The following is a 115,343-nucleotide window of genomic DNA, read 5'->3' as shown; positions in this document are numbered from 1 at the left end:
CAAAGGTAAGCTTGAATACGTTAATAAACCCTATTTGCAGTTTAATGGCTCAAAAGAGTACTTTTTAAAAGCCGGTGCTAACAGCCCCGAAGTGCTGCTTGGCTTTTCAGGGTTTGATGCCACTCCCACAAAGCGTAACTACCAAGCGCACATAAAGCATTGGCAAAATAGCGACCCTACATGGCAAACAACCAATACAGAGACTGATAATAGTAGTCATCAATCTTCTAAAGGCATTATTGGGCTAATTAATTATTTAGCGTCGCTTAACATTAACGCGTATTACTTTTTAACCATGAACGCCTACGGCGATGGCGACCAAGTTTGGCCATGGCTTAGCAAAACCCAAACCACACGCTACGATGTATCTAAATTAGCTCAGTGGGATATTGTATTTAGCCACATGCAGCAAAAAGGCATAATGACTCACTTTGTAATGAGCGAAACCGAAAACGAATCACTGTTTGAATGGAACGAAAGCCAGCTTAAAAACGACTTTGCTGTTAGTCGCAAAATTTACTATCGCGAGTTATTTGCCCGCTTTGGCTATCATTTAGCAACCACGTGGAATATAGGCGAAGAAAACGGCTGGCAAGATCCAAGCGGCGACGATAAACAACAAAAAGCTAATACCACAAAACAAAGAAAGCAATTTGCCGATTACTTTCAATCACTCACCTACTACCCTGAGCATATTGTGATACATAACGGCCCGTCGCTCGACTACCACATTTACGATAAACCAAACGACAACATTTTGGGCTACCCCGCCTACACAGGGGCAAGCTTACAAGGTGAACTTAAAACTAACACCACTTACGGCGATGTTTTAAAGTACCGCCAGCTTACTCAAAACAATCCTCACCCGTGGGTGATCACCATGGACGAGGCCTATATTTACGAGTATGCAAACAATGTAGATACGTGGCGTAAAAGTAACGTGTGGGCAACTTTTATGGCTGGCGGCGCAGGCATTGAGTTTTACTTAGGCGGTGGCGGCGACCTAACAGAGCAAGATTTAACACCATACAAAGATTACTATTTAGCGATGACCAACGCCGTTGCGTTTTTTCAAAAATACGTGCCATTTAAAAAACTTACACCAGCCCCAGAGCTTACAAAAACAGGCTGGGCGTTAAGTGATAACTCAACGTTTTACTTATTTTATTTTAGTAACGCAAGCCAAGCTCAGGTCACATTACCAAATGCGTGTTACACCCTCGACTGGTTTAACCCACGAACTAACAACTACATAAACGGCAAACGCTTTTGTGTAAATACCGCAACGAGTACACAACTGGCAACACCACCCAACACACCTAACAACGACTGGGTTTATTTAATTAACCTAAGCGTTAAATAATAAGGATTACAACCATGAACCATTTAACAGTTAAACATTGTGTAACCGGCGTATTACTTACAGCCGCAGCCACCATAGCATTGCCTGTAAACGCAGCAGATAAACCCACACAACTTACATCAGCTATTGTGAGTCAAAAAGACGCGCACATTACTCACTACGAAGGCGGTGATTTTCATACTTATTTTTATGGCGATACACCACTCACTAAAGGTGCTATTACAGGCGTTGCGGTTATTAAACCTAATAACGAAATACATCCTGCCCACCAGCATCCTGATGAAGAATACCTAATGATTCTTGAAGGCTCTGGCACCTGGACGCTTAATGGCAAAAGCCAGCCTGCTCATACTGGGGATATTTTATTTGCAGCGCCTAATGACGTACATGGCATTTATAACAACGGCGATGTGCCACTTAAGTTTGTAGTCGTGAGGTATCAGGCTAAGTAGGTTTAGTGGCTTTTTAGTGGAATAGACTAAGAAAATTATGCACTAAGAGGTTAAGAGACGCTTCGCTTTTAGAGGAAAAAATAGCCTGATATGGGGTTAAGTTATTGTACTTCTATCTATGATAATCTACTAACAGATAATTTAATTAATAATTCAATGAGTTAATTACTTCATACTTTAATTTGAATGTATATTGACCCAACTTACCAAGTAATAAAATATTACTTTTATTTCTTGGTAAGTTAACATAGATAATTAATGACACTCAAATGGATAGGATGCCAACAATGTATTTATCATGGCTAGCAGTACGGAACTTTCGACAATTTGAAAATTTTTCAATCGAGTTTAATAAAGGCTTAAATTTATTAGTCGGTGAAAATAATGCAGGTAAAAGCTCTGTCATTGATGCCATAAGAATTGCCCTTGATACTACCTCTGCTGAATGGGTTTCAATTACTGACACTGACTTTTTAAGTGGTAAGAATGAACTTCAAATAAAATTACAGTTCGTTGATTTATCTTTATGTGAATCTGGAATTTTTCTCGAACACTTAACAACAGAAGTAAACGCGGATCAAATTCACGAACCTCGTCTCTACATTACACTGACAGCAAAATTAACTAGAAACTTCTCAAAAAAAACCCAATATATTAAAACTGAAATTCATTCAGGAAAAAATGGTGACGGACCAATAATTGAACGAGACATACGTGACTATCTAGCGACCACTTACTTAAAACCTCTTCGTGATGCTGAAGCTGAATTAAAAGCAGGAAGATCATCAAGATTGTCACAAATATTAGGAAGTAACAGCAGTCTAGCTGGTGATAATGTTGCCACTAAACGTATTATAGAATTACTTACAGCAGCAAGTAATCAAATTCAAGCGGATTTATCAATTCAAACCGCACAAGAAAGTATTGCCACTCTACTAAACTCCTTAACATTTAAATCAAACGTATTTTCTCCAGCATTAAGTTTACTCGGTAGTAAAGTTTATAATGATATGAATGAAGCTGAAAAAACATTTGCATTAAAGTCTATTCTAGAGAAGCTTACCCTCGAACTTGATGGTACAGGCATTAAGCATGGTCTGGGTTATAGTAGTTTGTTGTTTATGGCTACAGAGCTAATGCTAATTAAGCAAGAAGAAGATCAATATCCCCTTTTATTAGTTGAAGAACCAGAAGCACATATTCACCCTCAATTACAGTTAAAGTTCATTAAATACCTACGTGAAGATAATAGTAATCTGCAATGCATATTATCTACTCATAGCACTGTTTTAGCATCAAAAGCCCCTCTTCAAAGTTTGATATTAATGCAAAACGGTAAAGCTTTCCCACTTACAGAAACCCATACTGCATTAGCACCGGATGATTATGTGTTTTTGGAAAAATTTTTGGATTCCACAAAAGCTAATATGTTCTTTGCAAAAGGTGTACTTCTAGTCGAAGGTGTTGCTGAAGTTGTTCTGTTACCTCAAATTGCCGAGCTACTCGACAGACCCTTGGAGGATTACGGTGTATCACTAGTAAGTGTTAATGGATTATCAAGGAAGAGATACGCTAAGATTTATCGCTCTAACTCTAACTCAATAGCATCAAGTCCTTTACCTATAAAAGTTGCCTGTGTAACGGATCTCGACTTGTGGCCAGATGAAGCTGAGAAACTAGTTGCTAACCCTCATGGTTTTAAAGTAAAAAAACAACCAAATTCTGAGACTGGTAAAGGTGGCAATCTTCGTTATTGGCTTAATGAACTTGATCAAGCTGGTATAGATTCGCAGATAGCAACGAAAAAAGCACATGATGGCGAGTTAGTTAAAACATTTATATCTAGCGATTGGACATTTGAATTCTGTTTAGCGAAGTATGGTTTAGCAGAAGAAATTTATCTTGCACTACACGATACCAATGAAGGGTTTGACGATTTAAGTACGAACAACCAGATTAGAGCTGTTCAATTGTACGGAATGATTGAAAGTAAAGGAAATGCTAAAAGTGAAATGAGTTATGTACTAGCGAGCATTATATCAAAGTACAGTGGTCAACCAGAATTATTAAGGAGCAAGCTACCTAGATATATTATTGATGCCATCGAATATGTGACTGAACCGCTCCCATTGTTACAAACAGCAACTAATACGGATATTAGCCAGAATGATTGAGATTTATGATGCTGACATTATTGAGATCGAACAACAGTTAGGTATCACTTTTGATGAAACAAGAAAAAGTATAATAAAAATATTTGATGACGTACAAGCTTGTCCTGGAAGTGGAAAAACGACTATGGTTGCTGCAAAGTTGCTAATCATAGCTAAAAAATGGCAAAGTAAACATCAAGGTATCTGTGTTCTGACACACACAAATGTTGCTAAACAAGAAATTATAGACCGTCTTAACAAAAATTCAGATGGTGTTAAATTGTTATCTTACCCACACTTCATTGGCACTATTCAGGAATTTATAAACAAATACATTGCTATACCAGCGCTCCGCTCAAATGAGCTATGTGTTCATCAAATTGATGACGAAATGTGTAACACTAAAGCTTGGTATCTTCTTAGTCGAAGAACAAGGACTTATTTAGAAAATAAATTCATAACGTCTTTACAAGAGTTGCAATATAAATTTAATGAGGGACAACTAAAACTGAAAGTTCCTGGGTTTAACTCTGAATCGACATCAAATAGCTATAAGGAAATAAAAAAAGCTAAAGATATACTCATAAATGATGGATATTATTATTATCACGAAATGTATGCTTTCGCTGAAAAGTTCATTCATGAAACCCCAAAAATACTAGACTCAATTCGCCACAGGTTCCCCATCGCATTCATTGATGAGATGCAAGATACACAAAAATTTCAAGACGAATTATTGAATAAAATATTCCTGCACGATAATGTGAAATATCAGAGGTTTGGTGACCCGGATCAAGCAATATATAGTGGTAATGGAGAAGAAAACCAAACTTATAATCCTGCTATATTAGACAAAGTTGAAAACAGTCATCGATTTGATAACTCAATTGCCTTATTGGCAAAAAATTTAAGTTATAACCGTATAGCTCTCACTTCGAATAAAACTGTTCCAGAGGTTTCTCCACATACCATCTTTTTAGTTGATGAAAACTCGAGATATAATGTTTTTAATGCATTTGCTAGTTTGTGTGAACAAGTTATTCCTGCTGACAGCGACAAACCCATAAAAACTGTTGGTGCTGTCGGAAAAAGAAAAGAAGATAGTTTAACAATTTGCCATTATCTCGACTCATTTAATAAAAACAATAATACCAATAAATTTAAACCCAAAAAACTAATTCATTATTTCTATGAAGCAAAACGTCTAAGAAAAGGCCATGAAGCATATCAAATGATTTTAAATGGCATTGCAAAATGTGGTCGCATAAGTGACTGTGAATTGATTTTTTCAGATAACTCAAAATCTTTTTACTCTATAGCCAGTACACGTAAATATTTGAAAGATTCAAATAATTTACTTACTTTCAATATTTTAGTTAAAGAATTTCTTGATAGCTCAATGGATGCAAATCAATGGAATAATACGATTTCAAAATTATTAATATTAAGCGGTATACAAACATCTATAGTTCCACAGGACTTTATTCTTTTTGATAGTTCTACTGTTCAGAATACGCCGCTAAATGAAACTTGCTCTAATAGGGTCATAATAGAAATCAACGGACGAAGAGTAGAAAATGAAGTATCTACTATTCACTCTGTCAAAGGCGAAACGCATGCTGCAACACTTGTACTAGAAACGAAAAACTATAATTTTGATATAGGTACTTTAATTGATTACATCCTCAACGAAAATACAATACAACCAAAAGCAGTGAGAAAAAAAGGATTTATGAAAATGCTCTATGTTGCCTTCTCAAGACCTGAGCACTTACTTTGTATTGCAATGGATAAATCTCGATTTCCGACAGAGCACCTGCACAAGTGTAATTATGCAGGATGGAGAATCTGTGATCTGACGACTTAACTTAAAAAACGAGTATTTAAATTACGATGATCCGGTAATGGCTAGTTTATACTGATTGCGATCGGGATCGGATAATCGTTTATTAAGGCATTCCAACAAGCCTCCTCAAAAGGTAACGAGAGTTCCCTTACTACGCTTTGCATAAAAAATTAAAGCCCGCTAAAAAAATAGTCTGTATAAAAGTACAGACTATTTACTCTAGGGTTAATTACTTTTAGTTAGGTTTATTATTCGACCAAGGTTACCGATACATCATCCACATAAAAGTCAGCGGTGAGTTCACTTGACTCAACATAAAGTAAAGCGGCGCTTTCCTGCGTTGTGATTGAATGTGTGTAAGTACCTGATAACTGAACCCAGTCACCCGCGTTAACGGTAGTAACGGGTGTAAGCTCAAGGTACTCGGTGCTAGTGTGCTCTATTTGTAGCGTTAGTTTTATATCTGGCGACACTGTTGTGCTGTCGTCAAATAACTTAACCCATGCAGATACGTTATAGGTTTTATCTGCTGTAAATAAGCCTTTTACATCCTTTTGTAACCCATTCCACGTTTCAGTTCGCCCTTGTACTAAAGCGCTATTATTACCGCTATGAGCTTGGGTTGTTTCAAGAGTTATGCTTGCACTACCACGAGCTTGCCATGAATCAAGTCCGGCTTCAAAGTCGCCATTAGTTAGCAGCTCTGATGAAGGTGCTGGTTCAGCTACTTCAATTAGCTCTTTTAATGCATTAGCAAATCCCTGTAAGGCAGGTTTTGCAGTAAAGTCATTAAAAAATAACAGAGGCCATTCTGTTGTTGGCTCTGGCCAGTTTTGTAACCAGCTATCCTCGTCAATTACGCCCCAAATAGTTATGCCACCGCGTTGATCTTCAGGTACAGTTTCTAGGTATGTTTTAACAATATCGTAGTAGTACTGCTTTTGTTCGTCCGCTCTTTCACTGGTTAGGTAAGTTAGAGGAATGCCGCCTTCGTTGTTCATACGAACATCTAGCTCGGTAATTTTTACTTTGATTTTAGGGCGAATATCGACCACTTTTTGAAGGTGTGCCTGAATGGTTGAAATATCAGGGCTGTTAAGTGAAATATGAGATTGAAACCCTATACCATCAATAGGCACACCATTGGTTTGAAAGTCGTTAACCATATTGATAACAGCATCTAATTTATCAGCATTCCAAATCAGGTTGTAATCGTTGTAGTATAAGTCGGCATCAGGATCTGCTGCTCTTGCTGCTTTATATGATAACGGTAAAAATTCAGCACCTATATTTTCAAACCACACAGATTCGTCGGCGCTGTCGTTTGTGGTTTTTTCACCGCGGTATTTACCGTTTTCCATAAACGCTTCGTTAACTACATCCCAACTCACTACGGTATCGTTATCGCCTTCTTCTTCAAAATGAGTGGCAACTTGAGTGATGTGATTTTCCATCATGGTTATCCACGCGGCTTTATCACCTTGAAAACTCTGCATCCAAGGCGCAATTTGCGAGTGCCACACAAAAACATGACCATGTACCGTGAGAGAGTTGTCTTTGGCGTAGTTAATTAGCTCATCAGAATCATCGTAAAAAAATTCACCTTGGGTTGGTTGTAAATAGGTAGGCTTCATAATGTTTTCAGCAGAGAGTTGATTAAAGTGTTGTTCAATAATCGTTTTAATCTCTGGTCTGTCTATTATGCTGTTACCAAATCCACCCGCAGGAACAGCTACACCAATATTAAAATTAGGTGCTAATGCTTTTAAACTTTGTGCTGTCACTTCGCTGTATTGAACATCAGGTATTTCTTCTGCTGGTACATCGTCTAAAATAAAGCCTGAAAATTCGTCTAGATAAATAGACTTGTTAATGTTCTCTTCTTTTGAAAAGTGAATTGCCAGCCTAACTAAAGAGTCAGCTTCGGCTGTTGCGGCTGTTAATGTTATTTTTTGCCACTCGCCTGTGAGTGTTTCTTTTACTAGGCTAAGTTGGCCATAATCTGGCGCAGGTGTTTGAATCCAAAAATCGGCACTGGTTCCCTCTTCACCTTTGGCCCAAACACTAAACTCGTAATTTTTACCTCCAGTGATAGGAAGGTCTTCATAAGCTATTTCAATTCCCCAAGGGTTGTCACCCAATGTATTAACAATAACCTCCGCTGCTTTGGTGCCTTTGTAAGTATTAACGCCTTCTTGCGATTCAATTATCTCTATAGTAGAAGTAGCGCTTGATTCTTGATCTGGTCTAAATACCCAATTTCCGACGGGCGTTGTTTGCCCTGTAGTCTCTTCTTCAAACCCACCATTTGTTATTTCAGCTGCTATTGGCGCTTCAGGCGCTGGAGTATCAGGGGCTACTACTTCCGGTATGGGTTCAGGCACCGGTGTATCTTTATTATCCCCCCCGCACGCCATTAATAGTGATACTAAGGTCACTAATCCGGTATTACGAAAAATCGATTTATTCATTTTTTATTCCTTAGACTAAAGCAATAAATGAGTCGTTTTTAAACTGGGTGCAGTAAAGCCATTTGAGTGAATAAAATATGATAAGAGTATTTCTACTGCATCATCAAAAGCTATTATTCAATATGACTACAACCAATTAGAAAAACAAACGGTCATTTATATTTATTATTTTAATATCTCTTCAAACGTTAATATTTACTTTGTACAAAGGTACAAATATAAATTTAAAATCATAAAGTTATAGTTAAGGTTTAAATTAAAATTTATTGTTTTATATCGTGTGTGTGAATATGCAATCATAAAATCAACCTAAAACCAACATTGTTATAGTCTATTTAACAATAAGGATCAAGGCTAAAATTTGACCCGTTTCATATTGAGTATGCTTTGAGTTTGATTTGAGTCTGATAAAAATAATTAAATAGAAGGTGTAAGTGATACTTGTGCTTGTATTACTTAGGTAAGATCAAGGTTTACCAGCTCATCGCTTAGAAAAATGACTTTTATTTGCCTCCATATAAAAATTTGCAAACAAAAAAAGCCGAGTATTTAAAAATACTCGGCTTTGACTACACAATGCGATTTACTTAACTACATCAGCGATGGTTTTAATAACTGGCTTAGGGTTTAAATTACGATCCCATAGTAATGGGTAGTTTGTTCTGTTTGGGATTGGGTAGTCGTTTTTCCACGACATACCATCGTGTAATCCCCAAAAGGTTACGCGGTCTATTTTGTCGCGTTTTGCGTAAAACAGTTCAAACAAGGCTTTATAACGGGCGTTTAGTTGCGCTTCTACGTCGCTCGGCAAGCCATTTTTGTATGGGTCGAGGTAGGTTTCAAACTCTTCTAACTGAAACTGTGGTTTCATCATATCGGTGCCGGTAATCTGCCCTTCTTTTGTTAAAGGCAGCACGTCTATATCAAGCTCGGTGATCATCACTTTTATACCCAGCGCGGCATATGCATCGATGGCTTGTTCAATGTATTGCATTTTAGGAAAGTTAAGCCCCCAGTGCGCTTGTATGCCAATGCCGTCGATTCGAATACCCTCTTTTTGCAGCATTTTGATCATGCGTATAATGCCGTCTCTTTTTTCTGGTCGCCATGCATTAAAATCGTTGTAGTAAAGCTCGGTACTAGGTGAATACTGCTGGGCGTATTTAAACGCGGCTTTTACCATAGTATCGCCATCGCCTACGCGGTTAACCCACACAGTTGGGCGATAAGAGCCATCATCAGCAATCACTTCGTTAACTACATCCCACGCATCTACTTTGTTTTTATAGCGCCCTGCTACAAGCTCTATGTGTTTACGCATTTGCTCTAATTGCTCTGCTGGGGTATTTGGCTCATTTTTGCTATTTGTAAAAAACCAGTCAGGCGTTTGGTTATGCCACACTAAGGTGTGGGCTACGGTAAACATGTTATTTTGCTTGGCAAAATCTATAAACGCATCTGCACCACTAAAATCGACCTTACCTTGCTGTGGGTAAATTACTTCTGCTTTCATGGCGTTTTCTAGGGTGACTGTATTAAATTGCTTAGCAATAATTGACTGCGCGGCTGCGTTTTTGCCTGTCACTATATCTTGATTTACAGCAACCCCCATTTTGAATGAGTCTGCAAAGGTGTTTTTAAGAGCTTGGTCTTGTGCAGCGTTTACGCTTAATGACCCTGCAAGTAAAAGCAGGCTGAGTGTGTGTTTTTTATGCATGTGTGTGCTCCGTTGAATCGTTATTATTTTCGATAAATATCATACAACGAAAAAAATAAATGATATAGTCAAAATGACCATTAATTATAAATTAAACAAACCTGAGTAAACGTCTATGCTAAAAACACACAAAAAAACGCTAAGCTTAGTTGTATTAATGCTCTGTTTTAATAAAGCAGCGCTGGCACAACAACCTGAAAATACACCTTTGTTAAACACTGTAAACAGCCAAAGCAATGAGCAGTCGCCATTAATAAAGGGCGTAACACCCACACTTGTTAGTGACAATTTATTATTTTTAGAAGGCCCAACGTGGTCAAGCCAAGACAATGCGTTTTATTTTTCAGAAATGAACTTTGCTAGCTCGCAAGCACTTGGCCCTGATTCGACCATTTATAAATTAGTGCTTCCCAATACCCTCACCACTTATTTAAAACACAGTGGTACAAACGGCTTGTATGCCAAAGGAGAGAGCCTCTATACGCTTAACCATAGTACGCAATCGCTTTCTAAAATTAATATAAAAAGTAAGACCAATACCGTAATAGTCAATAAATTTGATGGGCTAAGCTTTAGCTCGCCAAACGATATGACTATGCATAAAAATGGCGATATATTTTTTACCGATCCTAATTGGCAACTAGGCGAACGCACTCAGCAAATGTCTTATACCGGTGTGTATAAGTTAAGCAATACGGGCACACTTAGTTTAATTGACGCTACGCTTGAAAAGCCCAACGGTGTTGCACTATCCCCAGATCAGCATACCCTTTATATTGGCGACTTTAGCAACCGCGTAAGCAAATACACCATTGATGAAAACGGTGATATTTCACCACGCGAAGACTTTATTAAAGTAACCTCGCCCGATGGCATAAAAGTAGACTCCGCTGGCAATATTTACGTTAGCAGCCACAAAAAAGGCGTTATTAATATTTATACGCCAGAAGGTGCATTTATCGATAAAATTGAACTGGGCCCTAATGTAACCAACCTTGCCTTTGGTGGTAAAAATCGCAAAACGTTATTAATAACCACCGCTAAGGGCTTGTTTACGCTTGATGTAAAAGTAGCGGGTTTGGCTAATTAGCTAAATTAGTTAAGCAACGTATTAAAGAGAAAGTTAAGCTCACTCGTTAAGCACAAAAACCGGTGTAACTTAGTTACACCGGTTTTTTATTATTTAAGTTATTGCTACCTAAGCTTTTGCCGCTTAGGCTTTTGCTACTTAGGTAGTGTTATTTTAATTAAACGTGTTGTTATAAAACTTAAAATTGCCCGATACATGCAGCATAGCTAACATATATAACGAACCATTGTAGTAACGGTAGCTACCTGTTGGTTGCGATAAAGACCAAAACTCGTTAAAAAATTCATTTGCTTGCCCAGCGTTTGTTGAAGCAAGTAACGCTACTGCATTCGCGGCTTTTTGACCTTCGCCTGCACAGCCTTTGTTTTGCGCTCCACCGTATGAATACACTTGCTCGTAGCAGTTTTTACTGTTGTTTGTTTTTGCATAACTTAAAAAGCCCAGTGCTTTATTTACTGCGCTTTTATGCCACGCTTGAGCACCCATTAAATGCGCGTCTAAACCCACATTCATAATTACGCGCCATGCATCAAATTCATACCATTGACCTGGGTTTGCTTGGTCGTTAAAAATGTAGCCAATAACAGGGCTGCCATCTAAGCGCGATAAAAATGTAGGTAAGTTCCAATGCGGGCTACCACTTACTTTTGTAAAATGGTTTTTAAGTAAGGTTCTACTTTTTGTGGCTACTTGTCGCCAGTAAGTTTTGTCTGCTTGGTTAGTTACGTTATTTGCAAAGTAGTCATAAAACGCAGGTATATGGTATGAAGGATCTGTTAAGTTATCTAAATAAGGTGAAAAGCGGATTATTTGGTTTTCCATCAGCTTATTTTTAATTGTGTTTAACATGGTAATGGCATCGTTGTAGTAGTTAAACTCACCCGAATTCCCCCAACGAGCAGAGGCATTAAGTAGTGCAAACGCAAAGTACTCTTCACCATCGGGAGCGGGGCCCTCATCCACTTTATAAACAAAGCCGTTTTGATTAAGCTTTAGTTTCCACGCGTAAACGCCTTGTTTTTTAGCATCAGGGTGATTGTCTGGATTTTTTTGATACGCTTTTGCAAAGCGCCATAGGTTATCAAATTCTTCTTGTTTGTTAAGCATGACAGCGGCGGTCATTCCCCACGATTGCCCTTCTGTTCTTATATCGTCGCCTTCGTCTGGGTTAATTGCTTTTATGTAGTGTGCTTTATAAACACCGTTTTCGGTGTACGGGTAGTAAAGTTGTTGAGTGTTGTTATAGCCAAACATATTGTCAAAAGTACTATTCACCTTTTGCTGTATATTTGTTTTACCCATTTCTTGTGCGAGGTTACGGTATGTCCCTGAACTGTCGGCGCCTACACTCGATGGGTTATTATTAAATGCAGCAAGTGATTGATAGCTTATTAGCGTTAACAATAAAGTTGTTATTTTAAAAAATACTTTCATGTTTATCCTCTTTATTTGAATTATATCAGCGTGCAAATTTAATATAGTCTTTTTGACCATTTGATCAAGGAATTCTCAAAATTATTTGTTTGTTTTATAAACTAAGTGAAATGTGTGAAGGTGTTTAATAAGTGCTTAAAAAATATAAAAGGCCGCTTAAAAAAGCAGCCTAAATCGACATAAATAGTGTTAAAAGCGTATTTATTGGTTATTTATTAATTGCTACTTTTTTAACCCTTTACCCGTTGCAGCCCAATAAATTCCGCCATAAATATGCTCTGTTAAAAACTCACTTTTATACACAGCATTAGTATGCCCAAGGGCTGTATAAAATGAGCGGCCACCATCGTAATTGTGATACCACGAAATAGGATGAAACGCCCCCATACCCGAGCCTGTTTTGTTATTACCCCAATCGGCAGTTGGGTTGTAACTTTGCTCATCAACTGTGAGTAAGTAGTTTAACTTAGTTAGCTCGGGCCCAAATTCGTACCACTCGTCGGTCCAAAGCATTTCCTGCGGCATATGGTTTAAGCCAATAAAGCGAGTATTAGGCACTTTACTTAGTACGCCAGTTTGAATAACAGGATGAATGTTAAAGGTGCGCCCCACCAACTTTTGATACCACGGCCAGTCGTATTCGGTATCTGATGCGCTATGAATGCCAACAAAGCCTTTACCTGCTTTTACAAATCGCTCAAGCGCGGCTTGCTCTTTTGGGTTTAAAATATCGCCCGTGGTTGATAAAAATACCACTACATCAACATTTTTTAAGTAATCGTCGTTAAAATAATGGCTTTCTTCGTGCCAAATTAAGTTAAAAAAGTGCTTATCGGCTAAGCCTTCTAGCGCTTTAACGCCTTCGGTTTGCGACTTATGGTGCCACCCTGCAGTTTTTGTAAATAGCAGCACATTAAATTGCTTTTTAGGGAGGGTATCAAACCCTGTAGCATTACTTTTTTGCACTGTTGCTGTACTCAGAGCCAATACAAAAAAGCTTAATAGCCAACCTTTATATGCGAATCTAGGTAAAGAAAAAGACATAGTATTCCTATTTAAAATGAACAAACATATTAGCCGTTAGCCGCCCTGTTTGTGGACACGGTGAAATATCGGTAGACGTATTAAGTAAACTGGTGTGCAGCAAATACCCAGGAAACACAATAAGCCTATTTGGCTTATATTCTACGTGCTTGTAGCACTCAAACTCATTGTGCTGTGTGGTGCAGTAACTAGGTTTTACCTTGCTGCGTTCAAGGATGTGTTGAGCATGCATTAAATACGTGTTTTTGCGCTTTGTGCTTATTGTTTCAAACCCTGTTTTTTTATGTCTAAAAAATCCAGTGCCGCCATGCTCGCCTTCGCCAAGGTAATGAATAATGGCAATTAAGTTAGGATCGTTGGTATCAAAGTGTGGCAAGGTTTGTATTGGTGATAGCTGCTTCTGCGTTTTAGTAATTAACGATAAGGTATTATCTTTTGGGTATGGGGTAAGTGTTTGCCCAATATTAAATACGTTATAAAACCCCTGTATAAGCGGCTTTAGGTAATCAACTACACATTGCTTTGGTAGCGGCATGCGTAAACCTGGGTATTGAGTGAGTTCGTCAGGTTTAAACTCTCCCTGATTTTGCGCATGATTTTCAGCACTTTCATCAGCACTTTGCGCTAAGTTTATAAGTTTTTGCGGCTCACTCAGGTAGTTGTCAATTATAATAATTGGCGTTTGCTCTTGCCCTATAAACTCATACTGCGGCTGTAAATTATTGCCAAGTGTTAGCATAATACTTACTTAGCCTTGCAATAATGATTAATGAAATCAATGTGACTCGGTAAGCTATCTGCTTTTTTAGCAACATGATTTTTTATTGATTCTAAAAATCGTTTAAGCTCATCATCGCTCATGCTATCAACAATTGGGTGATAATTTTGCGGCACTAGCCCTTGCCCTAACATCACTTGTAACCACGAGGCTTCACCAAATAACTCTTGCTCTACTTTATAAACATGCCCACTTTGCTTAAATAGCTCAATGCGTTTGGCAAGCGATTCTGGTATTTGCATGTTTTTACAGTAACGCCAAAAGTCGCTGTCGGTGCGCTGTGTCACATGGTAATGCAGCACAATAAAGTCGCGAATGTTTTCGGCCTCAAAGCGCATTTTGTTATTAAAGTCATCTTGATAGCACGACTCGATTGCTTTGGTTGGCATGTTTTGCATTAATCTTATAATGCTTTGCTGAATTAAATGAATACTGGTTGATTCTAGCGGCTCAATAAAACCACTTGCCAAGCCAATAGCAACACAGTTTTTGTTCCAATGTTTACGCCGTGTACCGGTGCGGTATTTAATAACGCGCGGCTCATTAATAGGTTTGCCTTCTACGTTATTGAGTAGCGCTGTTTTGGCCTCATCATCGCTCATGTATTTACTACAAAACACTAAGCCATTACCACGGCGGCTTTGCAGCGGTATTTGCCACTGCCAACCACATTTATGTGCCATTGCACGCGTATATGGCACTATTGGGCTTACTAATTCGGTTTGTACTGCTACTGCGCTGTCGCACGGGAGCCAATGGCTCCAATCTTCGTATCCGGTGTGTAGCGCTTGCTCTATTAATAAACCTTTAAAGCCGGTGCAATCTATAAATAAATCACCCTCAATAATTTGCCCGTCACCTAAAGTAAGCGATTTTATAAAGCCATTAGTGGGCTCTAAGTTAACTTTGCTTATCATGCCTTCTATACGTTTAGCGCCGTTTTGCTGTGCAAAATTTCGTAAAAATTTAGCGTACAAACCTGCATCTAACTGATAAGCATGGTTACGGTCTTGATTCGGCACTACGGCAAATTTACCCAAGCGACTTGCTACGTGCTCTGTGCAATAGTCGCCAATATCGGCTGCAACACCTTGTTGCATACCTTTTAGCCAAAAGTGCTGAAAACCTGCAGCCCAACAGCCTTGCCCAACATAACCAAATGAGTGAAAGTAGCTTTGCTGGTTTTGTTTCCAGCCCTCAAACGATATGCCTAATTTAAACGTGGCGTTAGTGGCTGCCATAAATTCTGATTCGCTGATTTTTAGCAAATCATGAAATATATGCAGCGTAGGAATAGTAGACTCCCCAACCCCTACGGTAGGAATTAAATCGGATTCAACTAAGCACACTTCAATATTTTTACCTAGCAGCTTTGCCATTGCAGCGCTGCACATCCAACCGGCGGTTCCGCCACCTGCTATTACGATTTTTTTAATTGCATTTTGATTCATAATTCAAACCTTACAAGTACGCTTAGCGTCTTAATTTATTTTGTAATTCGGCTCTTAATTTACGCGCTGCAAGCTCATCCATTGGCTTTGCTAAAATAGCCTGTGCAGGCTCTGGGATGTGAGTAAATTCGTTATCGGAAAATACGTAGTAATTAAACAAACGTTGCCATGCTGCGCGCTCATGCTTTGGTAAATTACGTATGTTTAAAATAGCAAGGTGCAACGCATTAGTAGGCTGACCATAAACCGCAGGCGTATTTTTAAACCAATAATTAAACAGTATATTTAAGCTGCCAAGCCCCTCTACTTGGTGCCACCACATGCTGGGCAATATAAGGGCATCGCCGGCTTCAAGATCAACGGTAATTGCCGCTTTTATTGCCTGCTCAAACTTAGGAAACTGCTCAAAGTTAGGTGCAGTTGTAGTGGTTAAGCTTATTGGCTGACCACCGGGTGCTTTATCAAGCGGACCTATATATAAATTGTCTATTTGATCGGGGGCAAATAAAGTAAAACGCCTTTTACCTGCAACGCAACATGCTAAATTTTGCGCTACGTCGTAATGTGCTGGTACGGTAACTTTTCCGCCTGCCCATACATTAAATAAACAGCCTTCGTTTAATGCGTTAACTTGGCAGTGATTAACCAAACCAGGTAAGCACTGTGCAATGCTAGTAGAGCCAATGTATAAAGTGTCAGCTTGTGGGTTATTTGCACTTTGCATTATTTGCTCAAGCGCATTAATAAATGCCGCTTGTTGATTAGTAAAGTTAAAACCGCTCATATCGGGGTTATACCCTACAACCCCGCTTTGACTGGCGGGTATTGTGCAAGTGTTAACTAAAAAACCTTCGTAAAACGGTGTTAAATAATCAATTACATCTGCATCAGATTTTTTAGCGGCAATAACGACGGGCCAATCGCTTACAAACCCTTTTAGTACAATAGGCACAGACGAGTTTAAAAGCTCCTTGGGCAAGGTGCTGGGAGTTAAGCCATTAAGCGTTTGAATTTTATTTTCTAAATTTTCCATAGTTAAGCACTTACACAGCGTGCTTTTGTAGCATAAGCTGCTCGTTTTTAAGCGCGACTAAATCACGTACATGTACTTGCGAGGCAATGACCATGTATATACACGCTAAATACCCTTGTGAGTGCAGCTGCGCAATTGCATCGCTACTTAGTTGGTTAAGCGTGTCTTCGTTTATGGTGTAAAAGCCGAGTAAGTTATGTTTAAGCCCGTTTACTAAATCAAGCTCTAGCGATACCGATTCAAGCAAACCATGTTTAATTAAGGTTTTAATAAAGGGCTGGTTTTGTTGTAAACCATGATGCAGGTTGTCGAGCACATTTATTACGTTTTCGAGGTAATCGCTGTTCCCGCCGTGTTCTAAAAATAAGTTAATACCCTGCTTTGTTGATACTTTTGGTGAGTCTAAATCAATGCTAAGCATGCGCTCTTGCGTTGCTACACCGTTTTGCATTGTATTTTGAGTCGCGATAGCAAAAGGCAGTCGCTGCATACTTAACGGAATGTAGTGTGCTTGCCATTGCTGGTTTACTAAAAATAAGTTTTCGTCTTTATTTATGCCGTACAAACACACCGGCGAAAATGTATTTGTTGTATCGTCCTTGGTAAAAAATATTGGGTAATGTGCTTGAGCGACTCTAAATTCGCTCACAAATGTATCGCTGTACCAAACCCCGTCACCTAAGTGTGCGCTGCGTGCAGGGTTTATTTTTAAATGCTGATGCTCAACATTATTTAATAATGCATGATTGGTCATGGATTGTGTGCTCCAATTGTTGTTGTGTGCCTTTACCTACTGCTACGAGTTAAATGTAACAAATAGGTTAAATTCACATTGACTATAACAGTTGGGTATTATTATTACTAGGTTAATTTAGGCAAATAAAAAGCCGCAAAATGCGGCTTTAAATAGGTGTTAATTTATTAAAAATTATAACGAACACCTAAACCGTAACGAGAGCCAGTTTGAGTGATATTATAAATCAGCTCTTGCTTGCGCCCGTACGATGTTACGTACTCGTCAGTAATGTTTATACCTTCAATAAATACGGTAAGTCCCTCTACTGCCGGTACTTCGTAACTTACGTTAAAGTCTATTTGGTAATACTCATCAGTGTAAATTGGTGCGGTTAAATCGCCATTTACACGACGCTCATTTAAAAACGAGTCGCGCCAGTTATACGCAATACGCGCTTGTAAGCCTTCTTTATCGTAAAAGAACACCACGTTTGCCGTGTCACTTAACCCTACTAGTGCTTCTGTATCCTCTAGTGAGTCGTTGTCGTATTCAAGGCCTGAGTCAACCATAGTGTAGTTAAAAATACCGCCAAAACCTGACTCACCAAATAAATGCTGAATATTAAATTCAAAGCCATCAATAGTGTATTCTTGGTCGCCATTTACAGGCACGTTTATTCTAAAGTTAATTGGATCATCTGAGTCTGGGTCACCAACAATTGTGCCGCCGTCTAACTCAACATCTTCATCAAAATTAGGCTGCACATTTGGATCATCAGCAAAGTTTTCAAAAATGTAATTTCTGATGTCTTCGTTAGATGCATTACCACCTAGTGCACTTGATGCAGCTCTAAATTTTTCACCATTTAATGGGTCATATAAGTTAAATATATTTGAGTCGATAGTGCCTGTAGTGATCCAATTTGTTACGTCTTTTTTAAAGTAACCAAACGAAATATAGCTTCCTTCGTCGTAATACCATTCACTTGATAAATCGTAGTTAATTGATTCAAGCGGTTTAAGACCTGGATTACCAGAGCCACCCGAATAACCACTTAAACTACCACCGGTATTAATAGTTGTACCGCCTTGCAGCTGACCGTAGCCCGCTCTTGAAATAGTTTTACTCGCTGCTGCACGGATCATTACATCTTCAACAACTTCAATATTAAAGTTAATATTTGGCAGGAACTGGCTGTAATCTGCCGATTGGCTTAGCGTTTCAATACCGGTAACACCGGTTACTGATGTGGCTGTATCTTCGTTCCACTCTACGCGGCTGTAACCTGGTGCGGTTGCTTTAGAAAATACGTCTGTTTTTTCGTAGCGTAAGCCAATTTGCAGGTCGAAGAACATGCCGCTCAATTCGCCTTTGTAGTTTACTTGTGCAAAAGCAGACTGCGTTTTTTCTTCAGTAAAGCGGTTTGTTGCTGCATCCCAATCGGTTGAAGCACAAAATTGTCCTTCGCCGTTTGGTCCTGCCGCTGCGCCGTCGGCTGCTTTACAATCACCATAAAGGTTATCTACGTTGGCAATAGGATCTGCGTACTCTGCTGCATTTACAATCGCATCAAAATCGGCAAAAAAGATTGTATTAAATAAATCGTATTCGCCTTGTGTTGCAGTGCCTTCAAAGTTACCCGCTTTAGCTTGAAACTTATCTAAAATAGTATCTTGGCGCCAATCGATATCAGCAAAGTCGCCCTCAACACCAACCCCACCCCAATCTGGGCGCTGCACTTGTGTATGACGATAATGGTTGTTTACTTTATTAACTGCAACACCAAAATCAATACTTAAACTGTCGTCAAAAAAGTACTTACCTGAAATTTGCGTTTGATCGATTTCTGAATCGTATTTGTCGTTTGCAAACCAGCTACCCGATAAACGCATGGTTTCTGGGGTAAAATTTTCAATGTTACCAATAGCAATACCGGGTAAGTCGCCGGTTAAATCAAGCCCGGTACGTGAACGTGTGTACGATGGTAACTGAATATTGTTACGTGTACCGTGGCGTGGATCAGTTGCTTTCATTGAGGCTTTTGAACTGTGGTGATCAAACTCTAGGTTAAGTTGATCAGACACTGTCCACTCTAAATTAAAGCCTAATGAATCTGTTTTTTCTTCGCGACCCCAAGAACCTACCGTAAGCGACGTATCGCGGAAATCGGCATCACTTTGGATGTCATAAATTTCTGAGTAAATGAGTGGGTACGCGTTAGGCTCGCCCGCCCAAACAGATTCACTTCTGTCGCCAGCGTAGTTAAACCAAACTGAGGCGTCAGTGTGCTGCTCTTCAACGGTTGTTTTAAAGCCCGTGTAATCAAGGGTTGCTGTAATATTTTCAACAGGTTGATATTGAAATACCAACTGACCATTTACACGTTCACGTTGACGTTCTTCAAACACATAACGTGGTTGTTGCGGGTTTGAGTAAATGCCTGATGTAGGTCTGTTTGCTCCGCCTTCTGCGCCTGCAGGTACACCGCCCCATCCTGTATTTGTGTAATCAGATGCTCTGTAGCCTTGATCTTGAATAAACTGCTGCATACCGCTTTCACGGTCTTGGTAGCTACCTGAAATCGAAATACCAAACTTGTCATCCCCAAATGTTTGCGAATATAAACCGCTTACCTCTGGTGTAATGCTACCCTCGTCGGTAGATTGATCATCTACAGCTTTAACGCCAAACGATGCTTTTATACCTGGGCTATTTAAGGGTCTGTTGGTTGTTAAGTTTATAGTTGCACCAATGCCACCTGAAGTAACACTTGCGTCTGATGTTTTATAAACTTGCACGCCCGATACGCTTTCAGATGCGACATTTGCAAAATCAAATGTACGGTCACCTGTTGTATTTGGAAGTTGGCGGCCATTAATTGTAATTAAGTTATTAGCAGGTCCAAATCCACGGACTGTTACGCGGCTACCTTCACCGCCCGCTCTATCTATTGATACGCCGGTAATACGTTGTAGTGATTCAGCAAGATTGGTATCAGGAAATTTCCCCATATCCTCAGCCGAAATTGCATCGACAATACCAGAAGAATCGCGTTTAACATCCATAGAGCGCTGCAATGAACCTCTAATGCCGGTTACTTGTATTATTTCTACATCTTCATCGGCAACGGTTTCTGCAGCGTAGCTTTGGTGAGGAAGCGTAACGGTACCCATTGCAGCGAGTATGGCTGTTGAAATTATCTTTTTCTTAAACATCATGATGCCTTTTTCTTATTTAATTATTATTGACGTACTGCAAGACTTTAAGAATTACTCGAAACATAATTGTAAACTATTTGTTTCATTTTACGGTCAATAAATAATTATTGTGTGTGTATGTTTTAAACGTTTTACAAAGACCACAACCAGTTTTAAACATGTGTTACTTAACTAAAAACCGTTAAATAACAGCACGTTTATGCTAATTCTTTGTGCTAATTTTTTGCTTTAAAATATTTTCATTTTGTCATATGTCCTCAGCTTCCTCTTATTTTGACCATTAACAATAAAAATTAATGGTCATATTGACTATATCTTTTTTACGCAAATAAAAGCTGTAGCGGTGCTTACGCAGATAATTTGCAATGTTTGTAACTATTTTTACTAAGCGTGTTCATATGGGCTTATTGTTTGAATTTTTCCGTTTGAGTCGTGTTCGAGCTTAGCCATTTTCATACTGCGTAAATGGGTTTGCCCGCCCGACAACGTGCTGTCGTGATAAAATAAAAACCAATCACCATTGTGTTTAACAATTGAGTGATGCGTGGTCCAACCTAGTACTGGGTTTAAAATAACGCCCTGATAGGTAAATGGTCCGTATGGGTTATCGCCTGTTGCGTATACAATTTTGTGTGTATCGCCCGTTGAGTACGAAAAGTAATAAACACCGTTGTGTTTATGTACCCAAGGACCTTCAAAAAACCGGCGGTTGTTATCGCACACTGTAATTGGTGAGCCGCTCTCATCTAATACAACAACCTCTTTTACGTCTTCGCTTAGGCTGATCATATCTTCAGATAATTTTGCTACGCGCGCAGGAATTGCAGGTTCACTATTTTTGGGATACGTGTTTTGTTCATTAAATTCGCTCGTTTGCCAATTTTGTAATTGGCCACCCCACAAGCCACCAAAATACAAATAATGGCTTGAGTCGTCATCTTCAAATACAGCAGGGTCAATACTAAACGTCCCTTGAATGTAATCATCTTCTGCTTTGAATGGACCTGTTGGGCTGTCACTTTTTGCAACGCCAATTCTAAAAATACCTTGCTGATCGCGCGCCGGAAAATAAAGGTAATACTGACCAAGTTTATGCGCTGCATCGGGTGCCCACATTTGCTTGCTTGCCCATTTTACGTCATCTACACAAAGTGCTACGCCATGGTCTATGGCTTTGCCTGAGCTTTCGTCAAGGGAAAACACATGGTAGTCGCGCATTGCAAAGTGGTCGCCGTTATCATTAATTTCATTTTTTGATTCAATGTCGTGCGATGGATAAATATACACTTTGCCGTTAAACACATGCGCAGACGGATCGGCGGTATACATGTGATCAACTAACACATTATGATTTTGTATTAACGAGTTGGCTCGTTGTAGGTCTTTTAACTGTTTAAGTTCAGCGTCACTTAATCCATTAGATGGGGGTGCTGCTTGTGCTGTATTTTGCATTTTCACTCCTAGTATTGCCTGCCCACTTTGCACTTTTAAAAGGTGCAAAGTGGGCTGCTAAATTAGTTTATGGTTTTGTTATCAGCCAGCTGCGTTTGAATGCGCTTTACCTCAGGCTCGGTAAGTTTGTAACGTGTTATAAAAATTAAACATGCCACGGTACAAATTACTGGAATGCCAGCAAAGGCGAGTAAAATGCCTGATAACGTGTGTTCTGATTGCTCTTGATTAGGCACGTATGCATAGCCAGATAATATCCACCCTGCAATAGCACCGCCAATTGCAAAGCCTAGTTTTATTGCTAATAAATGACCCGAAAACGTAACAGCGGTTAATCGGCGACCAATTTTTAATGCGCCGTAGTCAACCGTATCTGCCACCATCGAAAACATAATTGGGGTAATTATCATGTGGGCAAAGTTAGCAATAAAGTAGACGATAAAAATGGTGACTATGGCGTCGCGCTCAAGTACGTAAAACATGCTGTGAGAAATAATTACGACCACTAAAGCGACTATAAATAGTGTTTTCTTTTCAATAAATTTGGTTAAAAAGTTGGTAGACACAGCGCCTAGTACTGAGCCAATTGCTGAGAGTGTTAAAAAGTTAGAAGTAAGTGAGGCTTCTCCTACGTAGTACTTAATATAATGCGGTGCTACTGAGGCTCTAACGCCAATTAATATTAAAGTTGCTAGACTTATAACGGCTATTACAACCCATTGATCGTTTTTAAATAAGCTTAAAAACTCAAGAAAGGCATTCTTTTTACTTTGCGCGGGTTTAACTTGTTTGGTTTCTTTGGTCATTTTAAAACACAGTAAAAAACAAGCCGCTGCAAGTCCGCCTAAAAACACCATGGCTAGCGGGTAGCCTACTACATCGTCGCCGTCGCCAAAAAAAGCAACTAGCTTAGGCAGTGCCCATACAATTACAAGCAGTGCAGCCATTGCCATTGCAAACCGATATGACTGAAGCGATGCACGCTCTTTAGGGTCGTTTGTCATTACTGCGCCAAGTGCGCCGTACGGTATATTAATGGCGGTATAACACGTCATTAATAGCCCGTAAGTAAAGTAGGCATATATAAGCTTGCCCGTAGAATCAAAATCGGGGGTTATGAATGCTAAGCAAGCAAACACACCGTAAGGCACGGCTAAAAATAATATATATGGGCGGTAAGAGCCCCAACGGCTGCGCGTTCTATCGGCAATACTGCCCATTATTGGGTCGGTAATACCATCAAATAAACGAACCGCTAATAATAAGGTACCCGCAGCGGCTGCAGATAAACCGTAAACATCGGTATAAAATATCAACATAAAGTTAGCGACCATTTGAAATACAATATTACTGGCTGTATCACCAAGGCCGTACCCTATTTTTTCTTTAATTGTGAGTGTGTGTTTTGTGTTGTTCATGTGTGCTCAATTTTCAATGCAAATCGATATAGTCAAAAATACTATATGCATTTTTAGCGCGTGTAAACATTTATGTTACATTTTTAATTTGCTGGTAATGTATTTAATACACGACGCTAATTAGCCGTTAAATTTACTAACATACAAAGGTATTATTCGTTCAATAAAAAACCAATACCAAACCAAAGTCGAATATGTGCGTTAACTCGTAAAAACAGGTACAGTGTATAAAGTGATTAATTAAATAGATGTGATTGTTTTAAATAGGAATTATAAAAGCTTTTTATTTGCGCTTTACCCACCTTTTATATACCCTTAATAGTCTTTATAACAATATCTTCGTATAGCTTTGGCTGAGTACTTTATGCACTATAAAACATCAAACATTTCTAACAACATCGACGAAGAATCGATTCCTGATGACTGCATTAGCAATCTAACCGTAGATAATATTGTATTTGCTATTCATGAAGGTAAGTTAAAGGTGTTGCTGGTTAAATATAACCGCGGCCTTGCAACAAGCCAGTGGGGTTTAATTGGTCATTGGGTTCGAAAAAATGAAAACCTAGATTCAGCCGCACTTCGTGTCGTTAAAAGTACAACCGGTGTTGAAAACCTTTATTTAGATCAGTTAGGTGCTTTTGGTAACGTAGACCGCTACCCTGCTAGACGTATTATTACCATTGTTTATTATTCGCTCGTTCGCTTTGAAGAAACCAACCTTGTGAGTGGCGACAATGCTTTAGAGTGTGAATGGTTTGATGTAAATAATGTGCCGGCTTTAATGTTTGACCACGCCGATATTTTAAAAAGCGGCTTAGATTATTTACGCTACAAAGTAAGGCACGAGCCTATTGGTTTTAGCCTACTCCCAGAAAAATTCACCCTGCTTGAGCTACAAGGAATTTACGAGTCTATTTTAAATAAATCACTCGATAAACCTAACTTTAGACGTAAGTTTCAAAAAATGAACTTATTAATAAACTGCAAAGAAAAACAAACCAACGTAGCTCACAGAGCCGCAACGCTTTATCGTTTTGACATAAACGTGTACGAAAAATTAAGAGAGTTTGGTTTTACGTTTGAGTTTTAAATAAGCAAATCTTGAGCAAAGTAATTAATTTAATAATCCTGATAGATTCCCTTATAGAATTGAGCTTTGAATAACGACCTAATAGCTTTGTTATTCATTGCTTTTTTCAACGGGGGTAAAGCGCCATCCTTTGAAAACTAACTTGCTTGCAGATCCATTACCACCAGATGAAGAACCACCAAAACTGGCTTCATTTAACGCCGTGTCAAAGTGAATACCACCGGCGCCGCTTACAATAACAGTATCTCCTAAAATAGACCCTTTAAAACCAACTGCTGAAGTAACTTTAACTTGTGAAAGTGGTGCGTATATAACAGCATAAAGCTCTCGTGTACCACCTGAAAACTCTATTCCAGTATCATTTCCACTGTAAGAACTATAAATACTAAAAACGGGCCTGCCTTCATTTGTAATCCCATTGTCAGGTGCGTAAACTTGTGCCCCATTTCCTATCTTAAGCTTTCCTTTAATTATGATAGTTAAGCTGCTGTTATCAGGGATTGTTAGCGAACTTGCGCCATTCATTGTAAAATCGCCATCTACAAACATAACTGCATTATGATTACTTTTTACCTGCATTCGGCCTTTAATTGTTACTTCATCAAAATAAAATATTTGAGCTGCTGAATCAAGGAAAGTTGCAGCTTTAGCAGTGATGGTACCATCTGGAGTGCTTCCAAAGTCTACTAAAAAGTTAGCCGTGTTAGTTTCTAACTCGAGTAAGTCACCAGCTCTGCTATTGTTATTTATAAAAAGGTCAGGGCTTGTCGTATTAACTGACACGCTATCAATTGCTGTTGCAATATCAAGTGGATCACACGCAGTTAACCCTCTATTATTTTCACTTTCTGGTGTTATTTTTTCAACTGGCTCAATAGTTGGTATTGATATGTCTGGACTTGATACTTTATAAGGTGAAAAAGCATACTCTGGTGTGTCGCCCTTAAAAGAGCCATTACCTGCGTATCTAAGGTCTTTACTATCAATAGTACTGCCCCACTGTTTAAGCGTCACATTACCTTGAACACGCACTCCACCGTATACACTTCCCCCTGTTTGCTCATAATTCCCGGAGGTATAAACGCCGTGCCGTATTGTTGTTTGATTAAGAGCGACTAAATCATATGAACGAATTGTTCCTTGGACTGCATTACCTGTAATAGAAATTGGACCTGATGAACTAATATCACCACCAACTGGAGTTTGCTTTACTGATATAGATTGGTTTGCTGAAATACTACCTGAAACAGTACCACTACTTTGTGTGAAACTTAGATATGCCGATGCATCCCCTCCAACGACCACGCCACCAGAGAGTATTAAATTTCCATTACTATGAATATTGCCTGTAATATCAGCGCCTTGAATAATTGATAAATTACTAGAGGATAGAACATTACCTTCAATTGTACCGCTACCATTGAGCGTAATATCACCAGAGTCGTTAACTGTATTAACAAAAGATTCTTCTGATGTATTTTTGTTACCATCAGCTAGTGTGTCGTTATAATCCCCTAAAGACGAATCATAGCTATCAATTAAGCCACTTCCACTAATTGCAACACCAGAACACCCTGTAATTCCATTAGAAAAAACTGAGGCACTGCTGGTCGTTCCGCCCCCACCAGCTACATATTCGAATATAGCTTGCATTTGGTTCTCACCTTCAAAGCGAGTACCTTCGCTAGAAATTAAAATATCGCCATTACTGTCAATCTCAATGGTTGCATTGTATATACTAGATTCAAGCGAACTTGTACCAGAAACTTCACTATTATGGGCTATTAAATCGTTAATATTTATAGTCGGATCTGCAAGCATTGCTGTTTCTAGTTTTTCAATACTTGAAAATACCCCTTTCTCAGACATCAACCTTGCGTTCAATTTTTTCTGAAAATTACCACTCAAGCGCTCCTGGATCACACTATCTCTAAGAGTACTAAGTACAACAATTGAAGCCATAGATGTTAAAATAAGTACAGTAACAAGTGTAAAACCAGATGTATTTTTCATTTATTGAAATGCCTTATTCATTACCATTTGCGACAAAGATATATCAATCACTAAGCTGTTATTGAATTGGCTTGGTAAGTTTGTAGGTTCTACAAGGACACTCACTACGTTGTTATCAATTACGTAGCTAATTGCATTAACACCTTTTAATATTTTTACTTTTCCATTCCCTACATCACAAAATAATGAGTCATCTTCATGGCTATATTTTTCGATAAATGGCGCACTAATAGTTAAGCCAGTACAAGCAGATGACCCCATCTCTTGCTCAACACTTAGAATATTATTTGTGTAAGTAGGGACTGAGTTGGTTTGTTTTAGACTTCGTGTAAATACTTTACTGCTAAATCGGATTACATCTAATGCATTTTCTAAATCTTTTGCTGTGCTGGTACTGCTATTAATTGAAGAATAAGCCAGACTCACACCGCCTAATAGAAACATACCTGCAGCAAGTGCAACCATAAGCTCTATTAAAGTAAAGCCTTTATGTTTATTTATTAGATGTTTCATGGCGTGCAACCATCAGGTAGTGTTGGGAAGCTTCCTGTAATTACAACGCGATTTTCTAAGTTGTCAGTCAAACGCTTATCTTGCCAGGTTACTTCAACCGATAAATCATTTGAAAAGTTAGCAGGTAGAGTGAGTGTATATGCATCAATTTGTGGGGATAAATAATTTCTAAAGTCAGTATCGTTGTACAAACTTGGATCTGTTTGTTGTAGCTCGCATAAATGAGGCCAAATACGCTCTAAAACATTATTAGCCTCAATTATTGACACCGTATAATTAAAGCTGTTTGTAATATATTGCAATGATTTTAGTTGACCTGAAGCAAGCCCTAACAATGCAACCGTCGCGACAATTAAAGCAACCATAACTTCTAAAAGAGAAAACCCTTTGCTGTAATTTATTAGCATGTCTCTGGGGCCTCAACTAACCAACTTTGTCCACTTTGTAAAATACATAAAGTAAAGTCGCCAGTTGTACTGTGCTTATCGCTCACCAAGATTTGATACATTTGGCCTAATTCACCCGTACTTGAAATATTAATATTCTTTAAATCTACAGAAATGCTGCTATGTGTAGTTTCAAAAATATTTAACGTGGTTTGCGTCGAATTAATAGCAGTTTTTACTAGCCATTGTTTATTCAACGTTTTGATAGAAACACTTTGATCTCTTTTAATGGCTTCACTACGCGCAAATTTAAAAACACTGTGCAGTTGATTCGAATTTGTAACTAATCTATCCCGCTTTATAAAAGTAATAAACGAAGGAGTCGCAACTGCAGTTAAAATACCAATAATGGTCATCGTGATTAAAACTTCGAGTAAAGTAAAACCAAGGCTTTTTTTTACCAGCACTTAGATTTATCTGCTGACTTAGTACCACTTTGATTTACAGACAACTTGCCACACTCATCACTTTTCTGAGCACCTTTAGGTGTAACTTGTATTGTAAATTCAGACCCATTTGAAGCGCCTGTAGTTGCATCGGTTGTATAGCTAAAGGAGTAATAATCTGAGGTAGGAAAAGTAAATGTATTTGGGTAACCACCAACACGAGTGTATTGCCTTTCTAAAACAGCTGTTTGCTGTAGTAAAACCTGTTGGATATCAGCTCTTCGACTTTGTTGTATGTAACTCGTATAACTTGGAAGTGCAATTGCATATAAAATCCCGATAATAGCAATTACTATCATTAATTCAATAAGGGTAAAACCGTAAGGTATCCTTAATTGCTCCGTTTTCACTTATTTAATTTCCATTATTTATATCAAACATGTTTTATTTTTACGTAAAATAAAAAGTAATTTGGAGTTTTTTGAAGAATGTATAATAGCGACAAGTTACATCTTGTCAACAATATAACGTTAGAATATACAGAAGCATTTATTTAACTCCAGTTACGCACCAGATTAAATAAAAAAACGTTTAAGTGCACTAAAACAGTGCAAATAACGAGTATTTTAAATAATATTGTATTATAATTACCTTAATAGCTCACTGTTAATATACTAAGTTATTTTATATAATTAATAACTTATTTATTGTATATGTTTCTAAAATGTAACTAGGCTTTTATTCATCAGCCGTAACCTTCTATTTTTCTATTCGCTAGAAACAAACTTTTTCTTATGTTATTTTCACGTAGCTAGTAAATTAATTAATCAAAAAGGAGCTTTTTACTTGAAACTTACGCCGCCCTAGGCAACCACTCCCTTTTTCATCAGCACGTTGCGTGCACCCTTAATCGCCATCTGCGCGAGAATCATTGTTATTTAAATAAAATACTCCCCTATACTTTGGGAAACTAACTAATTAGGTTTATTACATGTTTGATCACGTAAAAAGAGATTGGCTCTCTAATGTTCGTGGTGATGTGCTTGCTGGTATTGTTGTGGCGCTTGCCCTAATACCGGAAGCTATTGCCTTTTCTATTATTGCGGGTGTTGATCCAAAAGTAGGTTTATATGCCTCATTTTGTATTGCGGTTATTATTGCCTTTGTAGGCGGACGCCCTGGCATGATATCGGCTGCTACCGGTGCAATGGCGCTGTTAATGGTGACGCTGGTTAAAGATCACGGTCTGGAATATCTACTGGTTGCTACCTTACTTACCGGTGTACTGCAAATATTTGCAGGCTTTTTAAAGCTTGGTGAGTTAATGCGGTTTGTATCGCGCTCTGTTGTTACAGGGTTTGTAAACGCATTAGCGATTTTAATATTTATGGCGCAATTACCTGAGCTTACCAATGTTACTTGGCATGTTTACGCCATGACCGCTGCGGGCTTAGGTATTATTTACTTATTTCCGTATATTCCAGCTATTGGCAAAATCCTTCCCTCTCCTTTAGTGTGTATTGTTGTTATTACACTGGTTTCACTGTTTTTAGGGCTTGATATAAGAACCGTTGGCGACATGGGCGAACTGCCAGACACCCTACCTATATTTTTATGGCCCGATGTACCGCTAACACTCGAAACGCTGCAAATTGTTTTACCGTATTCGATTGGTCTTGCGGTTGTGGGCTTACTTGAATCAATGATGACCGCCACTATTGTTGATGACTTAACCGATACAACGAGCGATCGTAATAAAGAGTGTAAAGGTCAAGGTATTGCAAATATTGGCGCAGGTTTATTTGGTGGTATGGCGGGTTGCGCCATGATTGGGCAATCAATCATTAACGTTAAATCGGGCGGTCGTGGACGACTTTCAACCTTTATTGCTGGTTTATTTTTAATCATCATGGTGGTGTTTTTAGATGAGTGGCTGCGTTTAATTCCTATGGCGGCATTAGTTGCAGTAATGATTATGGTATCTATTGGTACGTTTTCGTGGACATCCGTTAAAGATTTAAAAAAGAACCCGCTTTCGTCAAACGTAGTGATGATTTCAACCGTTATTGTGGTTGTTGCCACGCATAATCTTGCCATTGGTGTTTTAGTTGGCGTATTGCTAGCTACGTTGTTTTTTGCGAACAAAATTGGTCGCTTTATGGTTGTTACTACTAAGCACGATGAAACTAAAAACCTAGTAACTTATGAAGTTGTAGGCCAGGTATTTTTTGCCTCAGCTGAGCAGTTTATAGCGTCGTTCGATTTTAAAAATGCGGTTTCTAACGTAGTAATTGATTTAACCCATGCCCACTTTTGGGATATAACCGGTGTATCGTCACTCGATAAGGTGGTTATTAAGTTTAGACGCGAAGGCGCAACAGTTAATATTGTTGGTATGAATAGCGCAACCGAAACAGTTGTTGATAAGTTTGGCGTACATAACGACCCCAAAGAAGTCGATAAACTACTTGGCGGTCATTAAGGAGAATGTAATGGAAAAAATAATTACCTGTATCGATGGCTCTGTCATTACACACGCTGTAACCGAAGCTGCTATTTGGGCTTCAAAAAAGCTAGATAAATCAATTGGCTTTATACATATGCTTGAAAAAATACAACAAACTAATGTAGGTAACTACACCGGTACAATTGGTTTAGGTGCCCAATCGGCTTTGCTTGAAGAAATGACAAAACTCGATGAACACCGTAGTAAAGTTTCTTTAAAACTAGCAGATGAATTACTCGACTCGGTTGCTGTACAAGCAAAAATTGCTCATATTCAAAACTATGAATTAATTAAACGTCACGGTGATGTAATCGACGCTATTATTGATTTTAAAGATGATACTCGCTTAATCGTTATTGGTCGAAATGGTGTTGATCATCGTGTTGATTTAAATGCACTTGGTTCACACATCGAAACGCTCGTGCGTAGCGCCTCGCAACCAATATTGCTTATTTCTAAAAAGTTTAAGCAGCCTAAATCATTTATGATTGCGTACGATGGTCGCGAAACAGCCGACAAAGCACTGCAACAAGTCATTGATGGCGGTTTATTACATGGGCTTCATTGTCATTTAGTGAGTATTAATAATAATGAGAAGAACTTAGAAGAGAAGTTTCTTAACGCTCAATTTAAACTCAGTAGTATGGGTTTTGAAGTGTCTGCAAGCTTTTTAGAGGGCAATGTTTTTGACTCGTTAATGCAATACAAAGAACAAAATAATATTGATTTAATTGTTATGGGGGCTTTTGGGCATTCTAAGTTAAGGCAGTTTTTTGTGGGCAGTAATACCATTAAAATGCTCGAAAACAACGATGTGCCAGTTATTATATTAAAGTAAGTGGTTGTTTTAAGTAAGCGCCATTTTTAAGTAAGCAACTGTTTTAAATGACCTACTTTAAAAAGCCTAAAATCACTTAACTGATTTTAGGCTTTTTTGTTTTTGGCTTAGCTTCAAACTTTTCAAATAAAAACTGAATAAACGACGTAACCTTTTGAGCCACAAACTTTCTATGCGGATAAATAGCAAATAAGCCAAACTCAAAGGTTTTATAACCTTGCATAACCTGTACAAGCTTACCCGATGCAATATCGTCTCTCACCACTATCTCAGGAATTAAGCCAATACCGCCACCTGCTACAACCACCTCTTTTACAGCTTGCGGATTATTAACCGAAACACGCGAGTTTACGCTTGCCGTTAATGCCTCACCACTAGGTGAAATTAAAGGCCAATGGCGACCTATTTTAAAGTTGCTATCAATCACCGTAGCGTGTTGTTCAAGCTCGCCAACACTTATAGGTGCGCCAAAACGCTGAATGTATTCGGGTGATGCACATAAAATTAAAGGGTAACTGGTAATTTGCCTCGCAATTAAATTAGAGTCAGACACACTGCCAATTCTTATTGCTAAATCAACCCCCTCTTCTAGCAAATCAATTGTTTTGTCTGAAAGCACTAAATCAATACTTAAATCAGGGTATTGGCTCAGTAACTCAGGCATTAACGGCGCAAGGTTTGATTCACCAAACGACACCGGCGCACTCACCCGAAGTTTGCCGCTAGCAAGCGCTGTTTGACCCGATAAGTTATCGAGCATTTCGCTATAGCTTTCAATTACCGGCACTACGCTTGCGTAATAACTTTGCCCCGCTTCGGTAATCGAAATTCTACGCGTGGAGCGGTTAAATAATCTAACCCCTAAGTCTTGCTCTACAATGCCCACATATTTACTAACCAGCGCCTTTGAAAGCCCTAGTCTGTCGCCTGCGGCTGTAAAAGAGCCTGTTTCAACAACCGCGATGATTGTTTTAATGCCAATAATAGTATCCATGATTGTCAATATAGCATTGACATTTATTCCTTACTAGCTTGGTTTTTCAAAACTGATAATAGTGAAAGAATAGCGTTATTAAAAATCACTATTCAAAATTAAAAACAGGACAACCCATGAGCAACCTAACGCTATACCGTTTTACTTTATCTGGTCATTCTCATCGTGCAGAGCTATTTACATCGCTTTTAAAGCTTGATGTAAATATGGTTGATGTTGCACTGCAAGACGGCGCGCAAAAGCACGCTGACTTTCTAAAAATGAATATTTTTGGACAAGTACCGGTACTTAAAAACAACGACGACATTATTAACGATTCAAACGCTATTTTAGTGTACTTAGCACAAAAATTTGATGCTAACAGAACCTGGTACCCTGAAGATATTACTGTTCAAGCACACATTCAGCGCTGGTTGAGCGTTGCTGCAGGACTTGTGGCTTCAGGTCCGTGTTCGGCGCGTTTAGTTACGGTATTTGGCGCAGAGCTTGATCATCAAAACGCGATAAACATTGCCCACACATTATTTAAAACAATGGATGCATACTTACAAAATCGCGAGTACTTAGTAGGCACTCAGCCAACTATTGCCGACATTGCCAACTTTTCGTACATAGCACACGCACCAGAGGGCGGCGTATCACTTGAGCAATACCCAAACATTTTAAGATGGTTAAGCAACATTCGTAAACTTGATGGTTTTATAGCAATGCCTGAAACAAAAGCGGGTTTGCTCGCTTAGTGTTTTAAGTTTTTAATACTATTTTTTAAGAGGCTATTAAGCCTCTTTTTTTGTGTTCGTTTAAGTGCTACTTGAGATTCAGTGATAATATTTATAATTGGCAATAGGTTACGCTATTTGCTATTAATACATCTTCACAATATAGGGACATTTTCAGGTGGAAATTAAAGAAATGTCCTCTGATAAATAGTTAAGCTTTATTATGGGTAATATAATGGTTGGTAAAATTTACGAAGGTGACTTTAAGTATAAGTACATGGAATATGGCGATGGGGCAAAGTTTCTTATTAAAGATGCCACCATGAAGTTTACAAACCCAAACGAATTTAATGACCCATTTGATTGTTTACCATCATATACATTAGAAAATGTAGATACTTTAATATTAAAGGATAAAGAAACGCTTAAGAAAGCCGGTGATGCTTTAGGTTACTCTCCTTCTGGAAGAATAATGAACAAAGGAAAGATGATTGCAAATGTAAAACGATCAGTTTCTAAAGGGATTTGGCAAAGTTTGATTAGAAATGATATTGGCGTATGTTCGTTAACGTCTAAAGCATGTAATTTATTAATGTGGGCACATTATGGCAATAATCATAAAGGTATAGTTGCTGAGTTTAGAAATGAGATACCTGATAATCCCGATTATAGTGAAGAGTTTTTATGCTCTTTTCATGTTGAATATAATAAAGAAAAACCAATAAAAGAACTAAAAGACGCTGATTTTGTTCACGATTTATTAGTTAAAGGTCTTGATTGGGAGTATGAAGATGAGATCAGATGCTTAGATATGCATAGACGAGCTGGTATACACAAATACCGCAGAAATTTACTTAAATCAATAATACTTGGTGTTAAATTTGATGAAAAAAAGATTAATGAAATTGAGATTTTAATTGATAATGTTAACAAGCAGTATAATTTAGATATAAAACTATACAAAGCTCAAATAGTTAAAGATACATTCAAAATTTATATTCCCGAACATCCTATATATGGTGATCCTTCGTGGGTATAGATTATACAGGCAGCTTAGACAGAACAATACTGTTGACTACATTTTTTCACTATACAATTTATAGTCAAAAAAATTCCGTTAATGTACTCTATTATTAAGGGTAGTTGTAATGAATAAAAAAGTTGAAGCTTACGGCGTTTCAGCGGTTGATAGACCTAAGATAAAAGCAACTAAAATTTTAGATTTATCTGGTGAAGCAGGTAAGCAAATTGTAAAATCTGAAGCTAAATTAGCTTTAAAAACACATAAAAAAACATTTACTAAATTAGCTCATATGTAATGGAAATAAGAATCTAATGTATCAGTTAATAATGTGCTGAAAACTAAAATACCTAATGGGTATATTGCAGCAAGCAAATTACAGTTAAGCAATTCATATAAAAAACAAGTAGTAAAGAATTTCTAATGACTTGTAACTTTGACCACGGTATTTCTATCTATTAACCAAAATCTTCTCAAGCTTTAAAGCTCTAAATCAAGTTCATCAACGCCTTTAGCCGGTACGGCGCAGCAAATTAGCGCCTGCCCTGCCTCTACTGGGTAGCTTACGTTATTGCGATACACTACGGCGCCTGCGTTTATTTTTACGGCGCAACTGCCGCAGCTGCCGTTTCTACAGCCAAATTCAGGTTCTAAACCATGGGCTTCGGCTACATTAAGTATAGTGTTATCGCCTTTATTCCAGCGTTGTTCAAAGCCCGATTTACTGAATTTAATTACGGTGTTGTCGGCTTCCTCAGTGCTAATCTCTTTGCTTTTATTAGGCGCTTCGTTTGTGTTAAGCACTTTGCGCTTAATACTGGAGGGTCCAAATGCTTCCGCAAATATGTTTTTGTCCTGCACACCGAGTAATAACAGCTCGTTATATACATGCTGCATAAATGCTTGCGGTCCACATAAAAAGAACTCGTAATCATCAAGTGGTAAATAATACCTAAACACATCCGCATTTATGCGCCCTTTTAAATCAAAGCCCTCGTCTTTTAAATTAAAGCTCTCATCTTTTAAATTAAAGCCATTGTCTTGCTTTTCATCAAGCTCAGGCTGCGATAAAAGTGAGTAGTAATCAATTGCGCAGCCACTTGTATCTGCAAGCGTTTTTAGCTCGTTATAAAACGCACGCTGCTGTTTATTTTTAGCACTATGAAAAATATGCAAAGGGCGTGTATAGCGGGTTCTTAACCCTTCATTGGCAATATGTTTAGCCATTGAGATCATAGGTGTAATACCTATTCCGCCACCAATTAGCACCGCTGGTTTGGTACTGGTTGGGTCAATAACAAACTGCCCTTGTGGGTATTTAGCTAAAATAACGTCGCCTACTTTTACGTTATTATGAAAGTAGTTAGACACCTCGCCACTGAGTTCTTTTTTAATCGATAACCGATAAAATAGTTCATGAGGGCTCGATGACACGGTGTAGGTTCTAATAACGACTTTGCTATTACTGTTATTGCTATTACCACTACTTTTACTTGGTATTTGTACGGTTAAGTGCTGCCCAGCTTTAAACGGTAGCAAGGTTGTATTGTTATGCCCTTCTAAATAAAATGATGTAATTACATCACTTTCTTTCGTTATTTTAGTTACTTTTAAAGGCTGCCACGTATGTTTTAGTTTTTCGGCTTGTTTGTTTTTATCAGCCTCAAGCCACGTGCCCGTCATTTTAGTGTTAGGGGAATAAGCATCAAATTTAGCACTAAACGGGAGTAAGTTTTTAAGCCACATTCCTTTAGTGAGGGTAAATTTCCAGCCTCGGTCTGCGCCAATAAAGCCTTGTAAATCTGGATGCCCGTCCCATAAAATTTCAACGCTGCCAGTAAGCATTAATACATTACCCGTGTCAAAATCAGGAAATAGCAAACCTGCTTTTGGGTTTAATAAAAAGTTACCCATGGTATTAAAAAAATTGTTACCAGCGTAATCAGGAATCGTTAATGTGTTGCCTTCTCGCTTTACAAAACCCGGCAACCCACCACGGTGAGAAACATCAACCCCTTCAATTTTTGGGTTGTTTTTAGCGGTTATAGAGCTTGAAACAAAAAATGTATCGGTTGTGTCAATTAACACACTAGCTGCGTTATCGAGTGTATTAAATTCAACTTTTTGCAGTGCATTACTTTTAAGTAAAGGATCTCTATTAAACGTTAAGTCGCGCGTTTGAATATACTGCGGGCAATTTCCAAAGGATTGATCAACACTAAAACTCACCTGATTATCACTAATTACCTCACTTACGCGCACGTTTAAACGGTTACGCCTTCGTGTACTTAGTTCAATACCTAATAAACCAATTGGCGAGCCGGCAATATTTAACGTGTTATGTAGAGGGTCGTTTTTATCAACCGCATGGGTCATTAATAACGACGTAGGAGTTGGGGCGCTTAAAAAGCCCGACTGTCCTGAAACAATAGATACCCACACATCGGCGTTTTCATCAACACTGCCTGCAACCACAAATGGTAACTGCTCAAAAAAGGCTTGATGCTGCTTTGGCATAAATGAGCGCACGGCACGTTTGCCAAATGTTGCCATTATTTCTCGTTTACCGAGTTTGTCTTGTATTGCCAGCTCGCCTTCGTGAAAAGGTGAAGCATCTATTGAGTTTGTGTTAGTCATTTTGCTCGTAATTCGTGTGCGTATTTCATGGGTTAAATTTAACCCAATACACAATGAATGATAATGGGTGTTTTATTGACTGATAATGCACAAAACAATGACAATACTTGCACCCTCTTAGTGCCAGACGCGCACCAACATATAACAAAATAGGTTTTATCTTCACTCTAAAAACACATTAAATACTATTTAAACAATAACTTAAAAAACTGGCTGTGTTTTTGCAAACATTCTATTAACAAGCCCGTTTTACTTACGGCAAAAATTTAGGTTGTGAGCACAATAGCTATTAGCAACCATCGGCAAAGAAGCCCGCACACAGTTATGCATAATGCGTATTTGTGGCGGGCTTTTTTGTTATTTGTATTTAAACCGTCACTTTAAGGAATGCCCTATGCAAACCTCGCAAAAAATACTCATTATTGGTAATGGTATGGTCGGACACCACTTTGTTGAGCAAATGCGCCAAAGCGATGCCAACGCAGACATTACTGTACTTTGCGGAGAAGCAAATCTTGCATACGATCGCGTGTACTTATCAAGTGTATTTGATGGCAAAACCGCCGCCGATTTAGCACTTACCACTCACGACAACTACAAACAGCTTAATATTAATGTGCATACCAGCCAGTGGGTTGAAGGCATTGATAGATCAGCAAAAATAGTGACCACATTAACCGGTGAGCAATACCCATACGACAAACTTATATTGGCAACAGGTTCATTTCCGTTTGTGCCGCCTATAAAAGGTAACGACCAACCTCATTGTTTGGTGTATCGCACATTAGAAGATTTAGAACAAATAAAAGCCAGTGCGGCTGCAAGTAAAAGCGGTGTTGTTATTGGCGGTGGTTTGTTGGGGCTTGAAGCTGCAAATGCCATTAAGCAACTGGGGCTTGATACCCACGTAGTTGAATTTGCACCACAACTTATGGCTGTTCAGCTTGATGGACAAGGCGGTACGCTACTAAAAAATAAAATAGAAAAACTTGGCGTAACCGTACATACATCAAAGGCGACCAGCGAAATAGTAAAAGGCGAAACGAGTCGCTTTAGATTAAATTTTTCGGACGAAACATTTTTAGAAACAGACCTAATTTTGTTCTCTGCCGGTATTCGCCCGTACGACCAACTAGGTAAAATTGCTGATTTAGAGCTTGGTGAACGCGGCGGTATTATTATTAATAACCAATGCCAAACGTCAGATCCTGATATTTTAGCCATTGGCGAGTGTGCCCTGTGGGACAAAAAACTATTTGGTTTAGTTGCACCGGGTTACAACATGGCGCGCGTTGCAGCGAGCCAGTTAAGTGGTGGCGAGCTTGAGTTTTTAGGTGCGGACATGAGCACAAAACTTAAGCTGTTAGGCGTAGAAGTAGGCTCAATTGGCGACGCTCACGCAAAAACGCCAGACTGTAAAGAACTTATATATCAAGATGCTATTCGCGGCTGTTATAAAAAAATCATACTAAGTGAAAAAGGCGATAAATTACTGGGCGCTGTACTTGTTGGCGATACCAGCGATTACGATACTTTATTGCAGTACATGCTTAACGATATGGACTTACCAGAAAACCCTGAGTGTTTAATTTTACCAGACAGCGGCGGCGCACCCTCGTTATCTGGCAGTGCCCTACCCGACACCGCCACTATTTGTTCGTGTCACAATGTGAGTAAAGGCGACATTGTAGGCGCGATTGATGGCGGCTCATGCGATTTAGCATCGGTAAAATCATGCACTAAAGCAGCAAGCGGCTGTGGTGGTTGTGCGGCATTATTAAAATCAGTTGTTGATAACGAATTAGCAAGTCGTGGAGTTGAAGTAAACAACCATGTATGTGAGCACTTTGCGTATTCACGTCAAGAACTACTGCACATGGTAAAAGTAGAAAGCATTAAAAGCTTTGATGACTTACTAGCTAAACACGGCAGCGGTCATGGCTGTGAAATATGTAAACCTGCCATTGCCTCTATTTTAGCCTCAACATGGAACGACTTTATTTTAGAGCCCGCTCATGTTGGCTTACAAGACACTAACGATACGTACCTAGCAAATATGCAAAAAGATGGCTCGTACTCTGTGGTACCGCGTATTGCGGGTGGCGAAATAACGCCCGACAAACTCATTGTAATTGGACAAGTAGCAAAAGACTTTAACCTGTACTGCAAAGTAACTGGCGGTCAACGTATTGATTTATTTGGTGCGCGCTTAGAAGAGCTTCCTGTTATTTGGGAGCGACTTATAGAAGCCGGATTTGAGACCGGTCATGCCTATGGTAAGTCACTCAGAACCGTTAAATCGTGTGTAGGTAGTACTTGGTGTCGTTATGGTGTGCAGGACAGCGTTGGACACGCAATTGAAATTGAAAACCGCTACAAAGGGTTACGTGCACCGCATAAATTTAAAATGGCGGTATCGGGTTGCACCCGCGAATGCGCCGAAGCACAAAGTAAAGATATTGGCATTATAGCCACCGAAAACGGCTGGAACTTATACGTGTGTGGTAATGGCGGTATGCGCCCTCGCCATGCTGATTTATTTGCAACCGATTTAGATACGCCAACACTGATTAAATACATTGACCGCGTAATTATGTTTTACATTAAAACGGCTGACAAATTACAGCGTACATCGGTATGGATGGAAAATCTTGAAGGCGGTTTAGACTACCTTAAAAGCGTAGTTATTGACGACAGCTTAGGTATTTGCGACGAGTTAGAAGCGCAAATGGAATTAATTACACAAACCTATGCCTGTGAGTGGAAAAAAGCAATTGAAAACCCAGATGCTGCCAAACGATTCCGCCAGTTCGTTAATAGCCCCGAAACCGACGACAACATTTTATTTGTGCAAGAGCGTAACCAAATTCGCCCTGCTACAGAAGCCGAAAAACGTGAGCAACGTAATACACAAAACCGTATTCCAGTAATGGAAGTTGAAGAGGAGCAAGCTGATGTCTTGGCATAATATTGGAACAATCGACAACCTAGTGGCTAATAGCGGCGTATGTGCACTAGTTAATAATCAGCAAGTGGCTATTTTTTACATTCCACAAAATCCAACGGCTGTGTTTGCCATTAGCAACTACGACCCAATTGGTAAAGCTAATGTATTATCACGTGGCATTATTGGCTCAATCGACAATAAATTAGTTGTCGCATCGCCTTTATATAAGCAACACTTTTGCTTAGAAACAGGCGAATGTTTAGAAGTAGAAGCAATACACTTACCGGTTTTTGATGCAAAAATTGAAGACGGCAGTGTATTTATAAGCGCTGCGCCAAAAGTTACAACAGCTGTGGCTTAGGGGTATATTATGAGTGTATTGTCTTATTTTTCGGGTATTGAAAGCGTGTGGCTAAATAAGCTTGTTACTAAGCTAACAAGCTCAAATGATCGCAGTGCTAAAAGCGGCAACGTTTATATAATTGGTGCGGGCCCAGGAGACGCAGAGCTAATTACGGTAAAAGCACAGCGTTTAATTAATGCAGCCGATGTTGTTTTATACGACTGGTTAGTAAGCGATGATTTATTAAAAACGCTTCCTAAAAAAGCGCAACGTGTATTTGTAGGTAAACGTGCTGGCAAGCATTCAATGACCCAAGCTAACATTTGCGAACTACTGGTTAAATACGCGCAACAAGGCTTAAACGTAGTGCGTTTAAAAGGCGGCGATCCTAGTATATTTGCACGTATTAACGAAGAAGCCGATGCGCTAACTAAGCATAATATTAATTTTGCGATTGTTCCGGGTGTAACAACGGCTTGTGCTACTTCCGCTTATACGGGTATTCCGCTTACTGCAAGAGACGTAGCGCGTAGTGTTACATTTTTAACGGCGCAGTTTGCCGATCCTAACAAGCAACCTCATTGGCAAAATTACGCATTTGAGCAAGGCAATAACAACCCTACTTTAGTGGTTTATATGGGGCTTTCGCGTCTACAAACGCTAAGCAGCGGTTTGCAATCAGTGGGCTGGCCAAGTAATACACCCATTGCACTAATAGAGAATGCCACTACCACTAAGCAAAAGGTAATTACCAGTACGCTTGAGCAAATAGTAGATGAGCATGATAAACAAAACCTTCAAGGCCCTACCCTAATTATGATTGGCGAAGTAATAAATCATAAAATGGCTATTAGTCCTGAATTACTAAACAATATAAACGCTAATGCATAATACGACTTTCGCGCTTACTACCTCCCCAGAGGTAGGCGCTTTTTTTGTTTTTAATTTGGGTTCAAGTTGTGTGCAATAACATGTTTAAATGCACCAAATAAGTTAAAAGTAATGGTAATTATAATTATAGAAGCACAGTGAAAAACAAAAACTCAATTTCAAGTAACTGTATTAACTTGATTTTAAATTCAATGATGAAATTTATTAATGATTGGAACAGTGGTTGCACTTTAAAAACAAAAAAGTGTGGAACAATACCAATGGCGACAAGCAATCCTCTCACAAAACAGTTTTTATTAGCGGCTAAATATCAAGAAATACACGCGCTAAAGCAATTACAAAACAGTTGTGCCTCGCTTACTAAATTAGGCGACTTTGTACATCAGCTACAAAAAGAGCGCGCAATGAGTAATATATTTTTAGCCTCAAATCGCGAGCGATTCAAAAGCCAATTACAAGAGCAGATCCCTTTAAGCAACAGCGCACAAACTGATTTTTATGATTCACTTAAGCAAACATTTATAAACGACAACGCCGATACTGGCCATACTCGGTTATTTAATTTAATTACCTATAGCTTACAAGCACTCGATGCATTACCGGTATTGCGCAAGCAAATAGCACAACAAAACATTAGTGCGGTACATGCTACGCAGTCATTCACTCAGTTAATTGCTAGTTTACTCAATATTATTTTAGAGGCAGCTGATGGCGCAAGCGATCCCAAAATAACGCGCTTATTAGTCGCATTTTTTAATTTTATGCAAGGTAAAGAATACGCAGGACAAGAGCGTGCCTGTGGTGCACAAGCATTTGCAGCGAGTAAATTTACCACAGAACAAAAACAACAACTCGCGCATTTTGTACAAGAGCAAAACCACAGCTTTGACTTTTTTAATGAGTACGCCGATGCGCACCTTTTAAAATGTTTTGGCACACTAACAACGCATCAGGTTAATAATCAGGTAGAGCAACTTAGAAGTTTACTGCAAAAGCTCGATGACGAGAACGCTCAACCGCTCTCACAACTGAGCGAAGTATGGTACGAAGTAACCACTACGCGCATAGATATAATGCACAAAATTGAACAAAATATAGCAGATCAGTTAATTGATACCGCAGCAATGCAAATAGCCTGTGCTCAACGTAGCTTAAATACAAATAAGCAGGTACTTAACAATATGGTAGAGCAACACATAGCCCCTACTTTTGGCCAATTAGCCGTTAAGCAACCAGAGCCAGAAGTGAGCCAAAACATAGCGGCCGATAAGCTCAATAGTAATAAAAGTATGTACGATTTAATTATCGAGCAAAGCCAGCATATTAAACAAATAAACCAAGCGTTACTTGATGCTAAAAAAGTAATTAGTGAGCAAAAGGTAATTCACCAAGCCAAGTACATACTTATTGAGCAGTTAAAGCTCACTGAAGAGCAAGCCCATAAACAGCTACAAAAACAAGCAATGGATACGCATAAAACCTTATTTAGCGTAGCGCAAACAATTATACAAATGAGCGATTAAATATGCTGTTTTTACTTGGGCATGTTGATCTTTAGTAAGAACACTACCCAACATAATACTTATTTATTCAGTCATAAATTTCACGATCAGACTTAGTTTTACCTTATTAGAAAATAGATTCATAAGCTACTGACTATAATAAGGTAAGGCTTTAATTTGGCGTTAATTTATAAAGTGAATAATTCAACACATTCAAAATAATCAACTACAATAAGTTAATCATTTGTTGCATCTCATTTTAATGAGGCATATTTATTTAATACTGTTGTAGGAGTTTGAATGCCCAATGTAGAGAGTTATTTAGAAGGTGTATCATTAATAGATGAGCAGCAATTAACGACTTCTCTTGATAATGACATTCAAACAAGCTTAAAAAGCTTTGCTGAGCTAATTTTAAACATTTTTGATGCAAGCTCATTCTCTATTGTTGCTAACCTGCCTCAACGTGCTGTCGAGCTATATAAATCAGGTTCAAAAATAACAGTAGCTAAAGAGCAACTATCTGATGACGTTTTTAATGAATCGATTATCGAGCATGCTCCTAAAATATTTAGAGTGGTATCACCTATTATTTTGCCCTCAAACCTTAAATTTGGATGGTTTATATTTGACCGAGCAAGTGATTCACTACTTACCGAAAAAGAAAAATTAATCTTAAATAGTTTACAAAAAAACTTTGTTAATCAGTTAGTCCAACGTAAAAATTCATTAGATAAAATAAACAGTTCTAAGTTTCACTCAACAATTAGCGAGCTAAAAAAAGACGAAACTGAAAAAGATCGCCTAATCAAAAAATTACAAAAAATGAGCGATGAACTAGATGAATTTACCAGTATTGCTTCACACGATCTAAAGTCACCATTAAATGCTATAAAACGTTTATTAGAGTGGATTTATGATGACTGTAAAGATTTACTCCCTCAAGAGCACCTAGAAAACTTTCAGCTTGTGCTCAGCCGGGCTAATAGAATGCAAGTACTGCTAGAAGATTTACTAAGCTACTCGAGAATAAATAGCTGTGATTCAACTCATGCAAACATATCTTTAGAAAGTATTTACCAAGATATAGAACAAATTTTAGAAGTTCCACAAGCTGTCACTGTTGATATACACGCCAATAACGAAGTACTCGATATACCGCTGATCCCTTTTAAAACTGTTTTTCAAAATCTTATTAGTAATGCAATAAAACATAACAATAAAGAGCACCCGGTTATCGATATTTCACTTATCCCCTCTAATCAATATTACATTATTGAGATAACAGATAATGGCCCTGGAATTGACCCTAAATATTTTTCACTCATATTTAAGTTATTTCAGACATTGCAATCTCGAGATGATGTTGAAGGGAGCGGCATTGGACTCTGTATTGCCAATAAGCTCATTATTAATTATGGGGGCAAAATTGAAGTAGCCTCCGATGGGGAACTTGGCAGTACATTCACTATTTATTGGCCCAAAGTTTAACTATGAAATTATCAATTATAAACGAGCATCATGTAGATGCTGCTCTTAGAAGGAACTTATGAATATTTTAATTGTTGATGATGACTTAGTTGATCGCAAATTAATTAAAAAAATGCTTATTTCTGATGGCTCTCATCATCATGACATTACCGAGGTAACGTGCGTATCCGAGGGCTTGAAAGCCATTGAAGACACGCACTTTGATATAATACTACTCGATTATAATATGCCTAAAGAAGATGGCATTGAAATGCTAATTGAAATGCGTGCAAAGCCTAAACTCGGTAACACCGCAATTATCATGATTAGCTCCTCAGAGAACTCAGCTTTGGCTATTGAGTGTATAGAAGCAGGCGCTCAAGACTTTTTACCAAAAGGTGATATAACGAGGGATAGTTTAAATAAAGCGCTTATATATGCCAAAAAACGCTTCGAGGCAGAACAACGTATGCACAACAGTTATCTTGCTGTAAAGCATATGGCAGAACGGGATCAGCTTACTGGTTTGTCTAATCGATATCATTTTGAAGAAATACTAAAAGTAATGATAGCTAACAATAAACGTGCTAAAAACTGCGTGGCATTACTTGCTTTAGATTTAGATAACTTCAAAAATATTAATGATACGCTTGGGCATAGTGTCGGCGACGAAATTTTAATACAAACAGTAGAAAGGATTCATAGTTGCCTGAGGCAAAATGAAGGATTTGCACGCTTAGGAGGCGATGAATTTGCAGTTATAATAGGTGGAATTTGCAATATTAATCAAATAGGTATGATAGCAAATAGAATTTTAGCAGAAGTTTCTAAACCCTTTTTGCATGAAGGCAGAACTTTAAATTGCAGTGTTAGCATTGGAAGCGCCATATACCCAAATGATGCTACTGAATCTCATGAACTGCTAAAATGTGCTGATATTGCAATGTATCGCTCAAAGCAAAGTGGTAAAAGTAGAATAAGCTTTTACAAAGAACAATATCAATATGAATTTAGTCGTCGGGTAGATATTCAAAATAGTATAAAAGAGCATATAGAGGAAAAAAACTTTAGGCTATTTTATCAACCTGTTTATTGTTCAAAAACACAAATAATGACAGGTGTCGAAGCCCTTATCCGTTGGCCAGATACAACCGTTAATTATACCCCCGATGAGTTTATTCCTATTGCTGAAGAGTGCCGATTAATAGCCCCTCTTGGAAAATGGATAATTGCGAGCGCTTTAAAGCAGTTATCTTTGTGGCAGAAAGACTATCAAACGCCGTTAACTCTATCTATTAATATTTCACCGATACAGCTGCAAAGAGAAGTTTTACAAACGTATCTATTAGAGACGGTCGAAAAATACAATTTAAAAACCAGTAGTATTATTCTGGAAATAACAGAAACAGCTTTTATGGAAAACAGTAAAGAAGTGATTGAGATATTAACTTCTCTGTCTAATAAAGGGTTTAGGATTGCTTTGGACGATTTTGGTATGGGTTATTCATCCATATCTCACCTTATTTCCTACCCTATTGATATAGTAAAATTAGACAAAAGCATGCAATCGTTAGGTGGAGAAAATAATAAGCGATTAAAAATAATCGAGAGCTTATCTTTAATGCTGAAGAAACTAGATTTTTCTGTGGTAGCTGAAGGAATCGAAACTGAAACCCAGCATCAGCTGTGTAAAAAATTAAATATAGACTACTTGCAAGGTTTTCTCTTTTCAAAGCCTATGCCTGTAAACGAAATTAATTTGCTGCTCGATGACTATAGTAAAAAAATAAGCCTTTAATAAATAGGTTATTTTGAGCCTTTGTAAAATTGAAGCTTAAATCAAACACCTGTGTAACCTTAAGCTAAAAACCTTTGGTTTGTGCCACATACTCAAACTAAAGGCTCTCCAATTGGCACAGCCTAGCGGGTTAAAACCTAAAACACATGCAAATCAGCTGTGTTTTTTCAAATGCTGACCGATGACAGCCAATACTTTTTCTTTTAACTCTGCTGCCTGAAAGCTTCCTTTTACAAGGTAACCTTTAACAAAATCGTGTGACATTATAATCTTTTTTTCTTCTTCTCTTTCTGATGAGCTAAACATCATAACCACACAAGAGCTGATTTCTATCATCTTCCTCAGTTTAGAAAACTCTTCTAAAAACTGAATACCATTGACTCTTGGCATATTGATGTCCAAAAATATGAGTATTGGAGGAAATCCATCAGGGTACTCTTTTCTGTTAGCTTCATAATTTTCTAGAAATTCTAATGCTTCCTGGCCATCTTTTTTTTCAAAAATTGTAAGATCTAATTCAGCCTCTTTAATTAATCTTTTAAGAATATACCGGTCAACTTCATTGTCATCGACAATTAATATAGGGGGTTTAATTTTTGTCATGTTAGCTTATCCATTGGTATTATTATTTTAAACGTCGTACCTTCATCAGAGCTTTGCAGTGATACTTCACCATTTAAATACTCAATATGTTTTTTAACCAGCGCCATCCCTAAACCAGACCCCGTACTTGTCTGTGCATGAAATCGCTTAAACATATCAAACACTTCACTTTGATGCTTTTGTGGTATTCCCATTCCGTTATCTGTAACAGTAATAAAAAACGTCTCTTGCTCATTAAAAATATCACAGCGGACATAAGGCGAGTCTTTATTTCTATCGTAATACTTCAACCCGTTTGAAATTAAGTTTTCAATAATTTGAGCAAAACGCGCTTTTTCCGACCTTATAGGTACTGATAAATTAATTGTTGTTTCGAGCGTACAAGGGTTATCTTTCATGAGCCAAGACAGTCGTTCTTTCATATCAATAATTAACTGACTAAAGTCAATTAAATCTTTATCCTCATTACCAATTTCAGCTTTGGCTAACAATAAAATATCAACAACAAGTGTTTCTAACTTTTCCATTTGTTGATAAATAACCAGTGCATTTCGGCTTGCTTCCTCTGTGTCTCCCGCTTTTATATCTTCAATAACAAAATGCGCTAAGGATTTAGCCCCTGACAGCGGTGACTTCAGGTCATGGGAAGCCCGATAAGCAAACTGGGCAAGCTCATCATTTGCTTGCTGCAGGGAAGCTGTCTGGCTGTTTATAATCTCTTTGAGTTCAATACTGTTTTCAATATTTAAAAGATCATTTTTAATTCGCTGTCTGGCCGCGATAACGAGTGCTTTTAATTCACCCGACGTTTTTATATCAAGTTCATCGTCTAGATTAATATTGTTTTCGGGCTTACTTGATAAAAGTAGAGTTAGATTTCGAATAGAGCTCGATATTGTGCGAGAAAGATAACTTATAAAAAGAATATTAAAAAAAGATATGATTATAACAAGTGGAATTAACGTCATTAGTATAAACGATACTGTTTTTCTAATTGGTTCCTCAAACAGCTCCGTGTTTTTATTAAAGCCACTTAGCGAAGTATTAAGATTTAGTAAAAAAGCGTCTCTACTAAGTTCCCCCTTTTTATACTGATTAACTGACAATAAGGCTTTATCAGCAATTTCAATATCGTTTTCACAGATTGTTAATGTATGTTCTGTGTTAATAACCTTCATAACAGCATAATTTAACGGGTTTATTTGTTCAATACATTCAATTGGTTGCTGCCTAATTAACAATATATCCGACTCAATGGTATTTATATCTATGGGGATATCATTTTCTATTTTTTTAACTGACTTGGTAAGTTGATGTGTATACTTTAAATGAAGAAAGTTAAGTTGATGAAACTTAGCTCCTTTAGCTATTTCAAAAGCTGAGTAGACAGTAATACTTATCTCTGCTGCAGTTAATACTACAATAAGCATCAGTTTTCTTGAGATATTCATATACGACACCTATTTTAGCTACTAACCCAACAATTTTTAAATAACACTATAATAATGATAGTATTTATAACCTTAGGTATAGCAGATTTTATCTTTTTTACTAGCTCTTCTATAAATAACAATTGATATTTAGCTTTATTCACTTTTAATAAAAAGATCCTTTATTAGTTTTTTGCCACTATAAAGCAAACTTGGGTAATATTACGCCTCTAAAAGTGCTGGTGCATTGGCAAATACATCAGCAGCTAAATACAAAACTTTGTTAAGTCATCCCATATTTAAAAAGTGTATTAACATGCAGCATTTTTTGAATGAAAAATATAGGCTCGTGTGTGGTCGTACACTAGGTTAAAAGTAAAAGCGTAAAGGGTTATAAAAAAAGTTACGCCGATATCCATTATTAATGCTTCCCATAAGCCTACGTTTAAAATGCTCGCCATTACGGGAATAGTAAAAACAAGTAACCCGCCTTGAAATAAAATTACGTGAAAAATACGGAATAATACAGAACGTTGCTCTTTTGCACCGGTAGCTACTTTGTCAAAAAACCAATTAAAAACAAAATTCCAACACATCGCAATCGTTGCAATTATAATCATAGTGCCAGATAAAGCCGATATTGCATGCTCTGTAAATACAGCCAAACCAATAATCGACAGCGTTACCGCTAATACTTCAAACAAAACAGCCTGAAACATCCTCTCTAGCGACCCCATTTTTGCATCCATAATTAACCCCTTTTACGCCAAATAATTAAAGAAAATAATAGTGACATAATTTAATTATTTGCAAAGTTAGTAGCCATCACCTTTAGTGATAAGATGAGCAAATAAGTACTCACCTTTAAGTTGAATGATATGTATAGTTTTGAGCAACTAAAAATTTTTGTAACCGTGGTAGAAACAGGATCTTTTTCGGCAACAGCCCGAAAGCTTAACCGTGCACAATCGGGAATTAGCCAAGCTATTTCTAATCTTGAAATAGCGATTAATCAAACATTGTTTACGCGTAATAAAAATATACCCAGCTTAACGATTAGCGGCAAGGCATTGTTACCTGTCGCATACTCTATACTTCATCAGCAAAAATATTTTGACCAAAAAGTGGATGCATTAGCAAAAAATTATGAGCATGAGGTAATTATAGCTATTGATGAAAGCCTAAATAATCAAGATATTTTAAAAGTGATTGCCCCACTTGCTGATCAGTTCCCGATTACTAATTTCGAAATAATATCGACAACAACTGACGATGTAGAAAACTTAGTAAAAATAGGAAAAGCACAAGTAGGTATCATTTATAGTGATGGGGAACTAAAAGTTGATATGGATTTTTTTCTATTAGGTCAAGCTCGATTTTTAACGATTTCATCACCAGAACACCCGCTTGCAAAGCTAAAGGCTGTAACAAGCAATGATTTAAAAGCCCATAGGCAATGTGTTCATCGCAGCCTTAGCCAAAAAGAGTTATGGTTTAGCTACGCAATTAGCTCTAGAATTTGGTACGCAAATATACATCAAACCCTTATCGACTTAGTAGTTCAGGGTATTGGTTGGGCGCTTGTACCCGAGCTTGCTATTAAGAGGTATATAAACCAAGCTGAAGTGGTAACGCTACCCGTTACTCATGAACAAGGCGGTTGGCTTACTCCTGTGGGATGCGTTGTTTCAAGAAGCCAATCAACAGGACCTGTTCTTCAAAGTTTAATAAATAGGTTGCAGCAACACTTTTTAAAGAATGATAGCGCGGGAATAAAACAGTTTTAAACTGCTTTATTCACTTTTAATAGCAAGCTTCTTCTTTAGCTTTTCTTGCCACTCTACAGCAAGCTCTGGCAAAGTTAATGCTTCTAAAAGTATGTCTTCATAACCTACGTATTTTTTATCAAAAAATGCCTGGAACAGTTTTTTAACTGATATGTCGTGCGAGGCTTTCTTCTCGATAACAACACTATCACCCGTTTTTGCAACGCCTTGCTCTAGTACCCTAAAATAAACGCCAGTGCAGTAATGCTGCGTAAACAATTTAAGGCTGTTTTTATTATTAAGGGCGATAGCGAGTTTAAAACAGGGTACACGAGGCTGGCTTACTTCAAGCAGTGCAGTACCAATTCGAATATGGTCACCTATGTGTATATTCGCTTCATTAAGGTCAGAAATCGTGAAGTTTTCGCCAAAGGCACCTACTGCTAAATCATCATTCTCGAGGGTTTGTTTCCAATACTCATAATGATTGTGCGAAAAAGCATATACCGCTTTATCTACCCCGCCGTGATTAACTAAATCAGCTTGCTCGTCACCTATAATGTTTAGTTTTTCAATAACAACAGGTTCGTTAGTTGGGGTTTTGAATATTCCCGTTTTCACCTCTTTACCATTATGAATAAGAGTTTTAATTTTAGAGATATTAGTCGAGATGATTTTCATTGCGATACCAACGGATGAGGAAGTAAAGATTAATTATGCAGGTTTTAAAATTATTATAAATAAATTTAAGCAAAAAAATGACCGCTCAAGACTAGGGCGTGTTTATCTTTGTGGATTGAAATTTATTCAATCTAGGGGCGATTAAATCGCGGCGCGAGGTTTGTAACCTAGTGGGCTAAGTAAAAACCGAGCAACAAAGAGTTAATCGTCCCTAGAAAGAACCCAGAGGGCAGCGCATGTTTGGTCTTTATGCTGCGTTATCGCCCATTAATGGGGAATAACCACACTACATAGGCTCTGCCTTGCCTAAAAACCAAACATACTGCTGCAAATTCAACCACCAAAGTTCAACACGCCCTAAGCAGTCATTTCACAATATACAGCTTTTATTATTCTGCTTGCTTTAAAAAATACGTCTCGGCTAGTCCGTTATGTATTCCAGCTAAGTCTATTTGTATTTCATCGATAAAGTCATGCAACAGACCATTTTTAAGTACTCGTACGTCTTTATTTTCTAACTCAACAATTGCATTATCAATTGATTTAATAATTTCTGTTGAGTTTGGCAAAGGTAAAACCAATGCTTTTAATTCATTCATACAAAATAAAATAGATCGTGGGAATACTTTGCTGTGCATCACAAATTCTATTACATCTGCACGCTGTACTCTAACGCCCATTTCTTGGCGATACATTTGATAAGCACTTAATGAGCGCAATAAGCTGATCCACTGAATATTATCAAACGGCTTCACTTCTTCTTCATTAGTAATTAACGTAGCAGAGCGAATATCTAAAATTCGCGATGTCATGTCTGCGCGCTCTATAATCGAACCAAAGCGGATAAAAACATAGCCCTGATCATGATTAATTGTGGCATCTAACGCCCCAAATATTTGATGGGCTGAATCTATAATCTTTTTTAAATAATCAAAACGTCCGCGCTTTGTTATCCCTTCTTTTTGATTATCTTTTACATAATAATAAAGAGAGTTAATTTCTTCCCATACATCTCGAGGTATTACATCGCGGATTGTACGCGCGCTTTCTCGTGCCGAAGTAATAGAGTTTAAAATTGACGAGCTGTTATCACTACCAACAAGTAAATACCTTAATGCTTTTTGTTCAGTAAAATCAGTATGGTTTTCTGAATACGCTTTACGCACACCAATAATATCAATTAATGGCTCCCAGCCGGTACATACGCCTTTGGGTAAGTCCATCATCAGTAAATTGTTAACGTTGATTAAACGAGCTACATTTTCCGCACGCTCAATGTATCGAGATACCCAATATAAAGTTTCGCCTACTCTTGATAACATATTATTTAGCCTCTTCGTCAACAATCCAAGTATCTTTACTGCCACCACCTTGTGATGAATTAACCACCAAAGAGCCTTTAACCATAGCAACACGCGTTAATCCGCCAGTGGTAACTTGCGTATCTTTACCTGATGATAAAATAAACGGTCTTAAATCGGTATGTCGACCATCTGGTTTATTACCATCAAATGTTGGTACTGTTGATAAATCTAATGTTGGTTGAGCTACCCAGTTTCGTGGGTCCGCTTTAATTTGAGCAATACACGCTTCTTGTTCTTTTTTAGTCGATTTAGGTCCAATTAATAATCCATATCCACCAGATTCATTTGCTGGTTTAACAACAAGCTTATCGATATTTTTAATCACATGGTCGCATTCTTTCGGGTCTAAACATTTGAACGTTGGGACATTAGCAAGCTTAGCTTCCTCGCCTAAGTAGTACTTAATCATCTCAGGTACGTAAGCGTAAACTACTTTGTCATCAGCAACGCCTGCGCCTGGTGCATTAACCAAAGCAACATTACCTTTAGACCAAGCACGCATTAATCCAGGAACGCCAAGTTGGGATTCTGGTAAAAAGGCTTCTGGGTCTAAAAACAAATCATCTATACGACGATAAATAACATCAACTCGTTGTAGCCCTGTGATTGTTCTCATGTATACACAGTCATCTTTTTCAACAACTAAATCGCGCCCTTCTACCAGTTCGCAACCCATTTCTTGGGCAAGGTAACAATGCTCAAAATAAGCGGAGTTAAACACACCAGGAGTAAGTACCACGACTTCTGGTTTATCTTGTGGACGAGGCGACATTGCCGCTAGCATATCAAATAATTGTGAAGGGTAATCATCAACAGGTAAAATCGACACTTGCTCAAATAATTCAGGGAATACACGCTTCATTACAGAGCGATTTTCAAGCATATAAGATACACCAGAAGGAACACGCAGGTTATCCTCAAGCACATACATTGTACCGCTACCATCGCGTACTAAATCTGAGCCACAAATATGCGCCCATATCTTATTTGGCGGGTTTATTCCCACGCATTGCTGGCGAAAGTTAACTGATTTTTCTAGTAACCCTTTTGGAAAAACACCATCTTTTATTATTTTTTGGTCGTGGTATAAATCATCTATAAAAAGGTTAAGCGCTTCAACACGTTGCTTTAAACCAACCTCTACGCTTTGCCATTCTTTTTTACCAATTGTACGAGGAATAATATCAAACGGCCAGGCTCTATCTATCATATTACCTTCGTTGTAAACCGTGAAAGTAATACCCATTTCTTTAATTGCTAAATCAGCAACCGCTCTGGCTTTTACTAATTCTTCTGCTGATAAATTAGCAAAAAATTGTGCTAATTGTGTTCCATGCGATCTAACGTTTCCTTGTGCATCAATTAATTCATCAAAGAAACCTTTTGTTTGGTACGCTTTCCAATCAATTTTCATACACTCTTTCACCTTATCCATCATCATATATGACGTAGTTAAACTGCTATTCCATTCGAATCATATCAACCGCTACATCAAGCAATTGACTACCGCCACCAAATACCACTCCTTTTAAAGGAGTTACGTCAGAAAAGTCTCGCCCTACGGCTAGAGTAATATGCTGATCGCGTGGTAAAACATTATTTGTTGGATCAAAATCAACCCAACCAAAGTTTGGCACAAATACCGCAAACCATGCATGAGTTGCATCTGCACCTTCTAGCTTTTCTTCGCCTTCTGGCGGCATGGTTTCTATGTACCCACTTACGTATCGACCTGCTAACCCCACGCTGCGTAAGCATGCAAGCGCAAAGTGTGCAAAGTCTTGGCAAACGCCCCTTTTTTGTGCAAAAACAGTGCTCAAAGGCGTACTAATTGTTGTAAAACCAGGATCATAATGAAATTCATGAAAAATCCGTGCCATTAAATCTTTGCATGCAGAAATTATATTTTTGTGTGCATCAAACGAAATTAATGCGTATTCCTTAATTCCTTTATCTATTGGAATAAGCTGTGAAGGTAGTACAAATTCAGACGTTTTTAATAATTCCGCTGTATTTGGTTTAACCAATAAATCACGTACTTTTCGCCAAGCAATATCAACGCTCTCTAAATTACTATTAGCGCCGACTAACAGTTCTACCTCGCTGATCATCGTTACTTTAAGTTTTTTATGCTGTATTGCTATTTCAAACGCTGTTACCTGATTATTAAAATAATCAGTAAATGTTTGTAAGTAAGTCGGTGTAGGTTCAATTTCTACACGACTACTGTGGCATATTTGCCCGCGATTCGTTTTTGGCGTTAATCGCGCTTGGTTTTGACACAAACTAACAAAGTCTGAATAGTTGTATGTAGTCGAGTGCTTTATTTTATATTTCACGATTGAGCTTGCTCAATATTAGTCCAGTTCAATTTATTTGCCGTTTGGGTATGAGAAAAATACTGTAGTAATAATACATCACAAAATGTATCTAAGTTCATACGCGTATTATGGTTAAATTCGATTAACTGGTTACGTTGTCCATTTTCACTTTTTTGTAGGTAATCTTTCTCAGTTACATAACAACTTGTTTTAGACAGTAAAATTGCTTTTTCGTGTGCCGCAATTACGCCTTGTCTGCGTTTTGTGGGTAAATGCTTACACAACTTATTAATTTCCTCTAACTGAAATAATAAAGAACGTGGGTATTCAGCATCTAAAAGTAATAACTCAAGCCCTGTACCAATGGTTTGATACATTCTGTATCGGCGCTTATGCGTAACTAAACTAACTTGGCAACTTAGCACGGCTTCAAGTAAGCCAAGCTCTTCGGGCTCGTCTAACTCTTTGGTTAATAAAGCCGCACTTAGTGATGTAATTTGTAAGCTACGCTCTACTCTTCTACCCATTTCGAGTAAAAACCAGCCGTTACTATTTGGCATACAATCTGTAATCGAGCCATTAAAAGCCATAATTGAGCCTATAACTCTATCTAGGCTGCTTTGCATTGCACGCGTTGGAATATTAATATTTACATTTTTAAATATCTTAATTTGCTCACTAATATCATCAATTATTCGGCGACTATCATGGGACAGTAATTCTTGAATTTGCACCGACGCATTCGCAATATATTTTAATGTATTAATAATACTGCCAGCGCATTGCTCGTCTGCAAGCAGTTGAAAAGCGGTTTCTTTCGACAGGTTTACATCAATGCCATCTAGTTTTAAATCAGGTTCTACATATGGATAAACAATATATTGCGACTTAATAGCATTTGAAAGCCGTGCAACTATACTTTTTCGTATTGAATCTGGGTAAACAGAAAACTCGGTGTACTTGTCTATAAAAATACGCAAAATACGTATGGTGTTTTCGCAGCGTTCTAAGTATCGACCCAACCAAAAAAGGTGCTCAGCCGTACGGCTCGAAATAACCCCTTCGAGTAGCGTTACATCCATTCTTTTTCTAATTGGCACCGGTGGATTATGCTCGCCTAAATCAACTCTATCTGCTGTATTTATCCATGTATCTTTGATCCAACCAGATACTCTTGGGTTGTTACTTTTTTCGTTTGAAAAGCACAGTGCTGAAGGAAGTACTTCTACACCATTTTCTGTGGTTAATGCATAACACCTAAACACCACTGGCTTGGAGATTAATTGCCCGTCATGCCAAAATGGTGCACTGCTAAAAGAAGGTTTTTCTTGGAAAAAATAATTATCAGGTTCTTTGCTAATAAGTAGCTTTATTTCTTGCTCGTCCAACACTCCATCTAACTTAAGTGTAGGGTCTATAGCAGATAGTAGTTCGAGGTTATTCCAATCAACGGCTTGCGCTTCTTTTACACTTAAGTAATTTGGCTCACCTAACAACAGCGGTTGTTTTAAAATTTGCTGCGATAAATTTTCTAAGTTGCACTTTATTGAAGGTGACGAGAGCACACCGCTACCAAACGGGTTTAAAACCTTAACCGACCCTTGTCGTACCGATTGTAATAAGCCCGGAATACCATGAAGTGAATATTCAGTTTGCTCTAAAGAATCAATACAACGATCAGAAACCCAGCGTAAAATGACATTAATCTTACCCAAGCCTTGTAACGATTTTAAACATACGTCACCACCACGCACGGTTAAGTCAGCGCTTTGTACTAATGTATAACCAAAGTAGGTAGATAGAAATGCATGCTCGTTGTAGTTAGGGTCATCAATTCCTTGGGTTAGAATTACAATTCGTGGGTCATCCATATAGTGGGTATATTCATTAATACCCTCTTGGAATAGATTTAAAAATTCTTTAATTTGCTGAACATTACATTCTGCAAATTCTTCAGCCATTACACGCCTTGCAATAATACGGCTTTTAATTAATAGCCCTAAGCCTAACGGGCACTGGCAATGATCGCTTAATACTTTAAATTCGCCTGTAGGCGTGCGGTAAACATCTAATGCAGTAAAAAAAAGTGTTAATTCGTTACTAGGTAAGCTAAAACCTTCGCGTAAGTAATTAGGGTCTTGAAAAAGCTGCTTTGCAGGAATGTGACCATCAACTAATAGAGTTTGATCACCGTAAATATCTTGCTGAATTTTATTTAATAAAAGGGTTCTTTGTTTTATTCCCTCTTCAAGCAACGTCCAATCAGCTTTTGATAACATAAACGGCAACGGGTCGAAGTGCCATTGCTTATTACTTTCATTTTTAATATTGCCATTTTGTAGTAATTGACTAATTTCTGTAGCGCGGCTACTAACATCATCTGCTGTTAGGCTAGCTAAGCGCTTAAATAAAGTATCCCAATGTTCTGGGTTTAAACCACTGTGGTTTGCTAGTTCATCATGTCCATGTGATTTATCAAGATATAAAGACAACCACTCAGGCAATTCCGGCATCGCGTTATTGTTAATATACAAGCTGAAAGCGCTCCAATTTATAGTAAATAGCCGTGTTCATAATGATGCTTTAAAAGTATTTAGTCATTCCACTTTAAATAATTTCAAAGTGGAATGACACAACTATCAATTATTATTTAAAGTTAGGCTGCCTGCGTAAATCCAAGGTATTTGGATAATCAGGATTACTACTTTCTTCATCTGGTACTACGTATTCACTTGCGCTTTGCGCCGACTGAAAACTATGCGTAACCGCCGATGGGCTCCAGCTTGGTTCTGCTGATGCAAGTAAGGACGGTGTATGCCCATGCTCCCAAAATCTTGCGACTCTGCGCCCTTCTGCTTCAAATGCATTAACCGGTAGCGTTTCAGGATTACGCCCACCAGCATGGCTCACATGATATACAAAGCCTCCAACTGAACGTCCTTCCCACGTATCGATTAAATCAAAAACTAATGGAGCATGTACGCCAATAGTTGGGTGAAGCGCTGTAGGTGGTTGCCAAGCTCTGTATCGTATACCCGCGACCATTTCATCTTTTGCTTTACCTTTAACCGGTTTAAGCGGCACTCTTCGACCATTACACGTTACAACATAGCGATCGCTCATTGTTCCTTGTACTTTTATTTGCACTCTTTCTAATGACGAATCTACATAGCGCGCCGTACCCGACGCACTTGCCTCTTCGCCTAGTACATGCCAAGGCTCGATTGCGGTTCTAAGCTCAAGTGTAACGTTATCAAGTTCTCGCGTTCCACATACCGGAAACCTAAATTCAAAAAATGGATTTAACCAACTTAACTGAAATTGAAAACCTGCTTGTTGTAAATCGCGGCTTACTTCAGCTAAATCGTTTTCTACATATTGTGGTAATAAAAACTTGTCGTGTAACTCTGTACCCCAACGTATTAATGGCTTGTGGTAAGGTTTTTTCCAAAACCAAGCAAGTAAAGTACGCAACAGTAGCATTTGCACTAAGCTCATTTGTGAATGTGGAGGCATTTCAAAGCCTCTAAATTCTACAATCCCTAAACGACCTGTGGCTGAGTCGGGTGAATAGAGCTTATCTATACAAAATTCTGCTCTGTGTGTATTACCCGTTAAATCCACCAATAAATTACGAAGTAACCTATCAACTAACCAAGGTTCAGGCACCTCACCTTCGGGCATATGCGAAAAGGCAATTTCTAACTCGTATAAAACTTCATCACGGGCTTCATCCACTCGCGGCGCTTGGCTTGTAGGACCAATAAAAAGCCCCGAAAATAAATACGACAAACCAGGATGATGCTGCCAATAGGTAATAAAACTTCTTAAAATATCAGGTCTGCGTAAAAATGGGCTTTGCTCAGGTGTTTCGCCACCAAGCGTTACGTGGTTACCACCACCAGTACCAGTATGGCGACCATCTGCCATAAACTTATCAGTACCTAATCGGCATTCTTTTGCTAAACCGTATAACGTTGTAGTTCGACTGACTAATTGATCCCACGATGTTGAAGGATGAATGTTTACTTCAATAACACCTGGATCTGGCGTTACAGCGTATTTTTCTACGCGGCTATCTTTAGGTGGGCTATAGCCTTCAATAACAAGCGGCATTTTAAGTTCTTTTGCTACACTCTCTATACTACTTATTAAACCCATGTAATGTTCAAAATGACTTGTTGGTGGCATAAATATATATAAACGCCCCTCTCTCACTTCCATTACAAGCGCAGTTTTAACCATTTCTTTACCAATAAAGCCCTTTTTAAGCTTTTTAGCTTTGGTAAAATTTTCTGGAATATCAAACGGGTCGCGGTCAATAATATTGCCGCTCCACTCAAGGCTGTCTAAAGGTAGGCGATAACCAAGTGGTGATTCACCCGGTAATAAAAAACAATGACCCCGTTTAAACTCCCACGTACACGACTGCCAACAGTTTTTACTATCGTTCCATTTTAAAGGTAGAACATAGCCAACAGGCTTTTCTATGCCTTTATCCATTTTAGCTAAAAAGCCTTTTCGGCTCATTGCATGAAGAAGTTCTGGTTGATCAGGCTTTATTTCGGTAGGTAATGAAGCTTCTTGCCACATGTGATATAAAATATCTTCATAAGCCGTAGTAAGTGCCTTGGTTTCAAGACCAAGTGAGTCACACAGTTTATCAGCAAACTTTTTAGTATCGGTATGATCAAATTTATAATCTTTATTAGGATCGGCTAATAGTGCAGCATCTTGCCATAAAGGCTCACCATCTTTGCGCCAATAGCACGCATATTGCCAACGTGGTAATGGCTCACCCGGATACCATTTACCTTGTCCGTAATGAGTAAAGCCACCTTTTGTGTATACTTTATTCATTTCTACAAATAAATTTTGAGCTAATATTCTTTTTTCTTTACCATCGGCATCAGTGTTCCACTGAGGATGTTCCATATCGTCAATAGAAATAAACGTAGGTTCGCCGCCCATGGTTAAATGGATGTTTTCTTCATTGTAAACATTATCAACGTGCTGACCTAAGCGATTAATTGCCGCCCACTGCGCCTCAGAATATGGCTTAGTTACACGTGGGTCTTCGTGTACTCGCGTTACTTTGTTATAAAAGCTAAACTCCGATTTACAGTCATCTATACCGCCTGTAACCGGCGCCGCCGAGCTTGGCTCTGGCGTACATGCCAATGGAATATGCCCTTCACCGGCAAATAAACCCGAGGTAGGATCAAGCCCTATCCACCCTGCACCAGGAATATACACTTCGGTCCATGCATGCAAATCGGTAAAGTCTTCTTCTGGACCACTTGGACCATCTAATGATTTTTGATCTGATGTTAGCTGTACTAAGTAGCCCGATACAAATCGAGATGCCAACCCTAAATGACGAAACAGTTGTACTAACAACCAAGCAGAATCACGACACGAACCTGTTTTTTTACTTATTGTTTCGTTCGGTGTTTGTACGCCAGGTTCTAAACGAATGCCATAACCAACTAACTCATAAATAGCTTGATTAACAGCGACTAAAAAATCAACGCTTCTAAGCGGCTCTTTAGGGTTTAAAGATTCAATTAACTCTTTAAATTTTGGACTGGCTTTGCGTTTTTTTAAATAAGGAGCGAGCTCTGACTTTGAAATAGCATCGTAAACAAATGGGAAGTTTTCGGCATAATCTTCTAAAAAGAAATCAAAAGGATTAATAACCGTTAATTCGGCGACCAAATCGACCGTAAAACTAAATTCGGTGGTTGGTTTGTTAAAAACCACCCTTGCTTGGTAATTACCAAAAGGGTCTTGTTGCCAATTTATATAATGATCTTCTGGTACTATTTTTAAAGAATAGCTTTTAATTTTAGTACGGCTATGTGGCGCGGGACGTAAGCGGAATATATGCGGTCCCATATTAACTGACCGGTCGTATTTATACTGAGTATGGTGCGAAATCCCAACTGTAATTGTCATCTATTAATTCCCCTTTAATAATATATGGCCACAATATAACGCTAAAAATATTGCTTGACCTAACTCGCTTGTGCAATTTTTATACCAAAAGACTTACTAAAGTAGTACTGTTCATCCACTCGCGGCTATTGCACAAAGCAACGTTATGCATAAAGGTTTTGACCTAATTAATAGGAAAAACACACCAATTCAATAAGTAGTAAACTTAGTGTAATTTAAACCATCAATTTTAGATTTTTAATGGTGCAGAAAATGCACCAAAATAGTGCTTTAAAATAACTTACAATTAAAGCTAATTAATTTAAAATATTGAAATAAAACAAATAAAGTTAATTTTTCAAAATACTTACTCCGTTATTTATAACGCTAAACGGTTATAATTAAAAGTATTTATTTAGAGTTTAAAAATCATTAAAAATAATCATTAAATAGTAAGAAATAGTTCACAATAAAGCTGCTGTTAAAGTAAGTAACGGTGCTATACTAGATCGATTTTTAACCGCTTACGTTACAGTAAAACTAACAATCTCGATGAGATAAAACAAGCAACTTATAATACATAGATGCTTGTTTTAAAGATTAGTTTTGCAGTGGTGTGTTTTAATTTCAGACAAAACAGAACTCGTTCAATTTGAAAGACCAGCACATCTCACTAACCTGTTAATTTTTCATTATCATCAAAGCTAAAGGTAATGCAGCCCTGGCGTATTTTCAGATTTTTTAAATCAACCCAATCTACCTAATAGGATATTCTCTTATGCAAAAGCTAACAGATGTCGGTGAAAACTTAGTTAATGGTATAGCATCTCGTTATAACCTCAGTCACGATGCAGTAATACACATGTTAGTTAGCGTTAATAACGGCGGTTGCTCAATGGCACAGTTTAATTGCCCAGAGCTTGGTGGTTCTGGTCAATGGATGCGCGGCGGAATGACAATGGTTGGCGACATGTTTAACAACGGCTTAAAATCAACCGTTGATAACTTGTGCAACGAACTTGCTAATATATTGAGCAATAACCAAATATTTCCGGTTATTCCTGCAGGAACGCCTGGTAGCAATCAGTGGTGGCCAGGTAATCTAGGCAGCCCGTTTAGCAGTGGTGCACAAAATAATATTCGTTACGCTATATTCCCTAATCGCTTAGCCGTTGAATTAAATGGGCAAGTGAGCGTATACGACACGTTAGATCACAATATTGGTGGTGTAAGCCAACAGCAAGGCAATAATACCTCTCTTACATTTAACAGCCAGTGGGGGACGATTAATGTAAATACCCTGCCATTAATTTCAGGACAAGCGCCAACGCCTCCAGAACCACAAAAAGACTTTACACAGCAAGTAACGCAGCCCAATTTTGCATCATTAACGCCTAGCCAAATTGAAGCACCTGTTAATAATACAATGGGGCAATACTCGGTAGACGAAACACTTCAAATTATTGAAAAGTTAGCACAACTACGCGATTCAAATGCGTTGAGTGATGATGAATTTAATATTAAAAAGTCTGAACTTTTAAAAAGGATTTAACCACTATCCTCCAATAGCATAACGCTAAATAAAAGTGGTTTATACGGTCTCTTTTTTATTCGGTAACATATGAAAACATTTAAATGTAATTGCACAGATCAACTTATTTTATTTTTTGAAAGCAGCCATTGTTTGGCTTGCGGCAGAACCGTGGGTATTGATGACGATTTCGATCAAGTTGAACCCTATGAAATTGATGAGCAATCGGGGTTATTTTACAAAGCAGAAGCGCCTGACGTTTTTTATAAAAAATGTGATAACAACGCTCAGTATCACGTATGCAATGGTATGGTTAATTTAGACACATTTATACCTGTTGCCGATAAAGACGAAGTGCTGTGTTTTTCGTGCCGCTTTAATGAAACGGTGCCCGATTTAAGTATTGTTGAACATATTCCATTATGGAAAAAAATGGAGACAGCAAAACGTCGCGCTTTGTATACATTAAAATCATTATCACTCCCTTTAAATACAACGATTCAAGAACCTGAAAGCGGATTAAGCTTCGATTTTATAGCAGACCGTAACGTAAGCGATCACTTTGTAAGCCCTATTATAGGTCAGGACGTTGTATTTACAGGACACGATTGCGGGCATATCACTATAAACCTAGCTGAAGCAGACGACGTAGCACGCTCTCAAGCTAAAATAGCAATGGGTGAGCGTTATCGGACTTTACTTGGTCATTTTCGCCATGAACTTGGTCATTATTATTTTGATCAACTAATCGCAAATTCACCAAAAAAACATACTTTATGTAAGCAATATTTTGGTGATGACGAATTAGATTACCAGCAAGCGCTCGATACTCATTACAAGCAAGGTGCGCCAGCTAACTGGCATGAAACCTTTATTAGTGAATACGCTACTATGCACCCTTATGAAGACTGGGCAGAAACATGGGCGCATTACATGCATATTATCGATACTTTAGAAACAGCCAAAAACTTTTCAATTACAGGCTCAACAACGGGTAATGAGTTTGAATTAGATGAAGCAGACGAGCTTCGATTGCCACAAAGTGCTTATTACTTTAATTCACAAACATCGATTGATGCTATTTTAGATACTTGGATGGAATTTTCGATCATTCTAAATTCACTAAATCGCAGCATGGGACTTGCCGATGCCTACCCATTTGTACTTACTCAAGCGGTGCGAACTAAGTTATCTTTCATCCATCATGCTATCCATAACAGGCTCAATTTAATGCCTGATTTGAGCATTGGAAAAGTGTAATAAAATAAGCTCAGTCCAAAAAACATTTTAATAAAGAGCCATTTATTCTTGCTATGACTTTTCATGCATAGGTAGGTGGCTTTTTTATGATGAGCAAAAGCCGTAAAAATAGTATATCCCCTACTTTCTCGCTGAAGCTTTGTTAGTTTGTCACAGCGAGGTTATTCTTAAGTCGACTTATGATTTTTTCTTGGTAAATACTAACTGTAGAAAACTTTTGTATTGAAACAAATAAGTCAGTTAGTTTTTCGTTTGATATATCAGAGATATTAATCCCTTTATATATAATAGGTGCATTATTTTGTCTGGTTAGCTTATTCGACAGTAAAATATTCAATTTTACTGTACGTGCTAACTCTTCTTGATACAGAAAAAATTCTCTTAAATGTGTGCTAACAATATTGGCTGGTTTTGATCTGTCTATCATTAAAATTTCGTCAATTAGTCGATTTAACCTGCTGCGAGACTCTATTGCTTCGTCGAGAATATCTAACCAATTAAGTTCGCTATTTGATAGTAAAGCTAAAAAATATACCGTACGTGCTTTATTGTAATTAATAAAACCAGGCCACATAACATCTTCGCTAGATACTCTAAGTGCTTTATCAAACTGCTCAGCGGCAGATTTAAGATACATACTTACTTCTTCAAGTATTGATGGCTCTATAGTATTAATATTTTTTTGAGCCAGCTCTAAACCATCAATCGACAAAATATCTACAGAGTTCATATTTAGCGACTCTCGTAACAAATGCATGCCTTTTTTGTTGTAATACAAACCTAGGTAATTATGGTAAATGGTTTTTGTCACTGGGTTACGAAGAATTGGACCTCTCACATGAAGTAAGTCTGCATGAATATTAAAATTATCATCAGCTACAAAACTTTGGTAAGACACAACAGCTTTAAATAGCTTTATTGTTTCCGTTATTTGAATTGAATTACCTTTACTCACCGAGTGCAATATTTCACAGCGCCTATCAACTTCTGACAAAATTGTATCCATACGCTTTTTATAAAGCACTTTGTTAGTTTCTGATGCATTAAAAACAGCTGGAAATAAAACAATTAGGTCAATTATATACTGAAGGGTATCGGCAAAAAGAACGGCGGTTTCTGACTCTTTTTTTAGTTTATGCTCAATAGAGTCAAAAATTTCTTTCTCTAGTGTATTTTCATCTTGGGATTTAAACTGATTAATTAACTCTGGAAGTGAGGTTACGTAATTTTCATTATCTAAAATGTTACCTTCCATTTTGCTAATATTATTTACACTATCAATTGATGTATATGTTCTAACAGTAATAAATAAAGCTAATACGGCTATACAAAAGCTTACTGTTGATATGGTAAAGCTTAGTAAATCTTTACCTTCTTTTAAATCATATACCCATACAGCAAGAAAAGCTGAAAGTAGAACAAGTAATAATATTGTAAAATATAACATTTTTGATGTGCGCATATGTCTTCCAGACTTGGGTCGAGCTAACAATCTAACATTGCTGATTTATAACACGAAAAACGCAGACTTCACACGCAAACTGAGAGCTATATAACCTCTGTAGAGCACAAGTAATGAAATATCTGCATCACTCTTCCCATTTACCCAGCGCTTGTTTGTCACTTTGTTTAAACTCAACCCAATTTGATGAGTCTTTAAAGTGCTCTTTCTTCCAAAACGTGGCGTGGTTTTTTAAATAATCCATTATAAATTGTGCACCTTCGAACGCGGCTTGGCGGTGGCGGGAGGTTACGCCAACAAATACAATTTGCTCACCAAGTGCTAAATGACCAACGCGGTGAATAATACATATTCGCGCTAGTTGCCAGCGAGTTTGTGCTTGCTCTGCAATAGATTGAAGAAGTTGCTCGGTCATACCTGGGTAGTGCTCAAGCTCAAGTGCAATAACGTTATCGCCACTGCTGAACTCTCTTACCAAACCTGTAAAGGTGACAACAGCGCCATCGCTTTTATTATTACTACAAAGCATATTGTGCTCGTCACCTACATTAAAATCATCGGTTTGTACTTGAATATGTATGCTCATTACCCACCTGTAACCGGCGGGAAAAAGGCAAGCTCATCCCCGGCTTTCACTATTTCGTCGCTTGATGACATAGTTTGGTTAAGCGCTGCAAGTAGCTCACGCTCCTCCAGCCACGGTTGCCAATGCGGGTATTGGCTAACTAATCTTAATTTAAGCTCTGAAATACTAAGCGGCTGCGTAATCTCAAGGCTTAATTTACTGCACTTCAAGCGCTCTTTTAGTTGCCCAAAAAACAATAACTCTACATTTTGGGCGCTAGATATAGCATCGTTTGGATTAATCTCGCTGCCAACTGCCATTTTTGCCCCCAGCTTTTTGAGTAACGCGCATGCCGCTAATTTCCATTAGTGGGTCGGCTGCTTTACACATATCAAACAAAGTAAGGCTAGCCACAGATACCGCTGTTAACGCTTCCATTTCGACCCCAGTTTTACCGGCAAGTTTGCAGTAGCTGGTTATTTTAATTTGGCTGTTTGCTTCATCAAGTTCAAAATCAACAGCTACTTTAGTAAGTGCAAGCGGATGACAAAGCGGGATTAAATCAGCGCACTTTTTAGCGCCTTGAATACCCGCAATACGTGCCACTCCTAACACATCGCCCTTTTTGTTTTGATTAAGCATTACTTGTTCAAAGGCAAGCTTGCTCATGCTAATAAATGCTTCAGCTGAGGCATCGCGCAGGGTTACGTCTTTGAGCGATACATCAACCATATTAGCTTGGCCGTTTTCGTCTACGTGGCTTAGCATACTATTGCTCACGCGATTCACACTTTTTACCAATGGTAATGTGCGGTACAAAGTTACACGGTTTATGCATTGAGTTAAGTTGATCTTTTATAATGCCTGTCCACGCTGTTTTACATGCGCCTGTAGAGCCTGGCATACAAAAAATAACGGTGTTGTTAGCAAGCCCTGCCAATGCACGAGATTGAATAGTTGAGTTACCAATTTCACCGTACGATATATGTCTAAATAGCTCACCAAAGCCGTCTACGCTTTTATCAAACAACGGCGCAAATGCCTCAGGTGTTGAATCACGTTCAGTAAATCCTGTACCACCAGTCACTAAAATAGCGTGAATGGTGTCATCGGCTATCCACTGCGATGCAATAGCGCGCATTTGGTAAACATCATCTTTTACAATTTCTTTATCCGCTAAGTGATGACCCGCCTCAGTTAGCGCTTTAATTAAGTAATGACCAGAAGTATCGGTAATCGCATCGCGCGTGTCGCTTACTGTAAGCACGGCAATGTTTAAGGCTATTTGTGACTCAGTTGTGTGGCTCATAATGTTTTTCTCAATTGGTTAATGCTTTTGTCAAAATGCTCATTTACAGCTTTAAATTGCGCCGGTGTATTGGTGTTTATTAATGCATGCGCTTTATTACATAAAAGCGTTTGCACACCAATGCTTTGGGTAAACTGTTTTATTGATTTATGACTGTTTGCGTTTGTGAGTATGTGTTTTAAATGATTTTTTACACTGCTTGTATTACGAATATACAGCGGTAGAGGTTCATTTTCAAAGTGCCAAGCATGTATTTGTGACTCATTTAATTGATTGCTCACACTTTGTACGTTATTTGACTGAGAAGCCAGCACTATTGTGTTTAACAAACTACTTGTAAGTAGTGGCATATCTACCGCAGTAATAAGTAAATCGTGCTCGGTGGCTAATAATGTGGAATAAATTCCACCAAGGGGTCCACTATTGGGGTATACATCTTTAACGTACTTTTCTGAGGGATAATCGCTCGGCGAATAATGGTTCAATGATTTGACCGGATTTATAACATTGCGGCTTATTAGTATATTTTTAGCACCTGCGTCTTTTAATAAATCACACGCATTGTGCAATAGTGTTTTATTTTTTAAAACTAAATCGGCTTTGTCTGTGCCCATTCTTGATGACTTACCACCAGCAAGCACAACGCCTGTAAAATCTCGCTTAACTTTCATATTAGCTTTTATATGAGTATTCACATCAGCTCCCATGTTAGCCACCTAACATGGCTAAGTGAGTTGTCGCACCTGTTAAGCGTTTATCTAGCTCATGGCTTATTTCTTTATTGCCCATAGCAGCTCGAATAGCCTTTACGGTTGCTGCAGTATCATCCTCGTTTAGTAGCTCGCGTAAATCTATACCTTGCTCGGCAAACAAGCATAAGTGTAATTTACCCAGTGCCGACACCCTTAAGCGATTACAACTTTTACAAAAGTCTTTACTGTACGGCATTATTAAACCAATACGACCATCGTAATCAGGATGACAAAATTCCTCAGCGGGTCCATTTAATTTTCCCCTAACGACTTGTAACCAACCTTGGTTGAGTAATTGGGCTTTAACCGTTTGCCCACTTAAGTGGTTTTCTTCAAAAAAGGTTGCGCCGTCACCGGTTTCCATTAATTCTATAAAGCGCACTGTAACTTTGTGGTGCTTTACCCACGCTAAAAAATCCTTCAATTGGTTTTTATTAAACTGCTTGGCAAGCACTGCATTTATTTTTATGTCTTTTATGCCCAGCTCTACCGCGCGTTCAATTCCTTTTAAAATAAGGTTAAGTTTGTCGTGCCCTGTTATGAGTTTAAACATACTCGGATTTAAACTATCAATACTGACGTTGAGCGCATCAAGCCCTGCTTCTGCAAATTCATCAATTTTCTTTAATAAATTAAAGCCGTTGGTAGTAATGGCTACTTTTTCTATGCCGGGCGTGTTTTTACAAAGCTTTATAATATCGGTTACGTCGTTTCGTAAGCATGGTTCGCCACCTGTAATACGCACTTTTTTAGTACCTAGCTCTGCAAACGCATTTACTAAGGTGTTTATTTCGTTTTTATTTAAAAAATTACGCGGCGTATCGCACTGATACCCGTTTGGTAAACAATAACTACAACTAAAATTACATACATCGGTTATTGAGAGGCGCAAATAGTTAAACTGCCGACCAAATTGATCATTAAGCATATGCTTCCTTTTTTCTTTACATTACAACCGCAACATTAATACTGTTCGCTTTTTGCGTAGCATGTTGCTTAATTAATTGGCTTAATTGTGTTTTACACGAACCGCAGTTCGTCCCACATTTAAGTTCAGACCCCAATTGCTCGACTGTGTTTGCACCGTTTTTAATGGCGTTTATAATTGGCTGCTCTCTTACTTTAAAGCAGCTACACACTTGCATGCCTTGGGTAAATTCTTCATCGGGGGTTGCATAAAGCAAAGACTGTAACTGTGTAAAGGTCAGTAATGGCTCTGCAAATAAATGGTTTATCCACTCAAGTGATATTTCTTTTTGCTCATTAGAAATAACACCAACAAACGCTAATTGATCGTTTTGAATACACTGCACATGCATGGCTTTTGCCGAATTCATAGCCGACCACTGCCCTTGTAAACCGGTTAAGGTTTGGCAGTAATACAGTAAATCACTTTGTGGCTCATTAAGCGCCAATTGGTAATTAAAGCAATTACTAGCATTAACTTTGAGCCAAAAATCACTGTTTATAACAAGCTCGTTTTTAGCAAACAGCTGCATATATTGCACAAAGGGTGCCTTAACTATATTAACAGCGCCGTGTTTGCACTCAGCCTGACCAGATAGAGGGTCAACTACCGATTGATACAACCCACTTACTGTTGCTGATGACGCAAATTGCTTGTTCCAATGAATAGGCATAAAGCATTCACCTTTTCGCACGGAATCGGTTACTTTTGCATGCGCGGTAACCTGCCCCGTTTGGGCAATCGCACTTATTAAATCGTTTTGCTTAATTGCTAATTTACTGGCATCAAGCGGATTAATTTCAATATACGGGCGTGTAATATGCGATGAAAGCGCAGTGCTTTTACCCGTGCGGCTCATGGTATGCCATTGGTCGCGTATACGTCCTGAGTTCATTACAAACGGATAATCACTTGATGTTTGTTGTACCGGTAATTGAGGCGTTATAGGTATAAAGCGCGCCTTTTTATCAGCGGTGCTAAATTGGTTATCTGTAAAAACCTGACCGTTTTTATAAGGCTGATTTTTAACAACAGGCCACATAATGGGTTTTAAGTTATCGTACTGGCTTTTTGTGAGCCCAACTAAACCAGAGAGGTTTAATAATCGGCTGCCATTATTTTCAAAGTCAGTTAATTGTGCCCATTCTTCAAAAATGCCACTTGGGTCTGTAAAATCAAAACCTTCAAAGCCCATTTTTTTAGCAACATCGCACATAATTTGCCAATCGTTTTTAGCTCCTGCATAAGGCGCTACTAACGGGCGCTGCCTTGATATTCTGCGCTCTGAGTTGGTTACTGTGCCGTTTTTTTCGCCCCATCCGGTTGATGGAAAAGCAACATCGGCAAATTTTAACGTATCACTTTTTGCAATACAGTCAGATACAACTACCAGCTCGCAGGTCTCTAATGCTTTTTTAATAGCGGCGTTATTGGGCAAGCTCACCATTGGGTTTGTAGCCATTATCCACACTGCTTTTATTTTGCCTGCGGCTATTTCATCAAACATATCGATGGCATTGCTGCCTGCTTTTTTAGCGATCGTTGGCGAGAGCCAAAAACGTTGTACAAGTGATTGATGCGCTGCGTTTTCAATATCTAAATGTGCCGCTAACTGATTAGCCAAACCACCTACTTCGCGCCCGCCCATCGCATTGGGTTGCCCAGTAATAGAAAACGGACCGCTACCTGGTTTAAGTAATTTACCTGAGGCTAAATGCGCATTAATAATGGCGTTGCATTTATCTACACCCGAGCTTGACTGATTTATACCCATTGAATAAAAGCTAATCGCACTTGGGCTTTTAGCAAATAGCGCGTAAAACTCAGTTACTTGCTCAATTGCTATATCGCAAAAGTCGCTAACTGCCTCACAGCTCCATTTTGTTGCCTCTTGCAGTGCGCTTTCAAAGCCGTTTGTGTGCTGAGCAATAAATTGCGTATCGAGGTGGTTATGCTTATTTAAATAATTAAGCAAACCGTTATAAAGCGCAGCGTCACTGCCTGGTTTTATATTTAAAAATGTGTCGGCAAGCTCAGCGGTGTCGGTTTTACGCGGATCAATAACCACCACTTTCATATTTGGGTTAAGTTGCTTTGCACGCTCCATTCGCTGATATAAAACCGGGTGAGTCCATGCTGCATTAGAGCCAATTAAAATAAGCAGCTCAGTTTGCTCTAAATCCTCGTAAGTACACGGCACTACGTCTTCACCAAAAGCCCGTTTATAACCTGCCACAGCAGACGACATACACAGGCGCGAATTTGTATCAATATTGCCTGAGCCTATGTAGCCTTTCATTAATTTATTAGCGATGTAGTAATCTTCAGTAAGTAACTGCCCCGATACATAAAAAGCCACCGCATCGGGTCCGTGCTTTTGTATTATGTCGTTAAATTTATTGGCAACATGGTCGGTTGCTTCATCCCACGTGGCTGCTTTATTATTAATGAGGGGCGACGTTAAGCGATTATCACTGCCTGTTGTGTCGAGCAAATGCGTGCCTTTTACACATAAACGACCAAAGTTTGCGGGATGCTCTCGCATGCCTTCAAGCTTGGTTGGCACATTATTAAAAAGTGAAATATCAACACCACACCCTACACCACAGTAAGCACATGTTGTTTGTTTTAAACTCGTTTTATTTATAGTTGGTGACGTGTTTGCGGTTGCCATACTGCTCTCTTTTAGTGTGCTTTAATTTATGCGGGCTGTTTTACAGGCTCATTAAGGGTAACTACGTTAATAGTGTTACTTGCTTTAGCGAGTGCGCTGCTTATTACGTTTTGAACGAGTTTTTCACAACCACCACAGCCTGTACTGGCTTTGGTGCTTTGCTGCACACTTGCCAAATCTATGCAGCCTTTAGCGACTGTTTGTTCAATGGTGTGTTTAGTTACTTTATGACAAGCGCAAATAATGGCGTCATCAGGCAAGTCATCGGCGCTTAGCTCTGCTATGTCGCCAGCAAGGGGCATAATGAGCGCTTCGGGGGCGGTGGTAAGTTCAATGTCGTTTAAATGATATTGCAGTAAATTATCGTAATCGCTGGTATCGCCAACAAGCACGGCGCCAATCAGCTTATTACTTTGTGAATTAGTGACTACTTTTTTATAAATGCCATTGGGTTGGTCTTCAAAGTAATAGCTTATTGCGCCTTCGCTGCGTGCATGTGCATCGCCAATAGAGCCCACTTCAACACCCATTAATTTAAGCTTGGTGCTCATATCGGCACCGCTAAATTCATCGGCTTTATTGTCTAAGCCAGTACTTTGCAAAGTACCTTGCTGCGTATCTTGTAAAATATGCCCAACTGCTATTTTAGCCATAGCGTAACCGGGTGCCACTAAGCCAAAAATAAAGTTATTCCATAGTGCACATTCGCCAATCGCGTATATGTTTTTGTCGCTAGTTTGGCAGTGGTTATTAATAACAATACCGCCGCGCTCACCTATTTCTAAATTAAACTCGCGGGCTAAATTATCATAAGGGCGAATACCCGCCGAAAATACAATCATGTCGGTTTCAAGGGTTTTACCGCCTTTAAAACACATTTTGTAACGGCAGTTCTCACCCTCTACTATTTCCTCGGTTGCTACCGATGTATGCACAGTAACGCCTAAATCTGTAATTTTGTTTTTTAGTAACCGACCGCCACCCGCATCAACTTGTACGCCCATAAGTTGCGGTGCAAATTCTATTACGTGAGTATGCAGACCCAGTTGCTTTAATGCGTTTGCAGCCTCAAGCCCCAGTAAACCGCCACCAATTACCACGCCTACTTTGCTTCCGTGGGCTGAGTTTTTTATTGCGTGTAAATCGTTAATGGTGCGATAAACAAGGCAATGCTCACGATCTTTACCCGGTATAGGAGGTACAAATGGAAATGAACCTGTAGCAAGCACAAGCTTGTCGTATTCAAACGACTCCCCTTTAGCGGTCGTTACAGTTTGCGCATCACGATTTATGTCAACCACTTTAGAATGAGTATGAAAGCGTACTTGCCAATCGTCATAGGTTTTATTGCATGTAAGTGCGAGGTCGTCTGCGGTTTTACCTTTAAAAAAAGACGATAGTTGTACGCGGTCATACGCTAAACGGTCTTCACCGCTGAGTACCGTAATCTCAAATTGCTCATCAGCCTGATTTTGAGAAACTAGCTGCTGCACAAAATGGTGCCCCACCATTCCGTTTCCTACCACTACAACACGCTGCTTGCTTAGCATTTACCCACCTTAAAGTGATACCTATTTTAGTAATTGACTAAAATTGAAATCGAATAATTTGTTATAGGTTTGTTATAGCAATATGTAAGCCAAATATATAAGCATTTAAAATCAGTAAGTTGGCTACATTGGTGCAGAGGTGAAAAGCATAAAGCTCAACAAGATGGTGCAATTGCACCATCTTGTGTCGCTAAAAATTACAAGTAAATATTAGAAGATAAAGAGGATTAAAATTTAGCGCTCATCCATACCCACAATTTTTGAGTATCGACTTTATTAGCTGCAGTATCGCCCGCTGAGTAATCAGCATATTTAACACCCACTGCGTATTGTTTATTAATAGGTTTAACGTATTGTACGTTTAGTTCAGTACCCAAATCGTCAACCCCATTTGATTGCTCATTAGCATCAAAACTGTGATAAGCCACCAGCCATTTTCCGTCAAACGCTTTACCATTTAAGCTTATGTAGGTGTCGTCCAAGCCTTGTGTGGGTGTATTTAAAAATGTATCTGCCCAACCATTAAATTTATGCAGCGTGGCAAGTGGTGTTGCAAAGCCGTAATCGCCATTGTCAGAGCCAAGTGACTCTATGCCGACTTTTAATGTTACTGTTTTAGTGCCCAAACCATTTAAATCCACAGCACCTTCAAGTGCATAGTAATCGGCATCAAAATCACTCACGCTTGTTGACGCAGACTGCGTTGCATACTCCGCTTTGTAATAAAATTTTATGTCGTTTAGGGTTTTATTACCGTTAAAAGAGACGCCATAAGTGTCTAAGCTGTCGTCTTGTAGTGCATCGCCACTTAATAAGTAACTGTATAAAACCACTTTACCGTAGTCTGTTTTAAAGCTTGCATTAATTAGATGATCGGACGATTTAATGTCTTTATCGTCAGCAAATATGCGGTTACGCTTATTTAAATAACTGTATTGTAAATCTATGGTATTAAATGCGTAATTAATGGTTGCTGCGTCAAAGGTTTGCCTGTCTTGGCGCCAACCTACGTGCCCAACAAAACGCTGCCCATCAAGGGCTATTACTTGGCGCCCTACTTTTAGCGATAGACCATCGCGGGAATATTTAACAAAACCTTGGTCAATTTCAGTGTTTTCTGGGTCTGCAATAACAGAATAATTAGTATTTTTCCCCACCGTATTGTTGTAATCATCTACGCCAAATAGGCTGCGAATGTCTTCTACTTCAATAAGGGCTGAAAAACCATTAACCTCATCTGTTTGATGCGTTAAGCGGGTTCTAAGTGTTAAGCCACTTGCATCTTTTAGAGCATTGTTTTGATCAACGCTTTCAAAACGCAGTCTAAAATCAAGATCAGTTTGCGAAGCTTGGCTTATTGAAGGCGCAGTGAAGCAACCCAGTATAAAAATAATAGGTAAGTTGTTCTTATAGTTAAGCATTTTGGTTCTCTAAGTTTTAATTATTAATACACATACCAAAGCAATAAATAAACACAGCGAAATACATTTCCACACCATAACTGGATCGCGTTTCATTATTGAACTTTTATTAGCGGTACTTTCTAAATAAGGATTAGGTTTGTTGATATCGTTTATAAACTCAGAAAAAGCTTGGTATCTGAGCTCTGGTTTAGGGGCAAGCGCCTTCATAAGGGCTTGATCTAACCAAAACGGAATATCGGCTCTGTATTTACGAATACTTGTGTAGTGCCAATGGCTGTAATCTTTTGGCGCTACGTGGTTAAGTGGCAATGGTTTATAAGGCAATTTTGAGCACAATAACTCATATGCAATAACGCCAAGTGAAAACAAATCACTTTTAAAATCGGCGTGCATAGTAATAAGTGTTTCGGGTGCGGTGTAGTCGGCAGTGCCTTGCGGGCAATCATCCGCAATTTGCTTAACCGACTCGTCCATAGCCGCGACACTTACTGTGCCGTAATCTATTAGCGTTACTTTTCCGTGCGCATCTATCATTACATTATCGAGTTTTAAATCGCGATGTACCATATCGAGTCGTTGAAACGCCCTTAGTGCATGTACTATTTGTTCAATAATACTGCGCACTTGGGTTATTTCTGGGTGCGGCACGTCGTGCTTCCAATCACTAAGTGTTTGTCCGTCCATGTACTCACAAATATGATACAAAAAACGACTTTGCGATTGCGTGCTTAGTACTTTCATCACGTTTAAATGGTTTATGCGTTGCCCCACCCAGCCTTCTCTTATAAAGCCTTGAAGGTAGTGCACATCATCTTCAAAATTAACCGAAGGTGCTTTTAAAACCACTGGCGGTATATCGGGCGCTTGTTGCACTAAATAAATGTGCGAGCGACTACTGGCATGCAATTTACGAATAACCGTGTAGTCATCAATTTTTTGTCCAACATTAAGCGCAGGTGGAATTTTGCGTCGTGTTAGCGAATGATAAAGCTCATCTAGTTTTTGCTCAGCAATGTTTTCTACTTTTACCAGTAAGCAACTTACGTTGTCGTCACTGCCTCGCGCTAATGCAAGTTCGGTAATTGCTTTAGCTGCATTTTCTAAATTAGTGTGCTCATTAATTAATTTAGCTATATCACTACTTGGAAGCACATCGTGTACGCCATCACAGGTTAATATATAAATATCGTCTGCTTTTAGGTCAACCTCGTATACATCTATTTCTTGATGAAGTTGTGCGCCAAGTGCACGTGTTAGCGTATCATTTACTTTGTGATCCCGTGTTATTGCCTCTATTTTATTTCCTCGTAGGCGGGTAATACGCGTATCACCTAAGTGAAATATATAACCCGTTGCCGACTTTAAAATAAGTGCTGTAAAAGTGGTCATCCAATCGGCTTGGCGTTGACCAAGGTGATTGTAATTAACTGATTGCGAATAAAGCCACTGATTTAAACTTGCTAACACCTTCGACACTGACTTTTTAACCGCCCAACTTTCGGGGGTATTTAAATACTCATTTATAAAATGAGTAACCGAAAGTTGAGACGCTTGTTTCGCATTTTTTGCTGATGAACACCCATCGGCTAAGCAGGCAATAACGCCTTTAGACTCTTTTTCTTGCGCTTTGGTATTAAGAGCAGCAAACGCATCTTGGTTTTCTGCTTTTAACCCTTTAGCGCTGTGGCCGCCAAATGAAACATTGAGTTCATTTTTTAGCGCTTTAGCGTGGTGTGTTTCATCAAACATAGTCAATAATGCCTTAAGTCACTGAAATAAGTTCAACGGTGCCGTCTTCATTTACTTCGGTAATGTGTCCGTCTGGTTCTTTCATAAAAAACAGTGCGCCTAAGCCAAGTAATGCACTACCCGCAATAATGAAAAAGAAGGTTTGATAATCAACAAGTGATAATGCCGTTAAGTAAACTACTGCACCAACATTACCGTATGCGCCTGTCATACCTGCAATTTGCCCTGTTAAACGACGCTTAATTAGTGGTACTGCGGCAAATACAGCGCCTTCACCAGCTTGCACAAAGAACGAACATGCCATAGCAGCTACTACAGCAAGCCATAAAGGCCACGATGCATCAACCAAGCCCATTACAAAATAACCAACAGCAAGACCCATCGTAAGTACAATAAGTGTTATACGACGACCTAATTTATCTGAAATCCAACCGCCACCAGGGCGAGATGCTAAGTTCATGAATGCGTAAGCAGAGGCTAAAATACCCGCGTACACCATATCAAGCGCAAACACATCCATAAAAAACAGCGGCAACATAGAGACAACCGCAAGCTCAGAACCAAAAGTTGTAAAATATAAAATATTTAAAACAGCCACTTGCTTAAACTCATAACGATGCGACTCAGGTACAGGCTCTTTAAAAATATGACCATTTACGTCAAAGGTTTTATACACTTCGTAAATATAAAGTAGGACTAAAAAAGCATACACAGCAAGTACAAAATTAGCCGAAATTAGGTTAGCACCGGTTGGCGAAAGCTTCCAAGTAAGTAATGCTAATGCGCCGTACATAGGGATTTTCATAATAAGCAGTAATACAAAGTCGCCTTTACTGGTAACTTCCATTGCGCCTACTTTTTTAGGCTTAAAGTATGTACCGCCTTTTGGCGTATCGGTTACATTTAAGTACCAAATAACACCAAATATAACGCTTAATACACCGGTTAAACCTACTGCATAACGCCAGCCATCTTCGCCACCAAACATCAGTGCAATAATTGGCAATAACATAGCCGCTGCTGCTGAACCAAAGTTACCCCAGCCGCCATAAATGCCTTCAGCTATACCCAACTCGTTAGCAGGAAACCATTCACTCACCATTCGAATGCCCACAACAAAGCCTGCACCAATAAAGCCTAAAGCAAAACGCGCTATTGCGGCTTGCTCAAATGTGGTTGCCATAGCAAACATAAAACATGGAATACTACAGCTAATAAGTAGTGCCGCATAAACAATACGGGGACCAAATTTATCGGTTAGCATACCCACCACAACACGCGCTGGAATAGTTAACGCTACATTTAAAATTAGTAATGTTTTAACTTGTGCCATGGTGATCCCAAGTGAACCCGCTATGGCACCTAATAAAGGAGCATGGTTAAACCATACAAAAAATGACACAAAAAAGACCATCCAACTTAGATGCAATACTTTCATTTTTCCGCTAAACGATATTAGGTTAAACCCAGAACTCGGTTGCATGTTTATTTTCCTCGTAAACGTATTATTGTTTTATTAATGCCCCACCCTTTTATATGAGTAGCAGCCCAATGTTTGTTAAATTTAAGTTAACCCGATATAGCAATTACTGAGCCACTAATTAAAAACTATAAATTTCATATGGTTACATGCAACACTTGTTTTTATACGTTATAGTTGCACTATATGAGTGAAGGGCTCTGGGTTGTTAGAGTGCAAATAAAAAGCGTTATTACTTGCTCTTGGATTTAACAACTTGGTATTGTTCAAAAAAAGGTTGAGATTTTAAAAATGCAAAAAACACCGCTAACTTACCAGCAGCAACTGCGCTATTCTCGGCACATTATGCTCCCGCAGCTTGATATAGACGGACAAGAGCGACTATGGCAATCGCATGCTTTAATTATTGGTGTGGGTGGGCTTGGGTGTGCGGTAGGTCAATACTTAGCGGCATCTGGCGTTGGGACGCTTACCTTAGTTGACAACGATGAAATAGACGTGACCAACCTGCAAAGGCAAATACTGTATAAAGAAAGTGATATTGGTAGTTCAAAATGCAGTGCTGCTAAAAAACAGCTTAACGCGCTTAATAGTGAAATAGACATAAACACTATTGAGGCATTTTTTGATGCAAGTACCTCTACAGAACAATTATTTAATAACATTGATATAGTGATTGATTGCTCAGATAACCTAACAACGCGCAATGCACTTAATAGCGCCTGTTTTAAGGCTAAAGTTCCACTGGTGTCAGGCTCTGCAATACGTATGGAAGGACAAGTCGCCTGTTTTACTATGGATGAAAACAGCCATTGTTATGGTTGTTTGTCGCAATTTTTTAGTGAACAAACACAAAGCTGCTCTGAATCCGGCGTACTTTCCCCTATTGTGGGGCTAATAGGCAGCATTCAGGCTACTGAAGCGCTAAAAATGCTTGCTGGTTTGCCAAGTGGTTTAAGCGAGCACTTATTGCTGGTGGATGGTTTAAGCATGGAGTTTAATCGTTTTAAAATAGCTAAAAACAGTCAATGTGCGGTGTGCAGCATTTAGTTATTCTAGATTACTGATTGTTGTATAAAGCACATCGCCCACTTTAAAGTCGTTTTTGTCCCACACTCGTCTTGATACCAAACAATACAATGTTTGCCCATCTACATTAAGCGTTAACTGCCACTTATTATTAATAAGCTCAACCTGAATTAATACCGACTCTAAAACATTGCTATGCGTTGTTTGCTCAGGCTTTAACGCACTAAACGACATTTGCTCACTTTCTATAATTAGCTTATTACTGCTATCTACAAGTGCAGGAAGCACAAAAAGCGGCTGCTCACTTTGCTGTAATTGTAGTTGATATAGCCCGTAGTCTTCATCAAATTTAACCACGTCGTAATTAATTAAGCTCAGCGGTGTTTGTCTATCGTTTGCATAAATAGCCTTTGCAACGTGTGCACTTGCACCTTGGTTTATCACCTTACCTTTATCAAGCTGAATAAGGGTATCGCAGCAAAATAGCAGCTCTTTTAATGAGTGACTTACTATTATAAATTTAATATTAAACTTAACTGCAAACTCGCTAAGTTTAGTGAGTGTTTTAAAACGCAATGACCAATCAAGCGCGCTAAAAGGCTCATCAAGCATTATAAATTTTTGACCGGCAAGCAAAGTGCGCGCAAATACTACACGTTGGCGTTCGCCACCCGATAAGCTTTGTACATCACGGTTTAGTAAGTCTTGTAATTCAAGTGTTTTAACAACGTATTCTAGCGTTAAGCTTGTTTGCTTATTCCCGCAGTGTTTTTGTGTAAACGCTAAATTACCTGCCACATCTAAATGAGGAAACAACGGGCAAGATTGCAACTGAAGCGTAATACCGCGTTTATCGCTTGGCAACTCATGCACTGGCTGATTGTTTACATAAACACTTTTTGCAGGCTCTAAACCGCTAATACAACGCAGTAATGTTGACTTACCCGAACCGGAAGGTCCGTAAACACCCAATACATTAAACGACTCAAGCTCAAGGTTTATATCTAAATCAAAATTATTGAGTGCTTTAAAAAGGCTTAACTTAATCATGTTATTGCTTAACCCCTACAATGCTTTTATTAAACTTAAATAACAGCACTAAACAGGCAAACGAAATAGCCAGTAAAATAAGTGAAAGCTGATGCGCCGCCGTATAATTTAACGATTCAACATGGTCATAAAGCGCAATAGACACCACCTGTGTTTGCCCCTGAATATTACCGCCAATCATTAATACCAAACCAAACTCACCCAATGTGTGCGCAAAGCCTAAAGCAAATGCGCTACCAATACTGGGTTTTAAAAGCGGAATAATTAAATGTACAAAGCGTTTAAACGGGCTTAATCCAAGCGCAATGGCAGCTTCGTTATAGGTTTGATTAATATGCTTAAACCCAGCCACAAGCGGCTGCATTACAAAAGGCAGCGAATAAAAAAGCGAGCCAATAACCACGCCCTGAAAACTAAACGCAAGCTGAGTACCCGTTAGCCAAAACCAAAACTGCCCAAAAGCGTGATCAGGCGAAAACAAAACAAGTAAGTAAAACCCTAACAACGTAGGCGGCAGCACTAAAGGCATTGCAATTAATGCCTCTAAAAATGGTTTAAATTTACCGTTATAGCCAGCAAGCTTGTAAGCCAGTGGAATACAAAAAACAAGAAGGAGCACTGCGGTTATAAAGGCAAGTTTTATAGTTAACCACAGCGCGGTTAAATCACTTTGAAGCATTGTTGTCCTTTATTCTGTAACCTAATTCAATTAACTGTTGCTGCGTAGCCTCTGCCATTAGAAATTGCATGAGTTGCTTAGCGCTAGCACGCTTTTTAGTCGAGCTAATAATAACGCCTTGTTGAATTATATCGGGATATTGATTTATAGGCAGCACGGTGTAATCTAAATATTTTTGATCTTGCGTGTTACTGTAAGCTGCCTTTAGTGATGAAACAGCCACCAGCCCTATTCCTACATTACCACTTTCAACAAACTGAAATGCATGCGTAATATTATTACCGTACACATAATTTACTGGCTTTTTAAAATGGTTATTCGCGTAGTGCTCTGAGGCACGCCCGTATGGTGAAAAACGCGGATTAGCAATGGCTACTTTATCATTTACTTTTTCAGCTTTGGGTTGCCACAAAGCAAGTTCGCCTAACGCGTAAGTGATTAAGCTGCTTTGCTCGGCATAGCCTTCTTTAATAAGTGATTGCGGTCGAAAATCGTCGGCCGATAAAAACACATCAAATGGTGCGCCATGCACTATTTGCGAATATAAAACACCGCTAGAAGCGGCTGATATTTTCACTTCAACATTAGGTAATGGGGATTTTTTTAGTAGGGTTTGCAATACAGTTTTAAAATTACTCGCTACGGCTACTTGCAGCGTTTCTTTTGCGTTTACGCCGCACGAAAGCATGCATGCGATAAGCAAAAAATAACCCAACCATGTATTGTAAAGCTTTGACATTATAAGTATTGTTTCAAAATAAAATGATTTAAGTAAGCAATATATATGAACGATGTTTGCAATGCACCCGGTTTATTGCCAATTGAAACTGCAATACAAAATATACTTGGCTCAATAACGCCAGTTAAAGACGTTGAAACCATCACTATAATGCAAAGCGTTGATCGCGTTTTAGCAAGCGATGTTAAATCAACTATAAACGTACCAGCTCATAACAACTCTGCAATGGATGGCTATGCGCTGTGTATTTCAGATAAAAGCTTAACCTACACACAAGTAGGTAGTGTGTTTGCAGGTCAAGTTTTTGAAGGAACACTTACCCCTGGTCAATGCGTAAGAATAATGACCGGCGCTGCCATTGCACCTGGCGCTAACGGCGTTGTAATGCAAGAAAACGCCTCGGTTGATGGCGATAAAATTACGTTTACTGCGCAACCTGAGCTAAATGAAAACGTGCGTTTTGCTGGCGAAGATATTGCTATAGACGACGTTATTTTAAAAGCAGGCGATAAATTAAAAGCCGTTGATGTGGGGTTACTTGCATCTTTGGGAATTGCCAATATAGACGTGGTAAGAACCTTAAAAATAGCCGTGCTTTCTACCGGCGATGAGCTAATAGAACCTGGTCAGCCGCTTAAGCAAGGCGCTATTTTTGAAAGCAACCGCGCTGTTATTATTAGTGCGCTGCAACAAAAAAATATAGACGTGATTGATTTAGGAATTATTCCTGATGACAAAGAACTCATCACTAATGCATTTTTAAAAGCGAACGAACTTGCCGATGCCGTAATAAGCTCAGGCGGTGTATCGGTTGGTGAAGCCGACTTTACTAAAGAAGTGCTCAACGAAATTGGCGAAATTCACTTTTGGAAAATAGCCATGAAACCAGGCAAACCTTTTGCCTTTGGTAAACTAAGTAACAGTTACTTTTTTGGCTTGCCAGGTAACCCTGTGTCGGCTGCAGTTACGTTTAATCAGTTAGTAGAGCCGGCACTGCAAAAGCTGTCGGGTCTTGGTGAAGTAAACCCTAAAATGCGTTTTAACGCTGTTACTACATCCGTTATTAAAAAGCGCCCTGGCAGAGCTGATTTTCAGCGCGGTACAGCAACAATTAACGAGCAAGGTGACTTGGTGGTTGCCCCGTTTAATAAACAGGGCTCGGGTGTACTTTCGTCGCTTAGTAAAGCTAACTGCTTAATTGTAGTGCCAGCACAAAGCGGCAATATCGAAAAAGGCGCAACAGTAAGTATTGAGTTGCTATAAAGCCTAAAATGCTACAGCTAACTGTATAATTTAGCTGTAGCGCTATGTAGGTCTTAAAATATTTTTATATTTAATGTTTGAATTAAACAATTTAACTTTTCGCTGTGTCCTACAAACTCTTCTTTGCTCAATCTATTAACACACTTTAGCGCATTTTTAGTCGCAAAGTATCTATCATAACTTAGGCTTCTTTCGCATTTAACACTATACGTTGAGGGCCAAGAGCCACCGGCCCCCGTTGCTATGCCAACAACGTTACATGTAGCATCTATATACTGCTCCCATGCTTTTATTTGTGCTTTAACTGCATCTACTTGGTAATCATCAGTTAGTTGCGGGTAAATTTCATCCATCATTTTACTGATTTTAGTTTTGTATCTATTGCCCTCTAAATTATAAGTATTGCCGGTGTGCATTGCACCGCCTTCTGGCCAACCATCAGCGCTTTGTGCAAATGCGCCAAATGATGAAATAGCAAAAGCAAACCCAATAATAATTTTATTCATTTTAAATCCTTTTAATAGTTACCAGATACCTGTAAAAAAACGCCTATAAAAAATGCCGCTAAGCTTAACTGAGCGGCATTTTATTATTCAATAAGCTTTTAAAGAGGTCTATTTAAAAACCAAATATTTTTAAATCAAAAAACTTAGTCGCCACTGTATTTATAAATATCACAGCTAGAATGACAGGAATAAACGTTGAAAGTGAAAAGTTAACGTACTTTTCCATCAAGCTTCCCGCATAATTAGGCGAACCTAAGCTTAGCTCTTGTGTTAAGCGTGCTTTTTTCCAGCGGTACATTACAAACAAACACACCATTAAGCCATTAAGCGGTAAAATTGTGTCGTAAAATACATCAACAATAATATCAAAAAAGCTCTTATTAACGCCGCCATAACTGGTGAACGAAGTAAGGCTGTCAATCATACCAAACGACATTGTACATAAAATAGTAAGTACACCGGTTGAAAGTGTAAGGATGCCCAATGCTTTTTTACGGCTAATACCTTTACGGTCACTTAGTGTTGCTGTCGGTACTTCTACTATTGAAACAAGTGAAGTAATCGCTGCAAAAAATACTAATAAAAAGAATGAGAACGCAACAATAGACGCACCTACATAACCAATATCATTTTGCAGTGCTAATAATATTTTAGGTAGGTATACAAAAATCATTGATACAGACGAGTCAGAAAGTGCTGATGGGTCTGTGTTTGGATCAAAGCTAAATATAGCGGGCAACACCATTAGGCCCGCTACAAACGCAACGAGTGAGTCTGTAATAGCGACCATTTTAGCGCTACTTACAATGTCATCCTTTTTAGAAATGTACGACGCGTAAGTCATTAATATACCCATACCCAGCGATAGCGAGAAAAACGCTTGGCTTAATGCGCCATTAAGTACACTTGCACTCATCTTAGAAAAATCAGGAATAATGTAGTATTTAACACCGGCCATTGCGTTATCAAGCGTTAATACATAAGTAACTAAAGCAAGTAGCATGAAAAGTAAGGCTGGCATTAAAAATTTAGCGGCTTTTTCTATGCCTTGTTTAACACCCCCTAACAAAATTAAGTTAACAATAATAACCACAACGGCCATATAGCCAAACACAGTGTAACTATTAATAAAAACACCAAAGTGGCCAGGATCTGCAAGTAAATCTAAATTACCGAGGCCTGTTTGCGTTAAGTAACCAAAAATCCAAACCGTAATTACCATATAAAACACAGCAATCATAAATGGTGTAAGCACCGCTAAAAAACCTGCTAGCTTCCATTTTTTATCGTTATTAGATAATAGCTTGTACGAACCAAGTGGATCTTTTTGAGCATTACGACCCATTGCCATTTCAGCCATCATGACTGGTAAACAAATAAATACGACAAATAAAGCGTAAATTAATAAGAATGCGCCACCACCATTTTTGGTAGCAGAAACCGGAAAACCAACTAAATTGCCAATACCAACAGCCGAACCTGCCGCTGCCATTATGAATCCGAGACGGGAACTAAATCGTTCTCTATTTTCGCTCATGCATAAAACCTTTTTATTATTTTGTATATTTCAGCGACTCTACCAGTGTTACACAGAGATTTTCAAGCAATTACAGCTTAAAAATAAAATCGAAGTGTAAACCTGTGTAAATACGCTTTTAATTCACCAATTTTCAACGCTGTGGTAGTATTGCGTTAATCAAATTTAACAATTTTTATGAGATTCCTTATGTTGTACATGATTCACTCAACAGACGTTGAAAACAGCTTAGAGCTTAGAAAAGCAGCACGCCCGGCACATTTAGCACGCCTTAGTGAGCTTGATTCACAAAACCGTTTATTAACTGCGGGTCCATTTCCGGCAGTCGATAGTGAAGATCCTCAAGAAGCAGGTTTTACCGGTTCATTAGTTGTTGCTGAGTTTGAGTCAATAGAAGCAGCTCGAGAGTGGGCAGCAGCTGACCCTTACGTTGCCGCTGGCATCTATGAAAATACAATTGTTAAACCTTTCAAAAAAGTGTTCCCTGCTTAAAAGTGTATTAAACCCTAAGAGCGTGTGTTGCACTGTAATTCAGGGTTTGTTCACAAGATTTTAATTAAAATTACTGAGATAAAAGCGAATTTAGCGTTTTTACTTGAATTTTAGTAACTTAGTTAATTAAACTAAGTGGGTCTGGTCTAGGAGTTTTCCATTATGCGCGTATTATTAAGCCTCGGTTTTATTGCTTGTGTTAGCTTAGCTAACTTTGCTCAAGCAGCGACGGCCACCCAAGCATCTCATGCTGAGGTGGACAAAAAGAAAGCCGTAATACTTGCAAAGAAAACAATAGGCGGTAAGACCTTAAAAATTACCGAAAAAACAGATTTTTATACCGTACGAATACTCAAATCTGACGGCCACGTCGTTGATTTACATATAAATAAAAAAACCGGCGAAGTGAAAAAGGATTAACAAATGCGAATTTTAGTTATTGAAGACGATTTACATTTAGCAGATAACCTACGTAATGCTTTAGAAAAAGAACGTTACAGCGTGGATTTATGTCACGATGGTGAAGCAGGTCTTTTCCACATTACAGAATACCCGCTTGATATGGCCGTAGTTGATTTAGGTTTACCTAAAATAGACGGTATTGAGCTAATCAATAAAGCACGAGCACAAGGCATTACTATCCCTATTTTAATCTTAACAGCGCGCGATCGCTGGCAGGATAAAGTAGAAGGTTTAGATGCAGGTGCAGATGACTACCTTACAAAACCATTTCATGTTGAAGAACTTATTGCACGTTGTAATGCATTAATCCGCCGTAGTGCTGGTAAAGCAAATCCAGAAATGACTGCGGGTCCAATTAAAATTCATACACGTTCACAACAAGTATGGGTTGATGATAAAGAACTTAGCCTTACAGCTTACGAATATAAAGTACTTGAATACTTAATGGTAAATCCGCAAAAAGTAATTTCTAAATCAGAACTTACTGAGCATATTTACGACCAAGATTTTGACCTTGATTCAAACGTAATTGAAGTATTTGTACTACGTTTGCGTAAAAAGCTTGACCCTGAAGGCGTACTAAACCCAGTAGAGACACTACGTGGGCGTGGTTACAGGCTTAAAAGCCAGTGGTAATACCGCAAATATCGTTAAAAATAAGGCAAGGATTTATCCTTGTCTTTGTTTTATTAGTCGCACTCCCTATCTTATTTTATTCAATTGGCAAAGCGTATTACGCTTCACTGGTTGATGCGACAGAAAAAACCCTCGAGGCACAGCTCTACTCGCTAATATCTGAAGTCGACTTTACTGAGCATGGTATTATTATGCCCAGCACTATTTTAGCGCCTGAGTTAAACAGATTAAATTCAGACACCTACGCAATGATTTACCGCGATGATGACCCTGTTTGGAACTCAGAATCGGCTGTAAATTTAAACTATGTACCTCAACAAATAGAGACCAAAGCCGGTGCCGCCGACTTTAGGCGTGTGGAGTATAATAATACCGCGTACTGGCAACTTAGCCTGACTGTAATTTTAAACAACATAGATCAATCAGAACAAGCTCGCTTTATATTAGTCAAACGTAACGACGCTCTACTTCGTATAATGGATGGCTTTAAGCAAACCCTAGTAGATTGGATGTTTATCATGGGGATTGCAATTGCAGGCCTAATGGCGATTGGTTTCATTTGGAGCGCTCGCCCACTCCAACGACTCGATAAAGAAATAAAAGCGATTGAATCGGGTGATATTCAAGAAATTAAAGGCCTCTACCCTGTAGAGCTGCAAACAATAAAAGCAGACCTAAACTTGCTACTTGAGTCGCAACAGCGCCAAAAAGAGCGCTATAGAGCCTCATTGAGCGACCTTGCTCATGCACTTAAAACACCGCTTGCAGTACTTAAATCAAGTCCATTGGCAAACGATGCAGATGCACAAGAACAACTCGACCGAATTAATGTGATGATCGAGCACCAATTAAAGCGTGCTGCAACCGGTGCATCAGACACGTGGAAAAAGCAAACACCTATTAAGCCAGTACTCGATTCAATACTCAGTGCTATGGCAAAAGTATACCGTGATAAAGATATTATTTTTACCTGCACCGTAACCGAAAAAGATTACTTTTTAGGTGACCAAACAGATTTAATGGAATTACTCGGTAACTTGATTGATAACGCCTGTAAAGCGTGCCGCTCGCAAGTAGAAATACAAGTAATCCAAAGTAAAACTCTGTGTATTGGAATTAGCGATGATGGCCCTGGTGTGCCAGAGGATAAACGTGAATCTTTACTTACACGTGGTACTCGCCTCGATACATACGAAAGCGGACACGGCGTAGGCATGGCGATTGTATCTGATTTAGTTAAGTCGTATAACGGGACGCTTACCATTACCGATGCTGATAACTTAGCCGGCGCTCAATTTATCTTAGAGTTTAATTACAATGACAAAAAGTAACTATTTATTAAAACTAACTGCCATTGTGCTATTAGCTACAAGCCAGTACAGCTTTGCAAATGAAGCATGTACTTTAGCCGCTAAAGCAACAACCGATGAAGCTAAGCGGTATATTCAATGCCTAGATAGCCAGATTGATAAAGCAAAGCAAGCACAAGGCAGTTGGATACAAAAGCGCAAATATGAGCTAACTAAATCACAAGAAAGCACAGGTAATACGCAAGTACTGCCGTTATTTATGCGCAGCATTAAAAATAACGAAAAGTACCTTGAGAGCGCCTGCCAATGGCGTTACTTAATAAAACTTCCTAATGCGACAACAGCGGCCATTAGCTATAAACTCTGTGAAATAGAGCTTATAAATCAATTTACAGAATCACTAAAACACCCATTTTAACGTAACTTAAAGCACACTAAACTAGTTATACCAACCTGCATAAATCTTTGATCAATTTAACGAATTAAATTGCACTATAACGTCGTTAAAAATTTTTTATTTAGAACAACTAGATACAAAAATTTTTGCCTAGTTCTAGCGTAATTTTCTTAACGTTAAATAGACCTCGTATATAAGCAGATTGGTATTACGTTTCACTACTCGTTCCCTTTAGCCTACTTGACAATTTATTCATATCAAAACAAACTACCTACTAGTAGATTGCTAAATAGCTAATAGGTAAACAAATGACTAAACCAGTAATAATTATAGGTGGCGGACTGGCCGGCTTATACAGTGCGTATAAATTACAACTGCTTAATATTGAGTACTTATTACTGGAAGCTAAATCGCAATTAGGCGGCCGAATTTTTGCTGCGCAATCACCAATAAATAACGATGTTAGTTTTGATTTGGGTCCTACGTGGATATTTCCTCACCAACCAAAAATCCAAGCTTTAGTAAAGTCACTCCACTTAAGTATATTTGAGCAATACAACAAAGGTGATGTGTTATATCAAGCACCTAACTCCAAGCAGCCTCAACAAATTGCAGGTGCTGGAGATATGCAGTTATTTAGGCTTAAGCACGGCATGAATACCTTAATAACTGCCTTATACGAGCAACTTAACCCTGATTCAGTGTTATTAGAACACAATGTCACTGAGCTTAAAAAAGGTGATAATAACTGGCAAATTACAGTTAATCACTTAGGTAATATAAAGCACTTTACTACTGAAAAACTAATTTCAGCTATTCCTGCTCGTATGGTTACAACACACTTAACACCTGAACTATGGGCTACTCCAACGCTCATAAACCGCCTTAGTAGTGTACCTACATGGATGGCAGGACAAGCCAAATTTATAGCTACTTTTGAACATGCACTTTGGCGTGATAAAAACTTATCAGGGCAATGCTTTAGTCGCGTAGGCCCAATGGTCGAAATTCACGATGCCAGTGCTGAAGATGGCAATTACGCCGCATTATTTGGCTTTATAGGTGTGCCCTACTTATCACGAAACCAAGTAACTAAAGAGCAATTAATTCAAGCCTGTGCCCAGCAGCTTAGCTACTTTTATGGTAAAGATGCTGAAAAGGCAACGGGGTATTTTATCAAAGACTGGGCAGACGATAAGTTTGTAGCTAATAGAGACGATCAAACTCAACCTTCGCAGCACCCAGAATTTGATTTTTCAGGCTTAGGTGAGGAAATAAGTAACCTCAATATTCATTTTGTAGCGAGTGAGTTTGCAAAACAAGAAGCAGGATATTTAGAAGGCGCAATAAACGCGGTGGATGACGCTATTAAATTGTTTGTTAATTAATAGCCCTGTATTTACTGATAACTTAACCATCAAGGGCTTTAATTTTACAGCCCTTGATAGTTATAGATGTTAGTTATTTTTAGCAACGTCTTCGCCACTGCCTAGTAGAGTGGCAACCCACTTACCTTCAGCACTGGCTTCTAAGCCTATTTTTACAATCATAGTTAAGGGCACAGATAAAAGCATACCCACAGTACCTAATAACCAGCCCCAAAATATTAATGATAAAAATACCACTAGCGTTGAAAGACCCAGCCCTTTGCCCAAAAACTTAGGCTCTACAATATTGCCCATCACCGTATTTATTGTTAAATAACCTGCAGCAACCAATCCCGCAATTAACGGACCTTGAGTAATAAGCGCAAGTAATACAGCCGGTACAGCCGCAATAATTGACCCAATATTAGGAATGTAATTGAACATAAATGCCAATACCCCCCACAGCACAAAGTAGTCAACGTCTAAAATCCATAAGTAAAACGCAGCAATAATACCCGTACCTAAACTTACTAGTGTTTTAATTGCCAGATATGAATTAATAGACTCTAAAAAGCGGTCAATTTGCTTCATTTTGCTATCGGGATCTTCAAGTGCCATGTGTATTTTTTTGCTCAGCATTGGCCCTTCAAACAACATAAAAACAACGGTTAAAATAATTAAAAACATGTTTGCCATTACGCCACCTAAACCGGTGAGCATATTAGTGGCTACATCAACCATTTTACCTGGGTCGAACATATTGATTAACTGTTCTTTATTAATCAGTATGTTGTATTGAGATGCTAAATCTACAAGCCATACAAATTCTTCTTTGAGTTGTGTTTTATACTCAGGAAGTTGCTGCGAAAAATCGTTTATTGATTGCCCTACAAGCCCGCCAAGGCTTACACCTAAGCCAACTATAATAAGCACTACCAACATAACAGCAATACCTTTAGGAATTCGGTAGCGCGCAAAAAACTTGATAAGCGGATTACAAATAATGGCAATAAACGCCGCCAAAATAAACGGAATAATAATTACACTTGCCGCTTTTATCCCCGCGAGTACGACCACTAAGGAAGCAAAAACTATTAAGCTTTTATTTACTCCAGTTAAACTTGCCAATTTATTAACCCTTTTATTAATGATATGGCTTTAGTGTAAGGCAAAAGGTAATTAAATGAAATAATTACGAAGTGATCATAAAAGCCTGTTTTACGTATAAATTTGCAAAGCTGTTTGCTAGCGAGTATGTTTTTTAATCACTTGCTACTATTTTATTGTAAGGATTAATAATGCATATATTTATTACTGGCGCGACGGGATTAATTGGTAAGCACTTATGCCCTTTTTTACTTCATCATAATACTGTTTCTGTGCTTAGCCGAAATCCGACTAAAGCAAACGTATTATTAGGCCATAAAGTTAAAGCCGTAAGCAATGTCAATGCAGTAGATTTTAACACTGTTGATATTGTTATTAATCTAGCTGGCGAACCTATTGTAAATAAACGCTGGAGCGACAAACAAAAGCAAATAATACGCGACAGCCGTATTGGTGTTACACAACAAATTAGTGAAGCTATTAAAGCTTGTAGCACTGCCCCGCATACTTATATATCTGGAAGCGCCGTTGGATTTTATGGTCGACAAAATAGTAACCCTATTGATGAAACTTTTGAAAACCCACACGACGAATTTAGCCACCAGCTTTGTAAAGACTGGGAAAATGCAGCGCTACTCGCGCAATCAGAACACACCAGAGTGTGCCTTTTGCGCACGGGTATTGTTTTAGCTAAAAAAGGTGGAGCATTAAGTAAAATGCTACCCGCTTTTAAATTGTGTTTAGGCGGCCCAATTGGTAATGGCGAGCAAGGAATGTCGTGGATACACATCGACGATATGATTCAGCTAATACTTTTTATTATTAAGCATCCAGAAATATCTGGCCCTGTTAACGCAACAGCACCAAACCCTGTAAGCAATGCTCAATTTAGTAAAAGCTTAGGCGAAGCGCTCTCTCGACCTGCATTTATTCCTATGCCTACTGCAGCACTTAAACTATTAATGGGTGAAATGTCAGACTTACTAACAACGGGGCAATTTGTAGTCCCTAAAAAAGCACTCGTTCATAATTATCGTTTTCATCATCCTGATATTAAATCGGCTTTAGAGAGTTTGGTTTAGCGGGCGTTAATAATTCTTGAGGTAAAATATGAAAATTGAAAAAGCAATCCTTTTAACTGAATTGACCTTTTCTTATTAATACATAATAATTACAACAGTTAGTTAAATATATATTTCATCATTTTATAATAAAGAGAATAAATCATGTTTCATTTGCCTACTGTGATCTTCTTCTCTTTTATCCTTAACTTATTCATAAGCTTATTTTTTCTCTCAATTTATAAATATAAAAAACAAACATCTTTTTTATTATTTGGTTTAGCCTGTGCCACATTCGCATTAGCCGAAATACTAGCATGTTTGCGCTTATTCATAGATCTTCCTTTAATAACCCACTATTTAGCTAGTGTTTCAATGATTACTAGCCCACTTTTAATTATTGTTGGACTATATAAATACAAAAACGTACAAAATATTAGCTTAATGCCTCTTTACTGCATATTTGGTTTTTCTAGCTTATTGTTATTGGCAATTTATCCTTTCGGTGCAGCAAAAATGCTAACGAGTTTAGTAATTGCCGGATTATTTATTTACACAGCGTATTTAATCAAAAGCATGAGCTTTGTTGCTAAAGCCCAGAAAAAGGCGTTAATTACCTGCTTTTTAGTGCACAGTGGAGTTATGTTTTTAAATGCTATATTTCTATCAATACCGGTACTTAGTTCGAGTATTCAAGATGTAGCAACCCCTTTGCAAATTGTGCTTATTAGTCATTTACTATTAGCCACACTGAGTGCTCTTATACTGCCATTTTTGTTATTTTCTAATAGTGAATATACGCTATCGAACCTTGCCAATACCGACTCTCTTACACAGTTATTTAATCGCAGAGGTTTCTTTAATAACGCCAAAGCAGTCCTTAAACAACCTAATAACAATGATATAAATGTATCTATAATTATTCTAGATATTGACTTTTTTAAGCATGTAAACGATAAGTACGGCCACGACACGGGCGATCAAGCAATTAAATGGATTGCGCAGCACATAAAAGAGCAATTTATTGATGAGGGTATTTGCGCCAGAATAGGCGGTGAAGAATTTGCAATATTACTACCAGACTATTCCCTACGAGCAGCTAAAGAATATGCAGAGCACTTACGTGAAAATATTTCTAAGCATCCGTTTTATTATCAAAACGCGCATATAAAACTATCTGTGAGCGCGGGAGTGAGTCACTCTGTAAATGGTAAAATGAGTGTAAAAGACTTACTGTCGTTGGCTGATAAACGCCTTTATCTTGCTAAAGAAACCGGCAGAGATAAAGTAGTTAGCTTTGACGAAAAAAACCTCTTAATGCAGTGCTAATTATTTTACAAGCTATTATAAAAAAGGTTCCTCCTATGAAAACGTGGTAACCCTTTGTATTTATAGCGACTTGTTCCTATTTAGTTATATCAATTAGCTCAAGTATTTATGCAGGTTAGTATTAATCCTCTACATAAAAAAAGCCCTTCATTCGAAGGGCTTTGGTATACACACAATAGAGTTAATAAACTACTTACAAGACAGTGTAGCTTCGCCTGCCTTATTTGGCACAAACTGAATATTAGCCACAGAAATTGACGCTTTACCATTGCTGCGTAAGCTAAATGGGCTTGTTAGGTTTGCAAAATTAACACCCTTATCAGCAAAACAACCTAAATCGATTGATACTGACTGCCATTTATTCTCAATGCTTTTATCTACAACGTTTGCTAAATCAATGCTTGCACCACATTCGCCCGAGCAAGTCATAGCAAGTGCTATATCGCTCGTTAGTGCTTCGTTTAATTTAATATCAAAGCTAATCACACTATCGGCTTCAACGTAGGCAATGGTATCTTCTGCAAAGCTTGTTACTATTTCAGCACTGGCTTTTTCTGCACCGCTAAAGTTAAATTGGCGCGCGTCTTCTTGTACTATTTTGTCCTCAGTTCGGTATTTAATTGCACCAAATTCATGAGTACTACTCGATACATCTAAAAGCTCATTGCCCGATTTTAACAATAAGCGCCATGGTGCTACAGGTGCACCAACAAGTATATCCATACTCGTAAGCCCTGAGTTATCAAGTTTAGAGTCTTCATCAAGGTCGTCAGCTAACACGTTTTTATCGCCGTACGTTAAACCAAAACCATAAGGAAGTAATGGGTCGTAATTTTCATCGCCTTTATTAACCGCAGTTTGTACCGCTGATTTAGGCCAAGAAAACGATAATTTACCTTTAAAATTATTTTGAATAGTGCCGTCTGCCGCTTTTAATAAAACATCAGCAATACCTGCGCCTTCTGTACCTGGCAACCATGCAGCTACAAACGCGTCAGATGCGTTTAGTTCGCTGTTAACCCACATAGGTCGACCTGATATAAACACCGATACAACAGGGATACCTTGCTCTTTTAGCGAGCTTAAAAGTGCTAATGACTTTTTATTCCCGCGCTCAAACTCAAGGTTATCTTTATCGCCGTGCCCTTCTGCGTAAGGTTCTTCACCAAATACAACAATGGCAACATCAGGACGTTGCTCAAACGTACCATCAGCACTTAAAGTAACACTTCCACCTGCTGCAGATATTTGCTCTTCAAGCCCTTTGTAAATTGACGTTGCTCCAGGGAAATCTGCATTTTTGTTATTGGTACCTTGCCACGTAATACTCCAACCACCCGACTGTTTACCTATATTATCGGCACCATCACCTGCAACAAGTACGCGTTGATTAGCTGCAATAGGCAATAGGTTATTTTTATTTTTAAGTAATACAAGCGATTCGCGCACAGCTTGACGTGCTACTTCGCGGTGCTCTTGGGCACCAATTAGCTCTGTTTTTCCAGAGTAAAGACGCTTAGCCGGGCTTGGTTTATCAAATAAACCAGCGCGAAGTTTTACGCGTAATATTCTGCTCACTGCGTCATCAATACGCGACATACTAATTTCGCCTGACTTAACTTGCGCAATTGTATTGTTATAAAGAGGCTTCCAGGCACCTGTTGGCACCATGAAAATATCAAGGCCAGCATTAACGGCTTGCGCACAACTTTCGTTAGTACAGCCTTCAATTTGACCGTGACCGTTCCAATCGCCTACTACAAATCCATCAAAACCCATTCGTGTTTTTAATACATCAGTAAGTAGATATTTATTGCCGTGATTTTTAACGCCATTCCAGCTATTAAAAGAAGCCATAACCGATTGGCTACCTGCTGATAAACCGCCTACATAGCCTTGTGCGTGAATATCAAATAATGATTGTTCACTGTCGATATTATTACCCTGATCATCACCATCAACCGTGCCACCGTCGCCAATAAAGTGCTTAACCGTGCTAATAACACGCTTATCACTTAAAAAGTCGCCATCGGCTTTACCTTGTAAGCCATTTACTATGGCTGCTGAGTAATCATGTACAATTTTTGGATCTTCTGAGTAACCTTCGTAGGTTCTTCCCCAGCGATCGTCGCGCACTACGGCAACTGTGGGTGCAAATACCCAATCTATCCCCGTAGCCATTACCTCTACTGCAGTAATCGATGCTATTTGCTCGATTAAATCAGGATTATTCGCCGCGCCTAAACCAATGTTGTGCGGAAATAACGTGGCACCAATTACATTATTATGGCCATGTACTGCATCGGTGCCCCACATAGTTGGGATACTACTGCCATCAACTGAGTCATCGACAGAAGCTTGATAAAAGCTCTCTGCTAAGGCTACCCAGTCCATTGGTGTTGCATGTTTGTCACCATTAGGGAATGCACCACCGCCATTAAGATATGAACCAAAGCCATATTTACGCATGTCTTCAACGGTAATATCACGAATTTCTGGCTGAATCATTTGAGCAACCTTTTGCTCAAGTGTCATGGTTTTTAAATAGTTAACTATTTTAGCTTCAATATCGGCATCTTTTTTAACGGCAATATTAAGTTTTGGCCAAATTTGCGCTGTTTTAGATAACGTTTCATTAGTTTCAACCGATGTTACTGCGTCGTTTGAACAAGCCGATAAAGTACCTACTGATGCAATTAATGTTGCTAAGGCTATTTTATTAAGTGTAAAAGGGGTTTTCATTATAGAGTCTCCTGCGCTTGAACTGGTTTGCTACCGCTTAAACCATAGAACACGATAAATATGTAACATAAAATAGGTAAAACATACGAAAGTTGAACACCCACACTATCAGCAAGTGCACCTTGTAAAAGTGGCACTATTGCACCACCTACAATCGCCAAACACAAAATACCAGAGCCTTGAGCGGTATGCTTACCAAGTCCATTTAACGCTAAACTAAAAATAGTGGGGAACATAATAGAATTGAATAAACCAACCAATAGTATTGACCACATTGCTAATTGACCCGACGTGCTCATGGCAATAACGACTAAGATAATAGCCATGGTCGCGTTAAAGCCAAGTACTTTACCAGCGGGTAATTTTTGCATTACAGCAGCACCAATAAAACGCCCAACCATAGCACCACCAAAATAATAAGTGATGTAATGAGCTGCAGCATGCTCTTTTAGTCCTGCAATATGTTCTTGCGCTAAAAAGCTTACTAAAAAGCTACCAATTGCCACTTCTGCGCCAACATACATAAATATACCCACAGCACCTAATGTTAGGTGACGGTATTGCCATGCACTGCCTTCAATTTTTTCTGAGTTTTTAGCCGCTTCTTTTTGCTCGCTCATAATGTCTGGTAATTTAAGCCAAGCAAAAATACCGGCTAGTAAAATAAGCATTGCAGCTAAAAGGAGGTAAGGAAGTTGAACTGACTCTGCATTTTGTGCAGGTGTTAAAAAGGCTTCTGACGCTGAGTCCAGAATTAACAGAGCACCAAATGATGGCGCAACCGTAGTACCTAACGCGTTAAAAGCTTGAGTAAGCGTTAAACGAGACGACGCAGTTTTTGCTGAACCCAACAAACTTACATAAGGATTTGCAGATACTTGTAATAACGTTATGCCACTGGCAAGTACAAATAAAGCGAATAAAAATACAGGATAACTATGTAAAGACGCTGCTGGGTAAAATAAGACACACCCTACTGCCGCAATTAAAAGCCCAACCACGATTCCTTTTTTATAACCAAGCTTTTTAACAATGTGTCCACTAGGGAGTGACATTAAAAAGTAAGCGCCAAAAAAGCAAAACTGCACAAGCATTGCTTGTACATACGTTAAATCGAAAACCGCTTTTAAATGCGGAATCAAAATATCATTTAAGCAGGTAATAAAACCCCACATAAAAAACAGTGAAGTTAAAGATGTAAGTGCAAAACCATAGTTTTTATCTTGGTGGTTTTGCGACTGTGTGTGTGATGTCAGTGGTGCTGAACTAGCCATGTGCTCTCCGCAATTTATTATTATAAATTGATCTTCAGTAAGTAATTAATACAACCCCCGCTAAGGCGCAGTATTTAAGAGTTGACCTGAAGATTAATTAACATTAATCTAAAAATGTAAGCGCTTTCACGGCTAATTAAATACGAACATGTTACATATTTCAACAACTTTTATTTTTAATAATGTTTTGTACCCGCTGAAAGTCAGTAAAAATAAGCGCTAAGCGTGCAATTAAGTTCTCAAAAAGGTTTGTAACCAATGACAAAAATATCATTACCATTTAATTCACCTCTATTAACAAAAGACTTTGTTTATGGTGTAGCTACAGCATCATTTCAGATAGAGGGCGGGTATGAGCATCGCTTACCGTGTATTTGGGATACCTTTTGTAGTACTGCAGGTAAAATTGCTGACAATTCACATGGTCATATTGCCTGCGATCATTACAATAATTGGCAACAAGACATAGATATAATAGAGTCTCTAGGTGTTGATGCTTACAGGCTTTCTATTTCATGGCCTCGCGTGATGACTCAAGACGGAAAGTTAAATCCTGTAGGCGTTAAGTTTTATACAGATATTTTAGATGAGCTAAAACGAAAAAATATAAAAGCCTTTGTTACTTTGTACCACTGGGATTTACCGCAACACCTTGAAGATGAAGGCGGCTGGCTCAACAGAAAAACAGCTTATGCATTTGAGCAATACGTAGAACTAATTACTAACGCATTTGGAACCCGAGTGTATTCGTACGCTACATTAAACGAACCCTTTTGCAGCGCGTTTTTGGGTTACGAAATTGGCATACATGCCCCAGGTCTAGTCGGTAAGCAGTATGGTAAAAAAGCAGCTCATCACTTATTACTCGCTCATGGTCTGGCCATGAACGTGCTAACTAAAACATCGCCTAATACTCAAAACGGCATTGTGCTTAACTTTACACCCGCATATCCACTTACCGATAATCAACAAGACATAGACAGTGCCAAATACGCTGATGACTACTTAAATCAGTGGTACATGAAACCAATAATGGATGGTAAATACCCCGATATAATAAACCAATTACCAAGCAATCATTTACCAGACATACACCCTGGTGATATGGAATTAATTTCTCAGCCAATTGATTACTTAGGCATCAACTTTTATACCCGCCAAGTTTATAAGGCGCATCCTACTGACATTTATGAACCCATTGCACCTACGGGTCCGTTAACTGATATGGGATGGGAAGTTTACCCACAATCGTTCACCGACCTGCTCGTATCGCTTAATAAAACATACACCCTACCGCCTATTTATATAACCGAAAATGGCGCAGCCATGCCCGATACATATAATAATGGTGAAGTTAACGACTTAGATCGTTTAAATTACTATAATGATCACTTAAATGCGGTTCATAATGCGATTGAACAAGGTGTTGTTATACATGGCTACTTTGCTTGGAGCTTAATGGATAACTTTGAATGGGCAGAAGGCTACTTAAAACGTTTTGGTATTGTGTATGTAGATTATAAGACGCAGCAACGCACTATTAAAAATAGTGGCTTAGCTTATAAAGAACTCATCTCTAAAAGATAAGAGTATACCCACAACTAAAAACAAGTATAAAGCGGGATAAACAATCATGGTCAGTGTAAAAGAAAAAATAGCGTATGGCTTAGGCGACACCGCCAGTAATATTATTTTTCAAACAGTTATGATGTTTTTAATGCTGTACTACACAGACGTAGTGGGTTTATCGCCTGCTGTTGTAGGTACTATGTTTTTAGCAGTGCGTATTTTTGATGCCGTAACCGATCCATTAATGGGTAACCTTGCTGACAAAACACATACGCGCTGGGGGCACTTTCGCCCCTACTTACTTTGGCTTGCCCTCCCTTTTGCCATTATTAGTATTTTAGCGTTCACTACGCCCGATTTAGAAGGCACCGATAAAATAATTTATGCCTTTACTACTTACACTCTGCTTATGGTTGTCTACACCGCTATTAATATTCCTTATTGTGCATTGGGCGGCGTACTTACTGCTGATGTAAAAGAGCGCGTGACTATTCAGTCTTACCGGTTTGTATTTGGTATGCTAGGCGGCGTAATAGTAGCGGGTTGTACTATGCCAATGGTTGAGTACTTTGGCCAAGGCGATGCAGCAAAGGGTTATCAATACACAATGACTGCAATGAGTATTTTAGGCTTTGTACTGTTTTTACTTTGTTTTTTAGGCACAAAAGAGCGTATACAACAGCCTAAAGAGCAAAACATTCCTTTTGCACAAAGTGTTAAAGCATTAATTAAAAACGATCAATGGCGAACACTTTGCTTAGCTGCATTCTTTTTACTTACCGGGCAAGTATTAAGGCTTACGCTTGCTGTTTACTACGTAAAATACTATTTAGGTCGAGACGATTTAATCACCTTATTTATGACGCTAGGTGTTGCAGCCAGCATGGTAGGTTGTGCTTTAGCTCAACCACTTGCAAAGCGCTTTTGTAAAATAAAGGCCTATATAAGCTTACAAGTTATTGCCGCCGCTATTTGTGGTTTTAGTTACTTTATTAGTAAAGATCAATTAGTACTCGCATTTACTGCCTTTATTTTATGGAAATTCTTTTTAGATATGGCAACCCCGTTGTTGTGGGCAAAAATGGCCGACACCATAGATTACGGGCATGAAAAAACAGGTGTACGCATTACGGGTTTGGTTTATTCAGGCGTTATATTTTTTATTAAGATGGGCGTGGCTGTAGGCGGCGCAATTGCAGGCTGGTTGTTATCTTTTTACAGTTATCAGGCCGATGCAGTACAAACTCTTGATACCCAACACGGTATTTTACTGTCATTCACTGTACTACCTGCTTTTGGCTCATTATTTGTTGCCTACATAATGAAAAAATATACACTGACTAATCAGGTTGTTGAAAATATTCAATCTAAACTAACAGCTAGTTAAGATATATACTCTAAGGTATTATTTAGCCGAAGTAGTTAAGGATAAGCGAGTGAACAAATAACATGGCAACAATTTATCAAGTCTCAGAGCTTGCGGGCGTATCGTTAGCCACCGTTTCTCGCGTGATGAACAAAAATACCCGTGTAAGCGATAAAACTAAACAAAAAGTGCTTGATGCTATGGCGCAGCTTGGCTACAAGCCTAATTCAATAGCGCAATCTTTAGCCTCTAACTGTACTAACAGTGTGGGTATTTTAGTGTCTGAGTTACATGGTCCTTTCTTTGCCCAAATGATGGCAGGTATTGAGTCAGAGCTTCGCGCTGCGGGTAAACACGTTATTATTACTACCGGACACAGTGAAGAAGACAAAGAACAAGAAGGCATTGAGTTTTTAATTAGCAGACGCTGCGATGCCATTATTTTGCACGTAGAAGCCGTCTCAGACGACTACCTAATAAAACTAAGCCAAGGCTCTACACCCGTTTATTTAATGAGCCGTTACGTAGAGCAACTAAAAGACAACTGTATCAGTCTAGATAATCAATTAGGTGGTTACCTAGCCACTAAATCGATATTAAATCAAGGCCATACACAAATAGCGTATATTGCAGGCCCGCAGTTTAAAGCCGATGCTTTTAACCGCTTAGAAGGTCATAAACAAGCGCTTACAGAGGCTGGTGTTAAATTTGATTCTACGCTTTTTTATATTGGCGACTTTAACGAAACTGGCGGTAGTAAAGGCTTAAAACATTTTATTGATGAAAAACTTAGCTTTACTGCACTGGTATGCGCCAATGACGAAATGGCCTCCGGTGCCATGAAGTATGCACGAGAGCACGGTTATAACTTACCAATTGATTTATCAATTGTTGGATTTGATAACGTTATTTTTGCAAACTACCTATACCCTACACTCACGACCATAGATAATCCGGTCGGGAAAATGGGCGAAATGGCAGCTAAATTAGTGCTTAAAGACGTATATCAAAATAAAAACCTTGTTATAAATCGCTTTTTTGAACCTACTTTAATGCAGCGCGATTCATCAGCGCCACTTATTAAATAAAAACCAAAGACTAAAAACGAGTACTGATTTTGGTACAAAAAAAGCGGCTAAATGCCGCTTTTTGTATGTGAGCTACTTAACAATCCAAGGCGTTACTTTAATAACGTTCGATATATCGCCAAGCACTGCGCTATCATCTTCCCAGCTATCTTCAACTGCAAAATAACACACTGACTTTTCACACGTTATATTTTCATCATCAAATTGCATTGGGCTTTTAAATGTAACTGCTACGCCCTTTTGCTCTGGTAATAAAAACCACATTAATTTACTTACAAAAAAGCCCGACAAATCAGTTAATAGCTCATCAAGTTCTTCGTTAATGGTATATAACGACTGCTTTGAAAATGCTAAACCTTCAAGTTCGTTTGCTTCTATTTGTAGCTTTAATTGGCAATCGTGTAGAGGATTGAGCGGCTCTACTACAATGACCGCTTTATCGGTATCAAGCTGCTTATCGAACGGCAATAGTAATTGTGCTTTATCGGTAAAGTTAAGTGGATACTCGTTTCTTTCGGTTAAAATAGTACCGCTTTTAATTGCACATGTTTCATTAGTACCAATATCACTAATGTAAAAGTTAACTCGCGCATATTGAAAATCGCCTTTGTTAACAATTTTTAAGCGGTCGTAAAAACCGTCATACGACATCACAAATTCTCTCGCATTTACATTAAACGCACTAATGCTCAGCAGCACTAACACAATAGCGTTGGTACAATTAAAAATGTATTTATTCATCAAAGTAGGCTCTATTTTGGCTAATCATCGTGTTTAACTCTTCTATATACGCTTCACCGCGCTCAGAGTAAGACATTAAACCATGTGTAAGTTCAGTCGCTAAAATTGGTTTTTGCTCAAGACGTAAGTTTTCACGTATTGCGCGCAAATCTTTATAAGCAGGATGCGTATTTATGTTTTTAAAGTAAGAGTTTATAGCAGCTCTTACCGATTTAAACGCAGCAACTTCGTGCGCAGCACCGGTACTACGGCGTCTAGGGACCATGCCACAGCCTTTTGAATAACACCACTGACCAAAAAAGTTAAGGCCAATACGTGCAAAACGCGAAGTGCCCCATGCAGATTCGTTTGCAGCTTGCATAAGCGCTAATTCTTTAGGAATTACATCAACACGGCGCAATGCTTGCGTAAGTATTAGCGTATCAACCGTGGTTGGTAAGTCATACGACTTTAAAATTTTAGCAATATCTTTGTTTTGCTTTTTTTCTAAAGGTAATTCGTTTTGTAACATCATGCGTGCTATTTCGAGCTTAGCGCGTTGCTGTAATATTTTTTTATTTTCGGCTTCAACGTGCGGACGAATAAAGCTAAAAAATGCATGTTTTTTTTCTTTAACATCACTAAATTCTGAAAATTTTGGCAGTTTTACATTATGTAATGGTTTTTCTTTTTTCTTCACTTTTTTTGGTTGTTCTGACGTTTGCTCGTCTAGTTCAACATCGTCACTTTGTATAAACGGGTATGCAAGCGCCCAAACAAAAAATACAGTTAGTAAAAGCTTAAAAATCGTTTTTAACATCTATTCTCTCTATTAATATTAGGGCGTATTGACCTTTAGTGATTAAGTTTGCAGCAGTGTATTTGGCATTTAGGCAAGGCAGAGCCTATGTAGTGTGGTTATTCCCCATAAATAGGCGATAACGCAGCATAAATGCCAAACATGCGCTGCCCAAAGGGTTCTTCCTAGGGGCGATTAACTCTTTGTTGCTCAATTTTTACTTAGCCCACTAGGTTACAAATCTCTCGCCGCGATAAAATCGCCCCTAGATTGAACAAATTTAATCCACAAAGATCAACACGCCCTGGTTATGCATGGTTTATACACAAGCATACGAAGGCGCATTATACCTAAGCCACTTTATAAACGCGAATAACTGGGGTTTGATGACCTTTTACGGTTGAATTTTCAGCAGTGTATTTGAATTTTAGATAAAACAGAGCCTATGTAGTGCATTTGTTCATTCGCAATTTATAAGTCCATCGGTATACTGAGCAAAGTTTAATAATATTAACTATGTGTGAGTAAGCAGTATGAATAAACAATGGCAAAGCCGAATAATAGAGCAATATAAACATCGTCCTAACGATAACCGCTCGCCGTGGCAGGTCGATCGTTCGCGTATTATTCATGCAGCTGCATTTAGGCGTTTGCAAGCTAAAACCCAAATTATGGGCATTGGCCTAAACGACTTTTACCGCACTCGCCTTACCCACTCTTTAGAAGTATCGCAAATTGGTACTGGCATATTGCGCCACTTAAAAGCGCAACATAGCGACTTTACGCACTTTCCATCAACCGGACTGCTAGAAACACTGTGTTTGGCGCACGATATTGGCCATCCGCCTTTTGGTCATGGTGGTGAAATAGCGCTAAATTACATGATGCGCGATCACGGTGGTTTTGAAGGTAACGCACAAACACTGCGCATAGTTGCAAAACTTGAGCCCTACAGTAATGGGCACGGGATGAACCTAACTCGTCGTACTTTATTAGGTTTTATAAAATACCCCGCGTTTATTAATACGCTTTGGCATACCATTCCCGACGATACAACCGGTCGTGCATTTATAAAAGCAGATGATTGGCGACCTGCCAAAGGGTTATACAACGACGATGCAGCCATATTCAATTGGATAGTAGAGCCACTGAGTCAAAACGATAAAACGTTGCTGGGTAACCATGGCGCTATTGATAAGTACCGCGCTAAAACAACATATAAATCGCTCGACAGCGCCATAATGGAACATGCCGACGATATAGCATACGCCGTACACGACTTAGAAGATGCCATTGCAACCCATGTACTTACGTTAGACGATTGGCAAACTCATGCTCTACCTCATTTAAAAGCATTAAACTTTGACTGGTTAAACACCATGCTTGAGTCACTCACCCAGCGTTTGTTTTCAAAAAATGATTATGAGCGGAAAGATGCCATAGGTGAGCTGGTTAATACCTTTATTATTCATATACATTTAGATATTCAAAACGATGCCTTTGAATGCCCTATTTTAAAGTACACCGCTAAATTAGATGCCCAATACGACAGTGTTTTGCAAATACTTAAGCATTTTGTGTTTCAACGTTTAATACGTGACCCCGAAATGCAGCAAATAGAATTCAAAGGTCAAAACTTACTAATAGAGTTATTTACCGCGTTTGCTAGCGATCCGCTGCGTTTATTGCCCGAAACAACACAAGCACAATACATAGAAGCACAAAAGCAAAACCAAGGTATGCGTATAATTTGCGATTACTTAAGTGGAATGACCGACGAATACGCTTATAAAACGTATCAACGATTGTTTTCACCTATGCAGTAGTAACATTAAAAAGGCCGAGTAAATTAAATTTACTCGGCCTTTTTGCTCAGCTATTAAAGTTAGCTATTTAGTTAAATCGCTTTTATAACGACTCTACGCCCATGTTGTATAGCGTAAAACCAAATATATCAGCGTACTGCTCAATTGTTTTACTTGTTGGAGTACCTGCGCCATGCCCTGCATTGGTTTCTATGCGAATAAGCGTTGGATTATTACCCGTTTGCTTTGCTTGAAGCTCAGCGGCAAACTTAAACGAATGCGAAGGGACAACGCGGTCATCATGATCGCCAGTTGTGATCATAGTGGCTGGATACTCAACACCTGCTTTTACATTATGAAGTGGTGAATAACCTTTAATGTATTCAAACATTTCTTTGCTTTGCTCGCTCGTACCGTAGTCGTATGCCCAACCAGCGCCCGCAGTGAATGTATGGTAGCGCAGCATATCAAGTACGCCTACAGCAGGTAGAGCCACCTGAAATAAGTCTGGGCGCTGCGTCATTACTGCGCCAACTAACAAACCACCGTTAGATCCACCGCGAAGTGCTAAACGCTTTTTAGACGTGTACTTTTTATCTTTTAAATACTCAGCTGCGGCAATAAAGTCGTCAAACACATTTTGCTTTTGCAATTTAGTGCCGGCATTGTGCCAGTCTTTACCGTACTCACCACCACCGCGAATATTAGCAACGGCGTACACACCACCTTGCTCAAGCCATACTGCATTAACGGGGCTAAAGCTTGGCGTTAAACTAATATTAAAACCACCGTAACCGTATAAAATAGTAGGGTTTGAACCATCAAGCTTAATGCCTGTTTTATAGGTAATTACCATCGGTATTTTAGTACCGTCTTTTGAGGTGTAAAACACTTGCTCAGACGTGTAATCATCACTATTAAAGTCAATAGCCGACTTACGATAAACACCCGATTCACCCGTAGTTACATCAAACGTATAAGTAGTACCTGGTGTTTTGTAGTTAGTGAACGAATAATAAAGCGTTGTTTGATCTTTTTTACCGCCAAAACCACGTGCAGTACCCACGCCTGGTAATGTAATTTCGCGAATTAACTCACCTTTTTTGTTGTACTGTTTTACCTGTGAAATCGCGTCAACCATGTAGTTGGCAAAAAAGGTATCGCCACCTTTTGTAAGGTTTAGTACGTTTTTGGTTTCTGGAATTAAATCAACCCAATTTTCTGGGCTTGGATTACTTGCATCAACCGTCACTACTTTTTTGTTTGGTGCATTGAGGTTAGTAACTAAAAACAGCTTGCTGCCTTCGTTATCAATAACTGATGTATCTGAATCAGTATTTCCAACAACCGTTACAAACTCACTGTTTTCTTTTGTTAGATCTTTTATAAACAGCTTATTGCCTGACGTAGACGTACTAGCTGAAATAAGTAAGTAGCGGCCGTCATGAGTTACATCAGCGCCTACATAGCGATGTTTTTGCTCATCAGTTTCACCAAATACAACACTATCAGCAGACTGTGCAGTACCTAGCTTATGGTAATACGCTTTATGCTGATCTGTTTTAGCCGAAAGTTCACTCCCTTTAGGTTTTTCGTAACTTGAATAATAAAAACCTTCGTTGCCTAACCAATTAATGCCACTAAATTTAACGTCAACAAGCGCTTCTTCAACTTGCTCTTTAGTATGTGCATCAATAACTATAATTTTGCGCCAATCGCTGCCGCCTTCAGATATTTGATACGCGAGTAATGACCCATCTTTTGAAAACGATAAACCCGACATAGACGTCGTACCATCGTCACTAAACTTGTTTGGATCTAAAAATACTTCTACGTCGCCGCCATCTTTACTGCGATACAAAACATACTGATTTTGCAGGCCATCGTTTTTATAAAAATAGGTGTAGTCGCCCTCAGTAAAAGGTGCGCCTATTTTTTCGTAATTCATTAGTTTTTCAAGGCGCTGCTTTAACTTATCGCGATAAGGTATCTGCTCTAAATAAGAAAACGTTAAATTGTTTTGCGTTTTAACCCAATCTGCAGTCTCGCTGCTCATATCATCTTCTAACCAACGATATGGGTCGCTAACTGCTTCTTCAAAGTAGGTGTCTACGATATCGCCTTTTTTTGTTTCTGGGTATATAACTGCATTAACTTGCTTCATTGGTGCTTTTACTTCTTCTTGAGTTACCGTATTAGTTGGCTCTGAACAGCCGCTAAGCGCTACAATTACAGCACATGCTAGAGTGTGTTTAAACATCCTGAGTTCCATTCTTATTTATTAATAGTGCACATAAGTTATTAACTTTTAGCTCTTTTGTCTATTTAGATGCGTTAAGCGCCATTTATCGCTGTAAACAAATGTAAACTTACGCTTTAATAGTTCACAACACTGATAAAATAAAAAACAATAAAAGAGCACACCATGCAAAGTACAAACCCCACGTTTAAAAGCTTTAAAGCCTTCTACCCTTATTATTTAAAAGAGCATCGCAACGTTACTTGCCGCCGCTTACATTTTATAGGAAGCGCCCTCGTTCTTGCTGTAATCGCAATAGCATTATTGAAACAGCAATATAGTTTATTATGGCTATTACCTGTTATTGGATATGGGTTTGCGTGGGTCGGGCATTTCTTTTTTGAAAAAAACCGCCCTGCTACTTTTAAACACCCTTTTTACAGTTTATGGGGAGATTGGGTAATGTTTAAAGATATGCTTGTTGGAAAAATTAAATTTTAACACTATTTTTAGCACTTTTTTTTATACCAATTACTTATAAAAACAAAATTGCTTCATGCTTTAAAGTCTAGGTTCTAATAAGTAGTACATAATTTATAACACACCTATTAAATGTTAATTTAGTTAACATCCAATGGGTTTATTTGTATTTTAAATTTTAAAAAATATTTATAGCTCAACAGCTATTTATTGCCAGCCCAATAAAAATGGTTCCCTACCCATAATTAATTTAAACCATCCATCTCATCTTACCAGTTAATTAAACGTTAAATTTAACTTTTAAATATAATTCATTATTCATCAATTACTTAGCAATTACCTTCGCTATATAACTAAAACAATGATCATTATAAAAAACAACCAAATGTAATTATAAAAACTCTTAAATTAATTGAATGTTATTCAATTGACTGACTTTGTTAATTAAGTATATGTTCAAGGTAACAAAAAAGTTTATACCAATCCGCTTAATTAAGTGATCTATTTTGAGGATGGAAAAACGTGTTGATAGCTAGGCAAAAAATTCGCTATTTAGTTGCTCCAAATGAGAATTTTTTAACGCAGGTAACGGCACGTTTAGCCCCTAAAAATGATTAAGTATTATTGCGGGTTGGTATTAATCTTTTTGTACAAAACTAAAATAATTCAATGGGTATGGGGAAATACAGCATGAATAGAAAACCGTTATTTAAATTACAGCAATCGGTACCACAAATATTACTCGCAATGAGCGCGTCTGCTGCACTACTTGGTTCGCTCTCAGTAAATGCTGCAGAGCAAGACACTAAAGCAGAAGAAAACATCGAACAAATAAGCGTAATTGGCTCTCGCCGATTAGGCCGTACAGTAGAAGATAGCGCAGTACCCATCGATATAATTGGCGCTGATGCCCTTAAAAATTCTGGCTTTACTGAAACGAATGCCCTACTTAGCAGTTTATTACCAAGCTTTAACTTCCCGCAGGCATCACTTACTGATGGCAGCGACCATGTACGCCCCGCTCAGCTTCGTGGCTTAGCACCCGATCACACCTTAGTGCTTGTTAATGGTAAACGCCGCCACAGCAACGCATTACTTAACTTAAATGGCTCAACGGGTCGTGGTTCATCATCGGTTGATTTAAATGCAATACCAGCAAATGCTATTGCCCGTATTGAAGTATTACGCGATGGTGCAGCAGCGCAATATGGCTCTGACGCTATAGCGGGTGTTATTAATATTGTGCTTAAAAGCGCAAGTAGTGGTGGCTCAGTTGCGGCTATTTATGGTGCTAACGTAACCGAAATGGACGGTGTACCACAGCTTGAATCAGTATCTGAAGGTAGCGACGGAAATTTAGCATTTACCGAAGGGGGCGATCGCTCTTTAACAGACGGTCAAACATTAACACTGCAAGGTAATATGGGTTTTGAACTTGGCGATAATGGTTTTTTTAACATCTCAACAGAATATCGCGACCGCCATTCAACTAACCGCTCAGACTACGATAACCGTGAAAACTACGCACGATTAGATGATGGATCGTTAGACCCTCGTGAACTTACCGTAAATCGTTATAACCATAACTTTGGTAATGGCGATGTTGAAGACTTTTCAATGTTTTATAACGCAGGTTATCAATTAACAAACGATATCGATTTATATTCGTTTGGCTCTTACAGCAAACGTGAAGGCGAAGGTGGCGGGTTTTATCGCCGAGCAAGTGATAGTCGTAATATAGAAGAAGTATACCCTGATGGCTTTTTACCTGTTATTACCTCAGACATAAATGACTTTTCATTGGCACTTGGCGCTAAAGGTTTTGCAAATGAATGGAATTACGATGTATCGGCCGTATATGGTCAAGATGCATTTGAGTTTGGTGTTACCAATAGCTTAAATACCTCATACGGCCCTACTAGCCAAACAAGCTTTGATGCAGGAACACTTACCTACGATCAACTTACTTTAAACGTTGATTTTAGCCGCGAAGTAGACGTCAGCTTTTTAGAAAGCTCTGTAAACGTAGCTGTAGGTGCTGAGTATCGCCGCGAAGGATACCAAATAGATGCAGGCGAAGAAGCATCATATGCACAAGGCACATTTGGCCCAGGAGGCGCAGTAACCGACCCAGTTGATGGCCCATTTGGCGCAGCGGGCGCACAAGTATTCCCGGGGTTTACACCCGAATCAGAGGGCGATAACAGCCGCCACAACGTGAGCTTATATATAGACCTTGAAACCTACCTAACCGACGATTGGAATTTAGCGGTTGCCGCCCGTTATGAAGATTACTCAGACTTTGGCGATACACTTAACGGTAAAATTGCGACTCGTTATTCATTAACTGAAGACTTAGCACTACGCGCCTCAGTATCTACTGGTTTTAGAGCACCTTCATTGCAGCAACAATACTTTACCTCAGTAGCCACTGTATTTGTTGATGGCGAACCAACCGAAACAGGTACGTTCGCACCAAGCAGCGATGTAGCAAAAGCACTGGGATCACCGGGTCTTGATGCTGAGGAAGCAACAAACTACGGCGTTGGTTTTACATGGTCTACCGACTTTAATTTCAGCTTATCGGTTGATTACTACCAAATATTAATTGATGACCGCATTGTGCTATCAAACAACTTATCGGGCGATGCTATTGCCGATTTACTTCAAGGCACAGGCGCTAATCAAGGTCGTTTCTTCTTAAATGCAATTGACAGCAAAACCCGTGGTGTGGATGTAGTTGCATCTTATAATGTAGCAACTGATGGTTACGGCGATTTAGCCTTTAACCTAGGTTATAACTACGGCAAAAATGAAGTAACAAATATTATCGATCCGCCAGCAGAGCTACAAGGTGCAGGGTTTGATCAAGACAACTTGTTCTCAGGCACTGAGCTGCGTCGTTTTGAAGTAAGCACACCGCGTAATAAGTACAACTTAAGTGCAACATGGACTAACGACGACATACGTACCACGCTTAGAACAACACGTTACGGCGAAACTCAAGACCCTTCAGATAACCCAGAACGTAACGAAGTGCTGAAGCCTAAATGGATAACCGACTTAGATGTCGCCTACTCGCTTAGTGAAAACGTATCGCTGAGCTTAGGGGCTAATAACATTTTTGATGTTTACCCAGATGCAACCCGTGAAAATGTTGACGATGTAACCACCTTCTCACGTTTATTTGCTTACTCTAGCTTCTCGCCATACGGATTTAACGGACGCTACGTGTACGGTAAAATAGAAATGAAGTTTTAATGATTTAAATAGCTCAAAAAGACAAAAGCCACCGATTAGGTGGCTTTTGTATTCGAGTTAGAATCAAATCTATAATTAGATTTTAGTTAACCAACCGTGTTTGTCTTCACTTTTACCCCATTGAATATCATTCAATGCTTGGCGTAAACGTGCTGTAGTTGGGCCTGGCTCGCCAGTACCTACTTTGTATTCTTTATCGTTATGAATAAATGTACCCACAGCAGTTAGCACGGCTGCAGTGCCCGAAAGCGCAGCTTCAGTGCCAGGTTTAGCAGCACGCTCTAGTAGCTCAGTAACGCTAAAGTTACGCTCGCTTACCGTCATACCTAAATCTTTAGCAATGGTTAAAACACTACTGCGTGTAACACCGTGTAAAAAGGTGCTATCGAGTGCTTTAGTAATAATTTCGTTGCCGTCAATGAGTATAAAGTTAGCAGCACCGGTTTCTTGTACGTCGCCACCTGGGCAAAACAAAATTTGATCGGCTTGATACTTAATACGTGCAGCACTAATAGGTGCTAGTGCGCTGGCGTAGTTACCACCACTTTTTACCATACCCATGTGCGGAGCGCAGCGCATACCATCTTCTTCAAGCAGTACACGTAGTGCAGTTGCACCACCGGCAAAATAATCACCTACTGGCGATAGTAATGTGTACAAAATGGAGCTCATCGATGGCGCAGCTGCTTTACCAATTGCAGCCTCTGTACCAATGTGCGTTGGGCGAATATACATAGAGCCCGGTGGTAATGGCGTTTCATCTGCGTATTGGCGCACTATATCTAAAATCATTGTTTTAAGCATATCGCCATCAAAGCTTGGTAAGCTTAATAATGCAGAACTTTGTTGCATACGCGCAATATTTGCATCCATTCTAAAAATATAAACAGAACCATCTTCGCGGCGAAAAGCTTTTAAGCCCTCAAAACAGGTGCTTGAATAATGAAGAACGTGTGCACCAGCATGAAGTTCAAGTTTATCGGAAGGGACAATCGAGCTTTCGCTCCATTTATTATCAGAAAAACGAGCTTGAATCATCTGCGGCATAAACACGGTACCAAATGCGGCCATTTTAATCTCTCTTGTGGGGTCTATTTTCCTCCATTGTATGACAATCACCCGCCATTTAACCATAGCTAAAGTAAGGCTTTTTTAATTAACTAAGAGAATTTTTTGCAAGTGCTGTTTACAAATCAACCGCATTGAGTGCAATAAACAAAAAAAATCGGTCTGTGCAGTTACACAGACCGATTTTTTCATTCGTTAATTAAAACATGTTTATTTAAACGAATATTTAATAATACGTTTTAACACCGACGTATACTGCCTAAAAAAACCACCCGTATGGTAATCAATACCGTGTTTTTGTAAAACAGCCTGCACTTGAGGCGCTACTTCTTGATAGCGCGAAGACGGCATATCAGGAAATAAATGATGCTCTATTTGGCAGCTCAAATGCCCTGTTAAAACATGAAACCAATGCGACCCTTTAATATTAGACGAGCCCAGCACTTGGCGGTAATACCACTGCCCTTGGGTTTCGTTTACGCAGTCTTCTTCTTTAAATGTTTGCGTTTCTTCGGTAAAGTGACCACAAAATATAATAGTCGAAGTCCATAAATTACGGATTAAATTTGCTACCAAGTTACCCGCTAATACCCATAAAAACAAAGGTCCTGCAAGTAGCGGAAATATCGCATAATCTTTAATTAACTGGCGAGCGCCTTTACTAAAAAAGCGTTTTTTAAGTGTTGAATGCGATACAAGCCCTTCGCGGTTTTCTTTCTTTTTACCAATAAAAACACGCTCTGCGGCAAGTTCGTGATACGACACGCCCCACTGAAATAAAACACTTAAGTTAATGTAAGTAAAAAACTGCCAGCTATTTTTTAAGCGCCAATTAAAGTCATCGCTTAAGCGCAATAAACCATAACCAAAGTCGCGGTCTTTACCAATAATATTAGTGTAAGTATGGTGCTCAAAATTATGAATGCGATTCCAACTTTGCCCATCGCACGCTATATCCCATTCATAATGCTGTGAATTAAGTTGCTTGTCGTTCATCCAATCGTATTGGCCGTGCATTACATTGTGGCCAATTTCCATATTGTCTAAAATTTTAGCAAGCGCTAATAACAGTACACCTGCAACCCACAGTAATGGCTGAATAAAACCAAGCATAAGCAAAATTCGCCCGCTCCATTCACACACTCGCTGTTTGCGCACAACAGAGCGAATGTAGTCAGCATCTTGCTGACCTACTTTGCCAAGGGTGTCCATTTTAATGGCATCTAACTCGCTTGCGAGCATGTCATAGTTAATGTTTTTCATAATTGTAACTCCAAATCACTAACAGGTTGGCTTACGCAAAGCTGGATTAACTGCTCGCCGTTGTCACTCAATTCACCTGTTTTTAAATTACGTACCACGCCAGACTTTTTAATACATTGGCATTGGTGGCAAATACCAATACCGCAACCGCGTTTAACGGGTAGCTTTTTTTCTTCAAACTGAGTCAGTAAAACATCGTTGCCCGATACAACATGGGCACTGGCGTTAATTTTCACATTAAATTGGCTGTCGTCGTTTAAGCTAGGCAGCGCCAAACCAAATGCTTCTTGGTAGTAATTTAGCTTATGCGTTTTAGCAAAATCGCTCACCGTCTGCATAAATGCAGCAGGGCCACAGCAGTATATGTCTGGATTTTCCCACGGCTTAATATTGCTGGTTATATCGTTTGATTGCTCACGCGTTAATAATAAAAACGAAAAATGCTCAAATTGCGCTGCCAACTCACTCAGTTCATCAACACATTGATGCTCAGTGGCTTTTGCGTAATACACCAACGACACTTTTTGCGTAGTTTGGCTTAAGTAATCATCAAGCATGGCAAGCATAGGTGTTATACCCGACCCACCGGCAACAAAAGTAGCCGGTGTATGTGTATTTTTAAATACAAAGTCGCCGTTTGGCGCAGAAATATTGCACCACAAACTCGCTTTTAATGCGCTACTGAGTAAACCTGTAAAGCGCCCTTGCGCATTTGTTTTGATTAGTAAGCGCACCAAACCTGTATTTTTAAATTGCTGAGCGCTTGAGGCCACGGTAAAAACGCGTGTTAATAATCGCCCATTAATTTCAAGCGTTAAACTTATATGCTGCCCTGACGTATGCGCCTGCCATTGTTTGCTTGGCTTAAGTTGCACACTTAAAAAACCGCCATCAAGCACAGCGGTACTAACTACTTGCGCTCTAAACTGCCCTGCACGCCACGCAGGTTTAAACACCTGCATTATTGGCTCTATGTAGCCTGCAAAACTTTGATGGTGTAAAAACCATTTTGAAAATTGGTTTAATACTTGAGTCATCATGGTTAAATCTCTATCAAATCTTAATTATTTTGAACTTACACGTGTACGCCCAAACTTCAGCGCACAAGTGTACGCTCAAATTTTAAGTTTTCAACCCCAATAGAGTAATTATTCAATTTTTTATTAGCACTAATTGCTAAAACAATTTCCTGAGAAGAGGTAATTTTATAAATATATAAGTGTGTGTTTTTCATTCAACTCAACACTTAACAAATTTATTTATGCCATGTTAAGGTGATGTAAGACTGAATTAATTTTGGAAGCCATAATGATAAATTTAATGTCACATAACACACTCCCTAAACTAATAAGTGCAAGTTTAGCCATTGCTATATTTGCTACTAACGCCCCCGCAAATGCAAAAAGCGATTACGTAAAAAACTATAAACAGCTCGATACTTTATCGCTTAGCGTTAACGCAGTAACAGCGGCAGAAGGTGTGGTTATACCTTGGGCTATAGAGCCTTTAACTAACGGCGATTTGCTAATATCTGAGCGCAGTGGAACGTTATTTTTATTACCTAAAAATACAACTACATTAACTAAGGTTTCAGGGCTTCCCGACATTGACGCTAATGGCCAAGGTGGATTGCTTGATTTATCACTACACACCGATAGTAAGCAAAACCAATGGCTGTACTTTAGTTACTCAAGTAGTGAAGGCAAAGGAAGCGGAAGTAACACCGCCTTAATGCGCGCCAAGCTTAATAGCGATCATACACAGTTGTCTGATCAGCAATTGCTATACAAAGGCGAGCAAAACAGTACCAAAGGCCAGCACTATGGCAGCCGTATTGTGTTTGATGATGAAGGTTATGTTTATTTTTCAATTGGCGATCGCGGCTCGCGCGACATAAACCCGCAAGATCTCACGCGGGACGGCGGTAAAATTTATCGCTTACACGAAGATGGCCGTATCCCAAGCGACAATCCGTTTGTTGAACAAAACAATGCAAAACATGCGGTATGGTCTTATGGGCACCGTAACCCACAAGGCATGTGGTTTGATAATCAAAACAATATTATTTGGTCTCACGAACATGGGCCACGCGGCGGTGATGAGCTTAACATAATAAAAAAAGGCGCTAACTACGGATGGCCTTTAGTAAGTTATGGCGTTAACTACAGCGGCACCAAGTTTACAGACCTTAAAGAAAAAGACGGTATGGAATCACCCGTATTGCATTGGACTCCCTCTATTGCTCCCTCTGATATGCTGTATGTAACGAGTGATAAATACCCAGAGTTGAAAGGTAAACTATTACTAGCATCAATGAAATTTGCATTTATTAGCGCGCTGGAACTCTCAAAGGGCAAGGTTGTTAAACAATATAAAATACTCGATGGCATTGGCAGAGTTCGCAGCCTAGCCCAAGGCAGCGATGGTTTTATTTATTTAGGTATTGATGGGCAAGGCATTAAACGCCTAGAGCCAAAAACGTAAACATTAGCACTAGAACCAGAACTAGCACACAGTAGGTTAATAATTACACCGTGTTTACTTTGCGCTTTTAAAGCGCAAAGTAAACATTTTCACCAAACAAAGAACTATTAAGCCCATTAATGCGTACACTAACTACATATAATTTAATATATTAAGAGAATACCAATGTTTTCATTTTTAAAGCCTGACCCCGTAAAAAAACTGCGTAAAGAATACGACGTAAAACTAGAGCAAGGCATGCAGGCACAAAGAAAAGGCGACATTAAAAGCTTTGCCATGTTAAGTGCAGAAGCCGAAAAGATCTGGAGTGAAATAGAAGTACTTGAGGCTAAAAAAGCCAAATAATACCAATCGTGTTAAGTTATTAGACATTTATAGCGACGGATAAATAGAGTGATAACAAGGCATAAATTTCGAGATGTAGTTGTTCTACATGAGAAATTTATAACGCCGTTAACGCTTTATTTAGCACGCTAGAAAGGCTAAATATTTAAGTCGATTGGTATAAACATCGTGTCTGCCCTGTTTTAAAAGAAGGAAGACGCGTTTAGTAAATAGCTCATAACCTCGTTTTTACAACTTCCACCATCCGTAAACCACCTTTTATAATATGCTTACACAAACAAGTGTACTTAAAGCGGTTACTTACGTTATTGCAGCCGTTTTTTAGTAACTATTAAATGATTTAAAATCGGATTTGGTTTTCATTTTAAATATTTAATTGCTGTATTTATGTACCGCGCTGGCGTTTTTCCTCATAAGTCTAAAAATGAGGACGTTTTCTTCTTTTCTGCATATTATTAAAAGAACAGCCCGACTTAAAGTTTAATACTCGCAATGTGTTACAGGATTTGTTATTAATATTAAAAATAATTAAGAGGACATACTTTGCTCACAAAAAGAGGAAAGTGTCCTCTGATAAAGCTGTTAAATTTGAGGAGTAATAGCATAGATGAACTGTACTGAATGTGGAAAGGAAGCCAACGTGCAAGCAAAGTTTTGCTCTGAGTGCGGAAACGACCTTAAAATCCAAAACAATATAAATATTGAATCTGGTGATAACTCGGTAAATTTTGGTCAGCAAAACCAAGTTACTGGAAATACAATAAATATAAATTCAAATGAAGATGCTTCTAATAAAGCATACATCGATCGAACTAAAGTTAGGCCGTTATCGGTCGCTGGAACTCAACTAAAAGCGTCTTGGCTTTTAGTCTCAGGCTTACTTAGTTTTTTTGGCAGCATTGCGAGTATTCTTGGATTTATTGGAACCGAATACCAATTCATCTTTATTATAACTATGGCAATCGGCGCAATATTGTTTCCGATTGGTATGGCTTTAGTTCAATCCAAGCACCTAGATTTCCCTCCATTTTTCAATCTTGAGACTGGGTCGAAAGGAGAGATATACATCACCAAAGTTGAAGGTAGTTGCCCGAAATGTACAGGGAAATTAAAGCTTCGATCAATTGGTCCAAAAAACAATAAGACAACCGTAGTCAGGTGCACACGTAACCCTGACCACATGTGGGGCTTCGACCCAACGGTGTTGCCAGATTTATAGAAAATTTAATCGGGTAGCCGGAGGTCTCTAACCTCCAGCCCCCACACCACCCATCATGC

The 115,343-nt window shown here is 38.7% G+C and carries 92 protein-coding genes (1 of these 92 running past the window's edge); 39 read left to right on the top strand and 53 right to left on the bottom strand.

Annotated elements, in window-relative coordinates:
- From GQR38_RS12745 to GQR38_RS12730, 4 genes are all read left to right on the top strand, one after another.
- Window positions 1-1,363 carry the 3' portion of a DUF5060 domain-containing protein gene (locus tag GQR38_RS12745; protein ID WP_165721795.1) on the top strand. Its footprint begins 485 nt before the window's first position, so only the last 1,363 of its 1,848 coding nucleotides appear in the window; its start codon lies off the left edge, out of view; its stop codon occupies window positions 1,361-1,363.
- Between the two features lie 14 nt (window positions 1,364-1,377).
- Window positions 1,378-1,815 (top strand): cupin domain-containing protein, encoded by a 438-nt coding sequence (locus tag GQR38_RS12740; RefSeq protein ID WP_165721796.1) that lies wholly within the window; start codon window positions 1,378-1,380, stop codon window positions 1,813-1,815.
- 287 nt (window positions 1,816-2,102) lie between these two features.
- Window positions 2,103-3,989: an AAA family ATPase gene (locus GQR38_RS12735; RefSeq protein WP_165721797.1), complete on the top strand. Its 1,887-nt coding sequence runs from the start codon at window positions 2,103-2,105 to the stop codon at window positions 3,987-3,989.
- Window positions 3,982-5,835 carry a UvrD-helicase domain-containing protein gene (locus tag GQR38_RS12730; protein ID WP_165721798.1) on the top strand — a complete coding sequence of 618 codons (1,854 nt, stop codon included), beginning with the start codon at window positions 3,982-3,984 and terminating at the stop codon, window positions 5,833-5,835. Before GQR38_RS12735 ends, GQR38_RS12730 begins: the two co-directional genes overlap by 8 nt.
- A gap of 227 nt (window positions 5,836-6,062) precedes the next feature.
- On the opposite strand, the gene GQR38_RS12725 is transcribed toward GQR38_RS12730, so the two are convergent.
- Together GQR38_RS12725 and GQR38_RS12720 are read right to left on the bottom strand one after the other, a co-directional pair.
- The gene (locus GQR38_RS12725) at window positions 6,063-8,285 is read right to left on the bottom strand and encodes an endo-1,4-beta-xylanase (protein WP_165721799.1); all 2,223 of its coding nucleotides are present in this window, start codon (window positions 8,283-8,285) and stop codon (window positions 6,063-6,065) included.
- 583 nt (window positions 8,286-8,868) lie between these two features.
- Window positions 8,869-10,002 (bottom strand): endo-1,4-beta-xylanase, encoded by a 1,134-nt coding sequence (locus GQR38_RS12720; RefSeq protein ID WP_165721800.1) that lies wholly within the window; start codon window positions 10,000-10,002, stop codon window positions 8,869-8,871.
- Window positions 10,003-10,117: 115 nt separating this feature from the next.
- Here GQR38_RS12720 and GQR38_RS12715 point away from each other — a divergent pair, with 115 nt between their 5' ends.
- Window positions 10,118-11,092, top strand: a complete 975-nt coding sequence (locus tag GQR38_RS12715) for an SMP-30/gluconolactonase/LRE family protein (protein ID WP_165721801.1) — start codon at window positions 10,118-10,120, stop codon at window positions 11,090-11,092.
- Window positions 11,093-11,245: 153 nt separating this feature from the next.
- Here GQR38_RS12715 and GQR38_RS12710 read toward each other — a convergent pair whose 3' ends face one another.
- The 9 genes from GQR38_RS12710 to GQR38_RS12670 all read right to left on the bottom strand — a co-directional run bounded on the left by GQR38_RS12710 (window position 11,246) and on the right by GQR38_RS12670 (window position 23,656).
- Window positions 11,246-12,526, bottom strand: a complete 1,281-nt coding sequence (locus GQR38_RS12710; protein ID WP_165721802.1) for a glycosyl hydrolase family 8 — start codon at window positions 12,524-12,526, stop codon at window positions 11,246-11,248.
- A 222-nt stretch (window positions 12,527-12,748) separates the two neighbouring features.
- Window positions 12,749-13,570, bottom strand: a complete 822-nt coding sequence (locus tag GQR38_RS12705) for a ThuA domain-containing protein (RefSeq protein WP_165721803.1) — start codon at window positions 13,568-13,570, stop codon at window positions 12,749-12,751.
- A 7-nt stretch (window positions 13,571-13,577) separates the two neighbouring features.
- Window positions 13,578-14,309 (bottom strand): DUF6445 family protein, encoded by a 732-nt coding sequence (locus tag GQR38_RS12700; protein ID WP_165721804.1) that lies wholly within the window; start codon window positions 14,307-14,309, stop codon window positions 13,578-13,580.
- A 5-nt stretch (window positions 14,310-14,314) separates the two neighbouring features.
- Window positions 14,315-15,799 (bottom strand): tryptophan halogenase family protein, encoded by a 1,485-nt coding sequence (locus GQR38_RS12695; protein WP_165721805.1) that lies wholly within the window; start codon window positions 15,797-15,799, stop codon window positions 14,315-14,317.
- A gap of 22 nt (window positions 15,800-15,821) precedes the next feature.
- Window positions 15,822-16,832 carry a cupin-like domain-containing protein gene (locus GQR38_RS12690; RefSeq protein ID WP_165721806.1) on the bottom strand — a complete coding sequence of 337 codons (1,011 nt, stop codon included), beginning with the start codon at window positions 16,830-16,832 and terminating at the stop codon, window positions 15,822-15,824.
- 10 nt (window positions 16,833-16,842) lie between these two features.
- Entirely contained in the window at window positions 16,843-17,586 is a 744-nt protein-coding gene (locus GQR38_RS12685; protein WP_165721807.1) for a SapC family protein, read from the bottom strand.
- Window positions 17,587-17,753: 167 nt separating this feature from the next.
- On the bottom strand, window positions 17,754-20,783 hold the full coding sequence (locus tag GQR38_RS12680; protein ID WP_165721808.1) for a TonB-dependent receptor: 3,030 nt from the start codon (window positions 20,781-20,783) through the stop codon (window positions 17,754-17,756).
- A gap of 387 nt (window positions 20,784-21,170) precedes the next feature.
- Window positions 21,171-22,238 (bottom strand): glycoside hydrolase family 43 protein, encoded by a 1,068-nt coding sequence (locus GQR38_RS12675; RefSeq protein WP_165721809.1) that lies wholly within the window; start codon window positions 22,236-22,238, stop codon window positions 21,171-21,173.
- A 62-nt stretch (window positions 22,239-22,300) separates the two neighbouring features.
- Window positions 22,301-23,656, bottom strand: coding sequence for an MFS transporter (locus tag GQR38_RS12670; protein ID WP_165721810.1), 1,356 nt, complete (start codon window positions 23,654-23,656; stop codon window positions 22,301-22,303).
- Window positions 23,657-24,020: 364 nt separating this feature from the next.
- On the opposite strand from GQR38_RS12670, the gene GQR38_RS12665 reads away from it, so the two are divergent.
- The gene (locus GQR38_RS12665) at window positions 24,021-24,749 is read left to right on the top strand and encodes an NUDIX domain-containing protein (protein ID WP_165721811.1); all 729 of its coding nucleotides are present in this window, start codon (window positions 24,021-24,023) and stop codon (window positions 24,747-24,749) included.
- Between the two features lie 90 nt (window positions 24,750-24,839).
- Here GQR38_RS12665 and GQR38_RS12660 read toward each other — a convergent pair whose 3' ends face one another.
- From GQR38_RS12660 to GQR38_RS12640, 5 genes are read right to left on the bottom strand one after another with little or no spacing between them, the layout of a single operon-like run.
- Window positions 24,840-26,762, bottom strand: a complete 1,923-nt coding sequence (locus tag GQR38_RS12660) for a PilX N-terminal domain-containing pilus assembly protein (RefSeq protein ID WP_165721812.1) — start codon at window positions 26,760-26,762, stop codon at window positions 24,840-24,842.
- Window positions 26,763-27,275 carry a prepilin-type N-terminal cleavage/methylation domain-containing protein gene (locus tag GQR38_RS12655; protein WP_007585188.1) on the bottom strand — a complete coding sequence of 171 codons (513 nt, stop codon included), beginning with the start codon at window positions 27,273-27,275 and terminating at the stop codon, window positions 26,763-26,765.
- A complete protein-coding gene (locus tag GQR38_RS12650) occupies window positions 27,272-27,682 on the bottom strand; it encodes a prepilin-type N-terminal cleavage/methylation domain-containing protein (RefSeq protein WP_007585189.1) in 411 nt (136 codons plus the stop codon). The genes GQR38_RS12655 and GQR38_RS12650 overlap by 4 nt, the downstream gene beginning before the upstream one ends.
- Entirely contained in the window at window positions 27,676-28,128 is a 453-nt protein-coding gene (locus tag GQR38_RS12645) for a prepilin-type N-terminal cleavage/methylation domain-containing protein (RefSeq protein WP_165721813.1), read from the bottom strand. The genes GQR38_RS12650 and GQR38_RS12645 overlap by 7 nt, the downstream gene beginning before the upstream one ends.
- Window positions 28,119-28,517, bottom strand: coding sequence for a type IV pilin protein (locus GQR38_RS12640; protein ID WP_165721814.1), 399 nt, complete (start codon window positions 28,515-28,517; stop codon window positions 28,119-28,121). The genes GQR38_RS12645 and GQR38_RS12640 overlap by 10 nt, the downstream gene beginning before the upstream one ends.
- 581 nt (window positions 28,518-29,098) lie before the next feature.
- Between GQR38_RS12640 and GQR38_RS12635 the strand changes: the two genes are divergently transcribed.
- The gene (locus GQR38_RS12635) at window positions 29,099-30,589 is read left to right on the top strand and encodes a SulP family inorganic anion transporter (RefSeq protein ID WP_165721815.1); all 1,491 of its coding nucleotides are present in this window, start codon (window positions 29,099-29,101) and stop codon (window positions 30,587-30,589) included.
- Between the two features lie 10 nt (window positions 30,590-30,599).
- Complete coding sequence (locus tag GQR38_RS12630) at window positions 30,600-31,451, top strand: universal stress protein (RefSeq protein ID WP_165721816.1); 852 nt, start codon at window positions 30,600-30,602, stop codon at window positions 31,449-31,451.
- 76 nt (window positions 31,452-31,527) lie between these two features.
- On the opposite strand, the gene GQR38_RS12625 is transcribed toward GQR38_RS12630, so the two are convergent.
- Window positions 31,528-32,445, bottom strand: a complete 918-nt coding sequence (locus GQR38_RS12625) for a LysR family transcriptional regulator (protein WP_165721817.1) — start codon at window positions 32,443-32,445, stop codon at window positions 31,528-31,530.
- Between the two features lie 116 nt (window positions 32,446-32,561).
- On the opposite strand from GQR38_RS12625, the gene GQR38_RS12620 reads away from it, so the two are divergent.
- The 3 genes from GQR38_RS12620 to GQR38_RS12610 all read left to right on the top strand — a co-directional run bounded on the left by GQR38_RS12620 (window position 32,562) and on the right by GQR38_RS12610 (window position 34,483).
- A complete protein-coding gene (locus tag GQR38_RS12620) occupies window positions 32,562-33,185 on the top strand; it encodes a glutathione S-transferase (protein WP_165721818.1) in 624 nt (207 codons plus the stop codon).
- A gap of 214 nt (window positions 33,186-33,399) precedes the next feature.
- On the top strand, window positions 33,400-34,203 hold the full coding sequence (locus GQR38_RS12615) for a DUF2971 domain-containing protein (RefSeq protein ID WP_206006190.1): 804 nt from the start codon (window positions 33,400-33,402) through the stop codon (window positions 34,201-34,203).
- 109 nt (window positions 34,204-34,312) lie between these two features.
- Window positions 34,313-34,483 carry an acetyltransferase gene (locus GQR38_RS12610; RefSeq protein WP_165721819.1) on the top strand — a complete coding sequence of 57 codons (171 nt, stop codon included), beginning with the start codon at window positions 34,313-34,315 and terminating at the stop codon, window positions 34,481-34,483.
- A gap of 182 nt (window positions 34,484-34,665) precedes the next feature.
- Here the strand turns inward: GQR38_RS12610 and GQR38_RS12605 are convergent, their stop codons facing one another.
- Window positions 34,666-36,822 carry a pyridoxamine 5'-phosphate oxidase family protein gene (locus GQR38_RS12605; protein ID WP_165721820.1) on the bottom strand — a complete coding sequence of 719 codons (2,157 nt, stop codon included), beginning with the start codon at window positions 36,820-36,822 and terminating at the stop codon, window positions 34,666-34,668.
- A 394-nt stretch (window positions 36,823-37,216) separates the two neighbouring features.
- Between GQR38_RS12605 and nirB the strand changes: the two genes are divergently transcribed.
- The 6 genes from nirB to GQR38_RS12575 all read left to right on the top strand — a co-directional run bounded on the left by nirB (window position 37,217) and on the right by GQR38_RS12575 (window position 45,773).
- Entirely contained in the window at window positions 37,217-39,790 is a 2,574-nt protein-coding gene (nirB, locus tag GQR38_RS12600) for a nitrite reductase large subunit NirB (protein WP_165721821.1), read from the top strand.
- Window positions 39,777-40,130, top strand: a complete 354-nt coding sequence (nirD, locus tag GQR38_RS12595) for a nitrite reductase small subunit NirD (RefSeq protein ID WP_165721822.1) — start codon at window positions 39,777-39,779, stop codon at window positions 40,128-40,130. Before nirB ends, nirD begins: the two co-directional genes overlap by 14 nt.
- 9 nt (window positions 40,131-40,139) lie before the next feature.
- Window positions 40,140-41,003 (top strand): uroporphyrinogen-III C-methyltransferase, encoded by an 864-nt coding sequence (cobA, locus tag GQR38_RS12590; protein WP_165721823.1) that lies wholly within the window; start codon window positions 40,140-40,142, stop codon window positions 41,001-41,003.
- Window positions 41,004-41,263: 260 nt separating this feature from the next.
- Window positions 41,264-42,526 carry a nitrate regulatory protein gene (locus GQR38_RS12585; protein ID WP_165721824.1) on the top strand — a complete coding sequence of 421 codons (1,263 nt, stop codon included), beginning with the start codon at window positions 41,264-41,266 and terminating at the stop codon, window positions 42,524-42,526.
- 279 nt (window positions 42,527-42,805) lie between these two features.
- Window positions 42,806-43,996 carry a HAMP domain-containing sensor histidine kinase gene (locus GQR38_RS12580; protein ID WP_165721825.1) on the top strand — a complete coding sequence of 397 codons (1,191 nt, stop codon included), beginning with the start codon at window positions 42,806-42,808 and terminating at the stop codon, window positions 43,994-43,996.
- A gap of 58 nt (window positions 43,997-44,054) precedes the next feature.
- Window positions 44,055-45,773, top strand: a complete 1,719-nt coding sequence (locus GQR38_RS12575; protein WP_007585212.1) for a GGDEF domain-containing response regulator — start codon at window positions 44,055-44,057, stop codon at window positions 45,771-45,773.
- A 153-nt stretch (window positions 45,774-45,926) separates the two neighbouring features.
- On the opposite strand, the gene GQR38_RS12570 is transcribed toward GQR38_RS12575, so the two are convergent.
- The 3 genes from GQR38_RS12570 to GQR38_RS12560 all read right to left on the bottom strand — a co-directional run bounded on the left by GQR38_RS12570 (window position 45,927) and on the right by GQR38_RS12560 (window position 48,555).
- Window positions 45,927-46,376: a response regulator gene (locus GQR38_RS12570; RefSeq protein WP_165721826.1), complete on the bottom strand. Its 450-nt coding sequence runs from the start codon at window positions 46,374-46,376 to the stop codon at window positions 45,927-45,929.
- The gene (locus GQR38_RS12565; RefSeq protein WP_165721827.1) at window positions 46,373-47,827 is read right to left on the bottom strand and encodes a HAMP domain-containing sensor histidine kinase; all 1,455 of its coding nucleotides are present in this window, start codon (window positions 47,825-47,827) and stop codon (window positions 46,373-46,375) included. Before GQR38_RS12565 ends, GQR38_RS12570 begins: the two co-directional genes overlap by 4 nt.
- 290 nt (window positions 47,828-48,117) lie before the next feature.
- The gene (locus GQR38_RS12560; RefSeq protein WP_007585216.1) at window positions 48,118-48,555 is read right to left on the bottom strand and encodes a PACE efflux transporter; all 438 of its coding nucleotides are present in this window, start codon (window positions 48,553-48,555) and stop codon (window positions 48,118-48,120) included.
- Between the two features lie 129 nt (window positions 48,556-48,684).
- Here GQR38_RS12560 and GQR38_RS12555 point away from each other — a divergent pair, with 129 nt between their 5' ends.
- Window positions 48,685-49,593 carry a LysR family transcriptional regulator gene (locus tag GQR38_RS12555; RefSeq protein WP_165721828.1) on the top strand — a complete coding sequence of 303 codons (909 nt, stop codon included), beginning with the start codon at window positions 48,685-48,687 and terminating at the stop codon, window positions 49,591-49,593.
- A gap of 6 nt (window positions 49,594-49,599) precedes the next feature.
- Here the strand turns inward: GQR38_RS12555 and GQR38_RS12550 are convergent, their stop codons facing one another.
- The 6 genes from GQR38_RS12550 to GQR38_RS12525 all read right to left on the bottom strand — a co-directional run bounded on the left by GQR38_RS12550 (window position 49,600) and on the right by GQR38_RS12525 (window position 59,896).
- A complete protein-coding gene (locus tag GQR38_RS12550) occupies window positions 49,600-50,253 on the bottom strand; it encodes an MOSC domain-containing protein (RefSeq protein ID WP_101216456.1) in 654 nt (217 codons plus the stop codon).
- 389 nt (window positions 50,254-50,642) lie between these two features.
- Window positions 50,643-51,575, bottom strand: coding sequence for an alpha-E domain-containing protein (locus GQR38_RS12545; RefSeq protein WP_165721829.1), 933 nt, complete (start codon window positions 51,573-51,575; stop codon window positions 50,643-50,645).
- 1 nt (window position 51,576) lies between these two features.
- Window positions 51,577-53,031 carry a circularly permuted type 2 ATP-grasp protein gene (locus GQR38_RS12540; protein WP_007585223.1) on the bottom strand — a complete coding sequence of 485 codons (1,455 nt, stop codon included), beginning with the start codon at window positions 53,029-53,031 and terminating at the stop codon, window positions 51,577-51,579.
- Between the two features lie 46 nt (window positions 53,032-53,077).
- The gene (locus GQR38_RS12535) at window positions 53,078-53,956 is read right to left on the bottom strand and encodes a transglutaminase family protein (RefSeq protein ID WP_024590933.1); all 879 of its coding nucleotides are present in this window, start codon (window positions 53,954-53,956) and stop codon (window positions 53,078-53,080) included.
- Window positions 53,953-56,472, bottom strand: coding sequence for a circularly permuted type 2 ATP-grasp protein (locus GQR38_RS12530; protein WP_165721830.1), 2,520 nt, complete (start codon window positions 56,470-56,472; stop codon window positions 53,953-53,955). Before GQR38_RS12530 ends, GQR38_RS12535 begins: the two co-directional genes overlap by 4 nt.
- 112 nt (window positions 56,473-56,584) lie before the next feature.
- Complete coding sequence (locus tag GQR38_RS12525) at window positions 56,585-59,896, bottom strand: transglutaminase family protein (RefSeq protein ID WP_165721831.1); 3,312 nt, start codon at window positions 59,894-59,896, stop codon at window positions 56,585-56,587.
- A 757-nt stretch (window positions 59,897-60,653) separates the two neighbouring features.
- On the opposite strand from GQR38_RS12525, the gene GQR38_RS12520 reads away from it, so the two are divergent.
- Both GQR38_RS12520 and GQR38_RS12515 read left to right on the top strand, forming a co-directional pair.
- A complete protein-coding gene (locus tag GQR38_RS12520; RefSeq protein ID WP_165721832.1) occupies window positions 60,654-61,427 on the top strand; it encodes an SHOCT domain-containing protein in 774 nt (257 codons plus the stop codon).
- Between the two features lie 69 nt (window positions 61,428-61,496).
- On the top strand, window positions 61,497-62,666 hold the full coding sequence (locus GQR38_RS12515) for a putative zinc-binding metallopeptidase (RefSeq protein WP_165721833.1): 1,170 nt from the start codon (window positions 61,497-61,499) through the stop codon (window positions 62,664-62,666).
- A gap of 142 nt (window positions 62,667-62,808) precedes the next feature.
- On the opposite strand, the gene GQR38_RS12510 is transcribed toward GQR38_RS12515, so the two are convergent.
- From GQR38_RS12510 to GQR38_RS12455, 12 genes are all read right to left on the bottom strand, one after another.
- Window positions 62,809-64,128, bottom strand: coding sequence for a hypothetical protein (locus GQR38_RS12510; protein ID WP_165721834.1), 1,320 nt, complete (start codon window positions 64,126-64,128; stop codon window positions 62,809-62,811).
- 127 nt (window positions 64,129-64,255) lie between these two features.
- Window positions 64,256-64,714: a molybdopterin synthase catalytic subunit MoaE gene (gene moaE, locus GQR38_RS12505; RefSeq protein ID WP_165721835.1), complete on the bottom strand. Its 459-nt coding sequence runs from the start codon at window positions 64,712-64,714 to the stop codon at window positions 64,256-64,258.
- Window positions 64,714-65,013, bottom strand: a complete 300-nt coding sequence (locus tag GQR38_RS12500) for a MoaD/ThiS family protein (RefSeq protein WP_165721836.1) — start codon at window positions 65,011-65,013, stop codon at window positions 64,714-64,716. The genes moaE and GQR38_RS12500 overlap by 1 nt, the downstream gene beginning before the upstream one ends.
- Window positions 64,991-65,461: a cyclic pyranopterin monophosphate synthase MoaC gene (moaC, locus tag GQR38_RS12495; protein WP_007585237.1), complete on the bottom strand. Its 471-nt coding sequence runs from the start codon at window positions 65,459-65,461 to the stop codon at window positions 64,991-64,993. The genes GQR38_RS12500 and moaC overlap by 23 nt, the downstream gene beginning before the upstream one ends.
- A gap of 1 nt (window position 65,462) precedes the next feature.
- Window positions 65,463-66,002: a molybdenum cofactor biosynthesis protein B gene (moaB, locus tag GQR38_RS12490; protein ID WP_165721837.1), complete on the bottom strand. Its 540-nt coding sequence runs from the start codon at window positions 66,000-66,002 to the stop codon at window positions 65,463-65,465.
- Window positions 65,999-66,709 carry a molybdenum cofactor guanylyltransferase gene (locus GQR38_RS12485; RefSeq protein ID WP_206006188.1) on the bottom strand — a complete coding sequence of 237 codons (711 nt, stop codon included), beginning with the start codon at window positions 66,707-66,709 and terminating at the stop codon, window positions 65,999-66,001. The genes moaB and GQR38_RS12485 overlap by 4 nt, the downstream gene beginning before the upstream one ends.
- 1 nt (window position 66,710) lies before the next feature.
- A complete protein-coding gene (gene moaA / locus GQR38_RS12480; protein WP_165721838.1) occupies window positions 66,711-67,682 on the bottom strand; it encodes a GTP 3',8-cyclase MoaA in 972 nt (323 codons plus the stop codon).
- A gap of 16 nt (window positions 67,683-67,698) precedes the next feature.
- Window positions 67,699-70,395, bottom strand: a complete 2,697-nt coding sequence (locus GQR38_RS12475) for a nitrate reductase (RefSeq protein ID WP_165721839.1) — start codon at window positions 70,393-70,395, stop codon at window positions 67,699-67,701.
- Window positions 70,396-70,421: 26 nt separating this feature from the next.
- Window positions 70,422-71,945: an FAD-dependent oxidoreductase gene (locus GQR38_RS12470; protein WP_165721840.1), complete on the bottom strand. Its 1,524-nt coding sequence runs from the start codon at window positions 71,943-71,945 to the stop codon at window positions 70,422-70,424.
- Window positions 71,946-72,172: 227 nt separating this feature from the next.
- Window positions 72,173-73,366, bottom strand: a complete 1,194-nt coding sequence (locus GQR38_RS12465; RefSeq protein WP_165721841.1) for an alginate export family protein — start codon at window positions 73,364-73,366, stop codon at window positions 72,173-72,175.
- A gap of 9 nt (window positions 73,367-73,375) precedes the next feature.
- Window positions 73,376-75,118 carry a bifunctional protein-serine/threonine kinase/phosphatase gene (locus GQR38_RS12460; protein WP_165721842.1) on the bottom strand — a complete coding sequence of 581 codons (1,743 nt, stop codon included), beginning with the start codon at window positions 75,116-75,118 and terminating at the stop codon, window positions 73,376-73,378.
- 13 nt (window positions 75,119-75,131) lie between these two features.
- Window positions 75,132-76,601 carry a NarK family nitrate/nitrite MFS transporter gene (locus tag GQR38_RS12455; protein WP_007585259.1) on the bottom strand — a complete coding sequence of 490 codons (1,470 nt, stop codon included), beginning with the start codon at window positions 76,599-76,601 and terminating at the stop codon, window positions 75,132-75,134.
- Window positions 76,602-76,889: 288 nt separating this feature from the next.
- Here GQR38_RS12455 and moeB point away from each other — a divergent pair, with 288 nt between their 5' ends.
- Window positions 76,890-77,648 (top strand): molybdopterin-synthase adenylyltransferase MoeB, encoded by a 759-nt coding sequence (gene moeB, locus GQR38_RS12450; protein ID WP_024590917.1) that lies wholly within the window; start codon window positions 76,890-76,892, stop codon window positions 77,646-77,648.
- Here the strand turns inward: moeB and GQR38_RS12445 are convergent, their stop codons facing one another.
- From GQR38_RS12445 to modA, 3 genes are read right to left on the bottom strand one after another with little or no spacing between them, the layout of a single operon-like run.
- Entirely contained in the window at window positions 77,649-78,677 is a 1,029-nt protein-coding gene (locus tag GQR38_RS12445; RefSeq protein ID WP_165721843.1) for an ATP-binding cassette domain-containing protein, read from the bottom strand.
- A gap of 1 nt (window position 78,678) precedes the next feature.
- Complete coding sequence (modB, locus tag GQR38_RS12440; RefSeq protein ID WP_002959821.1) at window positions 78,679-79,356, bottom strand: molybdate ABC transporter permease subunit; 678 nt, start codon at window positions 79,354-79,356, stop codon at window positions 78,679-78,681.
- Window positions 79,343-80,095, bottom strand: coding sequence for a molybdate ABC transporter substrate-binding protein (modA, locus tag GQR38_RS12435; protein WP_206006186.1), 753 nt, complete (start codon window positions 80,093-80,095; stop codon window positions 79,343-79,345). The genes modB and modA overlap by 14 nt, the downstream gene beginning before the upstream one ends.
- A gap of 45 nt (window positions 80,096-80,140) precedes the next feature.
- Here modA and glp point away from each other — a divergent pair, with 45 nt between their 5' ends.
- Window positions 80,141-81,358: a gephyrin-like molybdotransferase Glp gene (glp, locus tag GQR38_RS12430; RefSeq protein WP_165721844.1), complete on the top strand. Its 1,218-nt coding sequence runs from the start codon at window positions 80,141-80,143 to the stop codon at window positions 81,356-81,358.
- Window positions 81,359-81,411: 53 nt separating this feature from the next.
- Here glp and GQR38_RS12425 read toward each other — a convergent pair whose 3' ends face one another.
- Window positions 81,412-81,864: a DUF1311 domain-containing protein gene (locus GQR38_RS12425; RefSeq protein WP_165721845.1), complete on the bottom strand. Its 453-nt coding sequence runs from the start codon at window positions 81,862-81,864 to the stop codon at window positions 81,412-81,414.
- 112 nt (window positions 81,865-81,976) lie between these two features.
- Window positions 81,977-83,401, bottom strand: coding sequence for a sodium-dependent transporter (locus tag GQR38_RS12420; RefSeq protein ID WP_010552537.1), 1,425 nt, complete (start codon window positions 83,399-83,401; stop codon window positions 81,977-81,979).
- 189 nt (window positions 83,402-83,590) lie between these two features.
- On the opposite strand from GQR38_RS12420, the gene GQR38_RS12415 reads away from it, so the two are divergent.
- The 6 genes from GQR38_RS12415 (at window position 83,591) to GQR38_RS12390 (ending at window position 88,086) form a co-directional block, all read left to right on the top strand.
- Window positions 83,591-83,893, top strand: coding sequence for a YciI family protein (locus tag GQR38_RS12415; RefSeq protein ID WP_010552536.1), 303 nt, complete (start codon window positions 83,591-83,593; stop codon window positions 83,891-83,893).
- Window positions 83,894-84,055: 162 nt separating this feature from the next.
- Window positions 84,056-84,313: a PepSY domain-containing protein gene (locus GQR38_RS12410; RefSeq protein ID WP_002959808.1), complete on the top strand. Its 258-nt coding sequence runs from the start codon at window positions 84,056-84,058 to the stop codon at window positions 84,311-84,313.
- A gap of 3 nt (window positions 84,314-84,316) precedes the next feature.
- Entirely contained in the window at window positions 84,317-84,991 is a 675-nt protein-coding gene (locus tag GQR38_RS12405) for a response regulator transcription factor (protein ID WP_007375447.1), read from the top strand.
- Complete coding sequence (locus GQR38_RS12400; protein ID WP_010552535.1) at window positions 84,985-86,322, top strand: ATP-binding protein; 1,338 nt, start codon at window positions 84,985-84,987, stop codon at window positions 86,320-86,322. Before GQR38_RS12405 ends, GQR38_RS12400 begins: the two co-directional genes overlap by 7 nt.
- Entirely contained in the window at window positions 86,309-86,719 is a 411-nt protein-coding gene (locus tag GQR38_RS12395; RefSeq protein WP_101163078.1) for a hypothetical protein, read from the top strand. The genes GQR38_RS12400 and GQR38_RS12395 overlap by 14 nt, the downstream gene beginning before the upstream one ends.
- Window positions 86,720-87,006: 287 nt before the next feature.
- Window positions 87,007-88,086: an FAD-dependent oxidoreductase gene (locus GQR38_RS12390; RefSeq protein WP_165721846.1), complete on the top strand. Its 1,080-nt coding sequence runs from the start codon at window positions 87,007-87,009 to the stop codon at window positions 88,084-88,086.
- Between the two features lie 69 nt (window positions 88,087-88,155).
- On the opposite strand, the gene GQR38_RS12385 is transcribed toward GQR38_RS12390, so the two are convergent.
- A complete protein-coding gene (locus GQR38_RS12385; RefSeq protein WP_007585280.1) occupies window positions 88,156-89,193 on the bottom strand; it encodes an AI-2E family transporter in 1,038 nt (345 codons plus the stop codon).
- Window positions 89,194-89,363: 170 nt separating this feature from the next.
- Here GQR38_RS12385 and GQR38_RS12380 point away from each other — a divergent pair, with 170 nt between their 5' ends.
- Complete coding sequence (locus GQR38_RS12380; protein ID WP_165721847.1) at window positions 89,364-90,254, top strand: TIGR01777 family oxidoreductase; 891 nt, start codon at window positions 89,364-89,366, stop codon at window positions 90,252-90,254.
- Between the two features lie 354 nt (window positions 90,255-90,608).
- The gene (locus GQR38_RS12375) at window positions 90,609-91,562 is read left to right on the top strand and encodes a GGDEF domain-containing protein (protein WP_002959792.1); all 954 of its coding nucleotides are present in this window, start codon (window positions 90,609-90,611) and stop codon (window positions 91,560-91,562) included.
- 189 nt (window positions 91,563-91,751) lie between these two features.
- Here the strand turns inward: GQR38_RS12375 and GQR38_RS12370 are convergent, their stop codons facing one another.
- Both GQR38_RS12370 and GQR38_RS12365 read right to left on the bottom strand, forming a co-directional pair.
- Window positions 91,752-94,304: a glycoside hydrolase family 3 N-terminal domain-containing protein gene (locus GQR38_RS12370; protein WP_165721848.1), complete on the bottom strand. Its 2,553-nt coding sequence runs from the start codon at window positions 94,302-94,304 to the stop codon at window positions 91,752-91,754.
- Complete coding sequence (locus GQR38_RS12365) at window positions 94,304-95,578, bottom strand: sugar MFS transporter (protein WP_165721849.1); 1,275 nt, start codon at window positions 95,576-95,578, stop codon at window positions 94,304-94,306. The genes GQR38_RS12370 and GQR38_RS12365 overlap by 1 nt, the downstream gene beginning before the upstream one ends.
- Before the next feature lie 258 nt (window positions 95,579-95,836).
- On the opposite strand from GQR38_RS12365, the gene GQR38_RS12360 reads away from it, so the two are divergent.
- The 3 genes from GQR38_RS12360 to GQR38_RS12350 all read left to right on the top strand — a co-directional run bounded on the left by GQR38_RS12360 (window position 95,837) and on the right by GQR38_RS12350 (window position 99,601).
- Window positions 95,837-97,165, top strand: a complete 1,329-nt coding sequence (locus tag GQR38_RS12360) for a GH1 family beta-glucosidase (protein WP_165721850.1) — start codon at window positions 95,837-95,839, stop codon at window positions 97,163-97,165.
- Between the two features lie 46 nt (window positions 97,166-97,211).
- On the top strand, window positions 97,212-98,534 hold the full coding sequence (locus GQR38_RS12355; protein WP_024590902.1) for an MFS transporter: 1,323 nt from the start codon (window positions 97,212-97,214) through the stop codon (window positions 98,532-98,534).
- 62 nt (window positions 98,535-98,596) lie between these two features.
- On the top strand, window positions 98,597-99,601 hold the full coding sequence (locus GQR38_RS12350) for a LacI family DNA-binding transcriptional regulator (protein WP_007585306.1): 1,005 nt from the start codon (window positions 98,597-98,599) through the stop codon (window positions 99,599-99,601).
- Between the two features lie 72 nt (window positions 99,602-99,673).
- Here GQR38_RS12350 and GQR38_RS12345 read toward each other — a convergent pair whose 3' ends face one another.
- Window positions 99,674-100,342, bottom strand: coding sequence for a DUF2987 domain-containing protein (locus GQR38_RS12345; RefSeq protein WP_165721851.1), 669 nt, complete (start codon window positions 100,340-100,342; stop codon window positions 99,674-99,676).
- Complete coding sequence (locus GQR38_RS12340) at window positions 100,335-101,141, bottom strand: glucosaminidase domain-containing protein (RefSeq protein WP_165721852.1); 807 nt, start codon at window positions 101,139-101,141, stop codon at window positions 100,335-100,337. The genes GQR38_RS12345 and GQR38_RS12340 overlap by 8 nt, the downstream gene beginning before the upstream one ends.
- Before the next feature lie 512 nt (window positions 101,142-101,653).
- On the opposite strand from GQR38_RS12340, the gene GQR38_RS12335 reads away from it, so the two are divergent.
- On the top strand, window positions 101,654-102,946 hold the full coding sequence (locus GQR38_RS12335) for an anti-phage deoxyguanosine triphosphatase (protein ID WP_165721853.1): 1,293 nt from the start codon (window positions 101,654-101,656) through the stop codon (window positions 102,944-102,946).
- An 82-nt stretch (window positions 102,947-103,028) separates the two neighbouring features.
- On the opposite strand, the gene GQR38_RS12330 is transcribed toward GQR38_RS12335, so the two are convergent.
- Window positions 103,029-105,185: a prolyl oligopeptidase family serine peptidase gene (locus GQR38_RS12330; protein WP_165721854.1), complete on the bottom strand. Its 2,157-nt coding sequence runs from the start codon at window positions 105,183-105,185 to the stop codon at window positions 103,029-103,031.
- A gap of 165 nt (window positions 105,186-105,350) precedes the next feature.
- On the opposite strand from GQR38_RS12330, the gene GQR38_RS12325 reads away from it, so the two are divergent.
- Together GQR38_RS12325 and GQR38_RS12320 are read left to right on the top strand one after the other, a co-directional pair.
- Window positions 105,351-105,665, top strand: a complete 315-nt coding sequence (locus GQR38_RS12325) for a DUF962 domain-containing protein (protein WP_024600121.1) — start codon at window positions 105,351-105,353, stop codon at window positions 105,663-105,665.
- Between the two features lie 669 nt (window positions 105,666-106,334).
- A complete protein-coding gene (locus GQR38_RS12320) occupies window positions 106,335-108,905 on the top strand; it encodes a TonB-dependent receptor (RefSeq protein ID WP_165721855.1) in 2,571 nt (856 codons plus the stop codon).
- 75 nt (window positions 108,906-108,980) lie between these two features.
- Here GQR38_RS12320 and GQR38_RS12315 read toward each other — a convergent pair whose 3' ends face one another.
- The 3 genes from GQR38_RS12315 to GQR38_RS12305 form a co-directional block, all read right to left on the bottom strand.
- Window positions 108,981-109,976: a branched-chain amino acid aminotransferase gene (locus GQR38_RS12315; protein ID WP_165721856.1), complete on the bottom strand. Its 996-nt coding sequence runs from the start codon at window positions 109,974-109,976 to the stop codon at window positions 108,981-108,983.
- 207 nt (window positions 109,977-110,183) lie between these two features.
- Window positions 110,184-111,236 carry an acyl-CoA desaturase gene (locus tag GQR38_RS12310; protein ID WP_165721857.1) on the bottom strand — a complete coding sequence of 351 codons (1,053 nt, stop codon included), beginning with the start codon at window positions 111,234-111,236 and terminating at the stop codon, window positions 110,184-110,186.
- Complete coding sequence (locus GQR38_RS12305; protein WP_165721858.1) at window positions 111,233-112,276, bottom strand: iron-sulfur cluster-binding domain-containing protein; 1,044 nt, start codon at window positions 112,274-112,276, stop codon at window positions 111,233-111,235. Before GQR38_RS12305 ends, GQR38_RS12310 begins: the two co-directional genes overlap by 4 nt.
- A 268-nt stretch (window positions 112,277-112,544) precedes the next feature.
- Here GQR38_RS12305 and GQR38_RS12300 point away from each other — a divergent pair, with 268 nt between their 5' ends.
- The 3 genes from GQR38_RS12300 (at window position 112,545) to GQR38_RS12290 (ending at window position 115,284) form a co-directional block, all read left to right on the top strand.
- Window positions 112,545-113,720, top strand: a complete 1,176-nt coding sequence (locus GQR38_RS12300; protein WP_165721859.1) for a PQQ-dependent sugar dehydrogenase — start codon at window positions 112,545-112,547, stop codon at window positions 113,718-113,720.
- Between the two features lie 165 nt (window positions 113,721-113,885).
- Window positions 113,886-114,065: a DUF6435 family protein gene (locus tag GQR38_RS12295; RefSeq protein WP_165721860.1), complete on the top strand. Its 180-nt coding sequence runs from the start codon at window positions 113,886-113,888 to the stop codon at window positions 114,063-114,065.
- Between the two features lie 640 nt (window positions 114,066-114,705).
- Window positions 114,706-115,284, top strand: coding sequence for a hypothetical protein (locus GQR38_RS12290; RefSeq protein WP_206006184.1), 579 nt, complete (start codon window positions 114,706-114,708; stop codon window positions 115,282-115,284).
- The last annotated feature ends 59 nt before the right edge of the window (window positions 115,285-115,343 follow it).

The sequence above is a fragment of the Pseudoalteromonas sp. c7(2019) genome, from assembly GCF_011378625.1.
GTDB classification, from domain to species: Bacteria; Pseudomonadota; Gammaproteobacteria; order Enterobacterales; family Alteromonadaceae; genus Pseudoalteromonas; species Pseudoalteromonas arctica.
Note: the sequence above shows the minus strand (reverse complement) of the source record. Positions and strands in the feature narration are given on the sequence as shown.

Excerpts from the sequence above, each read along its gene's own strand:
- GQR38_RS12740 (WP_165721796.1), top strand. The coding sequence starts at position 1,378 with ATGAACCATTTAACAGTTAAACATTGTGTAACCGGCGTATTACTTACA.
- GQR38_RS12735 (WP_165721797.1), top strand. The coding sequence starts at position 2,103 with ATGTATTTATCATGGCTAGCAGTACGGAACTTTCGACAATTTGAAAAT.
- GQR38_RS12730 (WP_165721798.1), top strand. The coding sequence starts at position 3,982 with ATGATTGAGATTTATGATGCTGACATTATTGAGATCGAACAACAGTTA.
- GQR38_RS12725 (WP_165721799.1), bottom strand. The coding sequence starts at position 8,285 with ATGAATAAATCGATTTTTCGTAATACCGGATTAGTGACCTTAGTATCA.
- GQR38_RS12720 (WP_165721800.1), bottom strand. The coding sequence starts at position 10,002 with ATGCATAAAAAACACACACTCAGCCTGCTTTTACTTGCAGGGTCATTA.
- GQR38_RS12715 (WP_165721801.1), top strand. The coding sequence starts at position 10,118 with ATGCTAAAAACACACAAAAAAACGCTAAGCTTAGTTGTATTAATGCTC.
- GQR38_RS12710 (WP_165721802.1), bottom strand. The coding sequence starts at position 12,526 with ATGAAAGTATTTTTTAAAATAACAACTTTATTGTTAACGCTAATAAGC.
- GQR38_RS12705 (WP_165721803.1), bottom strand. The coding sequence starts at position 13,570 with ATGTCTTTTTCTTTACCTAGATTCGCATATAAAGGTTGGCTATTAAGC.
- GQR38_RS12700 (WP_165721804.1), bottom strand. The coding sequence starts at position 14,309 with ATGCTAACACTTGGCAATAATTTACAGCCGCAGTATGAGTTTATAGGG.
- GQR38_RS12695 (WP_165721805.1), bottom strand. The coding sequence starts at position 15,799 with ATGAATCAAAATGCAATTAAAAAAATCGTAATAGCAGGTGGCGGAACC.
- GQR38_RS12690 (WP_165721806.1), bottom strand. The coding sequence starts at position 16,832 with ATGGAAAATTTAGAAAATAAAATTCAAACGCTTAATGGCTTAACTCCC.
- GQR38_RS12685 (WP_165721807.1), bottom strand. The coding sequence starts at position 17,586 with ATGACCAATCATGCATTATTAAATAATGTTGAGCATCAGCATTTAAAA.
- GQR38_RS12680 (WP_165721808.1), bottom strand. The coding sequence starts at position 20,783 with ATGTTTAAGAAAAAGATAATTTCAACAGCCATACTCGCTGCAATGGGT.
- GQR38_RS12675 (WP_165721809.1), bottom strand. The coding sequence starts at position 22,238 with ATGCAAAATACAGCACAAGCAGCACCCCCATCTAATGGATTAAGTGAC.
- GQR38_RS12670 (WP_165721810.1), bottom strand. The coding sequence starts at position 23,656 with ATGAACAACACAAAACACACACTCACAATTAAAGAAAAAATAGGGTAC.
- GQR38_RS12665 (WP_165721811.1), top strand. The coding sequence starts at position 24,021 with ATGCACTATAAAACATCAAACATTTCTAACAACATCGACGAAGAATCG.
- GQR38_RS12660 (WP_165721812.1), bottom strand. The coding sequence starts at position 26,762 with ATGAAAAATACATCTGGTTTTACACTTGTTACTGTACTTATTTTAACA.
- GQR38_RS12655 (WP_007585188.1), bottom strand. The coding sequence starts at position 27,275 with ATGAAACATCTAATAAATAAACATAAAGGCTTTACTTTAATAGAGCTT.
- GQR38_RS12650 (WP_007585189.1), bottom strand. The coding sequence starts at position 27,682 with ATGCTAATAAATTACAGCAAAGGGTTTTCTCTTTTAGAAGTTATGGTT.
- GQR38_RS12635 (WP_165721815.1), top strand. The coding sequence starts at position 29,099 with ATGTTTGATCACGTAAAAAGAGATTGGCTCTCTAATGTTCGTGGTGAT.
- GQR38_RS12630 (WP_165721816.1), top strand. The coding sequence starts at position 30,600 with ATGGAAAAAATAATTACCTGTATCGATGGCTCTGTCATTACACACGCT.
- GQR38_RS12625 (WP_165721817.1), bottom strand. The coding sequence starts at position 32,445 with ATGGATACTATTATTGGCATTAAAACAATCATCGCGGTTGTTGAAACA.
- GQR38_RS12620 (WP_165721818.1), top strand. The coding sequence starts at position 32,562 with ATGAGCAACCTAACGCTATACCGTTTTACTTTATCTGGTCATTCTCAT.
- GQR38_RS12615 (WP_206006190.1), top strand. The coding sequence starts at position 33,400 with ATGGTTGGTAAAATTTACGAAGGTGACTTTAAGTATAAGTACATGGAA.
- GQR38_RS12610 (WP_165721819.1), top strand. The coding sequence starts at position 34,313 with ATGAATAAAAAAGTTGAAGCTTACGGCGTTTCAGCGGTTGATAGACCT.
- GQR38_RS12605 (WP_165721820.1), bottom strand. The coding sequence starts at position 36,822 with ATGACTAACACAAACTCAATAGATGCTTCACCTTTTCACGAAGGCGAG.
- nirB (WP_165721821.1), top strand. The coding sequence starts at position 37,217 with ATGCAAACCTCGCAAAAAATACTCATTATTGGTAATGGTATGGTCGGA.
- nirD (WP_165721822.1), top strand. The coding sequence starts at position 39,777 with ATGTCTTGGCATAATATTGGAACAATCGACAACCTAGTGGCTAATAGC.
- cobA (WP_165721823.1), top strand. The coding sequence starts at position 40,140 with ATGAGTGTATTGTCTTATTTTTCGGGTATTGAAAGCGTGTGGCTAAAT.
- GQR38_RS12585 (WP_165721824.1), top strand. The coding sequence starts at position 41,264 with ATGGCGACAAGCAATCCTCTCACAAAACAGTTTTTATTAGCGGCTAAA.
- GQR38_RS12580 (WP_165721825.1), top strand. The coding sequence starts at position 42,806 with ATGCCCAATGTAGAGAGTTATTTAGAAGGTGTATCATTAATAGATGAG.
- GQR38_RS12575 (WP_007585212.1), top strand. The coding sequence starts at position 44,055 with ATGAATATTTTAATTGTTGATGATGACTTAGTTGATCGCAAATTAATT.
- GQR38_RS12570 (WP_165721826.1), bottom strand. The coding sequence starts at position 46,376 with ATGACAAAAATTAAACCCCCTATATTAATTGTCGATGACAATGAAGTT.
- GQR38_RS12565 (WP_165721827.1), bottom strand. The coding sequence starts at position 47,827 with ATGAATATCTCAAGAAAACTGATGCTTATTGTAGTATTAACTGCAGCA.
- GQR38_RS12560 (WP_007585216.1), bottom strand. The coding sequence starts at position 48,555 with ATGGATGCAAAAATGGGGTCGCTAGAGAGGATGTTTCAGGCTGTTTTG.
- GQR38_RS12555 (WP_165721828.1), top strand. The coding sequence starts at position 48,685 with ATGTATAGTTTTGAGCAACTAAAAATTTTTGTAACCGTGGTAGAAACA.
- GQR38_RS12550 (WP_101216456.1), bottom strand. The coding sequence starts at position 50,253 with ATGAAAATCATCTCGACTAATATCTCTAAAATTAAAACTCTTATTCAT.
- GQR38_RS12545 (WP_165721829.1), bottom strand. The coding sequence starts at position 51,575 with ATGTTATCAAGAGTAGGCGAAACTTTATATTGGGTATCTCGATACATT.
- GQR38_RS12540 (WP_007585223.1), bottom strand. The coding sequence starts at position 53,031 with ATGAAAATTGATTGGAAAGCGTACCAAACAAAAGGTTTCTTTGATGAA.
- GQR38_RS12525 (WP_165721831.1), bottom strand. The coding sequence starts at position 59,896 with ATGACAATTACAGTTGGGATTTCGCACCATACTCAGTATAAATACGAC.
- GQR38_RS12520 (WP_165721832.1), top strand. The coding sequence starts at position 60,654 with ATGCAAAAGCTAACAGATGTCGGTGAAAACTTAGTTAATGGTATAGCA.
- GQR38_RS12515 (WP_165721833.1), top strand. The coding sequence starts at position 61,497 with ATGAAAACATTTAAATGTAATTGCACAGATCAACTTATTTTATTTTTT.
- GQR38_RS12510 (WP_165721834.1), bottom strand. The coding sequence starts at position 64,128 with ATGCGCACATCAAAAATGTTATATTTTACAATATTATTACTTGTTCTA.
- moaE (WP_165721835.1), bottom strand. The coding sequence starts at position 64,714 with ATGAGCATACATATTCAAGTACAAACCGATGATTTTAATGTAGGTGAC.
- GQR38_RS12500 (WP_165721836.1), bottom strand. The coding sequence starts at position 65,013 with ATGGCAGTTGGCAGCGAGATTAATCCAAACGATGCTATATCTAGCGCC.
- moaC (WP_007585237.1), bottom strand. The coding sequence starts at position 65,461 with ATGCTAAGCCACGTAGACGAAAACGGCCAAGCTAATATGGTTGATGTA.
- moaB (WP_165721837.1), bottom strand. The coding sequence starts at position 66,002 with ATGAGCCACACAACTGAGTCACAAATAGCCTTAAACATTGCCGTGCTT.
- GQR38_RS12485 (WP_206006188.1), bottom strand. The coding sequence starts at position 66,709 with ATGGGAGCTGATGTGAATACTCATATAAAAGCTAATATGAAAGTTAAG.
- moaA (WP_165721838.1), bottom strand. The coding sequence starts at position 67,682 with ATGCTTAATGATCAATTTGGTCGGCAGTTTAACTATTTGCGCCTCTCA.
- GQR38_RS12475 (WP_165721839.1), bottom strand. The coding sequence starts at position 70,395 with ATGGCAACCGCAAACACGTCACCAACTATAAATAAAACGAGTTTAAAA.
- GQR38_RS12470 (WP_165721840.1), bottom strand. The coding sequence starts at position 71,945 with ATGCTAAGCAAGCAGCGTGTTGTAGTGGTAGGAAACGGAATGGTGGGG.
- GQR38_RS12465 (WP_165721841.1), bottom strand. The coding sequence starts at position 73,366 with ATGCTTAACTATAAGAACAACTTACCTATTATTTTTATACTGGGTTGC.
- GQR38_RS12460 (WP_165721842.1), bottom strand. The coding sequence starts at position 75,118 with ATGTTTGATGAAACACACCACGCTAAAGCGCTAAAAAATGAACTCAAT.
- GQR38_RS12455 (WP_007585259.1), bottom strand. The coding sequence starts at position 76,601 with ATGCAACCGAGTTCTGGGTTTAACCTAATATCGTTTAGCGGAAAAATG.
- moeB (WP_024590917.1), top strand. The coding sequence starts at position 76,890 with ATGCAAAAAACACCGCTAACTTACCAGCAGCAACTGCGCTATTCTCGG.
- GQR38_RS12445 (WP_165721843.1), bottom strand. The coding sequence starts at position 78,677 with ATGATTAAGTTAAGCCTTTTTAAAGCACTCAATAATTTTGATTTAGAT.
- modB (WP_002959821.1), bottom strand. The coding sequence starts at position 79,356 with ATGCTTCAAAGTGATTTAACCGCGCTGTGGTTAACTATAAAACTTGCC.
- modA (WP_206006186.1), bottom strand. The coding sequence starts at position 80,095 with ATGTCAAAGCTTTACAATACATGGTTGGGTTATTTTTTGCTTATCGCA.
- glp (WP_165721844.1), top strand. The coding sequence starts at position 80,141 with ATGAACGATGTTTGCAATGCACCCGGTTTATTGCCAATTGAAACTGCA.
- GQR38_RS12425 (WP_165721845.1), bottom strand. The coding sequence starts at position 81,864 with ATGAATAAAATTATTATTGGGTTTGCTTTTGCTATTTCATCATTTGGC.
- GQR38_RS12420 (WP_010552537.1), bottom strand. The coding sequence starts at position 83,401 with ATGAGCGAAAATAGAGAACGATTTAGTTCCCGTCTCGGATTCATAATG.
- GQR38_RS12415 (WP_010552536.1), top strand. The coding sequence starts at position 83,591 with ATGTTGTACATGATTCACTCAACAGACGTTGAAAACAGCTTAGAGCTT.
- GQR38_RS12410 (WP_002959808.1), top strand. The coding sequence starts at position 84,056 with ATGCGCGTATTATTAAGCCTCGGTTTTATTGCTTGTGTTAGCTTAGCT.
- GQR38_RS12405 (WP_007375447.1), top strand. The coding sequence starts at position 84,317 with ATGCGAATTTTAGTTATTGAAGACGATTTACATTTAGCAGATAACCTA.
- GQR38_RS12395 (WP_101163078.1), top strand. The coding sequence starts at position 86,309 with ATGACAAAAAGTAACTATTTATTAAAACTAACTGCCATTGTGCTATTA.
- GQR38_RS12390 (WP_165721846.1), top strand. The coding sequence starts at position 87,007 with ATGACTAAACCAGTAATAATTATAGGTGGCGGACTGGCCGGCTTATAC.
- GQR38_RS12380 (WP_165721847.1), top strand. The coding sequence starts at position 89,364 with ATGCATATATTTATTACTGGCGCGACGGGATTAATTGGTAAGCACTTA.
- GQR38_RS12375 (WP_002959792.1), top strand. The coding sequence starts at position 90,609 with ATGATTACTAGCCCACTTTTAATTATTGTTGGACTATATAAATACAAA.
- GQR38_RS12370 (WP_165721848.1), bottom strand. The coding sequence starts at position 94,304 with ATGAAAACCCCTTTTACACTTAATAAAATAGCCTTAGCAACATTAATT.
- GQR38_RS12365 (WP_165721849.1), bottom strand. The coding sequence starts at position 95,578 with ATGGCTAGTTCAGCACCACTGACATCACACACACAGTCGCAAAACCAC.
- GQR38_RS12360 (WP_165721850.1), top strand. The coding sequence starts at position 95,837 with ATGACAAAAATATCATTACCATTTAATTCACCTCTATTAACAAAAGAC.
- GQR38_RS12355 (WP_024590902.1), top strand. The coding sequence starts at position 97,212 with ATGGTCAGTGTAAAAGAAAAAATAGCGTATGGCTTAGGCGACACCGCC.
- GQR38_RS12350 (WP_007585306.1), top strand. The coding sequence starts at position 98,597 with ATGGCAACAATTTATCAAGTCTCAGAGCTTGCGGGCGTATCGTTAGCC.
- GQR38_RS12345 (WP_165721851.1), bottom strand. The coding sequence starts at position 100,342 with ATGAATAAATACATTTTTAATTGTACCAACGCTATTGTGTTAGTGCTG.
- GQR38_RS12340 (WP_165721852.1), bottom strand. The coding sequence starts at position 101,141 with ATGTTAAAAACGATTTTTAAGCTTTTACTAACTGTATTTTTTGTTTGG.
- GQR38_RS12335 (WP_165721853.1), top strand. The coding sequence starts at position 101,654 with ATGAATAAACAATGGCAAAGCCGAATAATAGAGCAATATAAACATCGT.
- GQR38_RS12330 (WP_165721854.1), bottom strand. The coding sequence starts at position 105,185 with ATGTTTAAACACACTCTAGCATGTGCTGTAATTGTAGCGCTTAGCGGC.
- GQR38_RS12325 (WP_024600121.1), top strand. The coding sequence starts at position 105,351 with ATGCAAAGTACAAACCCCACGTTTAAAAGCTTTAAAGCCTTCTACCCT.
- GQR38_RS12320 (WP_165721855.1), top strand. The coding sequence starts at position 106,335 with ATGAATAGAAAACCGTTATTTAAATTACAGCAATCGGTACCACAAATA.
- GQR38_RS12315 (WP_165721856.1), bottom strand. The coding sequence starts at position 109,976 with ATGGCCGCATTTGGTACCGTGTTTATGCCGCAGATGATTCAAGCTCGT.
- GQR38_RS12310 (WP_165721857.1), bottom strand. The coding sequence starts at position 111,236 with ATGAAAAACATTAACTATGACATGCTCGCAAGCGAGTTAGATGCCATT.
- GQR38_RS12305 (WP_165721858.1), bottom strand. The coding sequence starts at position 112,276 with ATGATGACTCAAGTATTAAACCAATTTTCAAAATGGTTTTTACACCAT.
- GQR38_RS12300 (WP_165721859.1), top strand. The coding sequence starts at position 112,545 with ATGATAAATTTAATGTCACATAACACACTCCCTAAACTAATAAGTGCA.
- GQR38_RS12295 (WP_165721860.1), top strand. The coding sequence starts at position 113,886 with ATGTTTTCATTTTTAAAGCCTGACCCCGTAAAAAAACTGCGTAAAGAA.